103 protein-coding genes, 1 tRNA gene and 1 pseudogene (1 of these 105 running past the window's edge) are annotated in these 115,343 nt (G+C 64.8%); 47 read left to right on the forward strand and 58 right to left on the reverse strand.

All coding sequences use genetic code 11. The features are described 5' to 3' along the window. Positions 1–293, forward strand: the 3' portion of a protein-coding gene (locus QX070_RS19460) for an ATP-binding protein (RefSeq protein ID WP_315738603.1). 1,300 nt of this gene lie to the left of the window's left edge; only the last 293 of its 1,593 coding nucleotides appear in the window; the start codon falls outside the window, past its left edge; it ends in the stop codon at positions 291–293. A gap of 852 nt (positions 294–1,145) precedes the next feature. Here the strand turns inward: QX070_RS19460 and QX070_RS19465 are convergent. Next, positions 1,146–1,550: a VOC family protein gene (locus QX070_RS19465; RefSeq protein WP_315738604.1), complete on the reverse strand. Its 405-nt coding sequence runs from the start codon at positions 1,548–1,550 to the stop codon at positions 1,146–1,148. 103 nt (positions 1,551–1,653) lie between these two features. Here QX070_RS19465 and QX070_RS19470 point away from each other — a divergent pair, with 103 nt between their 5' ends. Beyond that, positions 1,654–2,136: a MarR family transcriptional regulator gene (locus tag QX070_RS19470; RefSeq protein ID WP_315738605.1), complete on the forward strand. Its 483-nt coding sequence runs from the start codon at positions 1,654–1,656 to the stop codon at positions 2,134–2,136. A gap of 182 nt (positions 2,137–2,318) precedes the next feature. Here the strand turns inward: QX070_RS19470 and QX070_RS19475 are convergent, their stop codons facing one another. Both QX070_RS19475 and QX070_RS19480 read right to left on the reverse strand, forming a co-directional pair. After that, positions 2,319–3,497 carry a cytochrome P450 gene (locus QX070_RS19475; protein ID WP_315738606.1) on the reverse strand — a complete coding sequence of 393 codons (1,179 nt, stop codon included), beginning with the start codon at positions 3,495–3,497 and terminating at the stop codon, positions 2,319–2,321. A 90-nt stretch (positions 3,498–3,587) separates the two neighbouring features. Next, on the reverse strand, positions 3,588–4,379 hold the full coding sequence (locus QX070_RS19480; protein ID WP_315738607.1) for a helix-turn-helix transcriptional regulator: 792 nt from the start codon (positions 4,377–4,379) through the stop codon (positions 3,588–3,590). A gap of 177 nt (positions 4,380–4,556) precedes the next feature. Here QX070_RS19480 and QX070_RS19485 point away from each other — a divergent pair, with 177 nt between their 5' ends. Then, positions 4,557–5,702, forward strand: coding sequence for an ABC transporter substrate-binding protein (locus QX070_RS19485; protein ID WP_315738608.1), 1,146 nt, complete (start codon positions 4,557–4,559; stop codon positions 5,700–5,702). Between the two features lie 375 nt (positions 5,703–6,077). Here the strand turns inward: QX070_RS19485 and QX070_RS19490 are convergent, their stop codons facing one another. The 5 genes from QX070_RS19490 to QX070_RS19510 all read right to left on the reverse strand — a co-directional run bounded on the left by QX070_RS19490 (position 6,078) and on the right by QX070_RS19510 (position 10,934). Next, on the reverse strand, positions 6,078–7,712 hold the full coding sequence (locus QX070_RS19490) for a GMC family oxidoreductase (protein WP_315738609.1): 1,635 nt from the start codon (positions 7,710–7,712) through the stop codon (positions 6,078–6,080). Positions 7,713–7,775: 63 nt separating this feature from the next. After that, positions 7,776–8,369, reverse strand: coding sequence for a GNAT family protein (locus QX070_RS19495; RefSeq protein WP_315738611.1), 594 nt, complete (start codon positions 8,367–8,369; stop codon positions 7,776–7,778). Positions 8,370–8,552: 183 nt separating this feature from the next. Further along, positions 8,553–9,479: an SMP-30/gluconolactonase/LRE family protein gene (locus tag QX070_RS19500; RefSeq protein ID WP_315738612.1), complete on the reverse strand. Its 927-nt coding sequence runs from the start codon at positions 9,477–9,479 to the stop codon at positions 8,553–8,555. A 159-nt stretch (positions 9,480–9,638) separates the two neighbouring features. Further along, positions 9,639–10,478, reverse strand: a complete 840-nt coding sequence (locus QX070_RS19505) for an AraC family transcriptional regulator (RefSeq protein ID WP_315738613.1) — start codon at positions 10,476–10,478, stop codon at positions 9,639–9,641. A gap of 78 nt (positions 10,479–10,556) precedes the next feature. After that, positions 10,557–10,934 carry a hypothetical protein gene (locus QX070_RS19510; RefSeq protein WP_315738614.1) on the reverse strand — a complete coding sequence of 126 codons (378 nt, stop codon included), beginning with the start codon at positions 10,932–10,934 and terminating at the stop codon, positions 10,557–10,559. Positions 10,935–11,068: 134 nt separating this feature from the next. On the opposite strand from QX070_RS19510, the gene QX070_RS19515 reads away from it, so the two are divergent. Further along, positions 11,069–11,341, forward strand: a complete 273-nt coding sequence (locus tag QX070_RS19515; RefSeq protein WP_315718054.1) for a hypothetical protein — start codon at positions 11,069–11,071, stop codon at positions 11,339–11,341. A 23-nt stretch (positions 11,342–11,364) separates the two neighbouring features. Here the strand turns inward: QX070_RS19515 and QX070_RS19520 are convergent, their stop codons facing one another. The 3 genes from QX070_RS19520 to QX070_RS19530 all read right to left on the reverse strand — a co-directional run bounded on the left by QX070_RS19520 (position 11,365) and on the right by QX070_RS19530 (position 13,588). Continuing rightward, positions 11,365–11,841 carry an HXXEE domain-containing protein gene (locus QX070_RS19520; RefSeq protein ID WP_315738615.1) on the reverse strand — a complete coding sequence of 159 codons (477 nt, stop codon included), beginning with the start codon at positions 11,839–11,841 and terminating at the stop codon, positions 11,365–11,367. A 308-nt stretch (positions 11,842–12,149) separates the two neighbouring features. After that, a complete protein-coding gene (locus QX070_RS19525) occupies positions 12,150–12,584 on the reverse strand; it encodes a cupin domain-containing protein (RefSeq protein WP_315738617.1) in 435 nt (144 codons plus the stop codon). Between the two features lie 350 nt (positions 12,585–12,934). Further along, entirely contained in the window at positions 12,935–13,588 is a 654-nt protein-coding gene (locus tag QX070_RS19530; protein WP_315738618.1) for a glutathione S-transferase family protein, read from the reverse strand. A 191-nt stretch (positions 13,589–13,779) separates the two neighbouring features. Between QX070_RS19530 and QX070_RS19535 the strand changes: the two genes are divergently transcribed. Beyond that, positions 13,780–15,000: a polyhydroxyalkanoate depolymerase gene (locus QX070_RS19535; protein ID WP_315738619.1), complete on the forward strand. Its 1,221-nt coding sequence runs from the start codon at positions 13,780–13,782 to the stop codon at positions 14,998–15,000. Here QX070_RS19535 and QX070_RS19540 read toward each other — a convergent pair. Next, complete coding sequence (locus QX070_RS19540) at positions 14,990–16,033, reverse strand: AraC family transcriptional regulator (protein WP_315738620.1); 1,044 nt, start codon at positions 16,031–16,033, stop codon at positions 14,990–14,992. The two genes, QX070_RS19535 and QX070_RS19540, sit on opposite strands and share 11 nt — an antisense overlap. Before the next feature lie 131 nt (positions 16,034–16,164). On the opposite strand from QX070_RS19540, the gene QX070_RS19545 reads away from it, so the two are divergent. From QX070_RS19545 to QX070_RS19555, 3 genes are all read left to right on the forward strand, one after another. Continuing rightward, positions 16,165–16,614: a cupin domain-containing protein gene (locus tag QX070_RS19545; protein WP_315718048.1), complete on the forward strand. Its 450-nt coding sequence runs from the start codon at positions 16,165–16,167 to the stop codon at positions 16,612–16,614. Positions 16,615–16,889: 275 nt separating this feature from the next. Then, positions 16,890–18,377: a flavin-containing monooxygenase gene (locus QX070_RS19550; protein ID WP_315738621.1), complete on the forward strand. Its 1,488-nt coding sequence runs from the start codon at positions 16,890–16,892 to the stop codon at positions 18,375–18,377. A 161-nt stretch (positions 18,378–18,538) separates the two neighbouring features. Then, complete coding sequence (locus QX070_RS19555) at positions 18,539–19,333, forward strand: substrate-binding domain-containing protein (RefSeq protein ID WP_315738622.1); 795 nt, start codon at positions 18,539–18,541, stop codon at positions 19,331–19,333. 76 nt (positions 19,334–19,409) lie between these two features. Here the strand turns inward: QX070_RS19555 and QX070_RS19560 are convergent, their stop codons facing one another. From QX070_RS19560 to QX070_RS19575, 4 genes are all read right to left on the reverse strand, one after another. After that, positions 19,410–20,207: a transporter substrate-binding domain-containing protein gene (locus QX070_RS19560; RefSeq protein WP_315738623.1), complete on the reverse strand. Its 798-nt coding sequence runs from the start codon at positions 20,205–20,207 to the stop codon at positions 19,410–19,412. A 165-nt stretch (positions 20,208–20,372) separates the two neighbouring features. After that, complete coding sequence (locus tag QX070_RS19565; protein ID WP_315718042.1) at positions 20,373–20,606, reverse strand: hypothetical protein; 234 nt, start codon at positions 20,604–20,606, stop codon at positions 20,373–20,375. A 149-nt stretch (positions 20,607–20,755) separates the two neighbouring features. Then, positions 20,756–21,661 carry a hypothetical protein gene (locus tag QX070_RS19570; RefSeq protein ID WP_315738624.1) on the reverse strand — a complete coding sequence of 302 codons (906 nt, stop codon included), beginning with the start codon at positions 21,659–21,661 and terminating at the stop codon, positions 20,756–20,758. A 161-nt stretch (positions 21,662–21,822) separates the two neighbouring features. Further along, the gene (locus QX070_RS19575; RefSeq protein WP_315738625.1) at positions 21,823–23,016 is read right to left on the reverse strand and encodes an MFS transporter; all 1,194 of its coding nucleotides are present in this window, start codon (positions 23,014–23,016) and stop codon (positions 21,823–21,825) included. A gap of 62 nt (positions 23,017–23,078) precedes the next feature. Between QX070_RS19575 and QX070_RS19580 the strand changes: the two genes are divergently transcribed. Both QX070_RS19580 and QX070_RS19585 read left to right on the forward strand, forming a co-directional pair. Continuing rightward, the gene (locus tag QX070_RS19580; RefSeq protein ID WP_315738626.1) at positions 23,079–23,885 is read left to right on the forward strand and encodes a helix-turn-helix transcriptional regulator; all 807 of its coding nucleotides are present in this window, start codon (positions 23,079–23,081) and stop codon (positions 23,883–23,885) included. Between the two features lie 126 nt (positions 23,886–24,011). Then, entirely contained in the window at positions 24,012–25,361 is a 1,350-nt protein-coding gene (locus tag QX070_RS19585) for a malonyl-CoA decarboxylase (protein ID WP_315738627.1), read from the forward strand. A gap of 705 nt (positions 25,362–26,066) precedes the next feature. On the opposite strand, the gene QX070_RS19590 is transcribed toward QX070_RS19585, so the two are convergent. From QX070_RS19590 to QX070_RS19620, 7 genes are all read right to left on the reverse strand, one after another. Further along, complete coding sequence (locus QX070_RS19590) at positions 26,067–26,480, reverse strand: SRPBCC family protein (protein ID WP_315738628.1); 414 nt, start codon at positions 26,478–26,480, stop codon at positions 26,067–26,069. A gap of 303 nt (positions 26,481–26,783) precedes the next feature. Next, positions 26,784–27,365 (reverse strand): hypothetical protein, encoded by a 582-nt coding sequence (locus tag QX070_RS19595; RefSeq protein WP_315738630.1) that lies wholly within the window; start codon positions 27,363–27,365, stop codon positions 26,784–26,786. A gap of 91 nt (positions 27,366–27,456) precedes the next feature. After that, entirely contained in the window at positions 27,457–28,716 is a 1,260-nt protein-coding gene (locus QX070_RS19600; RefSeq protein WP_315738631.1) for a hypothetical protein, read from the reverse strand. Between the two features lie 440 nt (positions 28,717–29,156). After that, positions 29,157–30,212, reverse strand: a complete 1,056-nt coding sequence (locus tag QX070_RS19605; RefSeq protein ID WP_315738632.1) for a hypothetical protein — start codon at positions 30,210–30,212, stop codon at positions 29,157–29,159. Positions 30,213–30,613: 401 nt separating this feature from the next. Beyond that, positions 30,614–30,868 (reverse strand): DUF3297 family protein, encoded by a 255-nt coding sequence (locus QX070_RS19610; RefSeq protein ID WP_315718031.1) that lies wholly within the window; start codon positions 30,866–30,868, stop codon positions 30,614–30,616. Next, positions 30,865–31,341, reverse strand: coding sequence for a glutathione peroxidase (locus QX070_RS19615; RefSeq protein ID WP_315725519.1), 477 nt, complete (start codon positions 31,339–31,341; stop codon positions 30,865–30,867). Before QX070_RS19615 ends, QX070_RS19610 begins: the two co-directional genes overlap by 4 nt. After that, positions 31,341–32,735, reverse strand: a complete 1,395-nt coding sequence (locus tag QX070_RS19620; protein ID WP_315738633.1) for an amidase family protein — start codon at positions 32,733–32,735, stop codon at positions 31,341–31,343. Before QX070_RS19620 ends, QX070_RS19615 begins: the two co-directional genes overlap by 1 nt. Before the next feature lie 244 nt (positions 32,736–32,979). On the opposite strand from QX070_RS19620, the gene QX070_RS19625 reads away from it, so the two are divergent. Then, positions 32,980–34,083, forward strand: a complete 1,104-nt coding sequence (locus tag QX070_RS19625; RefSeq protein ID WP_315738634.1) for a lactonase family protein — start codon at positions 32,980–32,982, stop codon at positions 34,081–34,083. Between the two features lie 80 nt (positions 34,084–34,163). Next, entirely contained in the window at positions 34,164–34,598 is a 435-nt protein-coding gene (locus QX070_RS19630) for a group III truncated hemoglobin (protein ID WP_315738737.1), read from the forward strand. 54 nt (positions 34,599–34,652) lie between these two features. Here the strand turns inward: QX070_RS19630 and QX070_RS19635 are convergent, their stop codons facing one another. After that, entirely contained in the window at positions 34,653–34,910 is a 258-nt protein-coding gene (locus tag QX070_RS19635; RefSeq protein WP_315718026.1) for a DUF6894 family protein, read from the reverse strand. A gap of 305 nt (positions 34,911–35,215) precedes the next feature. Here QX070_RS19635 and pqqA point away from each other — a divergent pair, with 305 nt between their 5' ends. The 10 genes from pqqA (at position 35,216) to QX070_RS19685 (ending at position 45,933) form a co-directional block, all read left to right on the forward strand. After that, positions 35,216–35,296, forward strand: a complete 81-nt coding sequence (gene pqqA / locus QX070_RS19640) for a pyrroloquinoline quinone precursor peptide PqqA (protein ID WP_012029362.1) — start codon at positions 35,216–35,218, stop codon at positions 35,294–35,296. A gap of 215 nt (positions 35,297–35,511) precedes the next feature. Then, the gene (gene pqqB / locus QX070_RS19645; RefSeq protein ID WP_315738635.1) at positions 35,512–36,441 is read left to right on the forward strand and encodes a pyrroloquinoline quinone biosynthesis protein PqqB; all 930 of its coding nucleotides are present in this window, start codon (positions 35,512–35,514) and stop codon (positions 36,439–36,441) included. A gap of 20 nt (positions 36,442–36,461) precedes the next feature. Beyond that, positions 36,462–37,217, forward strand: a complete 756-nt coding sequence (pqqC, locus tag QX070_RS19650) for a pyrroloquinoline-quinone synthase PqqC (RefSeq protein WP_409998868.1) — start codon at positions 36,462–36,464, stop codon at positions 37,215–37,217. A gap of 206 nt (positions 37,218–37,423) precedes the next feature. Then, positions 37,424–37,732: a pyrroloquinoline quinone biosynthesis peptide chaperone PqqD gene (pqqD, locus tag QX070_RS19655; RefSeq protein ID WP_315738637.1), complete on the forward strand. Its 309-nt coding sequence runs from the start codon at positions 37,424–37,426 to the stop codon at positions 37,730–37,732. Then, positions 37,729–38,925 (forward strand): pyrroloquinoline quinone biosynthesis protein PqqE, encoded by a 1,197-nt coding sequence (gene pqqE / locus QX070_RS19660; protein ID WP_315738639.1) that lies wholly within the window; start codon positions 37,729–37,731, stop codon positions 38,923–38,925. The genes pqqD and pqqE overlap by 4 nt, the downstream gene beginning before the upstream one ends. Beyond that, the gene (gene pip, locus QX070_RS19665; protein WP_315738640.1) at positions 38,918–39,907 is read left to right on the forward strand and encodes a prolyl aminopeptidase; all 990 of its coding nucleotides are present in this window, start codon (positions 38,918–38,920) and stop codon (positions 39,905–39,907) included. The genes pqqE and pip overlap by 8 nt, the downstream gene beginning before the upstream one ends. Positions 39,908–40,085: 178 nt before the next feature. Next, entirely contained in the window at positions 40,086–40,754 is a 669-nt protein-coding gene (locus QX070_RS19670; protein ID WP_315738641.1) for a DUF4286 family protein, read from the forward strand. Positions 40,755–41,091: 337 nt separating this feature from the next. Then, positions 41,092–42,891, forward strand: coding sequence for an FAD-dependent oxidoreductase (locus tag QX070_RS19675; protein ID WP_315738642.1), 1,800 nt, complete (start codon positions 41,092–41,094; stop codon positions 42,889–42,891). After that, complete coding sequence (locus QX070_RS19680; protein WP_315738643.1) at positions 42,861–44,711, forward strand: 2-oxoacid:acceptor oxidoreductase subunit alpha; 1,851 nt, start codon at positions 42,861–42,863, stop codon at positions 44,709–44,711. Before QX070_RS19675 ends, QX070_RS19680 begins: the two co-directional genes overlap by 31 nt. Before the next feature lie 166 nt (positions 44,712–44,877). Beyond that, positions 44,878–45,933 (forward strand): 2-oxoacid:ferredoxin oxidoreductase subunit beta, encoded by a 1,056-nt coding sequence (locus tag QX070_RS19685; RefSeq protein ID WP_315738644.1) that lies wholly within the window; start codon positions 44,878–44,880, stop codon positions 45,931–45,933. A 367-nt stretch (positions 45,934–46,300) separates the two neighbouring features. Here QX070_RS19685 and QX070_RS19690 read toward each other — a convergent pair whose 3' ends face one another. Continuing rightward, a complete protein-coding gene (locus QX070_RS19690) occupies positions 46,301–47,572 on the reverse strand; it encodes a TMEM143 family protein (RefSeq protein WP_315738645.1) in 1,272 nt (423 codons plus the stop codon). 161 nt (positions 47,573–47,733) lie between these two features. On the opposite strand from QX070_RS19690, the gene QX070_RS19695 reads away from it, so the two are divergent. Further along, positions 47,734–48,144 (forward strand): VOC family protein, encoded by a 411-nt coding sequence (locus QX070_RS19695; RefSeq protein ID WP_315738646.1) that lies wholly within the window; start codon positions 47,734–47,736, stop codon positions 48,142–48,144. Between the two features lie 15 nt (positions 48,145–48,159). Here QX070_RS19695 and QX070_RS19700 read toward each other — a convergent pair whose 3' ends face one another. The 3 genes from QX070_RS19700 to QX070_RS19710 form a co-directional block, all read right to left on the reverse strand. Then, on the reverse strand, positions 48,160–49,698 hold the full coding sequence (locus QX070_RS19700; protein ID WP_315738648.1) for a SpoVR family protein: 1,539 nt from the start codon (positions 49,696–49,698) through the stop codon (positions 48,160–48,162). Continuing rightward, a complete protein-coding gene (locus QX070_RS19705; protein WP_315738649.1) occupies positions 49,695–50,972 on the reverse strand; it encodes a YeaH/YhbH family protein in 1,278 nt (425 codons plus the stop codon). Before QX070_RS19705 ends, QX070_RS19700 begins: the two co-directional genes overlap by 4 nt. 224 nt (positions 50,973–51,196) lie before the next feature. Next, the gene (locus tag QX070_RS19710) at positions 51,197–53,140 is read right to left on the reverse strand and encodes a PrkA family serine protein kinase (RefSeq protein ID WP_315738651.1); all 1,944 of its coding nucleotides are present in this window, start codon (positions 53,138–53,140) and stop codon (positions 51,197–51,199) included. Positions 53,141–54,275: 1,135 nt separating this feature from the next. Here QX070_RS19710 and QX070_RS19715 point away from each other — a divergent pair. The 6 genes from QX070_RS19715 to QX070_RS19740 are packed head-to-tail and all read left to right on the forward strand — an operon-like array spanning position 54,276 to position 61,807. Beyond that, positions 54,276–57,122: a bifunctional transaldolase/phosoglucose isomerase gene (locus QX070_RS19715; protein ID WP_315738652.1), complete on the forward strand. Its 2,847-nt coding sequence runs from the start codon at positions 54,276–54,278 to the stop codon at positions 57,120–57,122. Between the two features lie 14 nt (positions 57,123–57,136). Beyond that, positions 57,137–58,174, forward strand: a complete 1,038-nt coding sequence (gene gnd / locus QX070_RS19720; RefSeq protein ID WP_315738653.1) for a phosphogluconate dehydrogenase (NAD(+)-dependent, decarboxylating) — start codon at positions 57,137–57,139, stop codon at positions 58,172–58,174. Further along, positions 58,171–59,694: a glucose-6-phosphate dehydrogenase gene (zwf, locus tag QX070_RS19725; protein ID WP_315738654.1), complete on the forward strand. Its 1,524-nt coding sequence runs from the start codon at positions 58,171–58,173 to the stop codon at positions 59,692–59,694. The genes gnd and zwf overlap by 4 nt, the downstream gene beginning before the upstream one ends. A 53-nt stretch (positions 59,695–59,747) precedes the next feature. Then, complete coding sequence (pgl, locus tag QX070_RS19730) at positions 59,748–60,446, forward strand: 6-phosphogluconolactonase (protein WP_315738739.1); 699 nt, start codon at positions 59,748–59,750, stop codon at positions 60,444–60,446. Further along, complete coding sequence (locus QX070_RS19735; protein WP_315738655.1) at positions 60,433–60,963, forward strand: gluconokinase; 531 nt, start codon at positions 60,433–60,435, stop codon at positions 60,961–60,963. The genes pgl and QX070_RS19735 overlap by 14 nt, the downstream gene beginning before the upstream one ends. A gap of 19 nt (positions 60,964–60,982) precedes the next feature. Beyond that, a complete protein-coding gene (locus tag QX070_RS19740; protein ID WP_315738656.1) occupies positions 60,983–61,807 on the forward strand; it encodes an HAD family hydrolase in 825 nt (274 codons plus the stop codon). An 11-nt stretch (positions 61,808–61,818) separates the two neighbouring features. Here the strand turns inward: QX070_RS19740 and QX070_RS19745 are convergent, their stop codons facing one another. Beyond that, on the reverse strand, positions 61,819–63,630 hold the full coding sequence (locus tag QX070_RS19745; protein ID WP_315738658.1) for a glycoside hydrolase family 15 protein: 1,812 nt from the start codon (positions 63,628–63,630) through the stop codon (positions 61,819–61,821). A gap of 41 nt (positions 63,631–63,671) precedes the next feature. Continuing rightward, on the reverse strand, positions 63,672–65,624 hold the full coding sequence (malQ, locus tag QX070_RS19750; RefSeq protein ID WP_315738659.1) for a 4-alpha-glucanotransferase: 1,953 nt from the start codon (positions 65,622–65,624) through the stop codon (positions 63,672–63,674). A gap of 352 nt (positions 65,625–65,976) precedes the next feature. On the opposite strand from malQ, the gene treS reads away from it, so the two are divergent. From treS to treY, 5 genes are read left to right on the forward strand one after another with little or no spacing between them, the layout of a single operon-like run. After that, on the forward strand, positions 65,977–69,282 hold the full coding sequence (gene treS / locus QX070_RS19755; RefSeq protein ID WP_315738660.1) for a maltose alpha-D-glucosyltransferase: 3,306 nt from the start codon (positions 65,977–65,979) through the stop codon (positions 69,280–69,282). Continuing rightward, positions 69,279–71,417 (forward strand): 1,4-alpha-glucan branching protein GlgB, encoded by a 2,139-nt coding sequence (gene glgB / locus QX070_RS19760; protein ID WP_315738661.1) that lies wholly within the window; start codon positions 69,279–69,281, stop codon positions 71,415–71,417. Before treS ends, glgB begins: the two co-directional genes overlap by 4 nt. 4 nt (positions 71,418–71,421) lie before the next feature. Further along, positions 71,422–73,497, forward strand: coding sequence for a glycogen debranching protein GlgX (glgX, locus tag QX070_RS19765; RefSeq protein ID WP_315738663.1), 2,076 nt, complete (start codon positions 71,422–71,424; stop codon positions 73,495–73,497). Further along, positions 73,494–75,260, forward strand: coding sequence for a malto-oligosyltrehalose trehalohydrolase (gene treZ, locus QX070_RS19770; protein ID WP_315738664.1), 1,767 nt, complete (start codon positions 73,494–73,496; stop codon positions 75,258–75,260). The genes glgX and treZ overlap by 4 nt, the downstream gene beginning before the upstream one ends. Before the next feature lies 1 nt (position 75,261). Further along, on the forward strand, positions 75,262–78,063 hold the full coding sequence (gene treY, locus QX070_RS19775; RefSeq protein WP_315738665.1) for a malto-oligosyltrehalose synthase: 2,802 nt from the start codon (positions 75,262–75,264) through the stop codon (positions 78,061–78,063). Here the strand turns inward: treY and QX070_RS19780 are convergent, their stop codons facing one another. Further along, positions 78,064–78,375 carry a polyhydroxyalkanoic acid system family protein gene (locus QX070_RS19780; protein WP_315738666.1) on the reverse strand — a complete coding sequence of 104 codons (312 nt, stop codon included), beginning with the start codon at positions 78,373–78,375 and terminating at the stop codon, positions 78,064–78,066. Between the two features lie 170 nt (positions 78,376–78,545). Between QX070_RS19780 and QX070_RS19785 the strand changes: the two genes are divergently transcribed. After that, positions 78,546–78,710, forward strand: coding sequence for a DUF3309 family protein (locus QX070_RS19785; protein WP_006614022.1), 165 nt, complete (start codon positions 78,546–78,548; stop codon positions 78,708–78,710). Positions 78,711–78,804: 94 nt separating this feature from the next. On the opposite strand, the gene ligD is transcribed toward QX070_RS19785, so the two are convergent. Further along, entirely contained in the window at positions 78,805–81,489 is a 2,685-nt protein-coding gene (gene ligD, locus QX070_RS19790; RefSeq protein WP_315738667.1) for a DNA ligase D, read from the reverse strand. Between the two features lie 640 nt (positions 81,490–82,129). Between ligD and QX070_RS19795 the strand changes: the two genes are divergently transcribed. After that, a complete protein-coding gene (locus QX070_RS19795) occupies positions 82,130–83,011 on the forward strand; it encodes a Ku protein (protein ID WP_315738668.1) in 882 nt (293 codons plus the stop codon). A gap of 45 nt (positions 83,012–83,056) precedes the next feature. Here the strand turns inward: QX070_RS19795 and QX070_RS19800 are convergent, their stop codons facing one another. Both QX070_RS19800 and QX070_RS19805 read right to left on the reverse strand, forming a co-directional pair. Next, the gene (locus tag QX070_RS19800) at positions 83,057–83,350 is read right to left on the reverse strand and encodes a DUF6496 domain-containing protein (protein WP_315738669.1); all 294 of its coding nucleotides are present in this window, start codon (positions 83,348–83,350) and stop codon (positions 83,057–83,059) included. A 183-nt stretch (positions 83,351–83,533) separates the two neighbouring features. Further along, positions 83,534–83,713, reverse strand: coding sequence for a hypothetical protein (locus tag QX070_RS19805; protein WP_315738670.1), 180 nt, complete (start codon positions 83,711–83,713; stop codon positions 83,534–83,536). Between QX070_RS19805 and QX070_RS19810 the strand changes: the two genes are divergently transcribed. Further along, the gene (locus tag QX070_RS19810; RefSeq protein WP_315738671.1) at positions 83,712–84,116 is read left to right on the forward strand and encodes a hypothetical protein; all 405 of its coding nucleotides are present in this window, start codon (positions 83,712–83,714) and stop codon (positions 84,114–84,116) included. The genes QX070_RS19805 and QX070_RS19810 overlap by 2 nt on opposite strands. A gap of 33 nt (positions 84,117–84,149) precedes the next feature. Here the strand turns inward: QX070_RS19810 and QX070_RS19815 are convergent, their stop codons facing one another. The 6 genes from QX070_RS19815 to QX070_RS19840 form a co-directional block, all read right to left on the reverse strand. Then, positions 84,150–84,839, reverse strand: a complete 690-nt coding sequence (locus tag QX070_RS19815) for a response regulator transcription factor (protein WP_315738672.1) — start codon at positions 84,837–84,839, stop codon at positions 84,150–84,152. Beyond that, on the reverse strand, positions 84,836–87,553 hold the full coding sequence (locus QX070_RS19820) for a sensor histidine kinase KdpD (protein WP_315738673.1): 2,718 nt from the start codon (positions 87,551–87,553) through the stop codon (positions 84,836–84,838). Before QX070_RS19820 ends, QX070_RS19815 begins: the two co-directional genes overlap by 4 nt. Positions 87,554–87,619: 66 nt before the next feature. After that, complete coding sequence (locus tag QX070_RS19825; protein WP_315738674.1) at positions 87,620–88,225, reverse strand: K(+)-transporting ATPase subunit C; 606 nt, start codon at positions 88,223–88,225, stop codon at positions 87,620–87,622. Positions 88,226–88,338: 113 nt separating this feature from the next. Beyond that, a complete protein-coding gene (gene kdpB / locus QX070_RS19830) occupies positions 88,339–90,459 on the reverse strand; it encodes a potassium-transporting ATPase subunit KdpB (RefSeq protein ID WP_315738675.1) in 2,121 nt (706 codons plus the stop codon). A 16-nt stretch (positions 90,460–90,475) separates the two neighbouring features. Then, positions 90,476–92,179 (reverse strand): potassium-transporting ATPase subunit KdpA, encoded by a 1,704-nt coding sequence (gene kdpA / locus QX070_RS19835; protein ID WP_315738676.1) that lies wholly within the window; start codon positions 92,177–92,179, stop codon positions 90,476–90,478. A gap of 33 nt (positions 92,180–92,212) precedes the next feature. Then, positions 92,213–92,302 (reverse strand): K(+)-transporting ATPase subunit F, encoded by a 90-nt coding sequence (locus QX070_RS19840; RefSeq protein ID WP_042340291.1) that lies wholly within the window; start codon positions 92,300–92,302, stop codon positions 92,213–92,215. A gap of 439 nt (positions 92,303–92,741) precedes the next feature. On the opposite strand from QX070_RS19840, the gene QX070_RS19845 reads away from it, so the two are divergent. The 4 genes from QX070_RS19845 (at position 92,742) to dapA (ending at position 94,852) form a co-directional block, all read left to right on the forward strand. Beyond that, positions 92,742–93,194, forward strand: a complete 453-nt coding sequence (locus QX070_RS19845; RefSeq protein WP_315738677.1) for a hypothetical protein — start codon at positions 92,742–92,744, stop codon at positions 93,192–93,194. An 18-nt stretch (positions 93,195–93,212) separates the two neighbouring features. Continuing rightward, entirely contained in the window at positions 93,213–93,497 is a 285-nt protein-coding gene (locus QX070_RS19850) for a hypothetical protein (protein ID WP_315738678.1), read from the forward strand. Between the two features lie 132 nt (positions 93,498–93,629). Next, entirely contained in the window at positions 93,630–93,905 is a 276-nt protein-coding gene (locus tag QX070_RS19855; protein ID WP_315738679.1) for a hypothetical protein, read from the forward strand. Then, a complete protein-coding gene (gene dapA / locus QX070_RS19860) occupies positions 93,902–94,852 on the forward strand; it encodes a 4-hydroxy-tetrahydrodipicolinate synthase (protein ID WP_315738680.1) in 951 nt (316 codons plus the stop codon). The genes QX070_RS19855 and dapA overlap by 4 nt, the downstream gene beginning before the upstream one ends. Before the next feature lie 36 nt (positions 94,853–94,888). Here dapA and QX070_RS19865 read toward each other — a convergent pair whose 3' ends face one another. The 4 genes from QX070_RS19865 to mobB all read right to left on the reverse strand — a co-directional run bounded on the left by QX070_RS19865 (position 94,889) and on the right by mobB (position 98,650). Next, positions 94,889–95,140: a hypothetical protein gene (locus QX070_RS19865; protein ID WP_315738681.1), complete on the reverse strand. Its 252-nt coding sequence runs from the start codon at positions 95,138–95,140 to the stop codon at positions 94,889–94,891. Positions 95,141–95,368: 228 nt separating this feature from the next. Next, the gene (locus QX070_RS19870) at positions 95,369–97,024 is read right to left on the reverse strand and encodes an OFA family MFS transporter (protein ID WP_315738682.1); all 1,656 of its coding nucleotides are present in this window, start codon (positions 97,022–97,024) and stop codon (positions 95,369–95,371) included. A gap of 732 nt (positions 97,025–97,756) precedes the next feature. Next, the gene (locus QX070_RS19875) at positions 97,757–97,996 is read right to left on the reverse strand and encodes a sulfurtransferase TusA family protein (RefSeq protein ID WP_315738740.1); all 240 of its coding nucleotides are present in this window, start codon (positions 97,994–97,996) and stop codon (positions 97,757–97,759) included. A 120-nt stretch (positions 97,997–98,116) separates the two neighbouring features. Continuing rightward, entirely contained in the window at positions 98,117–98,650 is a 534-nt protein-coding gene (mobB, locus tag QX070_RS19880) for a molybdopterin-guanine dinucleotide biosynthesis protein B (RefSeq protein WP_315738683.1), read from the reverse strand. A 242-nt stretch (positions 98,651–98,892) separates the two neighbouring features. Between mobB and mobA the strand changes: the two genes are divergently transcribed. The 3 genes from mobA (at position 98,893) to QX070_RS19895 (ending at position 101,520) form a co-directional block, all read left to right on the forward strand. Further along, complete coding sequence (gene mobA, locus QX070_RS19885; RefSeq protein WP_315738684.1) at positions 98,893–99,522, forward strand: molybdenum cofactor guanylyltransferase MobA; 630 nt, start codon at positions 98,893–98,895, stop codon at positions 99,520–99,522. Between the two features lie 9 nt (positions 99,523–99,531). Next, entirely contained in the window at positions 99,532–100,122 is a 591-nt protein-coding gene (locus QX070_RS19890; RefSeq protein ID WP_315738685.1) for a cation transporter, read from the forward strand. 186 nt (positions 100,123–100,308) lie between these two features. Then, complete coding sequence (locus QX070_RS19895) at positions 100,309–101,520, forward strand: ABC transporter substrate-binding protein (RefSeq protein WP_315738686.1); 1,212 nt, start codon at positions 100,309–100,311, stop codon at positions 101,518–101,520. A gap of 63 nt (positions 101,521–101,583) precedes the next feature. Here the strand turns inward: QX070_RS19895 and QX070_RS19900 are convergent, their stop codons facing one another. Continuing rightward, on the reverse strand, positions 101,584–102,549 hold the full coding sequence (locus QX070_RS19900) for a TAXI family TRAP transporter solute-binding subunit (RefSeq protein WP_315738687.1): 966 nt from the start codon (positions 102,547–102,549) through the stop codon (positions 101,584–101,586). 107 nt (positions 102,550–102,656) lie between these two features. Here QX070_RS19900 and QX070_RS19905 point away from each other — a divergent pair, with 107 nt between their 5' ends. Together QX070_RS19905 and QX070_RS19910 are read left to right on the forward strand one after the other, a co-directional pair. Next, entirely contained in the window at positions 102,657–103,622 is a 966-nt protein-coding gene (locus QX070_RS19905) for a tripartite tricarboxylate transporter substrate binding protein (protein WP_315738688.1), read from the forward strand. 175 nt (positions 103,623–103,797) lie between these two features. Next, positions 103,798–103,870: transfer RNA gene (locus tag QX070_RS19910), tRNA-Ile, on the forward strand. Positions 103,871–103,887: 17 nt separating this feature from the next. Here QX070_RS19910 and QX070_RS19915 read toward each other — a convergent pair. From QX070_RS19915 to QX070_RS19935, 5 genes and pseudogenes are all read right to left on the reverse strand, one after another. Beyond that, positions 103,888–104,475: pseudogene (locus tag QX070_RS19915) on the reverse strand (tyrosine-type recombinase/integrase); the annotation flags it as partial. A gap of 93 nt (positions 104,476–104,568) precedes the next feature. Beyond that, positions 104,569–105,099 (reverse strand): hypothetical protein, encoded by a 531-nt coding sequence (locus QX070_RS19920; RefSeq protein WP_315738689.1) that lies wholly within the window; start codon positions 105,097–105,099, stop codon positions 104,569–104,571. Next, on the reverse strand, positions 105,089–105,979 hold the full coding sequence (locus tag QX070_RS19925) for an FAD:protein FMN transferase (protein ID WP_315738690.1): 891 nt from the start codon (positions 105,977–105,979) through the stop codon (positions 105,089–105,091). Before QX070_RS19925 ends, QX070_RS19920 begins: the two co-directional genes overlap by 11 nt. Next, positions 105,960–106,418, reverse strand: a complete 459-nt coding sequence (locus tag QX070_RS19930) for an FMN-binding protein (RefSeq protein ID WP_315715594.1) — start codon at positions 106,416–106,418, stop codon at positions 105,960–105,962. Before QX070_RS19930 ends, QX070_RS19925 begins: the two co-directional genes overlap by 20 nt. Before the next feature lie 625 nt (positions 106,419–107,043). Beyond that, positions 107,044–109,038 (reverse strand): multicopper oxidase domain-containing protein, encoded by a 1,995-nt coding sequence (locus QX070_RS19935; protein ID WP_315738741.1) that lies wholly within the window; start codon positions 109,036–109,038, stop codon positions 107,044–107,046. 575 nt (positions 109,039–109,613) lie between these two features. On the opposite strand from QX070_RS19935, the gene QX070_RS19940 reads away from it, so the two are divergent. After that, positions 109,614–109,916 (forward strand): hypothetical protein, encoded by a 303-nt coding sequence (locus tag QX070_RS19940; protein ID WP_315738692.1) that lies wholly within the window; start codon positions 109,614–109,616, stop codon positions 109,914–109,916. 97 nt (positions 109,917–110,013) lie between these two features. On the opposite strand, the gene QX070_RS19945 is transcribed toward QX070_RS19940, so the two are convergent. The 8 genes from QX070_RS19945 to gspG are packed head-to-tail and all read right to left on the reverse strand — an operon-like array spanning position 110,014 to position 115,336. After that, on the reverse strand, positions 110,014–110,700 hold the full coding sequence (locus QX070_RS19945; protein WP_315738694.1) for a hypothetical protein: 687 nt from the start codon (positions 110,698–110,700) through the stop codon (positions 110,014–110,016). Continuing rightward, entirely contained in the window at positions 110,697–111,254 is a 558-nt protein-coding gene (gene gspM / locus QX070_RS19950; protein ID WP_315738695.1) for a type II secretion system protein GspM, read from the reverse strand. The genes QX070_RS19945 and gspM overlap by 4 nt, the downstream gene beginning before the upstream one ends. Then, entirely contained in the window at positions 111,251–112,348 is a 1,098-nt protein-coding gene (locus QX070_RS19955; RefSeq protein WP_315738696.1) for a PilN domain-containing protein, read from the reverse strand. The genes gspM and QX070_RS19955 overlap by 4 nt, the downstream gene beginning before the upstream one ends. A gap of 2 nt (positions 112,349–112,350) precedes the next feature. After that, entirely contained in the window at positions 112,351–113,292 is a 942-nt protein-coding gene (locus tag QX070_RS19960) for a type II secretion system protein GspK (protein ID WP_315738697.1), read from the reverse strand. Between the two features lie 2 nt (positions 113,293–113,294). Then, a complete protein-coding gene (locus tag QX070_RS19965) occupies positions 113,295–113,999 on the reverse strand; it encodes a prepilin-type N-terminal cleavage/methylation domain-containing protein (RefSeq protein ID WP_315738698.1) in 705 nt (234 codons plus the stop codon). After that, positions 113,999–114,412, reverse strand: a complete 414-nt coding sequence (locus QX070_RS19970) for a type II secretion system protein (RefSeq protein ID WP_315813765.1) — start codon at positions 114,410–114,412, stop codon at positions 113,999–114,001. The genes QX070_RS19965 and QX070_RS19970 overlap by 1 nt, the downstream gene beginning before the upstream one ends. Further along, on the reverse strand, positions 114,381–114,854 hold the full coding sequence (locus QX070_RS19975) for a Tfp pilus assembly protein FimT/FimU (RefSeq protein WP_409999173.1): 474 nt from the start codon (positions 114,852–114,854) through the stop codon (positions 114,381–114,383). The genes QX070_RS19970 and QX070_RS19975 overlap by 32 nt, the downstream gene beginning before the upstream one ends. A 2-nt stretch (positions 114,855–114,856) precedes the next feature. Beyond that, entirely contained in the window at positions 114,857–115,336 is a 480-nt protein-coding gene (gene gspG, locus QX070_RS19980; RefSeq protein ID WP_315738699.1) for a type II secretion system major pseudopilin GspG, read from the reverse strand. Positions 115,337–115,343: the final 7 nt, after the last annotated feature.

A 115,343-nucleotide genomic window follows, 5' to 3' on the forward strand; every position in this document is an offset into this window, starting at 1 on the left:
GCTATCGCACGCTCGCCGCGAGCAACGCCGCCGAGGGCCTGGCGCTGATCGACAATCCGGAACGGATCGACCTGCTGTTCACCGACGTCATCATTCCAGGCGGCATGAACGGCCGCCAGCTCGCGATCGAGGCCGAGAAGCGCCGTCCCGGGCTGAAGGTGCTCTACACATCGGGCTACACGGAGAACGCGATCGTGCATCATGGGCGGCTCGATGCCGACGTGCTGCTGCTCGCCAAACCCTACGTCAGCGCCGATCTTGCGCGCATGATCCGCACTGCGCTGGAGGCGTGAGACTGACATCGGTCGTTGCGGTCGCGCGTCCGACATCTGATCGACGTTTCCAACAGCCCATCCTCGCCATGTCTGTCATCACCCGCGAAGCCGGGCGTGACGGCGGAGCTTGTAGAGGCTCATGCTGATCTCACATCCGCCCATTCTGCTCATGAGTACACGCTCTCGCAGCTGATGAGGCCCGAGTGATGCGGCGGTCACGTCCCCTCCCCAACAACGAGAGGGCGCAGGGAAGGCCGGGAGCTCGCCGCCCCCATGGCCCCCGTGCGGAAAGAATGCACGGGGCAGGAACCACAGGTTCGGCCGAGACATCCCGGCCTTCCCTGCGCGATGGCTCTACGAATTATACGTGATCTCCCTGGGGATCGGCTGTCTTGCCCCCATCGTCCGCGCGTGCCGTCAAGCAACGACCGCGGACTTGACCTCAGCGTCGAGAGGCCAGGACCACACGACTTCTCCGTACGCGCCGACTGCGCTCGTCTGGCGCAGCCATCACGTCCATCGCCCCCCACCTCCACGTATCGTGACGACGCGTACGTCCCTCTGCACGAGGCGGGTTGGCAGGAGATAAGCACATTTTCCGAAAAAGCGAAAGGAAAATTTTGTTGCGTGCGCGGGATGCCGGACTGCCTGGAAGCTCACGCCAGGATGAAAGCAGCGCCGCTCACCCAGCAAGGCGTCGCTGCGGCTCCTCGGCGCCATCAGGCCTGTATTCGAGCAGGTCGCCCGGCGGGAGACATCCTCGGCTCAGGGCCTATTGAATTGCTTGCGGGACAAGGGCGGCTCGATTCACAGGCACCCCGAGGAGACGCCGGCATGAGTGATCTGTGCTTATGGGGTAATCTTCCACGTTTAGGTGTTTGCTGACGAGTTCATCCACACGATTTCCCAAACGTAGCCATCCGGGTCTTCAATGTGGCGGTTGTACATGAAGCCGAGATCCTGAGCTGGGTTGGGATCGGCGCGTCCGCCCGCAGCAACAGCGCGAGTTAGGGTTGCATCAACGGCATCGCGGTCGGCGACCGTAAGGGCGAACATAGCCTGACTCTCGCGTCGAGCGTCGCCGATCGGGCGTTTGGTGAATTCGCGATATTGATCGTGGGTCAGCAGCATCACACCGATCGTGTTCGTGAACATGAGGGACGTCGAGCTTTCGCCGGAAAACTGTGAGTTCACCGCCCCACCAAGGGCAACGTAGAATGCTGTCGACGCGGCGAGATCTCTCACGGGGAAGTTCACCAAAATCATGTTGGGCATCGCTTTCCTTCCAAGACCTCTGAGGCCAAGCTGTCGTCTCGCCTCATAGCGGTAGTCCAAATGTATCTTAATATCAAGATACTTTATCGAAAGACACTTGCCCATGGATCGTGCCGAGATCGCTTCAAAACAATGGGCTCGCGAGCGCCCTGATCTTCCAACGCTGCCTGTAGAGCTCGTGGGGCGTTTGCTTGACGCCGCCGCACGGGTGATCCGCGACCACATGAACCCATTGCTCGCAGAAGCAGGGCTACAGGTTGGCGAGTTTGACGTCCTCACGCCCCTCAGGCGCGCCGGTGAGCCCTATATGCTTTCACCGACCCAGCTCTATGAAGCGGCAATGATCTCTTCAGGCGGCATGACGAACCGCCTCGATCGGTTGGAGCGCGCCGGATTGGTCGAACGATACCCCGATCCCAATGACCGACGTGGCAGGCAAATTGCTTTAACCCCTGCCGGCAAGCGCGCGATCGACGATCTGATTGGTCCAATGGTGGCCCTGGAGGCACGATTGATTTCCGTCCTGACACCGGCGGAACAGAAGACGCTCAACGCTCTTCTCAAGAAATTGCTCACCGGCCTCTAGGTCGTTTTGGCACCTCAGCCTTCACCTATCACCTGGGACGACTGCTTCACGCTGGCCGCGAGCTATGTGATCTCGTCCAACTACGCGGTTGCGGGTGCCGACACAATCTCGAGATTCCGGGTTCAAGGCCTACGGCCTTGCCCCGGAATGTCGATGGTCGCGACGCAAGAGGATTGCGTCCGTCAATTCGGCCCCGCGTTCCAGGTCACCGGCAGATTCAGCAGGCCGCGGAAGGCCCAGCCGCCGATGCGCACGGGCTCGGTGTTTCGGAGCCTCAGGTTCGGCAGCCGCGCAAACAGCGTCGGCAATGCGACCTCGGCAATCATCGCCCGCGAGGCCCAGGCGCCGGCGCAGAAATGCGGACCGGCGCCGAAGGCGATGCTCTTGGAGACGTCGCGGCGGATGTCGAAGCGATCCGGCTCGGAAAAATGCGTCTCGTCGCGGTTGGCCGAGCCGAACATCAGGAACACGCGCTCCTCCGGTTCGAAGGCGACATCGCGAATCGTCCAGGGCTTGGCGATGCGCCGGGGCGTCATGCCGATCGGCGAGATCCAGCGGGCATATTCCTCGAATACCTGCAGCCAGCGCACCTCGCCATTGAGGGCCAGCGCGAGCTGATCGGGATGCGTCAGCAGCGCCCACACCGTGCCGGCGATCGCATCGCGCGGCTCGTTCTGGCCACCCGAGATGGCGAGCTTGATGTTGGCGCGGATGCTCTCCATCGGCATTTGCGTGGCAAGCATCACGCCAAGCAGGCTCTGGTTCGGGGTCTTCTCCAGCACCGGCTGCATGTCGTCGATTGCGGCGTCGATGCCGGCAGTCGCGGCGCTGCAACGCGCCTCGACCGCGGGATCGGCGGTGTAGTTGGCGATGCCGTCGATCATCGCCTGCGACCACGCATTCATGTCCTGAAAGCGCATGTTGGTGAGGCCGGTGATCAGCTTCAGGCACTCGGCCGAGAACGGCAATGCGAAGTCGCGGACGAGGTCCACGTCGGCGGTGGGATCGAGCGCGTCGATCAGCCGGTCGGCATGGGCCTGGAACTGCGCCAGCCAGTGCACCCGCACGGCCCGCGGCGACACCGCCGGCGCGATCGCCTGGCGCTCGGCCATGTGCGCCGCGCCATCCTTGCGCATCATGTTGTGGCCCATCAGCCGGTTCATCAGGCCCTGCGGCTGATGCGAGCTGAAGACGTCGATCTGCTTCTCGGACACGAAGATGTCGTCGCGACGGCACAACAGCGTACTGCCGAGCTGCGGCACGAAGGCGATCGGCGCCTCCTGGCGCATGCGCGCCAGCGCCGGATAGGGATCGGCCCAGAAGGTGGCGGTATCGATATCGAAGCGCGGTGCTGTGCTCACTCTCGGTCTCCGGTCTGACGGCGCAGGCTAGCTGCACGCTCCGGCAACGTCTGTCCCGGCGATGGGTGACAGCAGGCGAGCCCTCCTCGCTCAGTTCAGCGGCCGCGGTGTCGCCATCAGGCGGAGGGCGATCGCAAACAGCTCGTTCTGCGAGGCGATGCCGAGCCTTTCATAGGCGCGCTTGCGATAGGTGAAGACGGAGTTGAGGGCGATGCCAAGATCCCCGGCGATCGCCTCGGAGGTGAAGCCTTCGAGGATGCGACGGCAGACGTCCTTCTCCCGCGCGGTCAGCACCGACAGCGGTCCGCCGGCGGCAAACAACGAAGCAAATTTGTCGGCCGGATCCATCGCGGCGGCGCGATCCTGGCAATGACGCGCGACGATGGCCCCCACGATCGGGGCGACCGCGGCGATGCGCTGGCGCTCGTGGGGCGCAAAACCGCCTTGCACAGCGGTGCGATAGAAGTTCACGTAGGTGCAGTGCTCGCCGACCCAGATCGCGGTGGCAGCCTTGTCGACGATCTCGGAATCTTCGAAGAACAGCTTGCGGTAGCCCTTCGGGTACATGCGGCGCGCGAAATTCGGCAGCAGGATGTAGCGCGCGTCCGCGCGCCTGCGGAAGATCGTGTCCCGGTTTGGATCGGCCGTGTGGAAATGCTCCGAATAGGCCGCGCCGAGATCAGGCCCGATCGCGATGTTCCCCGTGCTGAGCAGGCAGCGCGCCGAGCGCTGGTTCTCGAAGGTGAACACCATGCAGTGGCCGACATCGGCAACGGTGCGCAGCGTCTCGATCAGGACTTGCGGAAACTCGGGCTGTCCGATCGCGAGCACCATCGCGCCGACGGCGCCGGCCGCGTCGATACCAGGCCCCTGAGCCTCCATGCGTTCCTCCCGGATCTCTTTGTTCGCCGAAACCTAGCAGCAACCCGCCTCGGCTGGAAGCGCCGCCCCGCGTCACCAACCACGGGGACAGACACGGGGCCGCCAGTCCGGCTACGCTCATCGGCCAAAGTCTCGGCCAGTCAACGCGCCGAGCACGCTCAACGGGGAGGAACCACGATGAGAGCCGCGCTCACGGCGATCGGAATTGCTGCAACGATGGCTTTCGGCTCGCCCGCGCGCGCCGACATCAAGGTCGGTATCGTGGTGTCCGCAACCGGGCCCGGCTCGGCGCTCGGGCAGCCGCAGATCAAGGCGGTAGCTGCGCTGCCGAAGGAGATCGGCGGCGAGAAGATCGTCTATATCGCGCTCGACGACGAATCCGACAGCGTGAAGGGATTGCAGAACGCGCGTCGGCTGGTGATCCAGGATGGTGTCGACGTCATCATCGGCTCGTCGCTGACGCCGGTCACCATGCCGCTGCTCGACGTCGCGCTCGAAAGCAGGACGCCGCTGCTGTCGCTGGCGGCCTCGACCGCGATCGTGCAGCCGATGGACGACAAGCGCAGATGGGCGTTCAAGGTCGTGCCCAATGACGACATCATGGCCGCGGCGATGCTCAAATACATCGCCAAGACGGGGGTGAAGACACTCGGCTTCATCGGCGTGTCCGACGGTTATGGCGAAGGCTACTATCAGGAGGTGACGAAGCTGGCGCCGAAGCTCGGGCTCACGGTGACCACCCACGAGGTCTATGCCCGCGGCGACACCAGCGTCACCGGCCAGGCGCTCAAGGTGATCGCCACCAATCCGGATGCGGTGTTCATCGCCTCGGCCGGCACGCCGGCTGTGCTGCCGCAGCAGGCGCTGCGCGAGCGCAGCTATGCGGGCAAGATCTTCCAGACCCACGGCGTCGCGACGCAGGAGTTCATCAAGCTCGGCAAGGAGAATGTCGAGGGTGCGGTATTCGCCGGCGAGGCGTTCTCGATCGCCGACGATCTCGCGCCTGAGGATCCGTTCCGTCGGGCCAACGACGCATTCGTGACCGCCTATCAGGCCGCCAACGGCGACAAGCCGAACATCTTCGCCGCGCATCTGTGGGACACGGTCACCTTGCTAAAGGGCGCGATTCCCGGCGCACTGAAGGCCGCCAAGCCCGGCACCCCGGAGTTTCGTAGCGCCCTGCGCGACGCGCTGGAGCGCGGCAAGGACGTCTATCTCAACAACGGCCTGTCCAACATGAGCCCGACCGACCACAACGGCTACGACGAGCGCTCGGCGTTTCTGATCAAGGTCGAGGGCGGGAGATTCAGGCTGGTGAAGTAGTTTGTGCACGTCGCGCGTGACCGCCGCCTGCCGCACGGGCAGTGAGCTCCCCTCCCCCTTGCGGGGAGGGGGCGGGGGTGGGGGGTCCGCGAGTCCTGCTCTAAATGATGAGCGATTGAGAGCTCCGAACCGTGTCCACATCGTTAGCTCGCCGGGCCACCCTCGGCTTGCTTTGACTCGTGCGATAGATCACGACTTGCAGATATCGTGGTTCGCTCTTGCGAAACAACAGCGCCCTGCCGACAGCGCGCCCACAACGGAGTTCAGCGCCCGTGGACCCCCACCCCCGACCCCTCCCCGCAAGGGGGAGGGGAGCTCACCTCCGCTGGGGTGATTGCCCGACCTCCAAGCAAGTGCCGAGTGTGGGGCGCCCCACTACGCCGACAGCCTCTCCGCCACCGGCGCCTTGCCCAAAATCAAATCCGCCGCCTTGTCGCCGATCATCAAGGTCGCAGCATTGAGGTTGGCGGAGATCATGCGCGGCATGATCGAGGCATCGGCGACGCGCAGGCCCTGAAGGCCGTGGACGCGGAGCTGGTCGTCGACGGTGGCCCAGGTCGACTCCGCCGGGCCCATGCGGCAGGAGCAGCCGGGGTGGAAGGTGGTGGTGGCGCGCTGCGTCGCCGCGGCCAGGAGCTCATCGTCGCTCTGCACCTTCGGGCCGGGGAAATCCTCGTAAGCGTAGTATGGCGCGAGCGGCGCCGAGGCCAGCAGGCGACGCGCCAGCTTCATGCCGGCGACGACGACGCGGCGATCGAGCTCGGCGGTGAGATAGTTGGTCTGGATCAGCGGCTGATCGAACGGATCGGCCGAGCGCAGCCGCACATAGCCGCGGCTCTCCGGTCGCTGCTGCCACGACGCGACCGTCATGCCGGGCTCGTCCTCGAGCTGGCCCTGCACACCCTCCTTGTAGCTCGCCGGCGTGAAGGTGAGCTGCAGATCGGAGCTTTCGGCGGTCTCGCCGGAATGCCAGAAGCAGTAGACCATGGTCGGCGACAGCGACAGGATGCCGCGCCGCGTCACCGCCCATTTCAGCGCCTCGCCCCACAAATTGAGGCCGCGCGCGAGCTCGTTGACGGTCTTGATGTTCTTGACGCGCGCGACGGTGCGCGGCGCGTAGTGGTCCTGCAGGCCCTCGCCGACGCTTCGGAGTGCATGACACACCTCGATGCCGTGCTCCTGCAGCAGCTCGGGCGCGCCGATGCCGGACAGCTGCAGCAGCTGCGGCGAGTTATAGGCGCCGCCGGACAGGATCACCTCCTTGCGCGCGCGCACCTCGACCGGCACGCCGCCGCGCCCGCCGCGGTGATAGCGCACGCCGACCGCGCGCTTGCCTTCCAGCACAACGCCGGTGGCGTGGGCGTGGGTGCGAACCTCGACGTTCGGCCGCTTGCTAGCCGGACGCAGGAACGCGGTTGCCGACGACACGCGGCGGCCGTTCTGGATGGTGCGCTGAACGTAGGACACGCCCTCCTGGATCGCGCCGTTGTAGTCCGGGTTGCGCGGGATGCCGAGCGAGACCGCGCCATCCATGAAGGCCTCGCACAGCGTGTCCTTCCACTCCATGGTGGTCACGATGAGGCTGCCGTCGCGGCCGCGATACTGATCCTCGCCGGCGCCGATGCGCTTCTCCATGCGCTTGAAGTGCGGCAGCACGTCGGAATAGCTCCAGCCGCGATTGCCCATCTGCGCCCAGGTATCAAAATCCTGGCGCTGGCCGCGATTGTAGACATGGCCATTGATCGAGGAGGAGCCGCCGAGCGTCTTGCCGCGCGGCGCGTAGATGCTGCGCCCCGCCGTGTACGGTCCCGGCTCCTGCTGATAGCCCCAGTTGATGCTCTTCATGTAGAAGGTCTTGATGAAGCCGGCCGGCAGATGGATGTAGGGGTGCCAGTCGCGCGGCCCCGCCTCCAGCACGCACACCGTGACCTGGGGGTCCTCGCTGAGGCGGCTCGCCAGCACGCAGCCGGCAGAGCCGGCGCCCACGATCACATAGTCGAAGATATCCATCTGGTCGTTCGTCCCGGTCTCGTCATCGTCCGCCGCGCCAGGCGGCAAGCGGCCATAGCGCGATCAGCGCGGCTTGTCATTCAATTGGTAGTCCAGATGCGCCTTCACGGTCGGCCATTCGGCCGCGGTGATGCTGTAGACGACGGTATCCCGCAGCGTGCCGTTCGGCGCGATCTGGTGGCTGCGCAAAATGCCGTCCTGCTTGGCGCCGAGCCGCTCGATGGCGCGACGGCTCTGGTGGTTGAAGAAATGCGTTCGGAACTCGACCGCGATGCAGTTCATCGCCTCGAAGGCGTGCGCCAGCAGCAGCCGCTTGCACTGCGTGTTGAGCGCGCTGCGCTGCACCCGCTTCGCATACCAAGTCGAGCCAATCTCGACGCGGCGGCTGGCGGCATCGACGTTCATGTAGGTGGTCATGCCGGCGACGCGGCCGTCGGCGTCGAGCACCGTGAACGGCTGCATGCTGCCGGCCGCGAACAGGCCGAGCCGGCGTTCGATCTCCTTGGCCATGGTCTCGGGTTTCGGAACTGCGGTGTACCACAGCTTCCACAATTCGCCGTCGCTGACGGCCTCGACCAGCGCGTCGTGATGGTCTGATGACAGCGGCACGAGGCTGGCGTGCGCGCCGCGGAGGGTGACTGGTTCGAGAAAGGGCATTTGACACTCCTTCCCCTCATCCTGAGGAGCAGCGCGCAGCGCTGCGTCTCGAAGGATGAGGCCGAGGTCGGGCCTCATGGTTCGAGACGCGCCTACGGCGCTCCTCACCATGAGGAGCAATTCCGAGAACGTTCTACGTTGCTCGTTATCATCCGCGCAGCGTCATGACGATGCCCAGCTGTCCTACTTGTTCAGAAAATTCAGCGGCAGGCCCGGCCGCGGCCAGTCCATCGTCACCAGCTCACCCCTGCCCGACAGCGTGATGTAGGCGGTCTTCAGCTCGGGACCGCCGAAGGCAATGTTGGTCGTGACGCGGTCACCGGTCGGCACCTGCTCGACCAGCGTGCCGTCGGGCGCGATCACGCTGATGCAGCCGGTCACCAGCGTGGCGACGCAGACATTGCCGTTCGCCTCGACCGCGAGCGAATCGAACATCTGGTAGCCGCCGAGGCCCGCGATCGGCCGGCCGCGCTCGCCGCGATAGATCACCTCGCGCGGCTTCACCGTGCCGGGCTCGGCGAGATCGTAGGCCCAGAGACGCGCAGTCGGCGTCTCCGCGATGTAGACGGTCTTCTCATCCGGCGACAGCCCGATGCCATTGGCCGGCAGGATGCCGTGGACGGCCTCGACGATCTCGCTCATGCCGGGCTTGAGGTAGTAGAACGCGCCGACATCCATGTCGCGGGCGCGGCGCTTGCCGAGATCGGAGAACCACAGGCCGCCATGGCGGTCGAATACGAGGTCATTCGGTCCGCGCAGCTCATGCTCGCCGCATCGGCTGACCACGGTCTCGATCTTGCCGCTCTGCAGATCGACGCGCTGGATCGAGCCGCCGAGATAGTCCTCGGGCTGCGGGCCCGGCATGATCATCTTGCCGGTCGGAATCCAGGAGAAGCCGCCATTGTTGCAGATGTAGATCTTGCCGTCGGGCCCGAGGGCTGCGCCGTTCGGCCCGCCCGGAATCTGCGCCACGACCTCCTTGCGGCCGTCGGGAAACACCCGCGTCAGGCGCTTGCCGCGGATCTCGACCAGCACCACCGAGCCGTCGGGCATCACCACGGGCCCTTCCGGAAATTCCAGATCGGTGGCGAGCACGCGCATGTCGGACATCGGACGACCTCCCGCTTTCGTCGCCGCGCTGCGGCGCATTGTTGTTAGGCGTGAGGTTATCGCAAACGTGCCGCTGCTTGCCAAGCAATCGGCGGGGTCCGGCGCCGCAGGGCTGGCCTGCAGCGTCTCGACACAAATCCGGGACGCCTCCGGCGGGGGTCAGCGAATCACCGGAACCCAGATCTCGAACCCGCCATCACCGGTCCTCGGATCGAAGCGCTGATCGTAGCGTTCGAAGCTCGGTGCGTCGGCGACCGTGCAGCCCGATTGCGGCAGCCAGTGATTCCAGATCGTGTTGACGGTGCGGCGGATGGTCGAGACGTGGCCCGGATGGGCGAACACGGCAAAGGTCGCGGCGGGAATCCGAACCTTGGCGAAGCTGCGCGGCAGGTCGGAGAAGTCGGTCACCGCGACTCCTGCCACGTAGTCGAAATTTCCGGCATCGTCGCCGTTGCAGCAGACACCGTAGGCGACATCTCCGATGCGAGCCGGGATCTCGTGCACCACCTGGTGGAAGCGCTGCCACAGCGCCGGGATACCGGCCCCATTGTCGTGGCTGAAGCGTTCGGAGACGCCCGCCACGAGCAGGGGCTTGGCCGTCACGAAGCGCGGGGCGGCGAGATCGTCGAGCGGGGTCTGGTCCATCATGATCGGCTCCTGAAGCGGCAGGCCATCGAGGCATGGGTTGGCGCGCACCGATTCCGGCGTGACGCCGAACTGGTCGCGGAACGCGCGCGTGAACGCTTCGTGGGAGCCGTAGTCAGCCTCAAGCGCGAGACTGAGAATGTCGGGTGCGCCAGAGGCCAGAGCCCGTGCCGCCTCGCTGAGACGGCGCAGCCTGACATAGCGCATCACCGAGACGCCGGTCGCCGCCGCGAACGCGCGCACGATGTGGAAGCGCGACACGCCGGCGATGGCCGCCACGTCATCCAACGTCAACGGCGCCGACAGATGACTCTCGATGAACCAGAGCGCCTTCTGGGCCGGGTTGGTGGACACGCTTCTCTCCTATCGAAGCGCCCGATCCTGCGCGCGGAGATCCACGTGCGCTTGATCGTTATTGCGCTGCGGACCGTGCTATTTGCTGGTCGGCTTCGCCGGCGCCGCATCCTTGGCAGCCGGCGCATCGGCCTTCTTCCTCAGTTCGTCCGCGAGCTTCGCCTGGGACGCCTTCAGCTCGTCGATCAGGCCCTGCTGCGAGATCAGCGCGGCCTTCAGCGCCTGGATCTGGCGATTCGCCGCATCGAGCTTCTGCTGCTGATCGAGCGATTGCTTGGTCATCGTCTTCTGCAGGAAATCGATATTGCTCTGCAGACATGATGTCCGTCGATCCATCGCCTTTTCTGCAGTGCAGATTTCGATGCCCGGAATATCCTGCGCATGTCCGGCAGAACTCACACATATCGCGAGCACGCTCGCGGCAAAGATGATTCGCGCGGCAACGAATTTTCGCATCACAATTTTCTCATTGGCTTGCCCAACACATGATTTTGCGTGGAACTGACGGAGTTTCCTGATTGATACCATACTGAGACCTCAATCGCGCATTGAAGTTCCGGCCGGGACCCGTTTTTAGGGAGATGGACAGAATGGCTACGCGCGAAAAACGGCTGGCGCAATTCGACGGCAGCGGTGAGCCACCGCCGGGGCAGACGGTCGAGGTGCTGTGCGAAGATCACAGCGGCACCTATCAACTTCCGTTCCCCTGTTTCTACATTGATGGCAAATGGCACAACAAGGAATCCGGCGGCGCGCTCGAAGCCACTGTCATCGGCTGGCGCTTCCCGCGCGCGCGATTTGATGAGCGCAATGGACGCCGTCCGCAGCCGAGCTTCGTTGCCGATCGCGCTTCGTCTTATTGATCACACCGGGCCCTGAGTTCTGCTCAGGGCCGGTCTTGCCGAAAATATGGTTTTGAACGCAGATTGAGCATCACGACCGGATAGGCCATCAGCAGCGCGCCGGTGACGACCGCAAGGACAGCCGTTCCAACGTCGAGCACACCGTCACCCCACGCCCGCCGCCACATCGCAATTGCGATCGGAAAGAACAGAATCAGCGCCGTCGCCAGCCCCGGCGAGAATCTGCCTCCACTGCGCAGGAACGGCAGAATGTGGAAGAAGATGGCGTTGATGATCATCAGCGCTGCGTAGGCGAGCGCGGCCGGCGGCCATGTCTCGGCAAGCTCTGCCTGCACCGCGCCGAGCACGACCACCAGCGCGTTCGTCACGTAGAAGTCGCTCCACTCGACCGGCAGCTTCATCACCGCACGCGCCCAATTGCGCCAGTCGAACGTGTATTCCTCGAGAATATGCGCGCCATAGGCCGCGAGCGCGAGCCAAGCCAATGTGGTCAAGGTCATGATCGATGCTCCCCTCGCGGGTGATGGACCGGCGCCAGACCGGTCGCAAGGGGCAATGTAGAGCACCAAGGCGCGAGACAGGCAGCGCGCGTGCCGTGTTTCAAAATGCGACGCCGCTGCCTTGCCGTCTTAATCCCCGGAACGCTGCTGGAACGAATCGCGTCCGAATCGGATGCCGCATCTGGTGCGCGACCTGTTCACGCTAGATATCGGACACGTCGGAGACAACCCACCACATCATGAGGAGAAGCATCGCGCCGCATGCCGCAACCGGATGCCAAAGATTAACGGAGAAGGAGTTCAGGCGCTCAGGTCCACGGCGTGACCGGCGGCACGTTGTCGGTCGCCGGCGGCATCTCGACCGTCTTGAAGTCAGCCGGGCTGACGATCTCCATATATTCCATGTCAGGGGAATAATCGTAGAGGTAGTGCACGATGCCGGGACGCTGGTGCACGACGTCGCCGGCGTTCACCAGGGTCGGCTTGTCCTCGTACATGAAGCGGGCCCAGCCCTTCATCATGATGACGATCTGGAAATCGCAATCATGGCGATGCCAGCCGGTGCCATCCACCGGCGGACAATCCGGATTGGCCTTGACGAGGTGGCAGATCACCTGCCCGCCGGTGGCGTCGGCGATGCCCAGATCGCGATACAGGAAGAAGTCGCGCAACCCGCCGCCCGTGTAGGCGGTGTCGTCGGGCTTCACGTGCGAGAACTTGCTCACCACTGCATGCTGGTTCATGACGGCCTCCACCGGTTGATCGCGACATCGGCGACCGTTGCGGCCCATCGATCGGCCACAGAGGCCACCACGTCCGAAAGCGGATTGTGCCATGCGAAAACCACGCCACGCCCCGTTTGCAACGCAAAGATCGGCAGGCCAGGCGCGCCATCGCGGGCCGAACCGATTGCCAACAACCGGGTTTTGGCCGACGCCACACGGCAATGGTGACGTGCTGACAGCTCACGCCACGCGCCGCGAAGACGCAGATCCGGCTTCAAATTGAGCAGCACCTGCCCGTGGCATGAGCCGTTCTCGCCGGAGCCGGCGGCTGCAAAGGGCCGCGGGCACGGGCCGCTGACGGCAGGACCCTAGTACTCGACCTCCAGCTCCTCGATCTCCTCTGGCTCGGCCTTGGCGGCCTCGATCCATTGCTGCATCTCCGGCAGCGCCATGATCAGGTCGGCATAGGCCTTGAGCTGCGGCTCGAGCTTCACGTCATAAGTCACGAACCGCGTCACCACCGGCGCATACATCGCATCCGCCATGCCGCGCTGACCGAACAGAAATGGGCCGCCGGATCTGTCCAGGCAGTCGCGCCAGATCGCCCAGATGCGGTCGATGTCGGCCTGCGCCCGCGTCCAGACCTTGAAGCCCGGGAAGTGGCCCTTGAGATTGACCGGCAGCGACGCCCGCAGGGTCGTGAAGCCGGAATGGATCTCGCCCGAAATCGAGCGGCAATGCGCGCGCTGAATGCGGTCGGCAGGCAGTAGGCCCGCCTCCGGAAAGGTCTCGTTGAGATACTCGCCGATCGCCAGCGTATCCCAGATCGTCGCACCATCGTGGCGCAGGCACGGCACCAGGATCGAGGACGACAGCAGCAGGATCTCGGCGCGCGCCGATGCGTCGTCCGGACCGACCACGACCTCGTCGAAATCGAGCCCGGAAAATTTTGCGAGCAGCCAGCCGCGCAGCGACCACGACGAGTAATTCTTGCTGCTGATGGTCAACGTCGCTTTGGCCATGTCGCCCCTACCCTCTTGCCGCTTTGCCGCTTGTCGTTCGCCCACCGTGCCGCTCGTGCGAGCGGCATCATGCGCGGAGCCGGATACGTCAGAGATTTCAGCGAGCAAGCGACATGCCAGTTTTTCAGGCAAGACTCGGCCACTCTGGCTCCGATATTGCATACAGCAATGCATGTAATGGATCGGACGCGATGGCGCTGCTGTACCAAGCCTATCAGAACCACATGGACCTGACCGAGCCGTGGCGCCAGAGCGCAGCAGCCGCCATGCGCTATCTCAACCTGATCCCATCAGGGCTATCCAGCCGCGCCATGCGGCGTCTGTCCGCCGCGCTCGAGCTGATCTCCCGCGCGGCCTTGACCTACGCTCGCCCGGCGTATGGCATCGACAGCGTGACGGTCGGCAACCGCGAACTCGCCGTCACCGAAGAGGTCACGTTCAAGACACCGTTCGGCTCGCTCCTGCACTTCAAGAAGGACGCTGCGCCGGATCAGCCCAAGGTGCTGCTGGTCGCACCGATGTCCGGCCATTTTGCCACGCTGCTGCGGGGCACCGTGAAGACGCTGCTGCAGGACCACGACGTCTACATCACCGACTGGCACAATCCGCGCGACATCCCGCGCGATCATGGTCGCTTCGGGCTGGAAGACTACACCGATCATCTCATCACCTTCCTCGGCCAGCTCGGTCCGCGCCCGCACATGGTGGCGATCTGCCAACCGTCGGTCTCCGCGCTCGCGGCCACCGCCGTGATGTGCGAGGACAACCATCCGTCGCGCCCCGCCACCTTGACCTTGATGGCCGGACCGATCGACACGCGGATCCAGCCGACCAAGGTCAACGAGTTCGCCAAGAGCAAGCCGATCGACTGGTTCGAGGACAACCTGATCCACTACGTGCCCTTCCAGTGCAGGGGCGCGTTCCGCAAGGTCTATCCCGGCTTCGTGCAGCTCACGGCCTTCGTATCGATGAATCTCGAGCGCCACGTCAAGCAGCACATGGATCTCGCCAACCATCTCGCCAAAGGCGAGGTCGAGAAGGCGGAGACCATCAAGACGTTCTACGACGAGTATTTCGCGGTCATGGACCTTCCCGCCGAGTTCTACATCGAGACCGTGCGCGACGTGTTCCAGGAGCATCTGCTGCCGCAGGGCAAGCTGATGCATCGCGACCGTCCCGTCGATCCGAAAGCCGTGCGGCGCATCGGCCTGATGACGGTGGAAGGCGAGCGCGACGACATCTGCTCGATCGGACAGACGCTCTCGGCGCAGGACATCTGCACCAATGTGCGTGCCTATCGGCGCGTCCATCACATGCAGGCCGGCGTCGGCCATTACGGCGTGTTCAGTGGCAAGAAGTGGAATAACGAGATCTATCCGCTGCTGCGGGATTTCGTGCACGTCAATTCGTGAAGCGGCCGCGCTGCACGCGTTGCAGTGTCGCCGACGGCGCCTCCCCGAACTTGTCGCGATAGGCACCCGCCATCCGCCCGAGATGGGTGAAGCCGAGGTCGAAGGCGATGTCGATGATCCGCGCCTCCGGCGGAGCCGCCATCAATTGCGCATTGAGCCGCGCCAGCCGGATGTCGAGCAGCATGTCGGAGATCGACATGCCGAAATGGCGGCGGAAGCCGCCTTGCAGCGCCCGGATCCCCACTCCTGACGACGCCGCGAGTTGCGCCAGATCGAGCGGTTCGGCTGCGTGCGCCGCCAGGAGATCACGCGCCCGGCGGACGGCCTGCGGCAGCGTCTCAACCCGGCCGGAATGCAGCCTGATCGCCTCCGCCAGGCCATTGCCCGGCTGCTCGAACAGAATGTCCAGCAGCGTCTCGCGCCAATTGGCTGCCGCAACCGATGGCAGTCCGCGCCCACCGCCGAGACGCTCGGCGAGGTCGGCGAGCCCAAGCATGTGAGCCCGGAGCCGCGAGCCATGACGTCCCGACAGCGCGATCGCGGGATCGAATTCGATCGGTTGCACCGCGCGCCCGGACAGCGCGGCAGCGCGCTGTTCCACGAGACGGCGGTCGAGCAACAGGATCAACTGAGCGCAAGCGTCCCAGACCATACGCGTGGGCAATGTCGGCGACAGCAGTGATGCTGCATGGTCTGGCGCCGTGGCGACCTCGCCGGCCCCGGCGAAAACCCGCGCGGTCCCCGCCAGCGGAAGCTGCAGCAGGAAGAAGCGGTCGAGACAGCCGGGATCGATGGTTACCGCACCGCCATAGGCGACGTAGTTGATGGAAAAGCCATCGAATGCCGCACAATTATGCAGAGCGAGGAAATCGCGCGCAGTATCGGCCTCCGGCTGCAGCCCATGCGGACAGAAGATGCGGCCTATTTGTTCAGCGGCCTCATCGACATCGTGCGTTGCAACACGGCCATAGGCTGTAAGCCGCGGCACAGCCGGTGACTTCCAACTACGATCAGCGGCTGCACCTGCAGTCATGGCCTACATCGTCCGTCGAGATCGTTTGAAACCTATAATAATTAGCAACTGACGTCGAGGGATTCGTTTTCTGGATAGACTTGGCGTCGCCCTGGCTTGATCCTCCCATGCGTGCAGCAAGGAGACCCGCCATGATCACACTGGAAAAAGGCATCACGCGCGCAGGTACCGGCTATGCCGGCAAGACCTGGAATATCCTGGGTCAGCTCTATTATCCCAAGGCCGTCACCGACTCCACGTTCGCCTTCGAGACCAACAGCGAGCCCGGGCAGTTCGTGCCGGTTCACGTTCATCCCACCCAGGACGAATTCATCCTGGTGCAGGAAGGCGTCCTCGACCTCAAGCTCGACGGCGTCTGGGTCAAGGCGAATGCCGGCGACCTCGTGCGCATGCCGCGCGGCATTCCGCATGGCTATTTCAACAAATCCGACAAGCCGGCGCGCGCGCTGTTCTGGGTGTCGCCGATGCAGAAGCTGGAGGCGCTGTTCAACATGCTGGACAATCTCGCCGACCCGGCCGAAGTGGTGCGGATCTCGGCGGAGCACGAGGTCGACTTCCTGCCGCCCGAGGCCAACGACTAGGCGGCAGCGCCGGGCCCGGCGAGCGCTCCTCAATTGTTGCGGTACGGACGGCGCGCGATCATCGCTATCGGCCCGGTGCGCCTGCAGCATGAGCAACGGCTGCGCCTGAACGACATGCGATCGGCGAGATCCTTCTCGCCCTGATTTCGAAGCTGGCTTGTCCGTCGGCATCGCACATTTCGGTCGCGCCGGGCGACCTTCGTCACCATCAAACTCTTGCGGGCTCTTGCGGCGCGGCGGGTGCGCGGCCGCGCGCCCGACAACAAGGAAGTCCCATGATCAATCGAAAGAATGTCTGTGTGATCGGCGCCGGCGTCTCCGGCCTGGCTGCAGCCAAAGCATTCGCCGCCCGCGGGCACGACGTCACCATCGTCGAGCGGAGCGCCGATCTCGGCGGCGTCTGGGAGCCCGCGCGATCCTATCCCGACGTGCAGACGCAGAGCCCCAAGGAGCTCTATCGCTACACCGACAAGGCGATGCCGGATCACTATCCCGAATGGCCGAAGGGACCGCAGGTCTATGCCTATCTTGCCGACTACGCGAAGTCCCACGACCTCATCCGCCTGATGCGGTTGAACACGACCGTCCTTGCGATGCAGCGCCGCAGTGACGGCAAGCCTGGATGGAGCCTCGACCTCAAGACCGGGGACCGAACGAGCCGGGAGGATTTCGATTTCGTCGCCGTCTGCACCGGTCAGTTCAACGAGCCGCAGACGTTGTCGCTTGCCGGCGAAGATCAGTTCGCGGCCGCCGGCGGCTTGATCCTGCATTCCTCGAAATACAACGATGCCGCGCTCACGAGGGGGCGCGACGTGGTAGTCCTCGGCGGCTCGAAATCGGCAACCGATATCGCGGTCAACGCCGTGCGCTCCGGCGCGCGCTCGGTCACAATCGTGCTCCGTGAAGCGGTGTGGCGCATTCCCTACTTCATCGGCGGTCTGATCAACTTCAAGCGCATCCTCTATATCCGCGCCCAGGAGCAGATGTTCCCAAGCTGGGGCATCGGCCCGCTCTCGCGCCTTGCCCATCTGCTGGCCAAGCCGCTCGTCTGGGCCAATTGGCGGGGCCTGGAGAGTCTGCTCAAGACGCAGTTGAAGCTCGCCAAATGCAACATGGTGCCGAAAGGCAGGATCGAGGACGGCGTGAACTGCTCCGTCCCGATCGCGACGCCCGACTTCTTCCCGATGGTCGCAGACGGCCGGATCAAGGCTGTCTACGGCACCTTCGGCCACTACGAGCCGAACACCATCGTGACCAGCGACGGTGAACGAATTCCGGCCGACGTCGCGATCCTCGCCATCGGCTACAAGCTCGGGGTCCCGTTCCTGTCGGCAGCCGACCGCGCCAGACTGGTCGATCCGGACGGGCAGTACCGGCTCTATCGGCTGATCGCCAATCCCGATCTTCCCGACATGGGGTTCGTCGGCTTCAATTCGAGCTTCTGCACCGTGCTCTGCGCGGACATGGCCGCCAACTGGCTGGTGCGGTATGCCGACAAACAGCTGGCGCATCAACCGAGCGAGCGCGAGATGCGCGACAACATCGAGATGATGCTGCATTTCAAGCGGATCGAGCGCCCTGCCGCGGGCGTCTATGGCGGACTTTGTGTCGCGCCCTATCACTTCAAGCATTTCGACGAACTGCTTGCAGACATTGGCGCCCAGCGCCGACGGCGCAACCCGTTGGCCGAGATGTTCACGCCGCCCGATGCGGACGCGTATAACGACTTTCTCGCATCCGCGCCGGCCTATCAGGCCGGCTGAGGTGGCGGCGAGCAGCCTCGCCACACTACTAACACAGTGACGCCGCAAGCGAGACGCATTGCAGGGACGGCCGTATGCGCCGACGCCGGCGCTGGCCTTCCTGGCAAGGCCGGGCTATCCAAAGCGCCCCCGGCCTCCAGCCGTTCGCCTCGGAGCCTGCCATGATACTCTCGCCCCATCTCCGCACCATCGGTCTCGCCGCTTCGGCCGCGTTCCTCCTGACCACCGCGGCCCAAGCTGCAGAAGTCCACGTCATGATCTCCGGCGGCATGACCGCTGCGTTCAAATCCCTGGTGCCGGAGTTCGAGCGGCGCTCGGGTCACAAGGTCACGATTGCCTACGGCCCGTCGATGGGAACGACAACGAATGCGATTCCCGTTCGCCTCGAGCGCGGCGAACCTGCCGATGTCCTCATCATGGTGGGCTACGCGCTCAGCGATCTCACCACCAAGGGCAAGGTGATGCCGGACAGCCGTGCGGACCTCGCCAATTCGCCGATCGGCGTCGCGGTCAAGTCGGGGACGCCGCATCCCGATATTTCGAACGCGGAAGCCGTGAAACGCATGCTGATCGCGGCCAAGACCATCGCCTATTCGGACAGTGCCAGCGGCGTCTACGTCTCCACCGAGATGTTCGACAAGCTTGGCATCAAGGACGAGATGAAAGGCAAGGCGCGGATGATTCCGGCCACTCCCGTCGGCGAGATCGTCGCCCAGGGCGAAGCGGAGATCGGCTTTCAGCAGATCAGCGAGCTCAAGCCGGTGAAGGGCATCGACATCGTCGGGCCGCTGCCGGCCGGACTGCAGAAGATCACCGTGTTCTCCGCCGGCATTGCCACGGACGCCAAGGAGCCGGAGGCCAGCAAGGCGCTCATCAAGTTCCTGCAATCACCGGATGCGCGTCACGTCATCGCGGAAAGCGGCCTCGATCCGATCGTGAGGCGGGCGCCGAACTGAGATGAAGCGCGCCGGCTGAGACGATGGCTCTCCCCGCCTGTGGCGTGGGAGAGTTCGGCAGGCAGCGTCGGTGCGCCTACTGGGTGAGCAAAGTCGATTCGCTCAGATTGTTGGCGCCGTAGGCTTTCTTGAGCAGGCCGTTCGCCTTGGAGTCCGTCATGAACTTGGTGACGAAGGCCAGCGACTGCGGATGCTTCAGCGGCACCGCAACCGCGGTATCCGTCTTCTTGAAGGTCTCGGCGAGCACCTTGGTGCCGGAAATCTGCTTGGTGATGAGATTCAATTGATCGCGCGCCAGCGCGAGCGCGTCGATCTCGCCGGCGCTGAGCAACGCGTAGACTTCCTCGTAGGACTTGAAGCCGGTGACGGTCGCCTTCTTCAGGAAGGCCTTGGCACCGCGCAGCACGGTCGTGTCGTTGATGGCCGCAACCTCGGTGCCGGCCTGGTCCAGCGCCGCGATGTTGGCGACGTCGAGACCGGCGCGGATGATGAAGGTGGTCTCGACCGAATCGTAGACCGGACCGAACGAGACCTTGGTTTCGCGCTCCGCGTCCTTCGGCATGAAGGCCACATCCCAGACGCCCCGAGCAGCTTCATCGGTGATCGCATTGGAATTCGGATGCTCGACGAACTCGACGGGCACACCGACCTGCGCGGCCATCGCCTTGCCCAGTTCGACCGGAACGCCTGAATAGCCGCTGTCCGACTTGACGCACCAGAACGCACCGCCGGCGGGGCCAACGGCAATGGCGACGCGAAGCTTGCCCGTCGGCGCGATTTCTTCCTTCAAGCCGGCTGCGCCCGCGGCGTGGCCGGCAAACGTGACTACCGCAGCTACCAGGGCTGCGTCACGCAGCCAGCGCCAAAACGCCATGGCCCTCTCCCATTGGATTGCAAGTTGGATACGAGCCGCACCTTGCCGGGAGCACCGTTAAATACAGCTTACCTCGCTTACGCAAAGCAGCATGCGACGCGCAAAACTTGCGCGTCGCAATTGCGGTTTCAAATAACTCGATACCGAAAACCGATTAAGCGTCGCTTAAACGCAGCGGCGAACCGCGACGCCATTGACGATCACCGTGCGGCACGCCGCGGCCGCCACCGGCGGCTTGCGAACCACCACGGCGCCCGCCGCACCGGCGCAGCCGGCCCGCACGACGCCGCGTGCGCAGACCACGGCATTGGCATCCGACATCGACACGAACGGCATCGCCGCCAGGATGAACAATCCGCACAGCGTGGAAATAATGGCACGTGAGACAATGGCGCTCATCTTCAAACTCCTGATCATGATCTGATTGGTCAAATATCCACCCCGTCGCGACCTTGCCTGGGACTTCCCCGCCCGACAATTGTGACAATTTGGGTGGATCGCGCTCGTATGCATCTCGGATGGTAACCATGGACGGCAGCCGCTCCGCATCAGCGATTGGCCGCGAACTGCGCGAGCATGCCCTTGCAGCCAGGCGTCAGCGCGCCGGCATTGGCCGCGAGGCACTGCGCAATCCGGCCACCACCTGGCTCGATGCCGCTGCACAACGCCCGCGCGTCCGCGCCGCACGCGGCCCTCACGATGCGCAACTCCTCGAGCGGCCGCAGCGGTCGCAACACCAGCGCCGGCGCCGCTGGTCCAGCGGTGGTTGTCGCCGCGGGCGAGGCAACAGCCGCAGTCGCCGTCGATGTCCCGGTCGACGCGGCACCACCGCTCGAAGCCGCCATGGCCTGAGCGCAGGGAGCGGACACCTTGGCCTTGTTCTGCTCCAAGCACTGCAGCGCCGCCGCGCCGCCCGGCGGCACGCTGCTGCACACCTTGCGGTAATCGGAGCCGCAGGCACTTCGGATCGCGGCAACCTGCGCCTCGCTCGGCTTGACCGCAGGCGCCGACGCAGCCGGCTTGGCCGCAGCCGTGGCGGACTGGGCAGGCACGGCCGGGACGGACGCGGCCGGCTGCGCCGCGACCTTCGGAGGCTCGGCGGGAGGCTTGCTCGCCTCGGCGGCGGCCGGCCTGCTCTCGGCCGGTGGCGCCGAATCCGGCTTGGCTTGCACGACAGGCTTGGCCTCTGCCGGAGGCTTGGTCTCCGCGGCAGGCTCGAGCGCCTTGACCGCCGTCTGACAAGATGAGGACAGGCTCGCGATGTTCTTCTGCAGGCATTGGAACGCCGCCGTGCCGCCGGGCGGCACGCTCGCGCATTTCGACATGTAGTCCGACCGGCATGCCGACTTGATCGCGTTGCGCTGCGCATCGCTCTGCGCCAGCGCCTCCGTTGCAGCAAGGCCGGCCGCCGCGACCATCCCGAGCACCAGCATTCTCCTGAAGCGATTGATCATCGATCGATCCTCAATGGTGTCGTGCTTCAATCTCTCGTCGCCACCGCGGTCGCCTGCATGGTGGCCAATCAGATCTCATCAGTATCAGCACGCGCATATCGGCCCAGGCTGCGCCGGCAGCGCGTGCCTGGCAATTGGGAAAATTTGGGTGGATCGCATTCTCACTCCGCCGGCGCCTCCCGCAGCGCCGGCTGCGCCGCCGGAAGCTCCGGCGGCAGGATCAGCGCGGCGATGACCGCAACCAGGCAGAGCACGGCGAACGCCTGCAGCATGGTGACGAAGCCGCCGCGCTCATACAGCCAGGCGACCAGGCCAACCGAGGCGCCGGCCGCGGTGAAGCCGACGAAGTAGCGCACCGCATAGGCGCGCGAGCGCCATTCCTCGGCCGTGTATTTGCCGACCATGGCGTCATTGACGGTGACCTGCCCGAACGCACCCATGACGATGCCGATCGAGGCCACGATCAGCGCCCAGTCGCGCGCGTCGGCGGCGAGATACAGCAGCGGCGCCAGCACCAGCGACAGCGGCAGCGCGATCGTCTTCAGCGCGTGGCGATCGAGCAGCCGCCCTATCGTGTACTGCGTCATCGCGCCGAACACGTAGACGCCGGCCGCGATCACGCCGAGCAGCGCCGGGCTCTGCGTCAACCCGGCCAGCCGCTCCGCGAACAGCTTTGGCAGCGCCACGGTGATCGCGTTGAACGTCGTCGAGATCGCGATCACCACCAGCAGCAGCGCGAGCACCACGCGCCACATCTGGTCGCGCGCGACGCGGGCCTGCGCCGCGGCCTGCTTCGATCCGCGGCGGTCCTCATGCACGACCGACAGCGCGAACACCACGCCGATCGCCACCGTGATCACCCCGGGTACGATGAAGGCGAAGCGCCAGCCGAGATATTGCCCGACCACGCCGGTGACCAGCGCCGACGAGGTGACGCCGAGATTTCCGAACACGCCGTTCAGCCCCATGTCGCGACCGAGCCGGTCGGCGTAGGACACCAGCATCGCGGTTCCCACCGGGTGATAGATCGAGGCGAACAGACCGATCGCGAGCAGCGCCGCGCCGAGCTGCCACGGCGTCTGCACCAGGCCGACCGAGACCATCGACAGGCCGATGCCGAGATAGAAGATCAGCATCATGTGCCGCCGGCTCCAGCGGTCGCCGAGCCAGCCGGTCAACAGCGACCCGGCGCCGAAGGCGATGAAGCCCGGCGTCGCGTAGGGCAGCAGGTCCGCATAGGCCATGCCGAGCGCCGGGCCCATGATAATGACCGCGGCTGCGAAGATCAGCATCGCATAATGGTCGATGAAATGGGCCGCGTTGACGAAGCCGATGACGCGGCGGGCGCTGTTCATGGGAGCTGTCCTCGATTCCTGACGGATCGGTTATAGTCGACGCGACCAACGAGAAGCCGCCAATGACCGTCGTGGACACGCCATTGAAGCCGCTTGGCGCCGACCGGGTGACGACCGAGCCCGGCGTCCATCTGATCGCGCGCCTCTATCACAAGGGTGCGCGGCTCGATCCGCACATGCACCGCGAATCCCAGTTGATCTACGCCTCGCGCGGCACGATGCAGGTGACGACGCCGCGGGGACGCTGGCTGGTGCCACCGGACCGCGCGGTCTGGGTGCCGGCGCGCCATGGCCACGCCATCGACATGCTGGCCGACAGCCAGATGCGGACGCTGTATTTCGAGCTGGACTGGCTGAAGCGGGAGACGCGGGGCGCGCGGCTCGACCGCGAGTTCGTGGTGCAGGTCTCGCCGCTGCTGCACCAGGCGATCCTGGCGCTGTTCGCGGCGGACGGCGGGCCCGAGCGCACGGCGCTCCTGGTGCGGCTCGCTTTGCTCGAGTTGCGCCGCGCCGAGGATTCCTCGACCTTCATCCCCTTGCCGCAGGATCCGCGCGCGCGCCGTGCCGCCCAGCTCGTCCTCGCCTCTCCCGCGAGCGAGCAGGACCTGGCGACCCTGGCGGGCAAGGTCGGCAGCTCGGCCCGCACTTTGTCGCGGCTGTTCGCGGCGGAGACGCGGCTGAGCTTCAAGGCGTGGTGCCAGCGTGCCCGGATCGCCGCCGCGATCGAGCGGCTGTCCACCGACCGTCACCTCTCCGTCAAGCAGCTCGCCGCCGATCTCGGCTATGCCAGCGTGCCGGCGTTTTCGCATGCCTTCAGGCAGGTCACCGGCCGCACTCCGACCGAATTCGCGGAGCAGACAGGTGCATGACACGCCGGCCGCATATGCGCGCCGCGACGGCGGCGTTGACGATTTGTTATGTTTGAATGTGACCAGCTTTGCCATAAATCCATGTAACATCGCCTTCATCACGCTCTGGGATTCGACCGACATCAGATGGCCAATGCCTTTTTCACCGACCTGATCACCACAATTTCCGAGCGAGGCCGGACGCTGCTGCGCGGCGGCGGCGCCCCTGTCGAGAAGCACGATGCGACGAGCCTGGCCGAGCTGTGCGAGGCGCTGGTGTCCGGTGCCGGCGAGGCCTCGGGCACGGCGATGGCCCGCGACGTGCTCGACGGCTATCACGATCTCGACCCCGAGGGGCGCAAGGCGTTCTTCACCGCGCTGGTCCATGATTTCGGGCCCGACAAGGCCAGGCTCGCCAAGGCGATCGACGACTGGCGCGCGGCGCCATCGGACGAGGGCGCGAGCGCGCTGCATTTCGCCTCCGAGCCGCGCCGGCAGGAGCTGATCCGCCGGCTCAACCGCGCGCCGGGCGGCACGCCCGAGCTGGTGGCGATGCGCACCGATCTCCTGGATCTGTTGAAGGCCAGTCCGGAACTCGCCGCGCTCGACCGTGACGTGGTGCATCTCTTGAGCTCGTGGTTCAATAGGGGGTTTCTCGTGCTGCGCAAGATCGACTGGTCGACGCCGGCGAACATTCTGGAGCAGATCATCCGCTACGAGGCGGTGCACGAGATCCACGACTGGGACGATCTGCGCCGCCGCATCGATCCGGTCGACCGCCGCTGCTACGCCTTCTTCCATCCGGCGATGCCCGACGCGCCCTTGATCTTCGTCGAGATCGCGCTGACCGAGACGATCCCCGGCGCCATCGCGCCGCTGCTCGCGGTCGACCGTCCGCCGGTGCCGGCCGACCGCGCCCGCACCGCCGTCTTCTATTCGATCTCCAACACCCAGCGCGGTCTCGGCGGCATCTCGTTCGGCAACTTCCTGATCAAGCAGGTGGTGGAGGAGTTGAGGCGCGAGCTGCCGAAGCTCGACACCTTCGTGACCTTGTCGCCGGTGCCGGGCTTCATGAATTGGCTGAAGTCGACGGCCGATGCGACCGAAGAGGATCGCAACGTGCTCAAGCTCCTGAACGAGCCGCGCTGGGTCGAGGACGCCGAGATGTCCGCCGAGCTGCGCCCCGTGATCGAGCCGCTCGCCGCGCACTACTTCCTGAGGGCGCGCACGTCGAAGGGAAAGGTGATCGATCCCGTCGCCCGCTTCCACCTCGGCAACGGCGCGAGGCTCGAGCGCATCAACTGGCTCGGCGACCTCTCGTCCAAGGGCCAGCGCGAATCCGCGACCGTGATGGTGAACTATCTGTATCGGCTCGAGGACATCGAGAAGAACCACGAAGCCTATGCCAATGACGGCGAGGTCGTCGCCTCCAGCGCGGTCAAGAAGCTGCTGCGCGCCGAGGGCCGGCGGCTGCTGGATATGCGGCTGTCGTCGTAATTGGTCCCCTATACGGCGCATGGGACGAACCACGCGAACCACAAAGTCAGTGTCATCCCGGCGAACGCCGGGATCCATAACCCCAGGACGTGATTTGGGGCGGACTCGTCGTTAGACCTCGCGTCCCACATCCGCCGCGGAGTATGGGTCCCGGCGTTCGCCGGGACGACGCTGTAGGAAAACCGCTTTCACATCTCAAACAGCTGGAGGACGTGCGACCGCGGCCTCGCGACGCCTGACGCCCGAGTGCTGCGAAACACGTCACCCTCATCAAATACAGAGGGCGCAGGGAAGACCGGGTGCTGGCCGCAACCCATGGCCCCCGTGCGTGAGAAAGTGCACGGGGCAGGAACCACAGGTACGACCGGTGCATTCCGGCCTTCCCTGCGCGATGGTTTGAACGGTGTCCTTCGTGCTCTCCCTGGGGAGAGGCGTTCTTGCCCCCATCGCCCGGGCGTGCCGTCAAGCAACGCTTGCGGACTTGACCTCAGCGTCGAGAGGCCAGGACCACACGACTTCTCCGTCCGCACAGACGCCGGTCGTCTACCGACATCTCCACGGCCACCGCATCCCTGCCCCGACGTTCGTGACGACGCGTACGTCCCTCTGCGAAAAGGACAGGACATGCGCATCATTGCTGATTTTCGGAATTTGTCAAGGTGAAAGATTCGGGCGGTGCCCGTCGGGACCTCGGCCCCCTCGCCCTCATGACGCCTTCTTCGCCTCCACATGCCGCGCGAAGCTGTCGAGAATGGCCTGCCAGCCACCCTGCTGCTGCTCGACTGAATGGGTCGTTTCGGCATCGAAGGCGACGCGAACGACAACGCCATTCGGGCCGGGCTCGAAGTGGACCTCGGCCTTGCGGTCGCCGAAGGCGTATTCGATCAGCTTGTGCTCGACGATCTTGGTGTAGGTGCCTGCGAAGTCGAAACCCATGCTGCCGTCCTTGGCCTCCATCCGCGACGAGAACGCGCCGCCCTCTCTCAGGTCGACCGTGGCCTTGGTCGTATGCCAGTCGTCGGAGGCCGCGTTCCACTTCACGATGTCGGCCGGCGTCGTATAGGCACGCCAGACCTGATCGATCGGGGCTGCGACGGTGGTTTCGACGGTGATCCTCATGAAACATTGCTCCTGGTTGCATTTGGACGGCTCACTGCATGAGCGCAGGGGGCGGTGTCGGTTAAAAGACGAGCCAGACTGGCCGGTCCCGACACCCGCGAGCCCTCAATGCGTTGAAAAATGAAAAAGACGCCGGTGTGCACGGTCAGCATGCGGTTGGCGTCTGTTGGCGCCCCAGCTCGGAACCCAACACCTCTCGCTTCCGCCGTCTTCGCGTCGATCAGCGCGCTCAAGGACGAGTTTTATGCACTGTCACCGAAAGAGCCGAGAACTAGAGTGGCCCCTACCATATTCTTACCAAACTTACATTGAGTTGCTCCGATGATCGCAAAGACGCACCATCTCTTTGCGCAACGAACTCTCGAGCTTAACGTTGAAGGTCCTACCTTCGTCTGTAAACACCATCGCGGAAAGAAATCGGTAGCGAAATCTGCTCCAAACGGATGTTCCAATAAATGTTTTTAATGCATTTTCCTGAAAAACCGAAATAGGCGAGAGAAAGAAGATCTCAGACCCGCGGGCCCTGATTTCAACTGGGTACCTTTTCTGGGCAATCCATTCATCTGCAGCCGAGTAGTCTAGAGGCAACACCTCGTAAACTCCGCGCTGGAGAGGTAGCTTCCAATGAAAGAACCCCATCGGAATATGCACGGGCATCGTGCCTAAGTTGCGAATGGATACTACCAGATATTTCGGTCGCTCCTTTCCTTCCAAGGAAGAGTGGTGGATGACATTTATGGAGGCGCGCGCACTTATTCTCGTACGGGATGTTCTCATTGCAGCGATCGAGCTAAACAGAGCGACTAAGACGGCCGAGAACGTGCCTAAGACGCCTAGGGCGGCAATCGTATATTGATGAGCCTTCAGAAACTCTTCGATGTTCACGTAGCAGCCTCCCGCTGCGTTAGCGCACTTTCCGACGTGGTCACGCGCCCGATTGGGTTTCGATGACACTTAACGTATTGACTACCTCACCTCATCGTCCCGACAGGGAGTCTTGTGCACTGTCACAGTTCAGGTCATGCCCGAGAGAAATCTCCGTGCCTTCCACGCTACCTGTCACCGCTCCGGCTACCATTTGTGACTTGAGTGCAACCTTCGTTATGTTGATACCTCCTTTGCCGTCGGGAGATGGTACCCACTCGTCCGACTTGGCGCCCAACAGGCCGCGACCAACCGGCACTTCGGCGAAATTGTTGTGCACGACGTCGAGCGGTAAGATGGGGTCTTCAGAACGATCGGAAGACGACGCGATAACAGCAGAAACCCCAGCGTGCTCTCTGTTAACAAACATCGAGGTCGGCACCGGGCTTCCGTTCGCACTTTTTATAGACCACTGGCTTCCGATGTACGGTTTTCCAAACGCACCGGTAGCTCTTTCAACGGGGATGGTAACAGGGCCTGCTGGGTAAACTGCTTCAACAGCGTAGGGAAGCCCTGAGAGCCCATGATCAATTGGGAGTGCACCAAGTTGACAGCCATTCACAGCAATGACGTATGCATCCTTGCTACCAACAATGCCCTTGGCACGATATTTTTTTAGCTTCTTCGCCTTCTCATCAACCGCTGCGATCCATCGTCGCCGTACCTCCTCATGCGGTACATCCCCAACCTTAAATTCGCCAGGCTTCGGAAACTCCAAATAGTCTTCGGGTACTCCCATGGGCTCCGGTGAAACGGCCTCAATCCAATAAACCTTATTTTCGTGCTCGAACCTGAAGTCCGGCCCCTTAGCAGCGGTTGTGATTTTGAAGCCGAGCGCATCGAGATGACGCGCGATCATCATTTCCCACACTCGCTGCAGGATCTTAGCTTTGTTGCCGCTTACGAGCTCCGTGACGAAGTGCTCTGACGGCAAGTTGAGGGCAAGAAACTTCTCCCACGCCATGAGAACGCACGACTTGTAGTGCGGCGCGGCCTCATATTGCTTGTCCAGGAAACTGCGGACGTTCTGATCCCATCGCGCTTTACGCTGTTCTGTGGTTTCGCGCGCCTTTGGAGGACCAATAAATCTATTCTTGATATTCCGGGGAAACCTGCTGCGGCGGTGCTTTCGCGACCAGCCAGAAACCATGCCCAAATACTGGGTCGCCCTGTGTTCGCGTCGCCGCAGCAGTTGGAGCAGCGTCTCAGCACGAACGCGGTTCGGTGCCGCAGCGCTCATCCTCTCGATGCGGCGCTGCTGTCGCACGATGCGCTTTTTGGCCTGCGCTAAGCGCAGACGCGCGTCGGACACGAACGAAGGCTCGCTTTTCCGCGGCATGACCTAACACGAGAAAAATGGGGTATAAGCACAACCTTTGCGATAAGTGGGAACTTCCACTCGCGAAGGCAAGAGCTCTGAACACGAAATCCAGTTGTCCGGCACGCAAACCACATGGTGCGCCGCCCTTTATATACAAACGGGTACAGAACTTAGGGCGCTGGATTGATGTTGCGCCAGCACTGGCTGCGGTCCAACTGCCACTCGAAGCCGAAGATGTTGGTCTTGTACGCCCATTTGCGAGAGCCGAGCCTGAGGGAAGAATTGGGTGTGCCCACCAATTCCGGTGAATACCAGTCTTGCGATTGCCGCCCCCGGCGCGGCGCGCCGATGCTTGTCCTTCAGGTAGGTTCACAACTATCAATTCTGGCGTTCTCGATGCGCCGTGACGCCGTAACCGAAATCCCGCCACTTCACCCCAACGCGCCCTGCGGCCGCAGCCGCAGCACCGCCGGCGGCAGATTGGCTGCCAGCCATTCCGCAATCAGCTTCTGCTTCCGGTGATACGCCAGTCCCACCGCGACCACCGCGATGCCGATCAGCGACAGTGCGAACGGGAACAGCAGCGAGTCCTTGAAGACGACGTCGGCGAGGTGGCCGAGATACATCGTGATGCCGATCGCGCCGAAGACGGCGTAGGCGCGGCGGACGATGATGACGGCGATCGCAAGCAGGCCGACGTTCAGCAGGCAGTAGATCGCCTTGCCGAGCTCGGTGGCGCCTTCGGTGGCGCTGACGCCGCCCCAGAAGGCCATCAGGCCGAACAAGTGCATCCAGAAGCCGAAGTCGCGGCTGTGGCTGTTGTAGTCGACGATCCACGCCACCGCGAGAATGCCGAGGCCGAACCAGATCGAGACGATGCGGCGCATCTCCCAGTCGAAATGGCTGACGTTGAAGATCCAGGGCGTGAGGTCCATCGACATGAACCACAGCGCGACCGACATGATCGCGACGATGAAGGGCACGCGATAGAAGCGCAGCGCGATCGCGCCCGCCGCGATCGTGGCGATCTCCATGAACAGCCAACTGCCCTTGATCCAGACGTAGAAGTCGTGGACCGTGCCGGGCTTGCCGAACTTGCCCCACCAGCCGAATTCGGCCTGGACGCCGTAGACGGCGAGCGGTGCCATCGACACGGCGATGGCGATCAGCAGGCCGCCGGGGACGCGCAGGTCGCGGCGCCAGAGGTGGTCGCCGGCGAAGCCGAACGCGGCGGCGTAGGCGAGCGCGCAAGCGGTCAGCGCACGGCCGCCCATCTGCGAGAACGCCACCGTCGAGAACAGGCCCATGGCGCCGATGACGATCAGCGCGCCGGCGTACCAGAGCAGATGCGCGGCATCGAATTTGGCGTGCGCCGCGGGACCCGCCTTCGCCTGTTGCTCGAGGTAGGTCAGCAACCGCTGCAACTCGTCGGGCCCGATCGCGCCGGCCCCGGCTGCGGCGCGCAGATCTTGTTCCGAATAGGACATCGTCTTCACCCTCTGTGATCTCGCCGGAGACGGCACGCAGGGGTCCGATCGCGCAGACGCCTGGGGACGTCGCGCGTCGGGACCGGTGCCGACGGGGCGGATATGGGTGAGTGTAGCGGAATGTGAGCGACGTTCAATATAATTTTGAACGACGCTCAAATATCTACGACCAACATTCTAAATTCCCCATCGCGACGCGGGTGCTAAAGCTGCTTCGACCCCGCCCTTCTCCACACCGTCATGGCCGGGCTTGTCCCGGCCATCCATGTCGTGCGCCTGGAATGACGACGTGGATGCCCGGGACAAGCCCGGGCATGATGAGTCCTGGGTTGGCGGTTTGCCTCATCGCTGAGGCCAGAGGTTGGCGGATACGACCACCAGAGGCCCGCAGCGCAGTCGCCTCAATCCTTGAAATACGGCTCGACCGGGCCGTGGACCTTGATGGTCAGCGGGTTGCCGTGGCGGTCCTTGGCGTTCCCTGCGGCGACGCGGATCCAGCCTTCGCTGATGCAGTATTCCTCGACATTGGTCTTCTCGGCGCCCTTGAAGCGGATGCCGACGTCGCGCGACAGGATCTCCGCATTGTAATAGGGGCTCTTCGGATCGACCGACAGCCGGTCAGGAAATGGGGTCGCAGTCGTCTCGTTGTCGCTCACAGCAGTGCCTCGATCTCTTTCTTCAACGCCTCGGGCGTGGTGGTCGGCGCATGGCGCGACACCACGTGACCGGTGCGATCGACCAGGAATTTGGTGAAATTCCACTTGATCGCTGAGCCCAGCAGGCCCGTCTTCTCGCCCTTCAGGAACCGGTATAGCGGATGCGCGTCCGCACCGTTGACGTCGATCTTCGCGAACAGCGGAAAGGTGACGTCGTACTTGCCGGCGCAGAACGCGCCGATCTCCTCGGCCGTGCCGGGCTCCTGGGCGCCGAACTGGTTACAGGGAAATCCGAGCACGGCAAAGCCCCTGTCAGCATAGGCCCGGTGCAGCGCTTCGAGCCCGCGATATTGCGGCGTGAAGCCGCAGGCGCTGGCGGTGTTGACGATCAGCAGCACCTGGCCCTCGAAGCGCTTCAGCGGCACCTCCTCGCCCTTCAGCGAGGTCGCGGTGAAATCATAGATGCCGGCCATCAGCCCAGCACCGGATCGATCGGCGACGGCGGCGTACCGCCAGCCTCGATCGCTTCGCCAGCGAGAAGGCACGCGTCCTCGCGAAAGCGCTGGCCGACAAGCTGGACGCCGACCGGGACGCGGCCGACCATGCCGGTCGAGACCGTCAGGCCCGGCAGGCCGAAGAACGGAATCGCGATCTGCGTGAGCTGGGCGTGCCAGACCTGCCTGAAGGACTCCTCGTCCTTGCGGTCGAGCTGATCGGCGAACGGCAGCATGCCCGACACCGGCATCAGCAGCAGCGGATGCTGCTCCATGAACAGGAGCCATTGCCGAGTCAGCGCGGCGCGGCGCGCGAGCGTCTGCGACAGGTCGAACGGGTGAACCTTGTCACTGACGCCGCGCAGGCAGGCCAGCGCGCCAGGGTCGCCCTCCTTCTCGGCCGCCGCGAGCTGCGCCTCGTAGCCGTCGCCGAGCCAGAGACGGGTCTGCAGCAGCGCGGCCTCCTGCATCGGCGGCGTGTCCGCGATCTCCTCGACGGTCCAGCCGGCGGCTTCCAGCCGCCTGGCGGCATCGCGCAAGGCGGCCACGACCTCCGGCACCGGGTTCAGCCCGTCCGGGTTGACGCACAGCGTGACGCGCTTCGGCAGCGGCGGGCCCTCGAGCGGCACCGGCATCCACCAGACATCGCGGACGTCGCGCGCCGACATCGCCGCCAGCGCGATCCTGATGTCGTTGATCGTGCGGGCGAGCGGCCCCGAGACGGCGCTGATCTGCGGTCCGATCGGGCGCTCGGGGAACTGTGTATTGAAGGCCGGGATGCGGCCGACCGTCGGGCGCAGGCCGTGGATGCCGCAGGCGTAAGCGGGATAGCGGACGGAGCCGGCGATGTCGGTGCCGTGGCCGATATGGCCGATGCCCGACGCGGTGGCCGATCCTGCGCCGCCCGAGGAGCCGCCCGGCGTGATGCCGGGGTCGCGCGGATTCTTGGTGTGGCCGTGGATGAGGTTGCTGGTGAACCAGCGATAGGAGACCGCCGGGGTGTTGGTGCGGCCGAGCAGCACCGCACCGGCCTTGACCAGGTTGTTGACGACCGGATTGTGTGCCGACGCGATCGCGTCCTTCTGCAGATTGAGGCCGTTGGTGGTGGCGAAGCCGGCCTGGTCGACATTGACCTTGATCGTCACCGGCACGCCGGCGAGCGGCCCCGGATCCTCGCCGCGCGCCAGCCGGGAGTCGATGGCGTCGGCCTGTTGCAGCACGTCCTCGGGGCGATGGTCGATCACGGCGTTGATCGCGGGATTGACCGCATCGAGCCGCGCCAGCGCCGCGGTCGCGGCATCGCGGGCGGAGACCTGTTTCGACTTGATGAGGGCGGCGAGGTCGGCAGCCGGCAGGCGCCAGAGATCGGTCATGGGGAGCTCCGTGGTGACGGATGGCTGTTCTAGCGCGCGGGCTGGATGGGAGAAAGCCGTCCAGGCGCGGCACTCCGGGATAGCCCATGCAGCAACGCGCATGGGTCTTGTCCCCCGCTCGCCGATCGGGACCGAGGGGACGATCAATACCGATCCTGTATCGATCGATCCGGAAACAAGCTTGGTCAAGCTTCACAAACGACTTTAAGACCTCAAGCAACAACATCACGAAGGGGGAAACCACATGATCAGACCGGGCACCATCATGGCCGCGACATTCGTTCTCGCCGCTGCAGCAACGCTGGCGCCGCGCGCAGGCTACGCCGAGACCTACGCCTATGTCGGCAACGCCGACAGCAACGACATCAGCGTCTTCAAATTCGACGCCGCGACCGGCGAGATGACCTCGGTGCAGACGGCTTCCTTCGTCGGCGTCGACAAGCCGGGCTCGTCGACCCCGCTCGCGGTCAGCCCGGACAAGCGGGTGCTGATCGCCGGTGTGCGGTCGCAGCCGTTCCAGGCGGAGAGCTTCGCGATCGATGCCAAGACCGGCCAGCTCAGCCATCTCGGCAACGGCCCGCTCGCCGACAGCATGGCCAACATCGCCTTCGACCGCACCGGCAAGGTGCTGTTCAGCGCGTCCTATGGCGGCAACAAGGTCGCGGCGAATCCGGTCCAGGCCAACGGCGTGGTCGCCGCGCCGAGCCAGGTGCTCCCGACCGGGCTGAACGCCCATGCCTTCCTGCCCTCGCCCGACAATCGCTTCGTGTTCGCGACCAATCTCGGCTCCGACCAGGTGCTCGGCTTCGCCTTCGACGCCGCCACCGGCGCGCTCACGGCCAAGGACGCGCTGACGGTGAAGACGCCGGAGAAGTCAGGGCCGCGCCACTTCATCTTCCACCCGAACGGCAAGTTCATCTATCTCCTCCACGAGCTCAACGCCGATCTCGCCGTCTATGCCTATGACGCCGAGAAAGGCACCTGGAGCGAGCAGCAGCGCACCACCGCCCTGCCCGCCGGCTTCACCGGCAAACCCTGGGCGGCCGATCTTCACGTGACGCCTGATGGTAAGTTCCTCTACGCCTCGGAGCGCGGCTCGAACACGATTGCCGGCTTCAAGGTCGATGCGGCCAGCGGGCGCCTGACCTTGATCGGCAGCGTGCCGACCGAGACCCAGCCGCGCGGCTTCGCCATCGATCCCGCCGGGCGCTATCTCGCCGCCGTCGGCGAGCTGTCGAACGGCATGACGGTGTATCGGATCGACGCCGCCGGCGGCGCACTGGAGAAGCTGAAATCCTACGCCGTGGGCAAGAAGCCGAACTGGGTGGAGTTCGTCAGCCTGCCGTGACCGAACGCCGGCGCCGCCGCGAGATCGTGAGTGGCGGCCCCGGCGTTTCCACCGGCGCTATCATCCCCTATATACAGCGCATGACCATGCCTGCCGCCCAGCCCGACCGCCATCCCCTCGCCGTTCAACATCCGGAACTCGACGACGCCTCGATCCGCCTACTGGTCGAGACCTTCTACGGGCGCGCACGGGAGGACGAGCTGATCGGCCCGATCTTCAACCGTGCGGTGGAGGATTGGGACGAACATATTGGCAGGATCAGCGATTTCTGGTCGTCGATGTTCCTGAAGACGGGCCGCTACACCGGCGCGCCGATGCGGCCGCATCTGTTGCTGTCGTTGCAGGGGCCGCATTTCGACCGCTGGCTGCAACTGTTCGAGGCGACGGCGAAGGACCTGCTCGCGCCGGAACTCGCGGAGCTCTTCATCGTCCGCGCCCGCCGCATCGCCGACAGCTTCGAGATGGGCATCGCCAGCACGCGCGGCGACATCGTGCGCCCGCGCCATTCGGTCTGACCTCGGCTGCAAACATGCGAGCGTTCGAGGAGCGGCGATGCGGCCGCTCTGCGCTCAATGGCGCGTCATCGATTGCGCCGGCATGTTGAAGATCGCTTCGGAGAACGGGAACTCCAGCACGATCTCGCCGTCCTCGTCGGTGACCTCGATGACGGCCGTCATCAGCGCCGCGTTGCCGCCTTCGGTACGCAGCAGTTCCTTGATCATGTCGCGCGCGACTTCCCAGGCGCGGTCGGGACTGCGCAGCACCTCGCCGTCGGTATCGGAGACCAGTTCCTCGCCGATCCGTGTGTTGAAGAAATATCTAGGCATCATCAGCTTCCAATGGGGTCGCGCGCTTGGGTTTTGAAGTCTCGAACATCTCACGACTGCTTCATCCGGCCAGCTCAGCCCCTCAAGCTAGGGACCGAATTGTACGGCGTTGCGAAGCCATCGATCACGAATTCGTTGTTTTCGCGGCTCAATCCGACGAAAACGGCAGCAACTCGCATCTGCAACTTCGCACTGCAATAAACAGGCCTGAGAGGCTCAAACAAAAAGATTCCACTGGCGAACTTTTCGTAGCACGGTAGTTTAATGCTGAGGACGATAACCGTCCCATCTTGAAGGAGAGGACAATGGCCTGGAAAGCACCGAAGATCGTTGAAGTGCCGGTCGGCATGGAAATCAACATGTACGCCTGCGCGGCCCGCAAATAATTCGCGGGTGTGACGTCCAGGTCTCGGCGATCAGGACGTCGACGCTTGAGGGTGGGGATCAGCGACCGCGTATGTGCCAGCCCGTACGCGGGTCGGATGTCCCACCCTCGTCACCTTCCCTGCGGGCGATCCTGGCCGTTGGTCAGCTTGCCTGTCGGTCATCCTGCCGCTGGTAATCGCGTGCGCCACCACAGCTGAATTCCAGGAGACGGCTCATGCTTCGCCTCGTCGTCCTGGGCGCCGCCGCAGGCGGTGGAGTGCCGCAGTGGAATTGCGGCTGCGCCGTGTGCCGTGCCGCGCGCACGGATCATCCCGAGATCAGCAACAGCCAGGCCTCGGTCGCGGTCAGCGCCGACGGGGCGAACTGGTTCCTGATCAACGCCTCGCCCGATCTGCGTCAGCAGGTCACCCGCACGCCGCAATTGCATCCGAAGCCCGGCGCCTTGCGCCACAGCCCGATCGCCGGCGTGATCCTGACCAATGGCGAGATCGACGCGGTCACGGGGCTGCTGTCGATGCGCGAGAGCTCGCCATTTTCGATCCATGCGCATCCCAAGGTGCTTGCGATCCTCAGATCGAACAACATCTTCGATGTGCTGAAGGACGAGACCGTCAAGCGCGTGCCGATCGTGATCGACGTGCCGTTCCGGCCGCTTTTGCAGGACGGAAGGCCCTCGGGCCTGGAGGTCACGGCCTTCGCCGTCTCGGGAACGAGCGCGTGGTATCTGCGCGACAAGCAGCATCCCGGCGGTAGCTCCACGACCGGCGACACGCTGGGCCTGAAGATTGCCGATCTCGAAGGCGGCCAATATTGCTACGTCATCGCCGCCTGTGCCGGCGTCGACGATGATCTGAGAACGAGATTGAAGGGCGCGCCGCTGGTGCTGTTCGACGGCACGGTGTGGCGCGACGACGAGATGATCCAGGCCGGACTCGGCAACAAGACCGGGCAGAGCATGGGACATATCGCGATGTCCGGAGAAAGCGGCGCGATCAAGCAGCTGGCGGACATCGGGATCGGCAGGAAGGTCTTCCTGCACATCAACAACTCCAATCCGGCGTGGCTGCACGCCTCACCCGAGCGGCAAACGTTGGAACGCGAGGGATGGGAAATCCCCGCTGAAGGGATGGAGATCGTACTGTGAGTGAGGCAAAACTGAGTGGAATGACGGCGCTGTCGGTCGGCAAGGGCGTGACCTTGAACAGTGCCAGCGAGCTGGAAGCGGCGCTGCGCCATATCGGGGCGACGCGCTATCACAACCTGCATCCGTTTCATAAGCTGCTGCATGGCGGCAAGCTGAACAAGGGCCAGGTGCAGGCCTGGGCGCTGAACCGCTACTACTATCAATCGACGATCCCAATCAAAGACGCGATGGTGATGACGCGCTTCCGCGATCGCGCCACCCGGCTGGAATGGCGGCACCGCATCGAGGATCATGACGGCGACGTCGGCAGCGAAGGCGGCATCGAGCGCTGGATCAAGCTCACGGAGGGCCTGGGCCTCGACACGGACTATGTCGAATCCACCGAGGGCATCCTGCCCGCTACCCGTTTCGCGGTCGAAGCCTATGTGCATTTCTGCCGCGACCGCTCACCGCTGGAGGCGATCGCCTCGTCGCTGACCGAGCTGTTCGCGCCGAGCATCCATGAAGAGCGTATCTCGGGCATGCTCGAGCACTACAATTTCGTCAACAACGACACGATGAGCTACTTCAAGCGGCGTCTCACCCAGGCGCCGCGCGACGCCAACTTCGCGCTGCATTACGTCAAGGAGCACGCCACCACGCCGGAGCAGCGCGCCGCCGTGTGCAACGCGCTGATCTTCAAGACCAACGTGCTGTGGGTGCAGCTCGACGCACTGTATTACGCCTATGTCGAAGGCAACATCCCGCCCGGCGCCTTCGTGCCGAAGGAGGGGTAGCCGTGTCCCGTTTGAACCACCGCTCTCGTACCGCGAACGGTGCACTCCCTCCCCCCTTGCGGGGGAGGGTTGGGGTGGGGGGTCCACACGGGAAGTCTTTGCTGGGACCCCCACCCCCGACCCCTCCCCGCAAGGGGGAGGGGAGTGGCATCGTGCTCTGCGCGGCCACCGTGCTTCTTCACGACTACACGACTTAGAGACCCGCCATGGCTCCGCGTCACATCCAAGTCACCGAGACCAGCCGCGTGGTGCTGCCGCGACACACCAAGCTGAAGTTCGACGAGACGCGCCAGGTCTGGGTCATCCTCGCCCCTGAGCGCGTGCTGGCGCCGGACGAGATCGCGGTCGAGGTGCTCAAGCTGTGCGACGGCGCGCGCGCCGTCGCCGGCATCATCGACGATCTCGCGGCGAAATATGCCGCGCCCCGCGACGTCATCGCGACCGACGTCGTCGCCATGCTGCAGGATCTCGCCGACAAGGGATTTCTCACCGAGGTTCGGGAGACGACATCATGACCGAGCTCACCGAGACGACGCCGCAGATCGACGCGAATGACGGCCTTGCCGTGCTGGAGCGGCGCGGCTCCACGGCCGAGACCTACGGCATCCCGCTCGCCGTGCTGGCCGAGCTGACGCATCGCTGTCCGCTGCAATGCCCCTATTGCTCCAACCCGCTGGAGCTCGATCGCGCCGGGCAGGAGCTGACGACGGCGGAGTGGAAGAAGGTGCTGTCGGAGCTCGCCGAGATCGGCGTGCTGCAGATCCACTTCTCCGGCGGCGAGCCGACCGCGCGCAAGGATCTGGTCGAGCTGGTGCAGCATGCCAACGACGTCGGACTCTACACCAACCTGATCACCTCGGCCGTGCTCTTGACCCGCGAGCGGCTCAAGGAGCTGGCCGATGCCGGGCTGTCCCATGTCCAGATCAGCTTCCAGGGCAGCGAGGCCGGCATCGCCGACCGCGTCGGCGGCTACAAGGGCGGCCACGTCAAGAAGCTCGAGGTCGCGCGCTGGACCCGCGAGCTCGAGCTGCCGCTGACGGTCAACGCCGTCATGCACCGGCAGAACCTGCATCAGCTGCCTGATATCATCCGGATGGCGGTCGATCTCGACGCCGACCGGCTCGAGGTCGCCAACGTGCAATATTACGGCTGGGCGCTGAAGAATCGCGCCAGCCTGATGCCGACCTACGCCCAGCTCGAAGAGACCGACCGCATCGTCGAGGACGCCCGCGAGCGGCTGAAGGGCACGCTGACCATCGACTACGTGGTGCCGGACTATTACGCGCTGCGGCCGAAGAAATGCATGGGCGGCTGGGGCCGGCAGTTCTTCAACATCTCGCCCTCGGGCAAGATCCTGCCCTGCCACGCCGCCGAGAGCATCACCGGGCTCGACTTCATGTCGGTGCGTTCGAACCATTCGATCGCCTGGATCTGGCAGAACTCCGAGGCCTTCAACCGCTACCGCGGCACCGGCTGGATGAAGGAGCCGTGCAAATCCTGCGAGTTCCGCGAGATTGATTTCGGCGGCTGCCGCTGCCAGGCGTTCGCGCTGACCGGCGACGCCGCCAACACCGATCCGGCCTGCACCTTATCCCCGCTACACGAGAGCATCTTCAAGCAGGCGGAACGTGACGCGGCCTCGGGCCAGGACCGCTTCCTCTATCGCAACTTTGCCGGCGGCACGCCGGAGAACGGCAACGATGCCTGACGCCGAAGCCGGCCGCGCCTCCGCGCACCGCAGCGATCCGTTCATCCCGCTGACGTCGGAATGGCTGGATGTCTCCGGCGGTCACCAGATCTATGTCGAGAGCAGCGGCCGCGCTGGCGGCATTCCCGCGGTTTATCTGCACGGCGGGCCGGGCTCCGGATGCCAGCCGGATCACCGCCGGCTGTTCGATCCCGAGCGCTTCCACGCCGTGCTGTTCGACCAGCGCGGCGCCGGCCGTTCGCGTCCTGCACGCAGCCGCGACAACAACACCCTGCCCGACCTGATCGCCGACATGGAGGCGATCCGCGAAAGATTCGGTTTCGAGCGCTGGATCGTCGCCGGCGGCTCCTGGGGCGCCACCTTGGCGCTGGCTTATGCGCAGGCGCACCCGACGCGCGTCACGGGCCTGGTGTTGCGCGCGACCTTTTTCGGCACCCGCGCGGAGGTGGCGACCGCCTTCGGCGAGACGCTGGCGCGCTTTCACCCAGCCCTGCACCGCGACTTTCTGGAGCTGCTGCCGGAGAACGAGCACGCCGATCCGTGCGACGCCTACTTCCGGCGCATCCTCGATCCCGATCCGGCGATCCATGGCCCTGCCGCCCGCGCCTGGCACGATACCGAGCGCGCGCTGTCGGAGGTGAAGCCCGCGCGCGCCCGGCTCGATCGCCTCGCCATCCGCTCCGGCACCGCCTTGCCGGCGACGCCGTTCATGGAGGCGCACTATTTCTCGCACGACAGCTTCATGGCGCCGGACCAGTTGCTGCGCAATGCGAACAGCCTCAGCGGGATTCCCGGAATCATCGTGCAGGGCCGCTACGACCTGCTTTGTCCGCCAGCGACCTCGGCACGGCTGGCGGAGGTGTGGCGCGACGCCGAAATCCGTGTCGTCGAAGCCGCAGGTCACAATCTTTATGACCCCGGCATCCGCGATGCGGTCATGAAAGCCATCTCCGACATGGCTAAGCGCACGACCGCGCCTTAAACATGTGATCGTCTCCCCTCATTCCTGAGGAGCCATGCGCAGCATGGCGTCTCGAAGGATGAGGCCGATCCATCCCGACCTCATGGTTCACCAGGCAATGCGCAAGCATTGTCCGCGAGACGCGCCCGAGGGGCGCTCCTCACCATGAGGAATTGGCCGCCAAACAAGGACATCTGCAATGCCCATCGCCGGGAAAGGCATGCTGTTGACATCGATGAACATCGATGCCGCTGACGAAGCCGACTTCAACCGCTGGTATGACAGCGAGCATCTCGAAGAGCGCGTGGCCATCCCCGGCTTCATCGAGGCGCGGCGCTATGTCGCCGAGCAGGGCAGCCCGAAATATCTCTGCCTGTATTCGACCGAGACGATCGACGTGCTCGACAGCGCGCCCTATCGCGCCCGGCTCGAGTCGCCGACGGAATGGTCGAAGGCAGTGATGGCGCGGTTCAAGAACATGATCCGCAGCGTCGCGCGCATCACGATCTCGATCGGCGCCGGTCGCGGCGCGGTGCTCGGCATCATCCGCCTGCGGCCGAAGCCGGGACAGGACGGGGCGCTGCGCGACGCGCTGCAGATCGAGCTCGATCCGAGCGAGGTCAAGGGCGTCATCTCGATGCACCTGCTCGAGGGCGATGCTGATCTCTCCGGTCCGGCAGCCGGGGTTCCTGCGAGCTCACGCGATGCCGACTGGTTCATCCTCATCGACGGCACCGACAGTCATGCCATCGCGACCTTGATGACCACGCGCTTCGCGGCGATCGACGGTCCGCTGGCGACGCAGATCTCGGCCGGCATCTACAGGCTGATGTGGGACCTGAGCCGCGCGGACATCGCCTCTGGCTGAGCGCGCATTGTTCTGCATCAATGACGCGAGCGTGCAACCGGCAGATGCAGCCGCTCGCCACAATGCCGCAACGCAACAAATTCGATGGCAGCATCACGCCCGCAATGCGGCGCCGCACACTGTGCACGAAGGGCAGCTTTGCAAATTTGCCTTTGTGTGCGCCTTGGAATGGCTCTAGTCTCATAAGACTATTCAATTGAGCCATTCAAAAAACAGAAGGGCGACGAACAGGACCTGCTCCGGACTCCCAATCGATCCCCAGCCGATCCTGAACAAGCAGTCGTCCTCACGTCAGGAAGGCCGCGCGCTCATGGTTCGCCGCGCGGACAGGGTATGAATGAGAGCGACTGATATCTCGGCCCCCGACTACTTTCACAAAGTAGTCGATTGCCAATGGGCTTGTCCCGCGCACACTCCGGTCCCCGAATACATCCGACTGATCGCCGAGGGTCGCTACAGCGACGCCTACATGATCAATTGGAAATCGAATGTATTCCCGGGCATTCTCGGACGCACCTGCGATCGCCCTTGCGAGCCCGCCTGCCGACGTGGGCGCGTCGAGGAAAGCCCGGTCGCGATCTGCCGCCTCAAGCGCGTGGCGGCCGATTTCAAGGACGACGTCCATCAGCGCATGCCGCGCCCTGCCCCGAAGAACGGCCGGCGCATCGCGCTGGTCGGCGGCGGCCCGGCATCGCTGACCGTGGCGCGCGATCTCGCGCCGCTCGGCTATCACTGCACCGTGTTCGACGCCGATCCCAAACCCGGCGGCATGATGCGCTCACAGATTCCCAAGTTCCGCCTGCCCGACAGCGTCATCGACGAGGAGACGGGCTACGTGCTCAGCCTCGGCGTCGACTACAAGGCCGGCCATCGTATCGACAGCCTCAAGAAGCTGCTGGCCGAGAACTATGATGCCGTCTTCATCGGCTCCGGCGCGCCGCGCGGCCGGGAGCTGAACATTCCAGGTCGGGAGGAAGCGGCGGCCAACATCCATCTCGGCATCGACTGGCTATCCGGTGTCTCGTTCGGCCACACCGACAAGATAGGCAAGCGCGTGATCGTGCTCGGCGGCGGCAACACCGCGATGGATTGCTGCCGCACCGCGCGCAGGCTCGGCGGCGAAGACGTCAAGGTCATCGTGCGCTCCGGCTTCGAGGAGATGAAGGCGTCTCCGTGGGAGAAGGAGGACGCGCTGCACGAGGACATTCCGATCCTCAATTATCTCGTTCCGATCGCGTTCCACCATGCCGCCGGCAAGCTGACCGGCATGACCTTCCAGAAGGTGAAGGCGGAATATGACGCCAACGGCGGACGCTCGCTGGTGCCGTCCGGCGAGCCCGACGAGACCTATCCCTGCGACGACGTGCTGGTCGCCGTCGGCCAGGAGAACGCATTCCCCTGGATCGAAGCCGATTGCGGCATCGAATTCGACAAGCGGCACATGCCCAAGGTCGATCCGACCACCTTCGTCTCGACCAATCCAAAGGTGTTCTTCGGTGGCGACGCCGCGTTCGGGCCGAAGAACATCATCTGGGCGGTCGCACAGGGCCACGAGGCCGCGCTGTCGATCCATCGCCTGCTCTCGGGCGAGGACATCACCGAGCGCCCGCTGCCCGAGGTGCACATCTCCTCGCAGAAGATGGGCATTCATGAATGGAGCTATGACAACGACATCTCCTCCGACAAACGCTTCAAGGTGCCGCATCGTGACAAGGTCGTGGCGCTGAAGGACATCCGCACCGAGGTCGAGCTCGGCTACGACGTCAAGCTCGCGCTCGGCGAGGCGCATCGCTGCCTGAATTGCGACGTGCAGACGGTGTTCTCCGACACGCTGTGCATCGAATGCGACGCCTGCGCCGACATCTGTCCGATGGATTGCATCACCTTCACCGACAATGGCGAGGAGGCGGATCTGCGCGAGCGGCTGAAGGCGCCCTCGCTGCATCCCGACCAGAGCCTCTACGTGTCCTCGGATCTGAAGACCGGGCGCGTGATGGTGAAGGACGAGGACGTCTGCCTCCATTGCGGCCTGTGCGCCGAGCGCTGTCCCACCGGTGCGTGGGACATGCAGAAATATTTCATCGAGACGACCCACGCAGGTAACGCATGTCCCAGCAAGCGCCGCTCAGCAGCGTAAACGACTTCGTCGTCCGCTTCGCCAACGTCAACGGCTCCGGCTCGGCCAGCGCCAACGAGCTGTTCGCGCGCGCCGTGCTCCGTCACGGCGTGCCGGTGAGCCCACGCAACATCTTCCCGTCGAACATCCAGGGCCTGCCGACCTGGTACGAGGTGCGCGTCACCGAAGCGGGCCATCTCGGCGCCCGCGGCGGCGGCACTGATTTGATGGTGGCGATGAACCCGCAGACCTGGGACAAGGACGTCGCCGGTATCGCGCCGGGCGGCTATCTGTTCTACGATTCCACCAAGCCGATGCCGGCAACCAAGTTCCGCGACGACATCACCGTCATCGGCGTCCCGCTGACCGCGATCACCAACTCGACCTATTCGGATCCGCGCCAGCGCCAGCTGTTCAAGAACATCATCTACCTCGGCGCGCTCTCAGCGCTGCTCGACATGGATCCGAAGCTGATCGAGCAATTGATCGGCGAGCAGTACAAGGGCAAGGAGAAGCTGCTCTCCTCCAACGTCCACGCGCTGCATCTCGGCCGCGACTGGGCGCTGCAGAATTTGAAATGCCCGATCGGCCTGCGCATCAAGAAGGCCGACAAGGTCGGCGACCGCATTTTCATCGAGGGCAACAACGCCGCCGCGCTGGGCGCCGTCTATGGCGGCGCCACGGTCTGCGCCTGGTACCCGATCACGCCGTCGTCTTCGCTGGCCGAAGCGTTCAGCAACCACTGCAAGAAACTGCGGCACGATCCGGAAACCGGGCAGGCCAAATACGCGATCGTGCAGGCCGAGGACGAGCTCGCCTCGATCGGCATGGTGGTCGGCGCGTCCTGGAACGGCGCCCGCGCCTTTACCACGACATCGGGCCCCGGCGTTTCGCTGATGACCGAGTTCATCGGCCTGTCCTACTTTGCCGAGATCCCGGCCGTGATCATGAACGTGCAGCGCGCCGGCCCCTCGACCGGCATGCCGACGCGGACGCAGCAATGCGACCTGATCGCCTGCGGCTATGCCTCGCACGGCGATACCAAGCACGTGATGCTGTTCCCCGAAGATCCGGCCGAGGCGTTCGAGTTTGCCGCTGCGGCGTTCGATCTTGCCGAGCGGCTGCAGACCACGATCTTCCTGATGCTCGACCTCGACATCGGCATGAACCAGCGGCTGTGCAGACCGCTGAAGTGGGACGATGCCAAGCAATATGACCGCGGCAAGGTGATGACGGCGGAGATGCTCGACGAAGGCCGCGACTTCGGCCGCTATCTCGACGTCGACGGCGACGGCATTCCGTTCCGCACCTACCCCGGCACGCATCCGACGAAGGGCTCCTACTTCACCCGCGGCACGTCGCGTGACCGCTACGCGCGCTATTCCGAGGAAGGCGCCGTCTATGCCGACAACGTGCAGCGCCTGCTGCGCAAGTTCCAGACCGCGCAAGACATGGTGCCGCGGCCGCTGCAGGCCAATGCGAGCAAGCCGACGAGATATGGCGTGATCTATTTCGGCTCGACCGCGCCGGCGATGGACGAGGCGATCGGACTGCTGGAGGCGCGCGGCTGCCAGCTCGACCGGCTGCGCATCCGCGCCTTCCCGTTCCATTCGAGCGTGGCGAGTTTCATCGCCGAGCACGACTTCGTCTATGTGGTCGAGCAGAACCGCGACGCCCAGCTGCGCCAGCTGATCGTCACCGAGAACGGCATCGACCCGGTCCGGCTGGTGCCGATCCTGCATTATGACGGCACGCCGATCACGGCGCGCTTCATCGCCGATGCGATCGGCGACCACCAGGACCACATCAAGGTCACCCCACTGCGCAAGGCCGTGTCATGACGTACTCTTCGCTCTCTCCGCCGTCATGCCCGGGCTCGACCCGCCTGCGCGGCCGTAGCTGCTTCGGCGCGGCGAAGGCCCGGGTATCCACGTCTTTCCTCCCGGCCCCGACGTGGATGGCCGGGACAAGCCCGGCCATGACGATGCCGGGTGATGCGAGGCTCTCATGACCTACATCGCAAAGCCTAAGTTCCAGCATCCGGGCATCAAGAAGAACGCGCTCGGCTACAGCCATCGCGACTACGAGGGCAAGATTTCGACCCTCTGCGCCGGCTGCGGCCACGATTCGATCACGGCCTCGATCATCGAGGCCTGTTTCGAGCTGTCGATCGAGCCGCATCGCGTGGCAAAAATCTCCGGCATCGGCTGCTCGTCGAAGACGCCGGACTATTTCCTCGGCAATTCGCACGGCTTCAACACCGTGCACGGTCGCATGCCCTCGGTGCTGACCGGCGCCAACCTCGCCAACCGCGAGCTGATCTATCTCGGCGTCTCCGGCGACGGCGATTCCGCCTCGATCGGCTTCGGCCAGTTCGCCCACGCGATCCGGCGCGGCGTGAACATGACCTATATCGTCGAGAACAATGGTGTCTACGGCCTGACCAAGGGCCAATTCTCGGCGACCGCCGACCGCGGGTCGAAGTCGAAGAAGGGCGTCACCAACACCGACAATCCGATCGATCTGGTCGGCATCGCGCTGCAGCTCGGGGCCACCTATGTGGCGCGGTCGTTCTCGGGCGACAAGAAGCAGCTGGTGCCGATCATCGAGGGCGCCATCCAGCACAAGGGCGCGGCGTTCATCGACGTCATCAGCCCGTGCATCGCGTTCAACAATCACGCCGGCTCAACCAAGAGCTTCGACTATGTCCGCGAGCACAACGATGCCGTGAACCGGCTCGACGTGCTGACCGGACGCGATCCGATCGAGATCGACCAGGATCCGGGCACGGTGCAGATCGTCGAGCAGCACGACGGCTCCAGGCTGGCGCTGCGCAAGATCGACGCCGACTACGACCCGCACGACCGGCTCGGCGCCATGACCTTCCTGCAGAAGCATGCCGCGCAAGGCCAGATCGTGACCGGCCTGCTCTATGTCGATCCGGAAGCCGATGATCTGCACAACCACCTCAACACGGTGGAGCGGCCGCTCAACCGACTGGAGGCCGCGGATCTGTGTCCGGGACAGGCCGCGCTCGACAAGATCAATGCGAGTCTGCGCTAGCAGACCGCTGCGTGGAGAGCGTGTGCTCTGTAGCCGTCCTTCGAGACGCCTGCCTCCGGCGGGCTCCTCAGGACGAGGGCGGAGTGCATTGCGCCCGCTTCTGGCGGGGCTATCGCATTTCACAATCGGAGTTTTGCGCTTCTCTATCTCCACGTCATGGCCGGGCTTGTCCCGGCCATCCACGTCGTTCGGCACGCTGAGAACCACGTGGATGCCCGGGACCAGCCCGGGCATGACGGAGTAACTAACTGGCAGATCGTTCGTTGCGACAGCTCGGCATATCCTGGTGAGCCGCGCCCTCGCTCCTCATCGTGAGGAGCGCCGCAGGCGCGTCTTGAACCATGAGGCCCGTCATCGTTGATGACGATTACGCCCGCAGCGCGCTCGCCCAAACGCGATCGAGCTGCGCGATCGCCGCTGGCAGCGGCAGCGCCGAGAGCGCGTCGTCGCCACCACTCACAAGCCCAAACTCGCGCAGCCGCAGCAGCGCCTCATCGATATTGAACGCCCGACCCAGCCCGAACATCTGCTGCAGCAACTCCTCGACATGGCTGCCCAATGCAGCACGCGAGAGCGGCACCGACGCCAGCAGCAGGCCGCCATAGGCCAGCATCGCTTCCTTCCAGTCCTGGTCCTCGGCCTCGCCGATCAAATAGTTGAAGATGCCGGAATTGTTGTTGACGTTGCGGAAGTAGATGTTGTCGGTGACCTGCTTCTGATGGATCAGCGACTGGCGGTGGAAGTTGCCCCATTGCCGCAGGATGAAGGCGCCGAGCGCGAACAATCCCGACAGCGCCGCCAGCGCCTGCTCCGTATCGTTGTCGTGCACGGTGCCGCTGAGGCCGAGATAGAAGCCGGCGACGATGAACAGCACGGTCAAGGTCGAAGCCAGCTTGAGCAGGATCGGTACGCCGCCGACGAGCGCCGGCACGCCCAGCGTCAGCTGCTCGCGCAGGCCCATGACGACGCGGACGTTCGGCAGCAGCGCCTCGAGGTCGAAGCGCGCGATGTGGCGGAAATATTTGAACAGCACCGCGCCGCCGCGGATCTTGTTGCGGCCGCGCCAGGCGGCGGCCTTGCTCTTCTTCTTGACCGGCTCGTCGGGCTTGGTCGCGACCATCAGCACGATGTCGTCATAGACCTCGATCTCATGCTTGCGCCGTCGCAGCCCATACAGCATGGGGACCTCGATCGTCTCCTGATGCTGGCCACGCCGGAACATCCGTACAGCACGATAGTCGGAGATCGGCGCCTTCAGCTTGACCCGCACCAGCGCATGCTCGGCAAAGGCGCGCTCGATCTCGTCATGGCTGATCTCGATGAAATTGGCCTCGCCGAGCACCCGCACGACTTCGTCGGCGAGGCTGCGATAGGCCGCGTCGAGATCCTCCGGCGATCGACGGCGGCCGACCGGCACCTCGGGATCGAAGTCGAAATAGGCGTCGCGGAACCGATCGAGCTCGTCGAAATATTGATGGTGCAGAATCGCGCCGAGCATACGCGCCAGCTGCCGCAGCTCGCTGGCCTGGGCGTCATCGACATGGCCGTTCGAGATCAGGCCATCAAGAATGTCCGACTTGCGCAACGGAATGAACCGGTCCCGCCGCTCCGCCGCCGCCGTCTTCCCTGGTCCGACCACGCCTCTCACGCCCGAGCTTCGATCTGCGCCATTGACAGCCGATCCGGCTGCACGGGCCGGCGCGTCCGGCCAACCCGCATACCATAGCGCCCCGATCCGGTTCACGCCACTCGCCGCAACACGTAAGCTGCAGGTCCCGCCTGCAGAACGAGAGACTGATCATGACCGACGCCGGGCAACAGACATCGCCGTTCCGGGCCATCCGGGCCATCGACTACACCGTCATCCTGGTGCGCGACTGGTCCGCGATGCGCCGCTTCTATGAGGAGGTGCTGGGCTTTCCCCTGCTGCGCGAGCTGTCACATGGCTGGATCGAGTACCAGGCCGGCAGCAACACGCTGGCGCTCGCCCGGCCGCAACGGCTGGCCTCGGACCAGCCGACGCCGCCAGGGAGCGCATCGCTTCAGCTCGCCTTCAAGGTGACCCCCGACGATGTCGACCGCTGCGCGGCCGAGCTGACCGGCAAGGGCATCGCCCTCATGGAGCCGCCGACGGACCAGCCCTTCGGCCACCGCACGCTGTTCTTCAGGGATCCCGACGGCAATCTGCTCGAGGTGTTTGCGGACATCTAAGGCTTGGCGGCCGCGCTAGGCGGCCGCCGGTTGTATCCGGGGATTGAGCACGTACTCCTTCAGCACCTTGTCGGTGGCGGCATCGACTTCCACCAGCGAGACGTCGTAGCTCCAGAGATCGGCGAGATGCTGCAGCACGCGCTTGGTGTCGGTCTCGCTGAGCTGGGCCCCCTTCACCACGGTATGCCGCAGCATCAGGCGGCGGTCGCCGGCGAGATCGACATCGACCACCTCGATGTTCGGATCGATGCAACCGACGTCGTACTGCTTGGACAGCTCGCGGCGGACGCGGCGATAGCCGCGCTCGTCATGAATGGCGTCGACGAGGATGCCGGCGCGCTCGGCCGGATCGTCATGCAGGTGGAACAGTCTGAGCTGCCGGATCAGGTTGGGGCTGAGGAACTGGCTGATGAAGCTCTCATCGCGATAATTGGCCCAGACGTCGCGCAGCACCGCCATCTCGTCGCCGGTGCCGGCGATGTCCGGAAACCACTCGCGGTCCTCGTCGGTCGGGTCCTTCACGATGCGCTCGATGTCCTGCATGATCGCAAAGCCGAGCGCGTAAGGGTTGAATCCGGAGAAGCGCGGATCGTCGAACTCCGGCTGGAAGACGACGTTGGTGTGCGACTGCAGGAACTCCAGGAAGTTGCCGTCGGTGAGGCGGCCGTCCTGGTGCAGCCGGTTCATGATGCGATAATGCACATAGGTCGCCGTGCCCTCGTTCATGACCTTGGTCTGGCCCTGCGGATAGAAGTATTGCGCGATGTGGCGGACGATGCGCAGCAATTCGCGCTGCCACATCGCCAGCCGCGGCGCGGTCTTCTCCAGGAAATAGAGCAAATTTTCCTGCGGGAGGCCGAGCAGCGCGCGGCGCCGCTCGACGTTCAGCATCGCATTGGTCTTGACCGGGCCGGTCGGCACCGTACGCCAGAGATCGTTGAACTGGCCCTCCTCGTAGAGCCTGCGCTTGCCGGCGCGCTTCTCCTCCTCGCGGAAGTCGAGCTTCTTCTTGCCGGGATAGCGGTCGACGCCGTGCGACATCAGCGCATGCGCCGCGTCCAGCGTATGCTCGACCGCGAGCCGGCCGTAGCGCTCCTCGCATTGCGCGATGTAGCCGCGGGCGAAATCGAGATAGTCGAGGATGCCGTCGGCGTCGGTCCACTGCTTGAACAGATAGTTGTTCTTGAAGAAATGGTTGTGGCCGAACGCGGCGTGCGCGATCACCAGCGTCTGCATCGTCGCCGTATTCTCCTCCATCAGATAGGAGATGCAGGGCGAGGAGTTGATCACGATCTCATAGGCGAGGCCCATCAGGCCCTTGCGGTACGAGGCCTCGTGATAGGCGAAGTGCTTGCCGAACGACCAGTGCTTGTAGAACAGGGGCATGCCGACCGAGGAATAGGCGTCGAGCATCTGCTCGGCCGTGATCACCTCGATCTGGTTGGGATAGGTGTCGAGCCCGAGCTCCTTCTCGGCGACGGCTTCGCAGGCATCGTGGATGCGCTGCAGGGTGAGGAAATTCCAATCCGCGCCCTCGAACAGCAACCCGCTCATGACGCCGCCCTCTCCTGCGTGGTGCCGCGACGCTGAAACAGGTCGTGGAACACCGGGAAGATCTCGCTGCGGTCACGCACCTTGCGCATCGACAGCGGCTCGCCATCGGCGCGCAGCCGCTCATACAGCGACCACAGCGCGGAGTCCGGCATCTCGAACGAATAGGTGCCGGATTCACCGACCTCGAGATAGGCGAAGAACTGCGACACCGGCAGGATATTGTCCGTCAGCAGGCGGGCGACGTTATCGGAATCCGAGGTGGCGTTGTCGCCGTCGGAGGCCTGCGCCGCGTAGATGTTCCAGTCCGAGGGGCGGAAGCGCGAGCGGACGATGTCGTGCATGCATTGCAGGGCGCTCGATACCAAGGTGCCGCCGGATGCCGGTCCATAGAAGAAGGTCTGCTCGTCGACCTCCTCGGCGCGATCGGTATGACGGATGAAGACGATCTCGACATGACGGTAGCGCCGGGTCAGGAACACGTAGAGCAGCATGTAGAAACGCTTGGCGAGGTCCTTCATGTGCTCCGACATCGAGCCGGACACGTCCATCAGGCAGAACATCACGGCCTGCGCGATCGGCTTGGGCACGGCCTCGAAGCGGCGGTAGCGGATGTCGATCGGATCGATGAAGGGGATGCGCTTGGCCTTGGCCTTCAGGGCTTCGAGCTCGGCCAGCAGCGCGGCACGCTTGTCGTCGTCGGTCTCCTGCTCCAGCTGGGCCTCGAGCTCGGCAATCGCTTCCGGCCGCGGACGGCGCAGCGCGACGCGGCGGGCCAAGGCGCGGGTGACGGTGCGGCTGATCGAGATGTTGGCCGGTGAGCCCGACGTCGAGTAGCCGGCACGCACCAGCCCCTCGCTCTCGGCCTCGGCGAATTTGCGCTTGGCGAGATCAGGCAATTCGAGATCGTCGAGGAAGAGATTGACGAACTCCTCCTTGCTCAGCACGAAGCGGAACGCGTCCTCGCTGTCGCCCTGCCCCGGTGCCGACTTGCGGCCGCTGCCGTCGCCGGAGCGCGGCAGGATGTCGCCTTCGACGAACTTCTTGTTGCCGGGCAGCACCATGTCGCGGGTGCCGCCCTCGCGGCGGAAGCGCGGCTCGTCCATGCCGTCGAGCGGGATCGAGACCTCGCCGCCCTCCAGCACGTCCTTGATGTCGCGGTCCTGCGAGGTCTTCTTGACCGCTCCCTGAACCAGGGCCTTGGCGCGGCGCAAAAATCGCTGACGATTTTCGAGACTTTTGCCGCCCGGATTCAGGCGCCGATCAATGATGTGCATGACCACGTTCCATACGCCTCCTGCTGCAGCGGCTTCGACTCCTGCTCTCCCCCGCCGCGATGCCGCGGCGCAGTATCGGACCCGACACTGCAACGGCACCCTCTGCCTGTCCGACGCCTCCCAGCGAAGCTCAGCGTCGAACGTTCATCTCGTTCGTAACCCTGGCGCCGACGTCAGACCGATGGCCTGCCGCACCTGCAGTGAACATCGGCGCCGGACCACGATCAACCCGCCTGCTTCACGCGCATGTACCACTCGACCAGCCGACGGACCTGCCGCTCGGTGTAGCCGCGTTCGACCATGCGCGCGACGAAGTCGTCGTGCTTCTTCTCGGTCTCGCCGTCCTTCTTGGTACCGAACGAGATGACCGGAAGCAGATCCTCGACCTGCGAGAATATCCTCTTTTCGATGACTTCGCGGATCTTTTCGTAGGAGGTCCAGGACGGATTTTTGCCTCCATTCTGGGCTCGGGAGCGCAGCGAGAACTTGACAACCTCGTTGCGGAAGTCCTTCGGGTTGGCGATCCCGGCCGGCTTCTCGATCTTGGTCAGCTCCTGGTTCAACAGCTCGCGATTGAGCAGCTGTCCCGTATCGGGATCCTTGAAGTCTTGATCCTCGATCCAGGCGTCGGCGTAGTCGACGTAGCGATCGAACAGGTTCTGGCCGTAATCGGAGTAGGATTCGAGATAGGCCTTCTGGATCTCGTGGCCGATGAACTCGGCGTAGCGCGGCGCGAGATCCGCCTTGATGAATTCGAGGTATCGTTTCTCGAGCTCCTCGGGCAGTTGCTCGCGCTTGATCGACTGCTCCAGCACGTACATCAGATGCACGGCGTCGGCCGATACTTCCGCCGTATCGTGATTGTAGGTCGCAGCCAGCACCTTGAAGGCAAAGCGGGTGGAGATGCCGTCCATGCCCTCGTCGACGCCGGCAGCATCGCGATATTCCTGCACGCTGCGCGCCTTCGGATCGGACTCCTTGAGGCTCTCGCCGTCATAGACCCGCATCTTGGCATACAGCGTCGAGTTCTCGTGCTTGCGCAGGCGCGACATCACCGAGAAGCGGGCGAGCGTGTCCAAGGTCGCCGGCGCGCAGGGCGCGGTGGAGAGCTCGGAGCCCTGGATCAGCTTCTCGTAGATCTTGCGCTCCTCGGTGACGCGCAGGCAGTACGGCACCTTGATGACGCAGATGCGGTCGATGAAGGCCTCGTTGTTCTTGTTGGTCTTGAAGCTCTGCCACTCCGACTCGTTGGAGTGGGCGAGGATCACGCCGTTGTAGGGAATGGCGCCGATGTTCTCGGTGCCGATATAGTTGCCTTCCTGCGTCGCCGTCAGCAGCGGATGCAGCATCTTGATCGGCGCCTTGAACATCTCGACGAACTCGAGAATGCCCTGGTTGGCGCGGTTGAGACCGCCCGAATAGCTGTAGGCGTCGGGATCGTTTTGCGCGTAGGTCTCGAGCTTGCGGATATCGACCTTGCCGACCAGCGAGGAGATGTCCTGGTTGTTCTCGTCGCCGGGCTCGGTCTTGGCGATGCCGATCTGGCGCAGCCGCGACGGCTGGATCTTGGCGACGCGGAACTGTGAGATGTCGCCGCCGAAGGCTTCGAGCCGCTTGTAGCACCACGGGCTCATCAGGCCGGACAAACGGCGGCGCGGAATGCCGTATTTCTCCTCGAGCATCGGGCCCAGCGTGTCGGGATCGAACAGGCCGAGCGGCGACTCGAACACCGGGCTCAGCTCATCTCCGGCCTTGAGCACGTAGATCGGATGGGTTTCCATCAACTGCTTCAGCCGTTCGGCCAGCGACGACTTGCCGCCGCCGACCGGTCCGAGCAGATAGAGGATCTGCTTGCGCTCTTCGAGACCCTGCGCGGCGTGACGGAAGAAGCCGACGATGCGCTCGATCGTGTCCTCCATGCCGTAGAAGCCGGCGAATGCAGGATACAGGCGAACCGTCCGGTTCAAAAAAATACGGCCAAGGCGTGGGTCCTTGGCCGTGTCTATCATCTGAGGCTCGCCGATCGCAGCTAGTAGTCGTTCAGCGGCGTTCGCGTATCGCATCGGGTCGGTTCGACACGATTCTAGATATTCCTGCATCGACATGTCGGTCTGGCTGCGTGCCTCGAACGACCTTGCGAACGCGTTGAACAACGAATCGTTGTACATGATCCCTCTCCACGTAGGTTCCGCCGCACTGCTGCAACGGGCCGAGATCCAAGTACGTTCCTGCTGATCCCGAACCGACTCAGAGTGAAGCGCGCTAGCCCCCATTGGGCACCGTCTTCGTCCTTTTCCGCAACGCAAAGTGCATGCAGCATATGCCCTATCAACATGCACTTCGCTCAATAGTTCGGCAAAAGCCGGCCGACTCTCCCCATTTGTACCTCATTGTCTCTGCTTCGCAACATCCGCAATACCCCGGCACCGTAGTCTCCCTGCGCCGCACAAGGTGTTGTGAAGCCACGTGAACTGGTGGCGTGACAGCTCCAAAATCAGTCTCTCTTCCCGAAGTGAACCGCGAGTGAACGCAACTCTTCCCGCAAGCGCTCCAGGCAGGGAACGTCTCATTCGCTGCACGACCTGATGCGCGCCGGCCACGGCGGCCGACCAAACACGGGCCTGCTGCGATCGCATCTGCCGTCGCTCATACAACGTCCTCGAGGGAGCGATGAGCGCGCGCATCTCATAGGGCCGCGCGCACGCATGTTCGCCGCCTGAACCGAACGGCGTGAAATAACGCGCGACCGAAGCCGGACGGATCACTCGATGCCGATCATTGCCATGATCACACGGCTGTTCGCCGCTGAGCATCTGCAGCCGGAAAGCATCATGGGTTATCCGCCGACACTCGTGAGGCGCTGCCGAGGCGACAACCGTGAGACGTTCGCCATGATCCGTTGCGTAGGGCACCATTCCCCAGAACACATGTGGCACCTTTCCAGCATTGCAAGCCGGAGAAGCTTGATCGACGGCATTTGCTTGCCTCCCGGGGCCTCTCCGGCGCACGAGCACTGCTGAGGTCGACGCAGGCCGAACGCCGACCGCGCTCTGGCGGCTCTGCCGCGCGCTTTGGCCGGAACGATCAGCGGCAGGCTTCGCGTCGCCTGCCGATCTCCCTCCGGACGCGCCCCGCCGGCACGTCACCCCGGCTCGAAGCTCTTGGGATTCCAGAGGGATCAATCCATTATGAATGGCGTTCTCCTGAGGGCTGGCGCATAGTTGTTCATGTGAGGTCCCTATCGACCTGGCAGCTGCCAGGCGGGAACCCAAAAAAGCAAGCCGACGCACATAGATAGGCATCATGAATCCGGTCAAAGCTCTCGAAGAACACGGCCAGGCGGTCTGGCTCGATTTCCTCGCACGCGGCTTCGTCGCCAGGGGCGACCTGAAGCGGCTGATCGATGAGGATGGCGTCAAGGGCGTCACCTCGAATCCCGCGATTTTCGAGAAGGCGATCGGCAGCTCCGACGAATATGACACACCGATCGCCACGGCGCTGAAGAACGGCGATCGATCGCCGACGCAGCTGTTCGAGGCCGTTGCCGTCGAGGACATCCAGAATGCCGCCGACGTGCTGCGGCCCGTCTATGACCGCTTCGATGGCAATGACGGCTTCGTCAGCCTCGAAGTCTCGCCCTATCTGGCGATGGACAGCAAGGGCACGATCGCCGAGGCCGAGCAGCTCTGGACGGCGGTCGACCGCAGGAATCTGATGATCAAGGTGCCGGCGACCAACGCCTGCCTGCCGGCCATCCAGCACCTGATCTCCAAGGGCATCAGCGTCAACATCACCTTGCTGTTTTCGCAAGACGTCTACCGGCAGGTTGCCGAAGCCTATATTGCCGGCCTCGAAGCCTACGTCGGCGCCGGCGGCGATCCGTCGCATGTCGCCAGCGTGGCCTCGTTCTTCGTCAGCCGCATCGACAGCGTGGTCGACAAGCAGCTGGACGAGAAGATCGCCCAGGCCAATGATCCGACCGAGAAGGAGCGGCTGGCCGCGCTCAAGGGCAGGATCGCCATCGCCAATGCAAAGATGGCGTATCAGGACTACAAGCAGCTGTTCGCCGGCGCGCGCTGGGAGCGGCTGGCCAAGCAAGGGGCCAAGCCGCAGCGGCTGCTCTGGGCCTCCACCGGCACCAAGAACAAGGACTACAGCGACGTCCTCTATGTCGAGGAGCTGATCGGGCCGAACACCGTCAACACCGTGCCGCCGGCCACGCTGGACGCCTTCCGTGATCACGGCAAGGTGCGCGACAGTCTGGAGGAAGACGTCGATGCCGCCCAGGCCGCCCTTGAGGATCTGGCGAAGACCGGCATCTCGCTCGACGACATCACTGCAGATCTCGTGATCGACGGCGTCAAGCAGTTCGCGGACGCCGCCGACAAGCTCTATGGCGCGGTTGCGCACAAGCGCGCCGTCGTGCTCGGGACCGGGCTTGGGCAGCAGTCGATCGCGGTTGCTGCTGATCTGGAGAAGAAGGTCGCCTCCGCCACTGAGGACTGGCGCAAGGACGCCAGGATCCGCCGACTCTGGCACAAGGACGCGACGGTCTGGACCGGCCGTGACGAGCACAAATGGCTGGGCTGGCTGACCAGCGCGGAGAAGGCCGACATCGCCGATTACGAGGACTATGCGCAGCGGGTGAAGGGACAGAAATTCTCCGACGCCGTGGTCCTCGGCATGGGCGGCTCCAGCCTCGGGCCGGAGGTGCTGGCCGAGACCTTCCCGCGCAAGGCCGGCTTCCCCAAGCTGCATGTGCTCGACTCCACCGATCCGGCGCAGGTGCGCGCGATGGAGAAGGCGATCGACATCGCCAGGACGGTGTTCATCGTCTCGTCCAAGTCGGGCGGCACCACCGAGCCGAACGCGATGAAGGACTATTTCTTTGCGCGCGTATCCGATGCGATCGGGCCCAAGAAGGCCGGCCATCGCTTCATTGCCGTGACCGATCCCGGCTCGTCGCTGGAGAAGGCGGCCAAGGCACAAGGCTTCGCCCGCATCTTCCACGGCGAGCCGAGCATCGGCGGCCGCTATTCGGTGCTGTCGCCGTTCGGCCTGGTGCCGGCCGCCACCGCCGGCATCGACGTGCGCAGGCTGATCACGCTGGCGCTGTCCATGGTGCGCTCCTGCGGGCCCGACGTGCCGCCGCTGCAGAACCCGGGTGTGCAGCTCGGTCTGGCGATGGGCCTTGCCGGCCTCGAAGGCCGCGACAAGGTGACGATCTTCGCCTCGCCCAAGATCGCCGATTTCGGCGCCTGGGCCGAGCAGTTGATCGCGGAGTCCACGGGCAAGGAAGGCAAAGGCCTGATCCCGATCGACGGCGAGCCTATCGCATCGCCTGAGCTCTATGGCAGCGATCGCTTCTTCATCGATATCAAGGTCGAGGGCGACGAGGTGGCGGGCCATGACGCGAAGCTCGCCGCGCTCGAGGAGGCCGGTCATCCGGTCGTGCGCATCGTCATGACGTCGATCGACCAGCTCGGCCAGGAATTCTTCCGCTTCGAGATAGCGACCGCTGTTGCCGGCGCCGTGCTCGGCATCAACCCGTTCGACCAGCCCGACGTCGAATCGGCCAAGATCAAGACCCGCGAACTGACCGCGGCGTTCGAGCAAAGCGGCGCACTGCCGGCGGAGGAGCCCGTCGTATCGATCAAGGGCTGCGAGCTTTACACCGATGCGCAGAACGTCGAGAGCCTGCGCGGGCATGGCGCCGACGGAACGCTTGCGTCCTGGCTGAAGGCGCATCTCGGCCGCGCCGGCGACGGCGACTACATCGCCCTGCTGGGCTATATCGACCGCAATGCAGGCAATATCGACACGCTGCAGCGGATCCGGCTGAGGCTGCGCGATGCCAAGCACCTCGCCACCTGCGCCGAATTCGGTCCGCGCTTCCTGCACTCGACCGGTCAGGCCTACAAGGGCGGTCCGGACAGCGGCGTGTTTCTCCAGATCACCGCCGACGATGCCGAGGATCTGCCGATCCCCGGGCAGAAGGCGAGCTTCGGCGTGATCAAGGCGGCGCAGGCGCGCGGCGATTTCGACGTGCTCACCGAGCGCGGGCGCCGGGCTCTTCGGGTCCATCTCAAGGGCAATCTGAAATCGGGCCTGAAGATGCTCGACAGCGCGATCAGCGAAGCGCTGAGCTAGGAAGGGCCTCGTCGATGCAGCTTGGAATGATCGGTCTCGGGCGGATGGGCGGCAACATCGTGCGCCGCCTGATTCGCGCGGGGCACTCCTGCGTGGTCTATGATCGCGACGCAAAGGCTGTGGCCGCGCTGGTCTCCGAAGGCGCCACCGGCGCCGCGAGCCTCGAGGAGTTCGTCGGCAAGCTCGCCACCCCGCGGCACGCATGGATCATGCTGCCGGCCGGCAAGATCACGGAAGCCACCGTCGAGCAGCTCACCGGGCTGATGACCCGAGACGATGTCATCATCGACGGCGGCAACAGTTTTTGGCAGGACGACGTCCGCCGCGGCAAGGCGCTGAAGGAGCGCGGTCTGCACTACGTCGACGTCGGCACCTCCGGCGGGGTCTGGGGCCTCGATCGCGGCTACTGCATGATGATTGGCGGCGATAAGCCGGTCGTCGACCGGCTCGATCCGATCTTCGCCGCGCTCGCGCCTGGGATCGGCGACATCCCGCGCACACCGGGCCGTGATGGCCGCGACCTGCGCGTCGAGCAGGGCTATCTGCATGCCGGTCCGGTGGGCGCCGGGCACTTCGTCAAGATGATCCACAACGGCATCGAATATGGCCTGATGCAGGCCTATGCCGAGGGCTTCGACATCCTCAGGAATGCGAACAGCGCGGCGCTGCCGCAGGCGCACCGCTTCGACTTCGATCTCGCAGATGTCGCCGAGGTGTGGCGCCGCGGCAGCGTCATTCCGTCCTGGCTGCTCGACCTCACCGCCAGCGCACTGGCGCGGCAGCCCGGTCTGGAGAAATATTCCGGCTATGTCGAGGATTCCGGCGAGGGCCGCTGGACCGTGAATGCGGCGATCGACGAGGCGGTACCGGCCGAGGTGTTGACCGCCGCCTTGTTCGCCCGTTTCCGCTCGCGCCAGGAGCACACGTTCGCGGAGAAGATTCTCTCGGCCATGCGCGAAGGCTTCGGCGGACACAAGGAGCCTGAACAGCACCCAGACCCGGCGCGCCAGAGCGCGCCCGAGATCGTCAAGCCCAGGGACGACCGCGCGTGACCCCGCTGCATCCGCACCAGCCGCGACATCAGAAGCCCGACGCTTGCGCCTTCGTGATCTTCGGTGTGACCGGCGATCTGACCCATCGGCTCGTCTTGCCATCGCTTTACAATCTCGCGGCCAATCATCTGCTGCCGGACAGGTTCTGCATCGTCGGCATTGCCCGCAAGGGCATGTCGAGCGAGCAACTGCGCGACAATCTCATGGAAGGCCTGCGCAAATACGCGACGCGCCCGATCGAGGACGAGATCGCCCAGCGACTGCTGCAATGCGTGACCGCGATCGAGGCCGATCCGAAGGAGCCGGAAAGCTTCGATCAGTTGAAGGAGAGGCTGGAAAAGCTGGAAGCCGCGCGGGAGACCCACGGCAATCGGCTGTTCTACCTGGCGACGCCACCGAGCGCCTTTGCGCCGATCGCGCAACAGCTCGGGCGCGTTGGGTTGCTGCGCGAGGACGGCAAGGCTTGGCGCCGCCTCGTGGTGGAAAAGCCGTTCGGCACCGACCTCGCCTCGGCCAAGAAGCTGAACGACGAGCTGCTGCAGCTCGTGACCGAGCACCAGATCTACCGGATCGATCATTACCTCGGCAAGGAGACGGTGCAGAACATCCTGGTGCTGCGTTTCGCCAATGGCATGTTCGAGCCGATCTGGAACAGGCATCACATCGACCACGTGCAGATCACCGTCGAGGAGAAGCTCGGCGTCGGGACGCGCGGCAGCTTCTACGACGCGACCGGCGCGCTGCGCGACATGGTCCCCAATCATCTATTCCAATTGCTGTCGCTAGTGGCGATGGAGCCGCCGGCACGGTTCGATGCACATACCGTCCGCTCCGAGAAGGCGGAGGTGCTGTCGGCGATCCAGCCGTTGAGCGAACGGGAGGCGTTGCTCAATTCGGTGCGCGGCCAGTACACGGCTGGCATGATCGGCGACGCCGAGCTGCCCGACTATCTGAGGAGCAAGGACGTCCGCCCCAACAGCACCACCGAGACCTATGCCGCCTTCAAGCTCACGATCGACAATTGGCGCTGGGCCGGCGTTCCGTTCTATCTGCGCACCGGCAAGGCGCTCGGCGCCAAGCGCACCGAGGTCGCGATCAAGTTCCGCCAGGCGCCGTTCGCGATGTTCAGTTGCACGCCGATCGAAACCCTGGCCGAAAACTATCTGGTCATCGGCATCGAGCCGACCCAGAGCATCACGCTGCAGTTCAACACCAAGGTGCCCGGCCCCACCATCCGCACCGATGGCGTGCAGATGAAGTTCAACTACAAGGACTATTTCCAGGCTGAGCCGGCCACCGGCTACGAGACGCTGATCTATGACTGCATGATCGGCGACAACATCCTGTTCCAGCGCGCCGATAGCGTCGAAGCCGGCTGGAAGGCCGTCGAGCCGTTCATCGGGGCGTGGAAGAAGGCTGGCCGCGATGGCCTGCATTCCTACGCGGCCGGCAGCGAGGGACCTGAGGCGGCGGCCGATCTCCTGGCCCGCGACGGCCGCAGCTGGCGCAAGCTGGTTTAGCCGTGGCCGGGCCGCAGGACTGCAAGCTCGTGCGCGTCGCCGACCGGGCGACGATGGCGAGGGTCGCGGCCGAACATCTCCTGGCTCGGACTGATACCAATCCGGGACGCGTGGCCATCTGTCTCACCGGGGGATCGAGCCCGAGGCAGCTCTATGAGCTGCTGGCGACGGACGCTTATCGTGAACGGATTCCATGGCCGCGCGTCCACTGGTTCATCGGTGACGAGCGATATGTTCCGCCCGGCGATTCCCTGCACAACATGACCACGGCACGTCACGTGTTCCTCGATGCCTGCGCGCCGGCCGCCAACATCCACCCGATCGCGACCGATGGGTCGGACCCGGAGGCCATTGCCCGCGACTATCAGCGCACGCTGGAAGCGTTCTACGGCGCCGCGCGGCTCGACTCCGGGCGGCCGCTGTTCGACCTCGTGCTGCTCGGCATCGGTCCCGACGGCCATGTCGCGTCGCTATTTCCCGGCTTTCCCGCAATCGACGTCACCGATCGCTGGGTTGTCGGCGTCGACAAGGCCCACGTCGCACCCTTCGTGCCGCGGATCAGCCTGACCTTGCCTGCGCTCGCCTCCTGCCGAACCATGCTGTTCGAGGTCGCCGGTGCCGACAAGCGCGCGGTCATGGCGCGGGTACTGGCCGGTGAGGACCTGCCCGCCAATCGCGCCCGCTCGATTCAGGAGACGATCCTGCTCATCGACAGCGAGGCCTGGCCGGAGGGGCAAAGTGGCGAGATCTGACCTGCCCCATGCGCTCGTCATTATGGGCGTGTCCGGCTCCGGCAAGAGCACGATCGGGCAAGCATTGGGCCAGCGCCTCGGCTGGCGCTTCGAGGATGGCGACAGCTTTCACCCGCCCGCGAACGTCGTCAAAATGAGCGCCGGCCACCCGCTCACGGACGAGGATCGCTGGCCCTGGCTGCAGGCCATTGCGGCGGAGATCGCGCGTTGTCGTACTGCGGGCCAGCACATCATCATCGCCTGCTCTGCGCTCAAGAAGGCCTATCGCGACATCCTCGTCGGCGGCCGCAACGATGTCCGCATGGTCTATCTCCAGGGCAGTCAGGAGCTGATCGGCGAGCGGATGAGCCATCGCGAGGGGCACTTCATGCCGCCGGGCCTGCTCGCCAGCCAGTTCGCCACCCTGGAACCACCTGGGGCCGGCGAGCATCCCATTACCGTCTCGGTCGACGCGCCGGTCGCGGCGATCGTGCACGACATCATGCAACAGCTTCACGCCGGTCGGCGCTGCTCCTGACCGCGAACAGGAAGGGCTCATGACCCGCATCGCTCTCGTCGTATCCGACGTCGACGGCACGCTGCTGACCAAGGACAAGGTTCTGACCGAGCGGGCCGCGAAGGTGGCGCGACGGCTGCATGAATGCGGCGTCGCCTTCACGCTCACCTCGAGCCGCCCGGCGATCGGCATGCGCTTTCTGATCGAGCCGCTGCAGATCAGCCTTCCGGTCGGCCCGTTCAACGGCAGCTCGATCATCGGCGCCGACATGCGCCCGCTCGAGCAGAGCCTGATCCCGCCCGCGGCCGCCGCGCGCTGCGTCGATCTTCTCCATCAATCCGGCGTCGACATCTGGGTCTTCACCAATGATGCCTGGCTGACGCGCAATCCGGACGGCGAGTACGTCCCGAACGAGCGGCGCGCCATTCGCGCGGAGCCGACGATCGTCGACGATTTCTCCCCCTATCTGTCGAACGCCTGCAAGATCGTCGGCGCCAGCAGCGATTTCGAGCTGCTGGCGCGCTGCGAGAGCCAGATGCAGCAGGCATTGGGGGCGGAAGCGACCGCTGTCCGCTCGCAGAGCTACTATCTCGACATCACGCCGCCAGGCCGCAACAAGGGCACCTTCGTCAAAGCGATGGCCCAGCGGCTCGGCATCCCGCTCGACCAGGTCGCGACCATCGGCGACATGCATAATGACGTCGCGATGTTCGAGGTGAGCGGCTTGTCGATCGCCATGGGCAACGCCAGTGACGAGGTGAAGAGCAAAGCCAAGCGCATCACCACGTCCAACCAGGACGAAGGGTTTGCCAATGCGATGGAGATGATCCTGGCGGAGAACGCGCAAGGCTCATCCGCAAGCTGACGCGCGGCAGCTCAGGCTTCCGACCGCTGCCTCGCGGGTTTGTCGCTGGCCTTCTTGGCGCTGCTCAGATTCTGCGCCGTGTTGATCAGCGCGATATGCGTCAGCGCCTGGGGAAAGTTGCCGGTCTGCCGCCGTGCCCCGGTGTCGTACTCCTCGGCCAGCAGCCCAACGTCGTTGGCGATGTTCACCACGCGGCGGAACAGCATCTCGGCCTTCTCCGTATCGCCCGCCAGGACATGCGCGTCGGCCAGCCACAGCGTGCAGGCCAGGAACGCGCCTTCGATCGGCTGCTGCTCGTCCGGAGAGACGTCGCGCGGATCGTGCCGGAGCACGAAGCCATCCCGCAGCAGATGCTGCTCGATCGCCTCGACCGTGCCGCGAATGCGCGAATCGGAGCACGGCAGGAAGCCGACCGCCGGCAACAGCAGCAGGCTGGCATCGAGCAGCCGCGAGCCATAGGACTCGACGAAGCTGCCGAGGCCTTCGTCGTAGCCCTTGTCGCAGACGTCGCGATGAATGGCCTCGCGCAGCCGCCGCCAGCGCTCCAGCGGCGCCTTGAACCCGAACTTCTCCGCGCTCTTGATCGCGCGATCGAACGCGACCCAGGTCATCACCTTGGAAAACACGTAATGACGGCCATCGCCGCGGCGTTCCCAGATGCCGTGGTCGGGCTGGTCCCAGACGTCGGTGAGATGGTCGAGCACCGCGCATTCCAGGTCCCAGGTGCCGTCCTCCAGCTTGAGCTTGGTCATGCGGGCCTGGTGGAAGGCATCCATCAGCTCGCCGTAGACGTCGAGCTGGAGCTGCGCATGCGCGGCATTGCCGATCCGCACCGGCTGGGCACCCTCGTAGCCCGGCAGCCACTCGGCCTCCCACTCCATCAGCCGCCGCTGGCCCATGATGCCATACATGATCTGCATATAGGCGGGAGCGCCGGCCGCGGCGCGCAGCAGCCAGTTGTGCCAGGCCAGCGCTTCCTCCGTGTAGCCCGAGTTCATCAGCGCCAGCAGCGTGAATGTCGCGTCACGCAGCCAGCAGAACCGGTAGTCCCAGTTGCGCCGGCCGCCGAGCTTCTCCGGCAGCGAGGTGGTCGGCGCCGCGACGATGCCGCCGGTCGGCGCGTAGGTAAGCGCCTTCAAGGTGATCAGCGAGCGCATCACAAGCGCACGATGCTCGTCCTGATGGGTGCAGCGCCGCGACCAGTCGGCCCAGAACGTTTCGGTGTCGTCAAGCGCATGATCCGGATCGATCGCCTTGGGCACCGGCAGATGCGACGGACCGTAGGTGAGCACGAAGGGCACGGTGTTGCCGGCAGCGACCTCGAACTCCGCCACCGTGGTCATGTCCTCGCCGCGGGTGGCGACCGGCGTGTGCAACACCGCCATGTCCTGGCCGCAGATGGCGAGCAGCGCGGAGCGATCCCCCGAGCGCTTCACCCAGGGAATCTCGATGCCGAAGCCGAATCGGATGATCAGCTCCATCCGCATGGCGACCCGGCCGGAGACGCCGCGGACCAGCCGAACGACATCGGAGGCGCTGCCCCGTGGCGGCATGAAATCGATCACCTCGACGGTGCCGGTCGCAGTTTCGTATCGCGTCTCGAGGATGAGGCTGTCGCCGCGATAACGGCGAGACGTCGATCGGACGTCGCCGCGCGGCTCGATCAGCCAGCGGCCATGGCTGCGATCTCCCAGCAAGGCTGCGAAACAGGCATCCGAATCGAACGCCGGCCAACACAGCCAGTCGATCGACCCGTTCCGGCTCACCAGGGCAGCCGTCTCACAATCACCAATCAGCGCGTAGTCTTCGATCCTGCAGGACATTTGGCATCCGCGTGCAACTGCCCCCCCGCAATCCCCCCGTTCTAAACGCCGGCCGGGCTGATCCGTTCGGCGGTCGCCGCCTTCAACGCCGCGACGCTGGTCGCACCGGCGATGTTCTCGAGCTTGATCGGCATCTTGCGGCGCCAGTTCGGATGCTCGTCGATCGTGCCGGGAATATTGGGCTGATCGACCACTTCCAGCAGATCCTCCAGGGAAATCACCAGCAGCCGGGACCGCGTCCGCGACAGGAAGGCGATCGCTGAGTGGACGTCGTTGGCTCGAATGCCGTTTTGGCGGAGCACCTCGTCCCAGAGCCCCAACGCATCCCAGCGATCCTGGTCGCTTTCACCGGGATCGATGCCCAGCCCGCGTTTGGTCTTGAGATCGCCGAACGAGCGCCAGCCGGCGTAGGTCGAGAGATCGTGGGTATTCAGCGTCACCAGCGCATTCGGCGGATAGAAGTCGACATCGCGGAAGCGCCCGTTGTCGTCGCGTTCGAAGATCATCACCTTGTAGGACCACAGTCCCCAATCGGCCATCTGCTCGCGAAAGCCCTCCGGCACGGTGCCGAGATCCTCGCCGATGACGATGCATTCGTTGGCGACGCTCTCGATGACGGTTGCGGCGAGCAGCGCCTCGAACGGCATCTGCACGTAAGCGCCCTGCTTGGCCGGAAATCCGTGCGGCACCAGATAGAGCCGCTTCAAACCGAGCACATGGTCGAGCCGGATCGCGCCGGCATGCCGCATCGACGCCCGGACCATTTCCCGGAACGGCTCGAAATTCTTCAGCGCCAGTCCAGGCGCGTTGAAGCCGGCGAGCCCCCAGTTCTGCCCGACCGTGTTCAAGGGATCGGGCGGCGCCCCGACCGACAGCGTGCGCGAAATGGCGCCCTGCTCGTTCCAGGCATCGAAACCGTCGGATTGAACGCCGACCGCGACGTCGAGATACAGACCGACCTTCATTCCCAGCCGCTGCGCGAGATCCCTGCAATGGCTCAATTGTCGTTCGGCGAGCCACTGCACATAGGCGACGAAATCGGCCTCCCTCCGATCGGGGCCGCTGAGCAGCGCCGCGCAGCGCCCCGCATCGGGCTGCCGCCACTCCTCGGGCCAGTCCCACCACGGCTTCTGGAAGCGATGCCGCAACACCTCGAAGCAGGTGAAGCGCGCCAGCAGATCGCCGCGCTCGGCGCGGTAGGCCTTGAACTCCGCCGCCGCGGCGGCGCCGGGCGCAGCCATGAAGGCGTCGAAGGCCGCGCGCAAGGCCGGCCATTTCAACGCCGCCACTCCCTTGTAGTCCACCAGCTCGGCCTGCCGCAGCGGCTCGAGCACCTTGCTGTCCGGCCCGTTCGCGAAGCCGGGCGCCTGCTCCACATCGACATAGAGCGCATTCAGGAACAGCCGGCTATTCGGTGCGTAGGGGCTGAAATCGCCCGGCCGGTCGTCGAACAGCGCGTGCAGCGGATTGAGGCCGACGCCATCGGCGCCGAGCTTGGCGCAAAGCGTGATGAGATCGGCAAGATCGGTGAAATCACCCATGCCCCAGTTGCGACCGGATCGAATGCCGTAGAGCTGGACCGCCAGCAGCCAGACGCGATCGAAATCACCGCCGAAGGCCTTCGCCGGCGCGACCAGCAGCGGCAGCTCCTCGCGGTACGACGACGCATCCACCAGCTCGAGGCGATAGCTGCCGACCGGCAGATCACCCGGCCACTCGACCAGGGCCTCAGCGGCCTGCCCGGAGGCTGTCTCAGCGTCGCCACGCCTGATGGTCCACCTGACTGGCAGCTTGGTCGCCTCGTTGAGGCGGCTGCGCGCCGGCTGCCCGGACCGAATCACGACCGCGCCGCTCAGCAGCCGATGAGGCGTGGGCCTGGGAAAAGCCTCAACGATGATCTTGAGCGCCGCTTCGTCGGTGACACGACGCTGCCCCTGACCATCGTAGAATTCTGTCAGGATTCCGAGACTATGGGCTTCGCTGTAGAGATCCATTCGGCACGCGATCTGGACGTAACGGGAGGCGTACGTCGTAAATTGTTGTGGGACGGCAAGAAGATAAGCCCCTAACGCCGCGGCATGGCCGTCGTTCCCGGGGGAACAAAACGAGCCTTGCAGCTTTGTAAGGGGGTCGTCTCGGTTTCTAGCGAACCGGGACGCCGTTTTCTTGTCAATGGCATCACCGTGAACAAATTTGCGCACACGTTCGAGAGCGTCACCCCCAAGGACGCTTTCTCCCCTATTCTGCCCTCTTTTGAGGAGAGCCGCATCTGCCGAGACCGAGACATCTTTCGAGACGCCTCCGATCGCAGCTGCATCATCATCCTCTCTCCTAGGTGAGGGCCTCGTGAACCTGATGTCATCCCTGGATTCGCCGAGTCTGCAGACCGAGACCGACGGCGACGGTCTCTGGTACAAGGACGCGATCATCTACCAGCTGCACGTCAAGGCGTTCGCCGACAGCAACAATGACGGCGTCGGCGACTTCGCCGGCCTGACCGACAAGCTGGATTATCTGCAGGACCTCGGCGTCACCACGCTGTGGCTGCTGCCGTTCTACCCCTCGCCCGGCCGCGACGACGGCTACGACATCGCCGATTACGGCAGCATCAATCCCGATTTCGGGACGATGAAGGAGTTCAAGCGCTTCATCCAGGAGGCCAAGCGGCGCGGCCTGCGGGTGATCACCGAGCTCGTGGTCAATCACACCTCCGACCAGCATCACTGGTTCAAGCGCGCCCGGCGCAGCCCGCCCGGCTCCAGCGCCCGCAACTGGTACGTCTGGAGCGACACCGACCAGAAATATCTCGGCACCCGAATCATCTTCACCGATACCGAGAAGTCCAACTGGACCTGGGATCCGGAGGCCGGCCAGTTCTACTGGCACCGCTTCTTCTCGCACCAGCCGGACCTCAATTTCGACAATCCGCGCGTGGTCAACGCGATCATCCAGGTGATGAAACGCTGGCTCGATGCCGGCGTCGACGGCTTCCGGCTTGACGCCATCCCCTACCTCTGCGAGCGCGACGGCACCAACAACGAAAACCTCCCCGAGACGCATGCGATCATCAAGCGCCTGCGTGTCGAGCTCGACAATTACGCCAAGGACAAGCTGCTGCTTGCGGAAGCCAATCAGTGGCCGGAGGACGTTCAGGAATATTTCGGCCAGGGCGACGAATGCCATATGGCCTATCACTTCCCGCTAATGCCGCGCATCTACATGGCAATCGCCCAGGAGGACCGCTTCCCGATCACCGACATCCTTCGCCAGACGCCCGACATCCCCGCGACCTGCCAATGGGCGCTGTTCCTGCGCAACCATGACGAGCTGACGTTGGAGATGGTGACCGACGTCGAGCGCGACTATCTGTGGTCGACCTACGCCAACGATCCGCGCGCACGCATCAATGTCGGCATCCGCCGCCGCCTCGCGCCGCTGATGGACAACGACCGGCGCAAGATCGAGCTGATGAACTCGCTGCTGATGTCGTTCCCGGGCACGCCGATCATCTACTACGGCGACGAGATCGGCATGGGCGACAACATCTATCTCGGCGACCGCAATGGCGTACGAACGCCGATGCAATGGACTCCCGACCGCAATGGCGGCTTCTCGCGCGCCGACCCGGCGCGGCTCTACGCGCCGATGATCATGGACCCTGTGTACGGCTACGAGGCGGTCAATGTCGAGGCGCAATCGCGCAGCTTGTCGTCGCTGTTGAACGCCACCAAGAAGCTGATCTCGGTGCGCAAGTCGACGCTGGCCTTCGGCAGGGGCACCATGACCTTCATCCGCCCGGCCAACCGGTCGGTGCTGGCCTATGTCCGCCAGTACAAGGACGAGGTCATCCTCTGCGTCGCCAACCTGTCGCGCTCGGCGCAGGCGACCGAGCTCGATCTCTCGCCGTTCAAGGATCGCGTCCCGATCGAGATGCTCGGCCGCTCGCGCTTTCCCGCGATCGGCGAGCTGCCTTACATGATCACGCTCGCGCCCTACGGATTCTACTGGTTCCAGCTCAAGGAGCGCGAGAAGTCGGAGCCCATCATCCAGCGCGCGGTGCCGGAGTTCGAGACGCTGGTCGTGCCGCTCGGCTCGACCTGGGTATCGCTGGCTCGCACTCGCAGCGTGTTCGAACGCGACGTTCTGCCCGGTCATCTGGCGCGCGCGCGATGGTACCCCGAGCGCTCGGCGGACGCGATCCATCCGACGCTGACCTCGGCGATCCCGTTCTGCGACATCGGCGACAACCGGCCCTGGCTGATCTTCTTCAAGGCCGCTGAGCGCGACGACAAGCTGCGCTATATGCTGCCGATGCAGATCGAATGGGTCCGCTTCGATCGCGATCGCTACAATCCGCAAGCCTTTGCCGCCGTGCGCCAGGGCGCCCGCGAGGGAACACTGCTCGATGCAGCGACCAGCCCGATCTTTCTTGCGCTGCTCCTGCACAATCTGAAGCAATCGCTGACGGTCGAGGAAAACGGAGTGCGCCTCGAATTCCGGCCGACGTCGCGGTTTCCGGACAAGCCAATCCGCGAATCCGAGCAGGTGCGCGTGGTCGAAACCGACCGCTGCAGCAGCAAGGCGGTCGTCAACAACGAGTTCTTCATCAAGATCCGCCGCGAGCTGGAGGCCGGCCCGCATCCGGAGATCGAGATCGGCCGATTCCTCACGGAGGCGGTGGGCTTCGCCAATGTCCCGCCGCTGCTCGGCAGCATCGAGGTGATCCAGGAGGGCGAGCGGCAGACCGTCGGCTGCGTCCATGGTTTCATCGAGAACCAGGGCGACGGCTGGACCGTCAGCGCCGCCTATCTCGATCGCTACGTCGACGACCAGCGCGTGTTCGCCGCGAGCGGCGACGTGCGGCAGAGCGAGGAGCTGTCGCCCTATCTGCGCTACATGGCGCAGGCAGGCCGTCGCGTCGGCGAACTGCATGCGGCGCTCGCCTCGCGCAGCGACGTCGCCGATTTCGCGCCCGAACCCACGACCGCAGATCATCTCGATCACTGGATCGACCGGCTGCGCGCCCAGGCCGGACGGGTCCTGACGGACCTGAGCGAGCGCCGCGATCACCTCAAGGATCCGGAACGAGGGCTGGTCGACCAGGTGCTCGCCAGGCGCGGCGAGTTGTCGGAGCGCCTCAGCAGCCTGATCCCGCACCATGTCGGCGGCTGCGACATCCGGCTGCATGGCGATTTCCATCTCGGCCAGATCCTCATCGTCAAGGATGATATCTTCATCATCGATTTCGACGGCGACGAGGAGCAGCCACTCGCCGAGCGCCTGCGCAAGGCGCCGCCGGCCCGCGACATCGCGGGCTTCCTGCGCTCGATCGATTGCTCGGTCCGCGTCGCGCTCGAGCGTGCTCTGAGGGCAGGCCCGGACGATCACGGCCGGATCCCCGCCGCGCTGTCGGAATGGCGCGACCAGGCTGTTACGGCCTTTTTGACGGGTTATCGGGAGATCAAGGCCAACCAGCGCCTCTGGCCGGACGATCCGCACACCGCGGAGGCGCTCCTTAACTTTTTCATGCTGGAAAAAGCCCTCGGAGCGCTCGAATATGATCTGGCTCACCGGCCGGACTGGTTGCGCGTCGCATTGGGCAACCTGCTTCGCGTCCTGTCCGAGCCAGCATCAGCCAGCGAGTCCTCATGACCCATCTTTCTCCCGAGGCGTTTGCGATCATCGAAGGTCGGCATGCCGACCCGTTTCGCTATCTCGGTCAGCACAATGTCGACGGGCGGACCGTGGTGCGTGCCTTCCTGCCCGAGGCCTCGCGGGTCGAGGTGGTCGGCGAGCACGGCGAAGTCTCGCCGCTGACGCGCGTCCATGATGCCGGCCTGTTCACCGGGACCATGCCGTCGCTGCAGCGCTATCGGCTTCGGGCGACATTCGGCGACCACGTCACCGACCTCGAGGATCCCTATCGTTTCCTGCCGATCCTGAGCGATTTCGACCTGCATCTGCTCGGCGAAGGCAACCATGAGCGGCTTTACGACAAGCTTGGCGCGCATCCGATGGTGCTCGACGGCGTCGATGGCGTCGGATTCGTCGTGCTCGCGCCCAATGCACGTCGCGTCAGCGTGGTCGGCGATTTCAACTTCTGGAATGCGCGGCGCCACCCGATGCGCGTCCGCGGCAACGGCTATTGGGAGCTGTTCATTCCCCGTGCCAGGGCCGGCGACCACTACAAGTTCGACATCATCGGCCCGCAGGGCGAGCACCTGCCGCTGAAATCGGACCCGATGGCCTTCGCGGCCGAGACGCGTCCCAAGACCGCATCGATCGTGATCGACGAAACCAGCCTGCCGCGGCCTCGGCCGGCGCCACATGACATCAACAAACTGAATCGACCGGTCTCGATCTACGAGGTGCATCTCGGCTCCTGGCGGCGCAAGGACAACAACCAGTGGCTGACCTATCGCGAGCTCGCCGAGCAGTTGCCGGCCTATGCACGCGACATGGGCTTCACGCACATCGAATTCCTGCCCGTCAGCGAGCATCCGTTCGACGGCTCCTGGGGCTATCAGCCGACCGGCCTGTTCGCGCCGACCAGCCGCTTTGGCAGTCCTGAGGATTTCTGTGCGCTGGTCGATGCCTGCCACCGCGAAGGCCTTGCCGTGTGGCTCGACTGGGTGCCGGGCCATTTCCCGGATGATCCGCACGGCCTCGGCCATTTTGACGGGACGGCGCTTTACGAGCACGCCAACCCGATGCAGGGCCGGCATCTCGATTGGGGCACGCTGATCTACAATTACGGCCGCACCGAAGTCGCCAACTTCCTGCGCTCGAACGCGCTGTTCTGGCTGGAGCGCTACGGCATCGACGGCCTGCGCGTCGATGCCGTCGCCTCGATGCTCTATCTCGACTACAGCCGTCCCTCCGGCGGCTGGATTCCAAACAAATATGGCGGGCGCGAGAATCTCGAGGCGATCGAGTTTCTGCGTCGGACCAATATCGACGTGTTCGGTCATTTCCCGCAGGCGACCACGGCTGCCGAGGAATCCACGGCGTGGCCGCAGGTGTCGCGCCCAGTCGACATGGGTGGGCTCGGCTTCGGCTACAAGTGGAACATGGGCTGGATGCATGACACCTTGCGCTACATCAGCAAGGATCCGATCCACCGCAAATATCATCACGGCGAGATCCTGTTCGGCCTGCACTACGCCTTTTCGGAAAACTTCATCCTGCCGCTGTCGCATGACGAGGTCGTGCACGGCAAGCGCTCCATTCTCGGCCGGATGCCCGGCGACGACTGGCAGCGCTTTGCGAATCTGCGCGCCTATTACAGCTTCATGTTCGGGCATCCCGGCAAGAAGCTCCTGTTCATGGGCTGCGAGCTCGCCCAGGAGCGCGAGTGGAATCACGACACCTCGCTCGACTGGCATCTGCTCGGCGATGCCAAATATGCCGGCATCCAGGCCCTGATCCGAGACCTCAACCATCTCTACCGCAACGTGCCGGCACTGCATGAGCGGGACTGCGAGCCGGACGGATTCGAGTGGCTGATCGCCGATGACGCGGACCGCAACGTGTTCGCCTGGGTGCGAAAGGGCTTCGATGAGCGCGCGCGCTGCGTCGTGGTCGTGAACTTTTCGCCCAACGTGTATTACAATTACCGGGTCCGCGTGCCGTTCGGCGGCAAATGGAGGGAAGCTTTCAATTCCGACTCCCTGCATTATGGCGGCAGCAATGTCGGCAATGTCGGCCAGGTCCATGCCTCTGAAGAACACCAGCTCAACCTCATCCTCCCGCCCATGGCAGCGGTATTTCTCGTCCCGGAAGCCTGACGCAATGCGTCTGGCCGCAGGAAGCCACGCCCGTCTCGGAGCAACCTGGGACGGACGGGGGACCAATTTTGCCTTGTTCTCCGCCAATGCCGAGAAGGTCGAGCTCTGCCTGTTCGACAGCCAGGGCCGGCGAGAGATCGAGCGGATCGAATTGCCGGAGCGGACGGAAGATGTCTGGCACGGCTATCTCAACGACGTCTCGCCGGGGCAGCTCTACGGCTACCGCGTCTACGGGCCCTACGAGCCGGAGCGCGGCCACCGCTTCAATGCCAACAAGCTGCTGCTCGACCCCTATGCCAAGCGGCTCGCCGGCCGGCTGGTCTGGAGCGATGCCCATTTCGCCTACCGCGCCGGCTCGCCGCGCGAGGATCTCTCGTTCGACCGGCGCGACAATGCCCGCGGCATGCCCAAGGCGGTCGTCATCGACGAGACCTTCAACTGGGGCCGGCGCGAGATGCGGCCGCAGATCCCGTGGGAGGACACGATCATCTACGAGGCCCACGTCAAGGGCCTGACCACCAAGCGCGACGACGTACCGCCCAATCTGCGCGGCACCTATGGCGGACTCTCCTCGCCCGCGATGATCAAGCATCTGAAGCGGCTCGGCGTCACGACGATCGAGCTGCTTCCGATCCACGCCTTCATCGACGACCGCATGCTGGTCGAGAAGAAGCTCGTCAACTACTGGGGCTACAACACCATTTCCTTCTTCGCGCCGGAGCTGCGCTACGCGCAGGACAATCCGCTCGATGCCTTCCGAACGACGGTGGCGCGGCTGCACGATGCCGGCATCGAGGTGATGCTGGACGTGGTCTACAACCACACCGCCGAGGGCAACCATCTCGGGCCGACCCTGTGCTATCGTGGCATCGACAACGCCTCCTACTACTGGCTCCAGCCCGACAATCCGCGCTTCTACGACGACTTCACTGGTTGCGGCTCGTCGGTGAACCTCACCCATCCGCGCGTGCTGCAGATGGTGATGGACTCGCTGCGTTACTGGGTCGAGGTCTGTCACGTCGACGGCTTCCGCTTCGATCTCGCGACGACGTTGGCGCGCGAGAAGCACGGCTTCGACCGGCGCAGCGGGTTTCTCACTGCGATCCGCCAGGACCCCGTGCTCGCCGGCGTGAAGCTCGTGGCAGAGCCGTGGGACGTCGGCCTCGGCGGCTACCAGGTCGGTGCCTTCCCGTCGCAATGGTCGGAGTGGAACGACCGCTATCGCAGCGCCATGCGCCGCTACTGGAGCGGCGAAGGCAGCCTGATCGGCGAGGTCTCCAGCCGCATGACCGGCTCGTCCGACATCTTCAATCACGACGGCCGTAGCCAACGCGCCAGCGTCAATCACGTCACCGTCCATGACGGCTTCACGCTGGCGGACCTGTTCAGCTACAACAGCAAGCACAACGAGGCGAACGGCGAGGACAATCGCGACGGCTCCAACGACAATCACAGCAACAATTGCGGCCATGAAGGCCCGACCGACGACGTCGCGATCAATGCGATGCGCCGACAGTTGCGCAAGAACCAGCTCGCCTGTCTGTTCCTCGCGCAGGGTCTGCCGATCCTGCTCGCAGGCGACGAGGTTGGCAACTCGCAGCACGGCAACAACAACGCCTATTGTCAGGACAACGATGTCGGCTGGGTCGACTGGAGCGGCATGGGCCGCGAGGGTGACGACCTCATCGACTTCATCGCGCACATGACCGAGCTGCGCCGCCGCTTCGGCCAGATCCGCGCACGCCGCTGGCTGGACGGCCGCCGCTCGGACGGCAGCTTCGGCGTGCTGTGGCTGACGCCTTCGGCGGAGGAGATGACGCAAACCGACTGGACCTTTCCCGACGGACGATTTCTCGCCTACGTGCTCGCCCCGTTGGAACAGGAGCAGGCTCCGATCTTTATCGTTCTGAATGCAGCGCCCGAAGAGATTGGATTCGAATTGCCCGAGCTCGCCGAATACAAGACGTGGCAGCAGGTCCTCGACACCACCGAAGCCCAGCAGAAGCAGGTCGATTTCACCGCCGGGGCCGACCTCAAGGCTCCGCCCCGCTCCGTGCTGGCGTATGCGGGCCTGCCATGAGCCCCCGTCAGTTCGGACCTCGCATCACCGGGAAAGGCACGACGTTCCGATTGTGGGCTCCCGCCGCCAAGCGCGTCGATCTGGTGCTCGACGGCAAGCACGAGATGCAGCGCCTCGACGGCGGCTGGTATGCGCTTGAGGTCGCCGGCGTCGGCGCCGGCACGCAGTATAAGTTCCGCATCGACGACGAGCTCGACGTTCCGGATCCCGGCTCGGATTTCCAGCCAGAGGACGTCTCCGGTCCGAGCGAAGTCATCGATCACCGCGCCTACACCTGGCGTTCCGAAAACTGGCGCGGCCGCCCGTGGCAGGATGCCGTGTTCCTGGAAAGTCATGTCGGCACCTTCACGTCGGAAGGCACCTACCGCGCGATGATCGACAAGCTCGATCACCTCGTCGAGACCGGCATCACGGCACTCGAGCTGATGCCACTGGCGGATTTCGCCGGCCGGCGCAATTGGGGCTATGACGGCGTGCTGCTCTACGCACCCGACAGCGTCTACGGCCGGCCCGACGACCTGCGGGCGTTGATCGACGAGGCCCATTTGCGTGGGGTGATGGTGTTTCTCGACGTCGTCTACAATCACTTCGGCCCGGAGGGAAACTACATCGGCCTGTATGCACCGACCTTCTTCACCGATGCGCATACGCCATGGGGCAGCGCGATCGACTACCGGCGCGCGGAAGTGTGCGCCTTCGCGATCGAGAACGCGCTGCATTGGCTGACGAATTATCGCTTCGACGGCCTGCGCTTCGATGCGGTCAATCACATCCTGTCCAACGAGGGTGAGATCCCGATGCTGCACGATCTGAGCGCGGCGGTTGGCAAGCTTGTCGAAGCAACCGGGCGGCACATCCATCTGGTGCTCGAAAACGGCGACAACCGCGCCAGCATGCTGGATTCCGCGGAGGAGCCGCCGCGCGGCAAATTCCGCGCGCAGTGGAACGACGATTATCATCATGCCTGGCACGTCATGCTGACGGGCGAGAGTGGCGGCTATTACGGCGACTACCAGCAGGCGCCGCGCCGCGATCTCGCTCGCGCGCTCGCCTCCGGCTTCGTCTATCAGGGCGAACCGGCGGCATTCTGGGGCGGCGATCCGCGAGGTGAGCCGAGCGGTCATCTGGCCCCCGGAGCGTTCGTCAACTTCCTGCAGAACCATGACCAGATCGGCAATCGCGTGTTCGGCGACCGGCTCGAGGCGCTGGCGCCGCCGCAAGGGATCGCGGCGGCGCTCGCGGTGACGCTGCTGGCGCCGACCGTGCCGATGCTGTTCATGGGCGAGGAATGGGGCTCGAAGCAGCCGTTCCCATTCTTCTGCGACTTCCAGGGCGACCTTGCGCATGCCGTGCGCAAGGGACGCCGCAAGGAGTATGAGTGGGCATACGCCAGACATGGCGACGAGGTCCCCGATCCGCTCGACATCGAAACCTTCAAGTCCGCGATCATCGACTGGGACTCCCGTAATTCATCGCCGGGGCGCGAGCGTCTGGCGCTGGTGCGCGCGCTCCTCGCCGTGCGTCACAAGGAGGTTGCGCCGCGGCTTCCGGGCGCAAAATTCGGCGACGCTGATGTGACCGATGACGGTCGCCTGACCGCGCATTGGGAGATGGGCGATGGCAGCAGGCTGACTCTGCTTGCCAACGTCTCGGACAAGGAGCTCGCGGCTTCGCCGAACGGCGTCCCGGGCACTCCGATCTGGGGCGGCACGCCTGGAGACCGCCTGCCGCCGTGGTCCGTGTTCTGGAGCATCGGAGGATAGCATGCCTCCGGCCGTCCCCCTCGCGACCTATCGCCTGCAGCTCACGGGTGATTTCAACTTCGAAGCGGCCGCGCGCGTCGTGCCGTATCTGAAGGCGCTCGGCATCAGCCACGTCTACGCCTCGCCGTTCATGACGGCGCGGAAGGGCTCGACGCATGGCTACGACATCACCGATCATTCCAAGCTCAATCCCGAGCTCGGCGGCGAGGACGGCTTTGCCAAACTGAGCGCGGCGCTCAAGCAGCACGATCTCGGCCTCATCCTCGACTTCGTGCCGAACCATGTCGGCGTGCATTTCGACGACAATCCATGGTGGCTCGACGTCCTCGAATGGGGCCAGGCTTCGCCGCACGCCGCCTCGTTCGACATCGATTGGGACCAGTTGCCGTATCGCGCACGCGGCGGCGTGCTGCTGCCGATCGTCGGCACCTCCTACGGGCATGCACTCGAACATGGCGACATCGAGCTGCGCTATGACCCAGGCGAAGGCTCGTTCTCCTGCTGGTACTTCGAGCATCGGCTGCCGATCGCGCCCGAGCGCTACGGCGAAGTGCTGCGCATCATCGTCAAGGAGGCAGGCGCAGAAAGCAGTGAGACCGGCAGGGCGATCCTGGAGCTCGCCTCGCGCTATCAGGGCCTGCGCCATCCGAACCGCAAGGAAGCGCCGGCATTCAAGGCGGCCCTCAAGGCCATTCCGGACGCCGCCGACGTCATTGCCCGCGGGATCGCGGCCTACAAGGCCGGGCCCGAGCGTCCGGCACAGACGCTCGCCCTGCATCATCTGCTGGAGAGGCAGCACTACAAGCTCGGCCACTGGCGGCTCGCCTCCAGCGACATCAACTACCGCCGCTTCTTCGACGTCAACACGCTGGCGGGCCTGCGCGTCGAGGATGCCGGCACGTTCGAAGCGATCCACCGGCTGGTCAAGACGCTGATCTCCGGCGGCCAGTTGCAGGGATTGCGGCTCGACCATATCGATGGCCTGCGCGATCCCGCACAATATTTTCAGCGCCTGCGCCGGCTGATCCGCGACGCCCGCGGGCCGGCCGCGGGGCCGTTCTACGTCGTGATCGAGAAGATCCTCTGCGAGCAGGAGAAGCTGCCGCGCTTCGCAGGCGTGCACGGCACCACCGGCTACGAATGGATGAACGTGGTCATCCAGCTTTTGATCGACGGCAACGGCCTGGAGCCGCTCGACGAGATATGGCGCCAGATCAGCAACAAGCCGCCGAAGCTGGCGCCGGTGATAAAGGAAGCCAAGCGACGCGTGCTTGAGACGCTGCTGACCAGCGAGTTCACCGTGCTGACGCGCCTGCTGGCGCGCATCGCCAACGGCCACTACTCCACGCGCGACTATTCGGAAGACATCCTGCGCCAGGCGCTCGAACTGTATGTTCTTCACTTCCCGGTCTATCGCACCTATCTCACCACAGCCGGTCCGACCGAGACCGACCGCAAGCTGATCGACCACGCCATCGCCGGCGCCCGCGCCGAATGGTTCGCCTCCGACGGCTCGATCTTCGAGTTCCTGCGCGATGCGCTGACTATGGATCTCATCAAGCGCGACCGCAGCACCAATCACAGCGTCCCGCGCGTGCGCCGCTTCGCCCTCAAGGTGCAGCAGCTCACCGGGCCCATGATGGCGAAGTCGCTGGAGGACACCTCCTTCTACCGCTTCCACCGGCTGCTCGCGCTCAACGAGGTCGGCGGCGATCCGGCTGCCCATGCTCTGGCCATCGCCGACTTCCACAAGCTGATGCAGGACCGCGCCAGGCATTGGCCGCACGGCATGACCGCCACCGCCACGCACGACACCAAGCGCGGCGAGGATGCGCGCACGCGGCTCGCCGCCATCACCGAGCTGCCCAATGACTGGACGTCGTCGGTCGCGCGCTGGAAGACCTTGAACGCGCCGCACGTCATCACGGATGGCAAGATGCGCGCGCCCTCGGCGGCGTTCGAATACATGCTGTACCAGACGCTCGTCGGCATCTGGCCGGCAAGCGGCACCGATGACACCCTGCCCGATCGGCTGCAGGCCTATGCGCTGAAGGCCGCGCGCGAGGGCAAGGAGGAGACCAGCTGGCTCAATCCGAACGAGGCCTATGAGAACGGCCTGCGCGCCTTCATCGAACGCATCCTGGACGGCGACCGTTCGCCCGAGTTCCTGCAGTCGCTGGAGACGCTTGCCAAGCGGCTGGCGCTGCTCGGCGCGCTGAACTCCCTGACGCAGCTGACGCTGAAGGCGACGATGCCGGGGGTGCCCGACTTCTACCAGGGCACCGAATTCTGGGACCTCTCGATGGTCGATCCCGACAATCGCCGCCCGGTCGATTTCGCCGCACGCGAACAGGCGCTGCGTGCGTGCGAGAGTCCCGACTGGGCGCACCTCGCGGACCATTGGCCGGATGGCCGCATCAAGCTGGCCTGGACGCGCCGGCTGCTCCGGCTGCGTAACGAGATGTCCTCGGTCTTCACGGACGGCGCCTATGAGCCGCTCGAGGTGAGCGGACGTCATGCCGATCACATCATTGCCTTCGCACGGCGGCGCGGGCGCGACGCCGTCATCGTCGTCACTGCGCGCAACTTTGCGCCGTTTACCGACGCTGGCCGGGTGTGGCCCCACGCGGATGATTTCGAAGCCGAGGTTCATGCCCGCGGTTACACATCTGCGGACATGCAGAACGGCATGGTCGCGGTGTCCTCCATCTTCACGCACATGCCTGCAGCAGTGATCCCGGCGCGGACTGATGCGGCAGCCCACCCGGCTGGTCGACGCCAGACAGCGGCAGCGCCGACCTGATCAGCTCTTCTTCGTCAGCAGCAACTGGCCGCGGTTACGGATCGCGGCCTGCGCCGCCTCGGCAAAGCGCTGCAGCAGCCAGGGCAGCACGACCTCGACACGCACGTGATCGTCAGCGACGTCGACATGGCCCGACGCCGCCTGACCGAGCGCGCGAACGCGAAAGATCATCTTGTCGCCCTCCCAGCGCTCTTCGTCGACCTTCAGGACCGGAACGCTGGTCGCGGCGCGGCTGAGACCGGCCTGGAGCCGGCGCACAGCCTCGTCCTTGCCGAGGCGATGCGGAATGGAAACGACAAGCGGACTTGACATCGCGATCTCCTGACTAACAACCGTCTTCATGTAGTCATCGGTGGATGCGACCGCAAAGACACACCCTGCATTTTACTTGTTCCCATGCGGAACTTTCGAAGTTCCAACCAGTTTCCTCGGCGAAGGCAGAGCACGTTGTCGCCCCGCTGCCGGGCACTGGAGGGAAGCACATGTCCATCGGAACTATCATCCTCATCATTCTCATCATCGCCCTGCTCGGCGGCTTTTCCGGCATCGGCGGCGGTCCGTTCTACGGCACCGGCTACTACGGCGGCGGCGGCCTTGGCCTGATCATCGTCATCGTGCTGATTCTCGTCTTGCTCGGACGCATCTGATCCGATCGATCTCATAGCCATCCAACTGATCAGTTCGGGCTGACGTGGCCGCGCCACGTCGGCCTGGGCTTGATTGCGCCCCGCATCGCATCCCTTACACTTCGTTCGCGAGCTTCCTCATCGCCGGCTTGATCGCTCCGGCCGCGTCGTCATAGCCCTCCCACGCCTTGGTCTTGGGCAACAGCGCCGGCGCGGTTCGGACCGTGTACCGCTTGGGTTCGAGCCCGTTCTTCACCTGCGCCCAGGTCAGCGGCATCGACACGGTGGCGCCTTCGCGGGCGCGCGGCGACAGCACGGCGACGGCCGTTGACATCCGGTCGTTGCGCAGATAGTCGAGGAAGATCTTTCCCCTGCGCAGCTTCTTCGACATGTTGAGCAGATATTGCTCCGGGCTGTCGTTCGCCATCCATTGGCACACGCCCTGGGCAAACGCCTTCGCCTCGGGCCAGCTCACCTTGTCGCGCGCGCCGTGCAGCAACGGCGTCACCACATGCAGACCCTTGCCGCCCGTGGTCTTGCAGAAGCTCTCGAGTCCGAGGCTCTTCAAGCGCTGGCGCATGTCCTTGGCTGCCGCGATCACCTCCTCGAACGCGACGTTCGGCGCCGGATCGAGATCGAACACCAGCCGGCCCGGAACGTCATAGGCGTCCGGCGCGCAATTCCATGGATGCAGCTCGACGGCGGCGACCTGAGCCACCGCGATCAATCCCTCGACGCGATCGATCTGCAGATACGGCTTGCGATCGCCCGAGACCTTGACCAGCTCGAGCAGGTCCGACATGCCCTGCATGCCGTGCCGCTGGAAGAATTTTTCGCCACCGATGCCGTCAGGCGCACGCACGATCGAGCATGGCCGGCCCTTAAGATGACCGATCATCCAGTCTCCGACGGCTTCCAGATAGTTCGCGAGATCGAGCTTGGTGACGGGCTCGCCGTCGCCGGCGTCCGGCCACAGCGCCTTGTCGGGCTTGGAGATCGCAACGCCCATCACGGTGGCCGAGCCCTTCGTCCGAGACGGCGTCTTGTGGACCGTGGTGCCGACGGTCGCGACGCTCGCCGCGGCGCGCGCCACCGGCTTCGCAACCTTCGTCGTCACCACCGGCTCCTCGGCAACGACCTCGCGCGCCGGCTTGTCCTCGCGCAGTGCCTTGAACGAGGCCTGCCTGACATTGCCGTCGCCGGTGAAGCCTGCAAACTCGATCTCGGCGACCAGCTCGGGCTTGAGCCAATGCACCTCGCGCGTCTTGCGCGGCGCGTTCTTGCCGCTGAACGGGCTCTTGTCGGAGGCCGCCGCCTTCAGCGCCGGCATGATCTCCTTCACCGTGTCCTGGCCGAAGCCGGTGCCGACGATTCCGACATAAGCGAGATGATCGTCCTTGTTGACGCCGACCATCAACGATCGGAATTTGCCGTTGGTGGTCTTCCAGCCACCGATGACGACCTCGTGGCCAGGCCTGGTCTTGGCTTTGGTCCAGCTCTCCGTCCGTCCCGAATGATAGGCCGAGTCCAGCTTCTTGGAGACGATGCCCTCCAGCGACAGCTTGCGCGCGGACTCCAGCACCGCCTCGCCGTCGCTCTCGAAGTGCTCGACATAGCGGATGCGCGGCGCCTTGCCTTTGATGTTCCCCTTCAACAGCTTCGCGAGGCGCGCCTTGCGCTCGCGCAAAGGCTGGCGGCGAAGGTCGAACTCTTCGGCGAACATCAGGTCGAAGGCAAAGAAGATCAGATCGTCGGTTTCGCCCGCTGAGATCGCCGCCTGCAGCGCAGAGAAATTCGGATTGCCGTCCTTGTCGAGCGCGACGATCTCGCCGTCGATGATCGCATCCGGCAGCTTCGCGGCCTCCTGCGCGATCGCACTGAACTTGGCCGTCCAGTCCAGGCCCTTTCGCGTCATCAGGGTTGCCTTGCCGCCTTCGACCCTGATCTGCACGCGGTAGCCGTCGAACTTGATCTCATGCCCCCACCCCTCACCGCTCGGCGGCTTCGCGACCGAGGTACACAGCTCTGGGGCGACGAAGTCCGGCAACGATGACACCATGCGCGGCGCCACTGTCTTCGACTTCAGGCTCGCTTTCGTCGTCTTTGCCGACGGCGCCGTCTTCGTCGAAGTGGCCTTGCCGTCGCTGCGGTTCGAATGCCACACCGCATCGGCATTCATGCGCTGTGTCTTGGCGAGCATGAACGGCTTCGGCGCTTTGCCTTTGCCGGCCGCGATCTGCTCCATCGTGCGCCCCGACGCCACTGATTTGTCGGCGTCGAGAATGTCGTTGGCCTCGCCCTCCTTGGCAAATTCGTCGCGATGCTTGATCAGGAGCCAATTGGTGCGCTTGCCGCCGGTGCGATCGTGGCGCATGCGCACCAGCACCCAACTGCCATGCAGCTTCTCGCCATCCAGCGTGAACTTCAGATCGCCCTTCTTGAAGCCGCTCTCGGGATCCTCGCTCTCCCAATAGCCACGGTCCCACAGCATGACGGTGCCGCCGCCATACTCGCCTTCCGGGATCGTGCCCTCGAAATCGCCGTAGTCGAGCGGGTGGTCCTCGACCTCGACCGCGAGCCGCTTGTCATGCGGATCGAGCGACGGGCCCTTGGTCACCGCCCACGACTTGAAGACGCCGCCAAATTCGAGCCTGAGATCGTAGTGCAGCCGCGTCGCGTCGTGCTTCTGGATGACGAAACGCGGCCGCGGCGCACGCGCAACCTTGGCGTCGCCGGACGGCTCCGCCGTCTTGTCAAAATCGCGCTTCTTGCGATAGGTGGAGAGCTTCCTGAACGCCACGGTGATCCCTCGCGTTGAGTGGCAGCGTAGCAAAGCCGGTGAACTCGTGGAACCGGCCGCATCACCATGATGATAACATCGGGCAAAGTTCCGCGTTCCCGCGGCTCAGGGAGCCCAGGCTGCGCTGGCGTCCGCCCTCTGCCAATCGAGAGGGCGCAGGGAAGGCCGGGAGCTCGCCGCCCCCATGGCCCGCCTGCGAAAAAAATGCAGGCGGCAGGTACCACAGGTGCAGCCGAGACATCCCGGCCCTCCCTGCGCGACGGCTTTAACGGCTGCTTCGCGTTCTCCTCGGCGCGCCGGGCTTGTTGGCCACCGTGTCGCGACAATGCGCTTGCGCGCATTGCGCTGGATACCAGCATCGGGGTATCAGGACCGCGCGACTTGACCGTGCATGCCGGATTGTTCGTCGGCGCGACTGAATCACGCTGCAATCCGACACACCCATCGCATTCCGCTGCCGACGTCCGTGACGACCGCGATACGTCCCCTCCGACGCAACGGAACGGGTCGGACTATAATGCTGATTTTACGAAGTCGTCAAGCGAATTATTTTTTCCCGAAGCGACCTTCGCCGGGCCCATGGAACCCACACCGACGCTTGCCCGTTGCAGCCTCGTCCGGATTGTCCAAGGAGACCACGATGGCCCCCCGCGCCTATTGGAAAGGCTCGCTCAAACTCTCGCTCGTCAGTTGCCCCGTCGTCCTCTATCCGGCGTCGACCTCGGTGGAGAAGACGCGCTTCCATCTGATCAACCGCGAGACCGGCAACCGGCTCAAGCAGCAGATGGTCGACTCCGAGACCGGCGACATCGTCGAAGGCGACCAGAAGGGCCGCGGCTACGAGCTGTCCAAGGGACAGTACGTCGAGATCGAGCCCGAGGAGCTGGAGGCGGTCCAGATCGAGAGCAACCATACGATCGACATCGACAGCTTCGTGCCGCGCGACGAGATCGACCAGCGCTATCTCAACGATCCCTATTACATCGCCCCCGACGGCAAGGCGGCCATCGACGCCTTCGCGGTGATCCGCGATGCGATGAAGGATCAGGACCGCGTCGCGCTGGCGCGCATCGTGCTGACCAACCGTGAGCATATCATCGCCATCGAGCCGATGGGCAAGGGCATGCTCGGCACCACCCTGCGCTTTCCCTATGAGCTGCGCGACGAAGCTGAGTTCTTCGACGACATCAAGGCGCCGAAGATCACCAAGGACATGGTCGAGCTCGCCGGCCACATCCTGCAGACCAAGGCGGCGCATTTCGATCCCTCGGAGTTCAAGGACCAATACGAGACCGCGCTGAAGGCGCTGGTAAAACGCAAGGCGTCGGGCAAGCCGATCAAGCTACCGGAGCCGGAGGAACGGCCCGACAACGTCGTCAGCCTGATGGATGCGCTGAAGCAGAGCCTGAACGGCAAGAGCGGAAAAAAGACGGCGCGTGCGGCGCCACGGCGGACGAGCACGCATCGACGCACGGCGAAGAAGGCGCATCGGTCGGCGGCGCGGCAGAGGAAGGCGGGCTAAGTACGCCGTAGCCCGGATGAGCGCAAGGCGGCACAATCCCGAGCCTCAGCTTTTCTTCGATGATTTCTTTGCTGTCTTCCGGCTGGTCTTCTTCGTGGTCTTCTTGCTCGATGCCTTCTTGGTTGTCTTTTTCGATGACTTCTTCGCCGATGTCCGCGCGCTCTTCTTCGGCGGCACCTTCTTGCCCTCGCGGCGCGCCTCCGACAGGCCGATCGCGATGGCCTGCTTGCGGCTCTTGACCTTGCGACCGGAACCGCCGCTGCGCAGCGTGCCGGCCTTGCGCTTCTTCATGGCCCGGCCGACCTTGGCCGATGCCTTGCGCGAGTATTGTCGTGCCATGAACATCCTCCCGATTGCGACACGTAAACCGCGTCGGCGAGACGAAAGTTCCAAAGCGCAAGCTGATGCCGCGTACCTCCACACATGCTTTCACGATCGCGGGAATCGAAGCCCGTCGATACATCGAGATTCCAATGCAGCTTCGCGCTCGTCGCTTCGATGACGGATAGACCGAGAAGCCGATCAGACGTTCTGATCCGCCGCATGAGGCGCAACTGGACAAGGCGACGTTCCGAATGATGCGTCCCTGGCCTCTTCCTCAGTCAGCAATTTCAGGAGCACCGTCCGCTTGGACTCATCGTTGAATTCAGCGAGACGTTTCCTGAACAGGATGAGGTTCTGCAGATGAATGTATTCTTCCATGACCGACCTCACTGATGGGAGCCAAGAACAACGCGTCGGGCTGACCTTGATTGAGATGAATTTCGGGCATGATGCTCTTCCCGGTATCGCCGATGACAATCTCTGCGCCGCAGTCGGCAGCCTCGCCCCCCCAAAATTCAGATCGCGTTCTGACAAGCCGAGACATGGCACGTCCCGTGTTTACACCATTGTGCATGCAAACGCACGATCAGCTGCGCCGATCAGGTGGCACGACCGCAGTCTCGATCATCCGTTGATCCAGAGAACGGGCGCCTGCGGACGTACTGTGCCGCAGCGCGACATGACCGGTTGGTCAAAATTGCTCGTAAATTTAACGAAACGAGCTGATGCCGCCCGCGGGACACGCAAGCTCGCCATCGAATGGCGATGCCAACGCCCCTGACACATAGGACCAGTCGGCCGATACGACCAAAGCTCAGTCCGGCGCGCGCAGCCGATAGCCGATGCCGGTCTCGGTCAATACGAATTGCGGGCGCTCGGGATCGGCCTCGATCTTCTGCCTGAGCTGACGCACATAGACGCGCAGATATTGCGCGTCGGTCAATTCGTCCCACAGCTCCTTGAGCAGGAAGCGGTGCGTCAGCACCTTGCCGGCGTGCTGCACCAGGACGCGGAGCAGATCGTACTCCTTGGGCGACAGCTTGATCTCGCGGTCGCCGACCTTGACGATGCGGCGGACGAGATCGACGGAGAGATCGCCGGTGCGGAACACCGGACGCTCGCCCTGCACCTGCAACTGATGCCGCAACGCCGCGCGCAGCCGCGCCAGCAATTCATCCATGCCGAACGGCTTGGTGATGTAGTCGTCGGCGCCGAGATCGAGCGCCTGGACCTTGCCCGCCTCGTCGCCGCGGCTGGACAGCACCACGACCGGCACAGCCTCGTTGCGGCCACGGATGGTACGCAGCAGCTCGAGCCCGTCGATGTCGGGCAGGCCAAGGTCGAGAATGATCAGCGCCGGCTCCTGGCCCAACAGATCCAGCGCCATCCTGCCGTTCGAGGCTTCGAGAATCTCGTAGCCCTGCGTGGTCAGGCCCATCCGCAGCAGCTTGCGGATCGGCGGCTCGTCGTCGATCACGAGCACCTTGATCGGAGCGCCGGTCATGCGGCCGTATCCAGCGGTCTGGCCTGCGCCAGCACGGGCAGGCGGATGGTGAGGACCGCGCCGCGCCGATCGGTGCGGTTGCCGGCGAAGATGCGGCCATGCATCGCCTCGATGAAGCCACGCGAGATCGCGAGCCCCAGCCCGGTGCCGGGCCGCACCTGGTCGCCCTTCTGCACGCGATAGAACTTGTCGAACACGTGCTCGACCTCCGCGGCGGGAATGCCGTCGCCTTCGTCACGGATCTCGAGCACGACCCAGTTGTTGTCGCGGGCCGCACGGATCGCGATCGAGGTCTCGGGAGGCGCATATTTGGCGGCGTTGTCCAGCAGATTGAACAGCACCTGCTCGAACAGCACCGCGTCGACCTCGACCATCGGCAGATCGGGCGCCAGCTCCAGCGAGACATGATGACCGGCGAGGATCTTGCTCGCGCGCCGCAGCGCGCTACCGACGATCTCGCCGACGTCGTGGAGCGCGGCGTTCGGCACGATCGCGCCCGATTCCAGCTTGGTCATGTCCAGGAGATTGGCGATGAAGCGATTGAGCCGCTCGGATTCGTCGATGACGGTGGCGAGCAGGTCGAGCTTCTCCTTGTCGGACAGCCTGGCGGCCAGATCGCGCATCGTCGAAGCCGCGCCGAGCACGGAGGCAAGCGGCGTCTTCAGATCGTGCGAGATCGAGGTGAGCAGCGCCGAACGCAGCCGGTCCTGCTCCATGGTGCGCTTGACCTTGTCCATGTCCTCGACCAGCAGCACGCGCTCGATCGCGAGCGCCCCCTGGTCGACCAGGGCATCGAGCAGCCGGCGCTGGTCCGGCGTCAGCAGCGGCCCGGTACGATCGTCGTCGATGCCAATGACACCGATCGAGCCGCGCCCGGTGCGCATCGGCAGGAACAGGCGCTTGGCGCCCGGCAGCGTGTCGGAGCCGCGGCCCGCTGCGCGGTCGTTGCTCCAGGCCCAGCTCGCAGCGGCGAGGTCGGCGTCGTCGAGCTGATCCTCCGGCGGATAGCCGGTCATGACCGTGAGCTTGCCGTCCTGCGGCAGCAGCAGCACCACCCGCACCTTCAGCATCAACGCCGCCTGATAGGCCGTCGCCCACAGCACGTCGTCGAGGGTCGCGGTGCCCGCGAGCTTGCGGCTGAAGGCGTAGAGCTGCTCGGTGGTCCGGACGCGGTGGGTGGCGGTGTCAGCCTGAACGCGCACGCGCGCGGCGACGTTGGACACCAGGATGGCGATCAGCATGAAGAAGAAGAACGCGCCGATGTTGGTCGGATCGGTGATCGTGAACGTATACAGGGGCGGCAGGAAGAAGAAGTTGTAGCAGAGCGAGGCGGCGAGGCTCGCCAGCAGCGACGGCCCAAGACCGTAACGCGCGGCGACGCCGACCACGGCGGTCAGGAACACCAGATCGACGTTCTCGATACCGAAGAAGGGCTGGATGAGCTCGGCGAGGCCGAGGCCGACAGCCGTGATCAGCAGCGCCATCAGATAGGGCTTTGGCCGCAGCGGCTCGCTGCGCGGGCGCGTCTGCACCGACGGGCTCGGCGTGTCCAGCGCCTCCTCGCCGGCGATCACGTGGATGCTGATGTTGCCGGCGCGCCTGACGAGGTCATGCACCACCGAGCCCCTGATGATCTCGAACAGGCGCGAGCGGCTCGACTTGCCGATGATGATCTGGGTGACGTTGTTGGCCTGCGCGAAGCTGATGAGGTCATCCGCGATGCGCCGGCCGACGCCCGGAATCGTCAGCGCCTCGCCGCCGAGGGTCTCGGCCAGCCGCAGCGTATCGGCGAGGCGGTCGCGCTGCTTGTCGGTGAGCTGCAGGTTGCGCCGGGTCTCGATGGTAACGGCGGTCCACGGCGCGTGGACACGGTCGGCGAGCCGCTTGGTGTAGCGCACCAGCCCTGTCGCCCGCGGATCCTCCGACACGCAGACGAGGATCCGCTCGCCGGCCGCCCAGGGTCCGGCGATGGCGTTGGCCTGCATGTGGGTGAGCAGTTGCTCGTCGACGCGCTCGGCCGTCCGGCGCAGCGCGAGCTCGCGCAGCGCGGTCAGATTGCCGGGCGAGAAGTAATGCTCCAGCGCGCGCTCGGCCTGTTTGGGGACATAGACCTTGCCCTCCTTCAGCCGCTGGATCAGATCGTCGGGCGTGAGGTCGATCAGCTCGATGGCGTCGGCGCGGTCGAGGATCGAGTCCGGGACGGTCTCGCGTACGCGCACATGAGTGATCTGGGCGACGACGTCGTTGAGGCTCTCGATGTGCTGGACGTTGACCGCCGTGTAGACGTCGATGCCGTGCGACAGCAGCTCCTCGACGTCGAGATAGCGCTTGGGGTGGCGGCTGCCGGCGGCATTGGTGTGCGCAAGCTCGTCGACGATCGCGAGCTTGGGACGGCGCGCGATCACGGCATCCAGATCCATCTCCTCGACGATCTGGTCCTTGTAGGAAATATGTTTGCGCGGGACGACCTCCAGGCCGCGCACCAGCGCCTCGGTCTCGGCGCGGCCATGGGTCTCGACGAAGCCGATGACGACATCGACGCCGGCCCTCAGCTTGGCATGCGCGCTCGACAGCATCTCATAGGTCTTGCCGACGCCGGGCGCCGCGCCGACGAAGATCTTGAGCTTGCCGGCAGGACTGTCCTCCCGCCGGGCTGCTTCGAGCAGGGCTTCCGGCGAGGGACGTTGGTCAGGATCGCGGCGTTGACTGGCCATGCGGCATTATAGACGGAGGGACCTCGGCGCCAAGGCCAGGACCTTCAAGGCAGGACCTTCAGGGCGTCACTGCGGTTTGGCAGCGTCGAGTGCCAGATTGAGCGCAAGCACGTTAACGCGGGGTTCGCCGAGCAGCCCGAGCAGACGGCCCTGGGTCTGCCGGGCGATCACGGCCTGGACGCTTGCCTCCGGCAAGCCGCGCGCCTTGGCCACCCGCGGCACCTGGAACAGCGCTGCCTCCGGCGAGATGTCCGGATCGAGCCCGCTCGCCGAGGTCGTCACCAGATCGACCGGCACGGCCTGCGCGGGATTCTCCGCCTTCAGCTTGTCGACGTCCTCCTTGACGCGGTCGGCCAGCGCCTTGCTGGTGGGGCCGAGATTGGAGCCGGACGAGTTGGCGGCGTTGTAGGGTGCCGGCACGGTCTTGGTCGCATCGTTCGGATCGGCGGCCGAGGTCGCGGACGGGCGGCCGTGGAAATATTTGTCGTTCTTGAACTCCTGGCCGATCAGCGCCGAGCCGATCACCTGGCCGTTGCGCGTGATCAGGCTGCCTTCGGCCTGCGCCGGAAAGATGGTGCCGGCGACGACGGTCATGGTGAGCGGGTAGAGCAGCCCGGTGATAAGGGTCAGCGCGAGCAGGACGAAGATGGCGGGACGGATTTCTTTGAGCATGGGAATCTCCTATTTTTCTCCGTCATTGCGAGGAGCGAAGCGACGAAGCAATCCAGGGCTGCGCGCGGGACTCTGGATTGCTTCGCTTCGCTCGCAATGACGCCGGTAAGTGGTCAAGCCAAATGCAAGGCGGTCACGATCAGGTCGATCGCCTTGATGCCGATGAAGGGGATGATGATGCCGCCCAGCCCGTAGATCATCAGGTTGCGGCCGAGCAACGCGCCGGCGCCGATGGCGCGGTAGGCGACGCCCTTCAGCGCCAGCGGGATCAGCGCGATGATGACGAGCGCGTTGAAGATGATCGCCGACAGGATCGCACTCTGCGGGCTCGCCAGGTTCATGACGTTCAGCACGTTGAGCTGCGGGTAGAACGCCAGGAACATTGCCGGGATGATGGCGAAATACTTGGCGACGTCGTTGGCGATCGAGAACGTCGTCAGCGCACCGCGCGTCATCAGCAGCTGCTTGCCGATCTCCACCACCTCGATCAGCTTGGTCGGATTGGAGTCGAGGTCGACCATGTTGCCGGCCTCGCGCGCGGCCTGCGTGCCGGTGTTCATGGCGACGCCGACATCGGCCTGCGCCAGCGCCGGCGCGTCATTGGTGCCGTCGCCGCACATCGCCACCAGCTTGCCCTTGGCCTGCTCGTCGCGGATCAGCCTGAGCTTGTCCTCGGGCGTGGCCTGCGCCAGGAAATCGTCGACGCCGGCTTCGGCGGCGATCGCCGCCGCGGTCATCGGGTTGTCGCCGGTGATCATGATGGTGCGGATGCCCATCCGGCGCAGCTCGGCGAAACGCTCGCGGATGCCGCCCTTGACGATGTCCTTGAGCTGGACGACGCCGAGCAGGCGCCCGTCCCTGGCGACCGCGAGCGGCGTGCCGCCGGATTTGGCGATGTCGTCGGAGATTGCACGGATCTCGCGGACAAGCTCGCTCTCGACCGGCTGGACCGCGCGCACCGTATTGCCGGAGACGGGCTGGGTCGGGCCGCCGCCGCCGATGGAGTTGAGGATGGCGTCGACCGCGCCCTTGCGCACCGAGGAGCCGCCGGCATCGACGCCGCTCATGCGGGTCTGCGCCGTGAACGGCACGAAGGTCGCGCCGAGCTCGGCCATGTCGCGGCCGCGGATGCCGTATTTGTCCTTCGCGAGCACCACGATCGAGCGGCCCTCCGGTGTCTCGTCGGCGAGCGAGGCGAGCTGCGCCGCGTCGGCGAGCTCCTGCTCGCTCACGCCCCTGACGGGACGGAACGCAGTCGCCTGGCGATTGCCGAGCGTGATGGTGCCGGTCTTGTCGAGCAGGAGCGTATCGACGTCGCCGGCGGCCTCGACCGCGCGGCCGGACATCGCCAGCACGTTGAAGCGCACCAGGCGGTCCATGCCGGCGATGCCGATCGCCGACAGCAGCGCGCCGATCGTGGTCGGGATCAGGGTCACGAACAGCGCCACCAGCACCACCACCGAGATCGAGCCGCCGGCATAGGCCGCGTAGCTCGGGATCGTCACGGTCGCGAACACGAAGATGATGGTGAGGCCGGCGAGCAGGATGTTGAGCGCGATCTCGTTCGGCGTCTTCTGCCGCTCCGCGCCCTCGACCAGCTTGATCATGCGGTCGATGAAGGTCGAGCCTTGTGCGGCCGTGATCTTGACGCGGATCCAGTCCGACAGGACCTGGGTGCCGCCGGTCACCGCCGAGCGGTCGCCGCCGGATTCGCGGATGACGGGAGCGGACTCGCCGGTGATGGCGGCCTCGTTGACCGAGGCGACGCCTTCGATCACCTCGCCGTCGGAGGGAATGGTGTCGCCGGCCTCGACCAGCACGATGTCGCCGACCTTCAGGCTGGTGCCGGGCACGAGCTTGTAGGTGTGATCGGCCGGGCTCGCGCCCGTCAGCAGCTTGGCCTGGCTCTCGGTGCGCGTCTTGCGCAGCGAATCCGCCTGCGCCTTGCCGCGGCCTTCGGCGACGGCTTCGGCGAAGTTGGCGAACAGCACGGTGAACCACAGCCAGAGAATGATCTGGAAGGTGAAGCCGAGGTTCGCTCCGCCGGTGACGACGTCGCGCAGGAAGATCACCGTGGTGAGCGCGGCGACGACCTCGACGACGAACATCACGGGGTTCCTGATCATCAGCCGCGGATCGAGCTTGGCGAAAGCGGCCTTGATGGCCGGCAGCACGATCTTCGGGTCGAGCATCGTCGACATCGACGAGCGCTTCTGCAGTTTCATGGTTTCCATGGAGGTTGCTCCGGGATCAGAACACGGTGCCGGCGGCCATCGCGAGATGCTCGACGATTGGACCAAGGGCGAGAGCGGGGAAGAAGGTGAGGCCGCCGATGATCAGGATGACGCCGACGACGAGACCGACGAACAGCCCGCCCGTAGTCGGGAACGTGCCGGCCGAGGGCGGGATCGACTTCTTCGCGGCGAGCGAGCCGGCGATCGCCATCGCCGGGACGATCATGAAGAAGCGGCCGACGAACATCGAGGACGCGAGCGTGAGGTTGTAGAAGAAGGTGTTGCCGGTGAGGCCGCCGAAGGCCGAGCCGTTGTTGGCGGTCGCCGAGGTGTAGGCGTAGAGCACCTCGGTGAAGCCGTGCGGACCGGCATTGGCCATCGAGGCAACTGCCGAGGGCAGCACCACGGCGACCGCGGTCCAGCCGAGATACATCAGCGGCAGCACCAGGATCGCCAGCATCGCCATCTTGACCTCGCGCGCCTCGATCTTCTTGCCGACATATTCCGGCGTGCGCCCGACCATCAGGCCGGCGACGAAGATCGCGAGCACGACGAACAGCAGCATGCCGTAGAGGCCGGCGCCGACGCCGCCTATGATGATCTCGCCGAGCTGCATGTTGATGAGCGGGATCATGCCGCCCAGCGCGGTGAAGCTGTCATGCATCGCATTGACCGCGCCGCAGGAGGCGGCCGTCGTGATCACGGCGAACAGTGACGACGCGACGATGCCGAAGCGGACCTCCTTGCCTTCCATGTTGCCGCCGGTCAGTCCCAGCGCGTTCAACGTGGTCGTACCGTTGGCCTCGGCCCAGTAGGTGATGGCGACGCCGGCGATGAACAGGACGCCCATCACGGCGAGGATCGCCCAGCCCTGGCGCTGATTGCCGACCATGCGGCCGAACACGTTGGTGAGGCCGGCACCGAGCGCGAAGATCGAGAGCATCTGGATGAAGTTCGACAGCGCGTTCGGGTTCTCGAACGGGTGCGCGGCGTTGGCGTTGAAGAAGCCGCCGCCATTGGTGCCGAGCATCTTGATCGCGACCTGCGAGGCCACCGGGCCGACCGCGATGGTCTGCTTCGCCCCTTCCAGCGTGGTCGCCTCGACATAGGGCCCGAGCGTCTGCGGGATGCCCTGCCAGACCAGGAACAGCGTGTAGACGATGCAGAGCGGCAGCAGCACATAGAGCGTGCATCTGACGACATCGACCCAGAAATTGCCGACGGTCCGCGCCGAGGCGCGTGAGAAGCCGCGAATCAGCGCCATCGCGAGCACGATGCCGGTTGCGGCCGACAGGAAGTTCTGGTGCGTGAGGCCGAGCATCTGCACGAGATAGGAGACCGTGCTCTCACCGCCGTAGTTCTGCCAGTTGGTGTTGGTCAGGAAGCTGATCGCGGTGTTGAAGGAGAGATCCTCAGCGACCGCGGACTGTCCTGCGGGATTGAACGGCAGCACGGCCTGCAAGCGCATCACGCCGTAGATGATCAGGAAGCCGCCGACATGGAACAGCAGCATCGCGACCGTGTAGGTCAGCCAATGCTGCTCGCGGCGCTCGTCGACGCCGCCGGCCCAGTAGATCGCGGACTCCACGGGCCGCAGCACCGGCGACAGGAAGGTGCGCTCGCCATTGAAGACGCGCGTCATGTACCAGCCGAGCGGCTTGGCGAGCGCGACGATGACGGCGCAGTAGAGCAGGATCTGGATCCAGCCGATCACAGTCATGGGATGTGTCCTTGAAGGTGCGAGAGCCGGCGGTCAGAACCGCTCGGGCCGCAACAGCGCGTAGGTGAGATAGATCAGAAGGCCGAGCGACACGGCGCCGGCGAGCGAATAGTCGAAGATCATGGCGCGTCTCCTAGAGTCGCTCGCAGGCATAGGTATAGCCGATCGCCAAGGCGAAGAAGCCGGCGGCCAGCGCCAGCATCAGGATGTCAAGCATGGTGTGCTCCTCATGCGCGCGAAAGACGCGCAATGCGTGGAGCGGCCGCGAGCGCCGGTGCAGCCACGGTCCGTTCCATGGCGGACAGATGGCATCGGGCCTCGTAGGTTTTCGAGACGGCACCACCGGCTGAGTTATAGGAATCTCATAAGGACCGCGGCATTCCCCGGGCAAAATCGCGCGGCTGCGGGCCTCGTCCGCATATGAGCGGCCGCACGGCGGAGGCGTCTTTATGCGCCGCTTATTTCTCTCAGCCCCCGCCCCTCTCGCATTCCTACGGCGCCGTCGGCCACATTGCCGGTCAGGGCCCACCGGGCCAACGCTCACTGACGACGGGAGGCCAGCATGGCTGCCTTGACGACACGACCGGATGTGCCGGAGCCGGCACAGATCGCGCAGACCACCACGGCGATGCTGGCGGCTTTGCTTGACGACGACGAGGGAGTCTCACCCTTGTCGGCGCGCGGGCGGCGCCGGCTGCGGATCGCACGATTCCTGGAGGTCGAGGCGCGGATCGATGCCGCGCTCGAGCTGATCGCGCTGCAACTGCCGCGATGGCAGCTCCGCCGCATCGCCTATGATGACGGCGAATGGCACTGCGCATTGTCGCAACAGCGCGAATTGCCGGACTGGCTCGATCGTTGCGCTGAAGCCCGCCACAGCGATCTCGCCCTCGCCATTCTCCACGCCGCGGCCGAAGCCCGCCGTCTCGAGCCGAGCGTCTCGCAGCCTGACGCAAGGCGCGGCATCACGACGGAGCCGGCGGTCGCCGACCTGCTCTGCTGCGACAATTTCTGAGCCGCCGTCATTGCCGCGATGTTGCTTTCCGCTGACAAGGCCGCGGAGCTTCCGGCCGCCAGGGTGCTGCTTCGATTTCTGCTACGAATGTTGGTCCTCATCCTGTTCGCCGCGTTCGGCAGCATCGGCTTCGGTCGCAGCCTCGCTGCCCTGCTCTGGATGACGACGATCCTGTGTGCCGTGCTCGCGATGCTGCGTCGGGAGCGCGTGTTCGCCGCGAGCCTGAACCATTGGGACGAGATGATCGGCTACACCGCGCTCTATTGCGCGGTGATGGCGCTGATCCAGCCGTCCGGAAACTAAGCGCCCTTACACCGCTCTTATGCGATCGCACGCGGCGCCATCTCGAATTCCTACCCCTCGCCTTCGATATTGCCGTCCATGAGCGCCGATCGTTCCGACCGGCCTGCTCACACCACAACAAGGAACAGTCCCGTGAAAAGTCTCGAACCCCCATCGTGCAACATGCCGGCCCCCGCGCTCGTCTTCATCGGCAAGAACGGACATGGCCAGTGGGTCGCCCAGGAGCAGAATGGGCTCTATGGCGGGCTGTTCGTGAGCCGTGCCGAGGCGATGAAATATGCGCTGTTCGAGAACGGCCACCACCCGGAAACCATCGTCGAGCTCGCGCGCACGATCGAGCTCGATGCCGATGGCCGGCTTGCTCCGATCGGTCTGCTGTTCGCGAGCGGAAGGCGACCGGTCGCATGAGCGATGCGCTCAGGATGCGGCCTGGATCGGCCGCACGCTGGCTCGCCGGCACCATCGCGGACATTCCAACCCCGTTCGATGCCAATGGTGCGCTCGACCGCCCGGCGCTCGCCAGACTATGCGAGCGGCAGATCGAAGCGGGCGCCAGCGCGATCCTGGTCTGCGAGACCGCAGGCGAAGCATCTACGCTCACCGCGGCAGAGCGCGAACAGGTCATTCGCACGGCAGTGACGGCGGCCGCCAATAGGGTCCACGTCATCGCCGGAGCAGGATCCAACGCGACGCTCCAGGCCGTGCAGAACACCCGTCAGGCGGCAGCCGCCGGCGCGGACGCGATCATGTCGGTGGTCCCTTACTACAACCGACCTACGGCAGAGGGAATCTACGCGCATTTCCGCGCCGTCGGCGACGCGACGGCGCTGCCGGTCATTCTGCACGATTGCCCGTCGCGCACGGGACGCGCACTGCCCGACGATACACTGGTGCGCCTTGCGCGGTGGGCGCAATTCGTCGGCCTGCGTGACGGCACCGGCGATATCGCACGGACCGTACATCTGCGATCGCGGCTTCCGGTCGGCTTCCGCCTGCTGTCAGGCGACGATGCGACGGCGGTGCCGTTCGCAGCCGCCGGAGGCGACGGCAACATCTCGCTGGTGGCCAACGTCGCACCGCAGCTCTGCGGCGCGCTTTTCGCCTATTGTCAGCGCGCCCGCTGGCGCGCGGCGCGACGGCTGCATCATCAGTTGCTGCCGCTGATCGCGGCATTCAGCCGCGATACGCCGGCCGCAGTCAAATACGCGCTCAGTCTCCAGGGGCTCATCGCCGCCGGCGTTCGTCTGCCATTGACAGCTTTGGACTCTCCCACGATGGCAGCCGTCATGCAGGCCATGACGCTGCTCAGCGCTCACACCGCAGCCGCGTCACGGAGGCAGGAGGTCCGGTGTTGAGAGGGCCCACCGCGCGGTGCCGCGAGGACCGATCGTTCAGAAGCTCCCTTTGTCGTCAACAATCTGCGGCGACCGCGGCCGGACTCTCGCATCACCCGGCAGCGACGGAGACGCCACGGAACTGCGCCGACAGAGCAGCTCGTTGCGCAAGCGCCGCAGCTTGGCCGCGGCGATCGCGGCATGAATGGTCCTGAAGATGCCGCGCAGCGTCTTGATTGGATGCGGCCGCCGGATGGCTCTCAGGCCGATAGCGCCGCGGGCTTCGCGAAACAGGTCAACCGCGCTCATGTCCATTCTCCGTCGGGCCGGCGCCAGATCTGGCCGGCAAGGCGGAAGATGGAGCCCAGCAGCGTAGGAATGCGAGAGAGGCCGAATTCGTCTCGTATAGGAAATCAATAAGTGCAAGGAGGTTCGGCGCTTTCGCGGTAAGCGAGCTTCCACCTAGCGGCCGCGCAGCACCGCGCAAAAAAAAGGGGCGGCCGATCCGGCCGCCCCGTTTGTATCATCGTCGATCGGTCAGAAGATCTTGACCGCGCTTTCCAACGTCTTCCAGACGCCCCAGGCCAGCGGCACGCCGACGAAGGCCCAGAACAGGGCGGCCCTGACGTCGAGGCCGCCCTTGCCGATGCCGAACGACCCGTGCTGGATCGCCGACTCGTTCTTGGCGAGCTCCGCCTGGTACTTCGCGACTTCGTCCGCGCTCATGTTCCACTTGTCATCGACGGGCTTGATCAGGAAGTTGCAGATCAGGCCGGCGAGCAGCATGGCGCAGAGGATATACATCGTCGTGTTGTACAGCTGGTCGCGCGGCACGCCGGCGGCGAGCTGGAACTCGCGGATGTAGTTGACGACCACCGGACCGATGATGCCGGCCGTCGCCCACGCGGTCAGCAGCCGGCCGTGGATGGCACCGACGAACTGGGTGCCGAACAGGTCGGCCAGATAGGCAGGTACGGTCGCGAAGCCGCCGCCATACATCGAGAGGATGATGGCGAAGGCCCCCACGAAGAGCAGCTTGGACCCCATCGCTGCGAAGGTCGGCGCCAGCGCATAGAGCACGATGCCGATCAGGAAGAAGCAGTAATAGGTGTTCTTGCGGCCGATGTGATCCGAAAGCGACGCCCAGAAGAAGCGGCCGCCGATGTTGAACAACGACAACAGGCCGGCAAAGCCTGCCGCGATGCCCGCGATCGCGGCCTTCTGGCCGGCGTCGAGCTGGTTGAAGCTGACGTCGGGCAGACCGATCAGCTTGCCGGCGAAGATCTCCTGCAGCATCGGCGAGGCCATGCCGATCACACCGATGCCTGCCGACACGTTCAAGCAGAGCACCCACCAGACCAGCCAGAACTGCGGAGTCTTGTGCGCGTTGTCGAGATGCACATGGTGCTCCGAGATCATTGCCTTCTTGACCGCAGGCGGCGTCCAGCCTTCGGGCTGCCAGCCGACCGGAGCGACGCGATAGGCAAAGGCACCGATCATCATGAAGACGAAGTAGATCACGCCCATCGTGACGAACGTCTCCCAGACACCCACCGAGGTCGGGGTCTTGAAGTAGTTCATCAGCAGGTTGGCGAGCGGAGCACCGATCATCGCGCCGCCGCCGAAGCCCATGATGGCCATGCCGGTCGCCATGCCGCGCCGGTCCGGGAACCATTTCACCAGGGTCGACACCGGCGAGATGTAGCCGAGGCCGAGGCCGATGCCGCCGATGACGCCGGCGCCGACCCACATCATCCAGAGCTGGTGCACATAGATGCCAAGCGCTGCGATCAGCAGGCCGCCACCCCAGCAGCAGGCCGCGACGGCACCCGCCTTGCGCGGTCCGGCCCGCTCGAGCCAGCCACCCCAGACCGCCGCGGAGCCACCCAGCAGTACGAAGAACAGGGTGTACATCCAGCCAAGGCTTGCGACCTTCCAGTCGCAGGTCGTCGTGAACAGCTCCTGCACCAGGGTCATGTCCGGGCAGGCCTGAGTCTTGGTCACGCCGATCGCGCGCGACAGCGGCAGCCAGAACACCGAGAAGCCATACGCCATGCCGATGCACAGATGGATGCACAGCGCAGCCGGAGGAACCAGCCAGCGGTTGAACCCCGCCTTGGCGACCGTGTGCTCACGATCGAAGATCCCCGCTTGCGAGCCCGGGAGCGTGCCCGCGCTTTCAATTGTAGCCATGCATTCCTCCCCTACGGACTCCCGTCCAACGCAACAACGTCATGTTCTGTCCCCTTGATCAGAATCAATACGCCCACTCACCCCGCCCGCTATCGCGTACCAGAGCAGTCCCGCAACGCACAAACGCTCATCATTGGCTCGATGCGCATAACACCCCACCCGAGACGTTATGCCCTCACCATCTTTGTGCCGCTGTTCTGCCTGGCCCGCTCCCCAGCGGGCATGACTCGTCTCCCGCAACCTCCGCGGAAGCGTCTCAATTGGTGCAGAACTGAGGCAAATTGTCGATAGTAAAATGGTAATAATCGGTCGATCTTCGTGGATTGATCGCACTGCAGCGGGAATGTGTTGCTAACAAACACACAAATTCACGTGCAACCAACGCGACCGCCACTCACGGCTGTAGCCACATTGCTCTCGATTACTTTCCGGACGCGTCACGACCATTCCTGATGGAATCAACTAATGAGATGTCCGGGCGATCAGCGACGGGACACGGCTTAAGGCCGCATGCGCGCGCTCGCGGAAACGTGAAGACGAAGCAACTTGTCCTTGCCTGGCAACAGCGTCGCAAGCCTGGACTGAGAACGCGGCATTGTTGTGAGCTCGGGTTGACGCCGCTGCGACGATAGGAAGCAGCACGATCCCTTGACACATCGATGCGTCGAGATCGCACCCACGAACTACGTAGTTCGAGCAACCTGCAGCAGAGGATGTTCACCGCCGCACGGGTCATCCGGCCGGTCCCGCCGCCTTCTCGATCCGAAACAGAATGCCGCGCTCGGTGCGATCGACGCTCTCCACCCGATCTCCGGTCTCCCGTACCAGATTCGGGATGTCGATCACCGCAAGCGGGTCGGTACAGCACACTTCGAGCCGCTCTCCCGCCTTGAGCGTCCGTAATGCCTTCCGGGTCTTCAGCACCGGCAGTGGGCACTTCAGGCCCGTCAGATCCAGCCTCGTCATCATCATGTGCGCGACCATGGCCAAGCGGTTCCGGCACGTCAACCGGGCCGCACCATCACGGGAACCCTGAACTGGGTTCCTGGGATGCCAGAGGAACACGGGCGTTGCGAACTCGCGCGAGTTCCATCACGGAACACCAAGTTTGTCGCACAACGCCAGAACGTCCGCCAGCGGCATCGCGAGATGGTGGACGAGCGCCGCAATCGCCGGGATATCGTCGAGATGAACGCGCGGCAGCGCGGTCTCGACATCACCGTCGCTGGCGAGCCCGACGATGCCTGGATCATCGGGAAACAGCAGCGGCTTGCCGTTGGCTGTGCGATGCACCTCGATGCGGCGATGCGGCCCGGCCTTGTAGCCTTCGATGACGACCAGATCGACGGGAGACAACTTCGCCAGAAGCTCCGCGAGTGCCGGCTCCCTTGCGCCGCGCAGCTCGTGCATCAGCGCCCAGCGCGTGCCCGACGCGACGAGGACCTCCTCGGCGCCAGCCTCGCGATGCCGCCACGAATCCTTGCCGGGAACGTCGACGTCGAACTTGTGATGGGCATGCTTGATCACCGAGACGCGCAGTCCCTGCCCCTTGAGATGAGGAATCAGCCGCGTCAGCAGCGTGGTCTTGCCGGCGCCGCTCCAGCCGGCGAGGCCGATGACTTTCATCGCGGTCTCCAGAAAAGCCCCGGCGCTTTCGCACAGCCAGGAGCGCGGAATCGATCGATGGCCCGACGGCCGGGTGGAACGCCATGTCCACGCTTCGCGCTGTCATGCCAGCAGCCCCGCGGACCAGGCAAGGCCCGTAAGCGAGGGGCATGCCGGTGCGTGCGGCCGCCCCGCAGACTCAAATGGTGGATCGTGCGCGCCAACGCTGACGCCCTGGCAGCAGTCGTGGTAACGAACCCGCGATGACAGCCATGACCTCGACTTCGATCCCCGGCGTGCTGCTCGCCGGCGGTCGCGCGCAGCGGATGGGCGGCGGCGACAAGCCGTTGCGCATGGTCGACGGCCGCACCATCCTGGAGCGCGTGATCGCGCGGCTGGCGCCGCAGTGCAGCCGGCTGATCCTCAATGCCAATGGCGACCCCGCGCGCTTCGCAGGCAACGGCCTGACAGTCGTGCCGGATGGTGTCGTCGGCTTTCCGGGCCCGCTCGCCGGCATTCTCGCCGGCCTCGACTGGGTTGCGGCGCACATGCCGGAGGCGCGGTGGATGCTGAGCGCCGCCGGCGACTGTCCATTCCTGCCGCGTGATCTGGTCGCACGGCTGGCGACAGCGCGGGCGGCGGAGCAGGCCGAACTGGCGTTGGCGGCGTCCGGCGGACAGATCCACCCAGTGATCGGGCTGTGGCCGGTCGGGCTGCGCGAGGACCTCCGCCACGCCCTGGTCGCGGAGGACATCCGGAAGGTCACCCGCTTCACGGCGCGCTACAAGGTCGCGACCGTGAGCTGGCCGTCGCTTCCGCTGGATCCGTTCTTCAATGCCAATACCGCGCTCGACCTCGCCGAGGCGGAGCGGCTCGCAGCTCTCGAGGATTGAGGACGCCTGATGGACGCGACAACCATGGTCCGCCGCGCCGTGCTCGCCGTTGCCGTGCTCAATCTCGGATATTTCGGCATCGAGTTCGCCGTGGCGTTGGCGATCGGCTCGGTGTCACTGTTCGCCGACAGCGTCGACTTTCTGGAAGACGCCTCGGTCAACATCCTGATTGCGCTGGCGCTGCGCTGGAGCCCGCCGCGGCGGGCGCTGCTCGGCAAGGTGCTGGCGCTGATCCTGCTGGCGCCGGCGATCGCCGGACTGTGGACCGCCGGCGAGAAGTTCTTCACGCCGATCGTGCCCGCACCGCTGCCGCTCACCGTGACCGGCCTCGGCGCGCTGATCGTCAATGTCGGCTGCGCGCTGATCCTGGCGCGGGTCAGGGACCACCGGGGCAGCCTGACCCGCGCCGCCTTCCTGTCCGCACGCAACGACGCCTTCGCCAACATCGCGATCATCGCGGTCGGTCTCGTGACCGCCTTTGTGTGGCCCTCGATCTGGCCCGACCTGATCGTGGGCGTCGGCATCGCACTGATGAACGCCGACGCCGCACGCGAGGTGTGGGAGGCTGCGCACGAGGAGCAAAAGACCGCCAAGGCCTGAACGGCCGAGGAGCCTGCGCGCGTGAGCGACGACCTCGCTGCTTGCGGCATTGCAGCGCACAGGATCGCTCCACCGCTCCGCCGTCCGGCACGATTGACGGCCGCCCTGGATTGATTGCAGATAGGCGGACCGGCCGGCAGAGCCGGAACAAACAACGGCATCATGCCGGTATCGGTGGAGGACTGATTGCAACTCAGCTGCTTGAAGCGGGCGGCGTGGGCCGCAGCCGCGCTGCTGGTCACGACCGCCGCGCAGGCCGAGATCTCCGACAACGTCGTCAAGATCGGCGTGCTCAGCGACATGAACGGCCCGGCCTCGACGCCGACCGGACAAGGGTCCGTCACCGCGGCGCAGATGGCGGTCGATGATTTCGGCGGCAAGGTGCTGGACAAGCCGATCAGCGTCATCGTCGGCGATCATCAGCTCAAGCCCGACATCGGCGCGGCGATCGCGCGCCGCTGGTACGACACCGAGCAGGTCGATCTCATCGTCGACGTGCCCGTCTCCGCGGTGGGCCTCGCGGTGCAGACCATCGCCACCGAGAAGAAGAAGCTGTTCATCACCCAGTCGACCGGTTCCGCCGATTTCCACGGCAAGTTCTGCTCGCCCTACGCGATGCAATGGGTGTTCGACACCCGCGCACTCGCCACCGGCACGGCGAAGGAGGTCGTCAAGCGCGGCGGCGACAGCTGGTTCTTCATCACCGACGACTACGCCTTCGGCCATTCGCTGGAGCGCGACGCGTCGAGCGTCGTCACCGCCAATGGCGGCAAGGTCGTGGGCGCGGTGCGGCCGCCATTCGCGACGCCGGATCTGTCGTCCTTCATCCTGCAGGCGCAGGCCTCCAAGGCCAAGATCATCGGCATCGCCGCCGGCCCGCCCAACAACATGAACGAGATCAAGACAGCGTCCGAGTTCGGCCTGCTCAAGGGCGGACAGCAGATGGCGGCTTTGCTCGCGCTGGTCACCGACATCCATTCGCTCGGCCTGCCGGCGGCGCAGGGGCTCCTGCTCACCACCTCGTTCTACTGGGACATGGACGACAAGACGCGGGAATGGTCGAAGCGCTATTTCGCCAAGATGAACCGGATGCCGACGATGTGGCAGGCCGGCGTCTATTCCGCAGTCATGCACTATCTCAACGCCATCAAGGCGGCGGGCAGCGACGATCCGCTCGCGGTCGCCGCGAAGATGCGGGACACGCCGGTCGAGGACTTCTTCGCCCGCAACGGCAAGCTGCGCGCCGACAATCTCATGGTGCACGATCTCGTGCTGGCGCAGGTGAAATCGCCGGAGGAGAGCAAATATCCCTGGGACTACTACAAGATCCTCGCGACCATCAAAGGCGATGACGCGTTCGGGCCGCCCGATCCGGCGTGCCCCTTGATCAAGAAGTGAGGGCGCCGCAACGATGAAGGCATCGTCCCGGCGAACGCCGGCGTTCGACGGGACGACAGCGGTTCACTTGGCAACGCCAATCTCTTTCAAATATCGCATCACGCCTGGATGGATCAGTGCGAGATCGGGCGCTGCCGCAACGGTGTTGGCGGCCGTGGTCTCGCAGGCCTGCGCCAGCGTCCTGCACAGCGCGGCTTCCGCGCCATGCAGCGTCTTCGCCAGCCGGTAGGCAACGTCGTCGGGCAAGGTCTCGCGCACCAGCACGAAGCTCCATGACCCGATCGAATCGATCGCCGCGTCCTGCCCGGCATAGCTGCCGGCAGGCACCGTCAGGGCCTTGAGGAAACCGTGCTTCGCCCTGACCTGCGCGATCTCCTCGGCGGACGGCGCGATGAAGCGGGCACCGCCCGGCGCCTTGGCCATCGCCGCGAAGCCGGGCCAGCCGATACCGGCGCCCCACAGCGCCGCGGCGCGCCCGTCCTGCACCATGGCCGGGCCGTCGCCAGCACGGTCGAGATAGATCGCCTTGAAGTCCTGGTCCTGCTGCAGGCCGAGCCCGTCGAGCATGTAGCGCGACATGATCGGCAGGCCCGAGCCCTTGGCGCCGAACACCACCGTCTGGCCGACGAGATCGCGGATGCTGCGATAAGGACTGTCGGCGCGCACCACGAACAGGCCCGGGCTGGAAAAGATCGCGGTCAGGATCTTGAGCCGCGTCTTGGGGCGGTCGATGCCCATGAAGGCCTGGTAGGCCGGCTCGCCGGCGACGAGGCCGAGATCGAGCTCACCCTGCTCCAGCAGCGGAATGTTCTCGTTGCTGCCCTTGGTGTTGCGCGTGACGATCGCAAGCCCGGCATCGGCGTCATTCAGGGCCTTGGCAAAGGCATCGCCATAGAGCGGAAAGCCGCCGCCTGGCGTCGCGGTCCCGAGACTGATCGTGAGCTTGCTGATGGCGTTCCCTCCCTGCTGCGCTGCGGCGGCGCTGGACACCAGCGCAACGGCAAGGCCGAGCATTCGCAACGACGTCATGAGCCTGCCTTTCCCTGCCTGCGCGTCCGACACAAGCTTGTATGCAAGCGTGCAGATCTATGGAAGCATGTCGCCAAAGACGACGACAAGAACTTCGGGAGGACGAGATGAAGTGGGCGCGCACGTTCCTGGCCGGCCTGGTGGTCACGGCATGCCTGGCGATACAACCGGCCGCGGCGGCCTACCCCGACCGTCCGATCCGCTGGCTGATCGGCTTTGCACCGGGCGGGCCGGTCGACATCGTCGCGCGCATCATGGCGCAGTGGCTGTCCGATCGGCTCGGCCAGCAGGTGGTGGTCGAGAACCGCACCGGCTCGGGCGGCAACATCGCGGCCGCCGCCGCGATCAACGCGCCGCCGGATGGCTATACGCTGCTGTTCGTCGCGCCCAACAACGCGATCAGCACCTCGCTCTACAAGAAGCTGCCTTACGACTTCATCCGCGACACCGTGCCGGTCGCCAGCATCATGCAGCTCACCAACATGCTGGTGGTCAGCAACGACGTGCCGGCCAAGACCGTCAAGGAGTTCATCGACTATTGCAAGGCCAACCCCGGCAAGATCGCCTTCGCCTCCTCGGGCAATGGCACCTCGGTGCACATGGCGGCCGAGCTGTTCAAGGCGATGACCAAATGCGACATGCTGCACGTGCCCTATCGCGGCTCGGCGCTGGCGTTCCCGGACATCATCTCCAACAAGGTGCAGTTGATCTTCGACAATCTGCCGACGGCGCTGGAGCAGGCGCGCGGCGGCAGCGTGCGCGCGCTCGGCGTCACCTCGCCGCAGCGCTGGCCGACGGTGCCGGACGTCCCGGCGATCGCCGAGACCGTGCCGGGCTACGAATCGGTCGGCTTCTACGGCATCTCGGCGCCCAAGGGCACGCCGCCTGAGATCGTCGAGATTCTCAACAAGGCGGTCGGCGAGGCGCTGAAGGACCCCAAGCTGGTGGCACGGCTCACCGAGACCGGCGGCATCCCGCGCGCGATGACGCCGGCGGAGTTCGGCAAGCTGGTCGTCGACGAGACCGAGAAGTGGCGCAAGGTGGTGGAATTCGCCGGGGTTTCGGTGGACTAGCGTCGCGGCGGGCCGAGACCGGGCCGGCGGCGACGGCGGCGCGCCAAAACGATCCGGTAGCGGCATTGCCGGATGGCTGGCCAGGCTGTAAACGGAGCCCGAACCGTCGTTGGGGTTCCACACCGCGCCGGACAGGCCCGCTCCTGCCCGCCGCCAGCAAGACCTCCGCGCCGCGGGGCCTGTAGCTCAATGGTTAGAGCCGACCGCTCATAACGGTCTGGTTGCAGGTTCGAGTCCTGCCGGGCCCACTCGCAAAGTCAATAGTTTACGGCTTGCGGGCCAAGTGCCTCTCCAGGTCAACCACTGTTTCGACCACCGATACGTTCTGCTTGCGGTCCTTTGACGTAATCGCGGCCGCGGCCTCGCGCATGTAATCCGGATGATGATGGCCATATGTGTCGAGCAGTACCTTGACCGACATTCCGAGAAAACCTGAGGCCTGCCAGGGGTCGGCGCGCCTCTGCATGAGCCGCGTCGCTGCCGTGTGGCGCAGCGTGTGCGGCGAGATATTCCCCTCCCTCAGCGACAGCCCTGACAGCCGCACCGCGGTCGCAAATCCAGTTCTGACGGATTTGACCGGCTGGCCGTTCCATTCGACGAAGTGCGAACGCACTGCGCCGCGCCGCGTCCAGCGCCGCATGTGCGCCAAAAGCCGTCCTGGTATCGGTACTGGAGGCTGCCGCTTGTTAGTCGCTCGCTTGCCCTCCGCGAGGCGATAGAAGATCCCCCGATCGAGATCGACGAATGACCGGCCTCCGTCGCGCTCAGGCGAAGCCGACGCGATGGCCCCAGCGCGCGTACCAGTGTACAACCCGATCAGCAAGAAACGGGCGATATGGCGCAGCGGCCGCCGGCTCGGAGAATTCCTCCATGCGGCGACTGGCCAACTGCGAGCAAGGAAGTCGTTGCCGGGATGGAGACCTGCTCGGCCCAACGCCGGATGCGGTCAACCTACCTTGCTCATGACGTTGACCAGATCGGCATCGGCAGGCGCGTCGGCAGGAGCCAGGGTCGGAGAGGTCGCACGTTGTGGCCGCACGGACTGAGCCGTGGCGACAACGCTCGAGCGGCCGACGATGATGTGGGCGGTGATGACAGCCGGAACGCCGAGCCCGAACGCAATGTGGACCGTGCTGATCCAGGGCCGAAGCGCTTCGGATCCGACGTAGTAGAGCCCGAACGCCGTCGCGATGAGCAGACCATACATCGCGAGGCTGACGATACCGGTCGCTCGATTCTTCCCGGCACGCCACGCGCGCTGGACGTGCACGGGACCGAGCGCCCCAAGCAGCATCAGCGTCACCATTGCAGTTCCGCCATGCATGCTCAGCAGGAATGCGGCGGCCTGCTGCCACATCTCGCTGTCCAGCTCCGTGCGGGTCTTCATCTGATCGGCATAGATCCACAGCGCCCCGCTGGCGAACAAGAGTCCGAGAATTCCGTAGAGGGCGAACCGAAACAAGCCTTTAAGCCGCATGCTGGTGAACTCCTTGCCAGTCCGGTGTCGTATGAATGGCGCCGTTCGCCGCAATCAACATCGCGCTCGCCTGGAAGCGCGCCAGTGGCGCCGCAGCCTGTTGGCCAGCCACCATCACGACCTTGGTGAGGGCGTCGGCAACCATGCAGGTTGGCGCGCTCACGGTGGCGCCGTGGGCCACCCCTGTGGGCAGCCGGGTCGAAGGCGTGACGACCGCTGTATCCATTGTTTCCATCGATCGAAACGGGTCGAAGCGGCGCGCCGACGACGCGAGCGCCCCATTGCTTACTTCGACCTGGCACAAAAGCCTGTCTGGGAAACGCGGGTCGCGAATGTGGACGATGCGGGCATCGGGCCCGAAGGCGGCGAGGTCCCCACCTGCATTGACCATTGCGGAGCGCACGCCGCGGCTCTGCAACGCCGCGATCGCGCGGTCCACGGCGAACCCCTTGGCGATGCCGCCGAGATCGATCTTGACGGCGGAATCGCGGAAACGGACGCGGTCGTCGGCGAGCAACTCGATCGCAGTCGACTGCGGGACATCCGCTTGCGCCGTCGAGCCCACAGACGGCCTTCCCGCGCCGGCGACGGCAACGTCGAAGGCGCCGTCGGAGTGATGGGTCACATCGAGCGCCATCTTCAGCACGGCGTAGGTCCAGGAATGCACATTCACGACGCCGCTCGATGCCGCGCGGTTCAGCCGCGACACGTCGCTGTCGGGATCGTGGAAACTCATCAGCCGATGCACGTCGGTCACCGCGGAAAACGCAGCTTCAACGGCATTCTCCGCATCGCAGCGGTGTGCATCCGTGACGTCGATCTCGACGAATGTCCCGAGCAGAGCCCGTGCTCGTCGAAGGCTAGCGGAAGTGGCTGGCATGATACGACAGCACCTTCTTAACGCCCTCGGTCAAGTGGGTCGAGGACAGCGTGGCGCCCGAGATGTTGCGAATGTCGGAGTTGATGCGAAGCTCGTTCTGACTGCTCTTGCCGACGAACTGACCGAGCCAGCTGGCATCGTGCACCTCGCCGCCATAGGATTCGCGATAGTTCAGAATGTCGACGCGACGCACCCGCCCGTCGGGTCCGACGGCAACCGTGTAGTCGATCAGAAGGTGCTTGCCGACGACGTGATCGTAATAGAAGTAGCCGCCATTGCTCGCCTTCCATACCCTGCCCGGCTGGACTTCGGAAAAGCTGGCTCCCGGAAAAGCGGCCTTCTGCGCCTCTTCGACGCTCATGTACTGAATGGCATGGGCCGGTGCGGCGATCGACATGACGGCCACTGCGGGCGCCGTCCATTTCAACCAATCGCTCATCTCGTCCACCTCGACTTTGTTTCCATGGTACGCCCTCCCTCGCCGAACGCATTTTCGTCTTCTCAGGGCATCAATCGCTGTCAACCTCTCCTGCGAAGCCGTCTAAACGGCAGCAGCGACGCTCCGAACCATCCAGTTCAGTGCGACAATGAACCCGAGCGATCGATCACACTTTGCCTCGGCAACAGCCCTACCCGTTCGCGGGTCTGCCTCCGTCCTTGCGACGTTCGCAACCAAGCGCGCTGCAAATGGCTCCGAATGTCAGTCGAGAGAGTAGTGTTTCGATTGCGGCGAATTGCCACGTCGATGTTGGCGATTTGCCGGAGCGGCTGAGGAATAACAATGTTGCTGCAGATCGCCACGTCGCGGGGACCGCGCTCGTGCAGCTTGCGGCACGCGAGCCTGACATTTCAAAGTCATGCAAAGACGTTTGCAGCCGTTTAGACCGATTCAAAATGCGTAATTCCTTCTTCGAACCGGACCTGGAAAGCGCGTCGCGTTTGGCAGGCGATCGTCCTTCGCGGCGGTAAGGCGGCCGCGCAAGAGCATCGCTGCGCACAAACGAAGGTCGGCGCCGCAGATGTGGCGCCGACCTCGTGAACGACATGGCAGAAGACCGCTGCAACTACCACGGCATCTGGTTCATTGCCTCCCATGGATTGCCACCATAGGGCGAGGGCACGACCTTGATCTTCGCCATCATGCCTCCGTCCTCATGTTCGAGAATATGGCAGTGATAGACGAACTCGCCGACCTGTGAGAACGGGATATCAATCACCACGGGCTTCGACGTGCACTGCCCGTTCCGCCACTGCTCGATGCTGCAGACCCCGCTCTGGGATTCCATTACTTCCGGGACGTTCGGAGTCGCGACGCCGAGCGGGACGTTGTCCTGCAGCATGCCCCCGCCGATGCTCCTGTTCAGCGATACTGATAGTGGCGTGTTCTCCCCCGCCTTGCTGTTGACGGTCCGGAAGCGCGTCTGGTGAATGTGGAAGTTGTGATTTTCCGTCGACAGCTGCACCAGCTCCCAGGTCTCGTGGACGGGGCGCTGTCCCGGCGCGAGCGGTAGGCAGACGATGTTCTGCGACGGGTCGAACTGGCTCACCGGAAGCTGGGTGCCGGGCACCGGGTTGCCGTTCTGATCGACCTCCTCATAGCCGAGACCGAAGGTGCCGTCGTCGGTCAGGTCGGCGATGCCGAAGAAGATCCGGCGGCGATGTCCCGCCGGCAGCGGACGGCAGCCGGCACGCAGCGGCGCAGCGTTCGCATACGGCACCTTGGCATCGAGGATGCCTGATGGCTGCATGGTCGCCAAGGCGTCGCCCCTGATGTCCATGGCGTAGGCGATGTGGTTGCGCCAACCGCGCTGGTGGAAGTGCACCTTGGCGAGATCGACCGCCGGCCACTGATCGCCGCTGCCCATCGTCAGTCCGGCCATCTTGAAGGTCGCGGAGGCAGACCGCCCGAGGCTGGCGATCGCACCCGTCGCGGGATCGCGATAGGTGACGAACACTTCGGTGCGCGAGCTCGGCATCATGACCATCTGGGTGACGCAGACCGGCTTCGAATGGAAGCCCGACGTCGGCGACGGCGGACAGGGAACGACCCTGAAGCGGGCGCCGCCGAGACGAACCATGGTGTCCATCGTCGTATCCTGCGGCAGGTTCACGCTCACGCCGTCGACCGAGATCAGCTGCATGACCATCGGCTTCTGCGTCTCGTCATCGGTCAGCTGAAGATTGTAGGACAGGCTGCCGGACGCATTGGTGAGCCGCCAGATCTCGCCATCGGGATCGGTGACCTTGATCTTCGGGAACGTCTGGCCGTTGACCGTGAAGAACCATTTGCCGCCGGAGAAGTTGGAGCCGCCATCGGCCGACAGATCGACGCCCGGGCACGACCCTTCACGCACTTCGGAGCTGCCTGCCGGAAACTGGGCGCAGAAGCCCGGATCCTGCTGGTTGATCACCTCGCCCGGCTGGACGTCCACCGGACCGCCGTCGAACTGCACCGGGCCGCCGGGCGCGACCTGAAGATCCTTCAGAATCAGATGGCGCACGCTCGCGTCCGGAAACGGCGAATGCCTGGCATCGCCATGCGCGTAGTCCGAGACCTCGCCGACCGAGATGATGCCGGCCAGCCCCTGCGAGACCTGGTTGAGCGAAATGCCATGGATGTGCGGGTGAAACCAGAACTGGCCCGACGGGTGGTTGCGCGGAATCTCGATGCGGAAATCCGCGGAGTCCATCTTGTTGGAGCCGTGCTGGTGGGTGGTCTGCGGCACCGGCATGCCGTTGGCCGAATTGAAGATCTGGACGAAGACGTAGTCCCCGAAGGTCTGGTCGGTCAGCGTCGGCGCGCGCGGCTCGACGATCAGCCCATGGGTATGAAGGTTGGTCGGGTTGCGAAACAAATTGGCCTGACCGGGATCGGTGTTGTGATTCACCTTGGCCGGGTCGAGCTGCGGCAGCTGGTTCACCAGCCTGATCTTCAGCGTATCCCCCTTCTGCAGGGCAAGTCGCACGCCACCGTAGTCCGCCACCGCGGCGCCGGCCGGACATTTGTCGCCTGAGGCGGGCCGCCGACAGATCTCGTAGACCCAGCCGGTCGGGTTCATCGGCGAGCCCCCAGGGGGCGCATAGGTGATCGTCGAGATCGGCTTGGGGCGTGCGATCATCAGCAGATCGAGCACGCCGTGCCAGCTCCTGAACACCGTCGGCTCGGCCAGATCATGGGCCTGCGCCGCAGGACCCGCAACGGTCAAACCGGCCAACATCGCGGCCGCCGATGTCAGTAATCGCAGAGTTGGCTTGCGCACACGCCCAACTAACATGCCTGATCCCCATCTGGCTCGAGATACACCGGTAGGAACGATCACCGTCCCCGGGATGCGGAATTCGAATGAGCAGTCCGAACTCATCAGCCGATCTGCCGCATCGTCCCCCTCTGCCTTCGTCGCTACGTCGGGTGGCTCCTTTGTGACGTTTTCTTTCGCTTTGTGAGAATTGCCGACCGGCGTTTAAGAATCGATCTAACTACACATCCAGCCGGCTGCGTTGTGCGCGTGGCGGACAGCAGCGACACAAAAACGACAACCAGCTCCCCTAGCTCGCCATGAAGCTCATGAGATCGTGTCGGACGCGAACGCTGCCGGACATGTTTGTGAGTGCCCCGCTCCGAGGAGACCGAACGATGCTGCTTGCTGTTGTTCTCGCATGGGCCTGCAACGTGACCGGCATGGCCTGTGGAGCACCGACCACCGAGATCATCCAGAAGGCCTATGAGCAGGAGGCGCCGTCGTCCGGAGTCCGCCACGACAAGGGCCTCAAGATCGTCGAGGCGACCTGCGACAAGGGCGACGAGGGCGGCCGTTTCCTGTGCCAGGTCTCGTTCGTGTCGGAGGACGACCCCGACAAGCGCCTGTATTTCGACATCGTCTCCGCGGCTCTCACGGACAAGGGATGGGTGCTGACGAGCGGATTGTGCAAGCGCTGAGCGCCACCGACCGACAGCCGCATCGGCTTCGATCGGGGCATGCCGGTGCGGCCGTCCGGCGTCCACCGTCGCGCCTCGATCCAGATCGGATCCATCCTCACAATTGGCGGCGTCCCGAACGTTGGCGTTGATGCATCCGAAGTAGCCTGGACTCAGGCGACAGAAAGGGCGGCCCTGCTTGAGCCAGCGGAGGCGCCGTGGGGGTTGACGGCATCTGCGCAAAACTTTCGTTAGCTGAATTTGTCGGCTGGGCCGGCGCCGGCGTCGGCAGCAGCGTGAGAACGGTGACGTCTTCGCCCCGTTGCAGCGTGACCGATCTCGCCTCGACGAGACGCAGCGTCCAACCCCGATAGTCTGCGCCGGTTCTGATCCGCAACGGCGTCTTGCTGCTCGTATCGACGAACACGGCAAGGCCGCGGTCCCCGTTCACGACGGTGCCGACGAGCGCGAGCTGCGGCCGTTCCGGAACGGACGGCTCCTGCACCACCGGAGCGGCCACGACGGCCGGCGGCGGGACATCGGTCGGCGGAGGGCGGCGAGACGGCGAGAACAGCGGGCGTTCGCGCGTTGCCGACAGCTGCTCGAGCGGAATGCCCCACAATGGGTTGCCGGTGCGCGACGGCGGTCGCTGCGCGATGGACGAGGCTTGCGCCGATCCGCTCGGCTGTTCGGCGGAGACCGCTTCCGAGACGTCCAGGCCGGTCGAATGAGCGATGCCGAACGCCGACCCCACCGCCAGAACGCTGCAACAGCCGATCATGCAAAGCTTGGCGAGACTGCTCATTGCGGGCCCTGCCACTGTCCAGAGACCGTGATCAGCACGCGCAGTTTTCCGCTGGATGCCGCCGCGGGGGCGTGCCCCTCGACGACCAGCTCGTCGACGAACAGACAGGGCATGCCGGCCTCCAGATCGTAGAGGATCGGCTGCAGGTCGGACTGACCGGCCTCGAAGTTCGCGCTCCCGCTGATATGACCGTCCTTGGCACGGGGGCCCTGCACATCGAGCTGCGACGACGACACGCTGCCGCCATGACGCGTCACCACGTCGCCGAGGCGCTGCAGCAGCGCTGCTCCTGCTACGGTCACGGTCGGTCCTTCGAGAAAGGCCGATCCCGTCATGCCGGCATCGCCGTTGCTGTCCTGACGCGCGGCCGCCATGCTGTGGGCGTCCAGCAGGTGGAGTGTATCGGCGAGCGAGGTCACTTCGCTGCGCTGATCGATCATGCTCTTGATCGACAGCACCGTGACCGAGATCAGCACGATCAGCAGTCCCGCATAGGCGACCGCGGCGATCGAGGGCGATGCGGAATTATCCGTGACGAGCTTTGCGACGCTCATGTGCCAAGTCCAAAATGGGGCTTGATGCCAGCTTCGATATGGAACCGTTCTCCGGGATCCTCAGCCGAACGCGTGGTCGGCGCGAAGAAGGTCGCACGCGTGAAGTGCGCCGACTGCTCGATCAATTTGACCAGCGCCGGCGCGTCCTGGGTCATGCCGACGATTTGCATCCTGTCCTTCTCGATCCGCAACTCGGTCACGTAGGTGTTGTCCGGTAGGATCCGGGACAGCGCCTCCAGCAGCACGACCGCTGCGGGAGTCTCCTGCTTGCGTCGCATCAGGCCACGCAGCGCGGCACTGTCGACCCCTTGCAGATCGAGGCGCAGCGCTGCGCGCCGATCCGAGATCTTCTGCGCGAGCTGGCGTTGCTGCTCGTCCAGATGTCCTCCCAGCAGGCTCGTTGTCGCGAACGACAGCGCCGCCGCGAGGGCGGCGACCATCAGGAGCGCGGTGAGGACGCGACTGATACGGCCGACGTCGAGCGCTCCCTCCAAGCGCTGCTCGGTCAGCCTCGTTTCGCTGAACGCAATGAGCCGGTCGTCACGCGGCGTCGGCGCCGTCTCGGGCGCAGCAAACAGGACGATCGATCCGGCACGCCAGGACTCGGCAAGGCGAATGAGCGGATCCAGCTTCGCTCTTGGTGCTGCGATCACCATGGTCCGAATGCGCTCACCCGATATCTCTACTGGCGCAGTCCTGCCGAACACGGCCTCTTCGGCCGACCACGGCGTCAGCCGATCGAGCTGCGAGCGTATCATGGCATCGAGAAACTCGACGGCCCGCTTGGGCAGATCCAGCGGCCGCCACAGGAAGCGGTCCGATCTCAGCACCACTTCGATCCGGCTGCCGCGCAGGACTGTCTTCCAGCTCTCGGGAAGTGCGGGAAAGGCCTCGTGGCCGTCCGGCAGACGAACGCGACAATCCGGCGGGACCGGTCGCCGAGGCCGCGCGACCATCCGCATGATGAAGACGTTCCGTTCGGTCTCGATCAGCCGAATCCCCGGCCTGATATTGAGCCGGCCGATCGCGGCGACGATGGTTTCGGCGACGGAGCCGATCCAGGCCGCCAGTTCGTGGCGCACTCTCGTCGACATCGTCATCTCGGCGCCCTTCCCGCTTGTTTGAGCATCCCCGGAGCATCGACATCATCACGCCACGACAGCACCCGGTAAGGATCGTCACCATCGCCCATTAGGATGACCGCCTCCGTCGCGGCCCGGCGACCGCCGTCGAAGCCGATCGTGACCCACACGCGGACGGCATCGGCGACCTCCAACGTCGCTGCGGCGCGTGCGGGACCGAGCGCCGCGTTGAGCGACCTGACGTCTCGACGCAGGCCGGCTCGCTGCTCGAGGAAGCTCTTCAGCTGATCCGGCGTCATTCCGGGAAGCGCGGCCACCACTTCGGGGGCGGCCTCGAGCGGGTCGACCTCCGTGCGGCCGCTGAAGACGGTCACGAAGGGCATCGCCTTGTCGACCAGCGCCGGCGGCAGGCTGAGCACCAGCCGAAGCTCCTCGACACTTGCGAACGGCGCGGTGCGCGGCATGTAGTCCGCACCGGCTGTGCGGTAGAGATCGCGCTCTGCGTCCGCGCCGGTCTCGGCCGGCGGCGTTCGCCAGCCGACGATCCGCTCGGCATATTCGCCGGCCCTGTCAGCGCGCGCGCCGAGACCCTCTAACAAGGCGGCCAGCATCTGCTTGGAGGCATGATTGAGATCGATGCGAGCTGCTTCCGACCGAAACGCGACGGAGACCTGCGCATGATCGAGCCGGAACGAAAAGGCCCCGGCAGCGGGGCGCTGCGGCTTCGGCAACGCCAACAATTTGTAGGCCGCAAGCTCCAGGCCGGCGGGGACCAGCGCGGCGGATCGCAGGCGCGCATCGTCGAGCGACAGCCGCTGGGCGGTGCTGACGAGATAGACGGACAGGGCTCCCGCGAGTCCTGCGAGCGAGACAAGGAGCCAGAGCACCGCCACGAGGACGAAGCCACCTTCCCGATCATCGGGATCAGACTCTCGCGGATGGCTGTCTCGGCACATGATCATTGCTTCGATGCCGCGGAGGCACGCCCGACCGTCGCATCGGCGGAAAGCGCCTGCCTGTCGCAATTGGTGTCCGCGGGCCGGCAGACGCTGTCGGCCGGCGCCGAGACACGAATGACCGCGATCCGCGACAGCGACGGCGCGCTCCCGCGGCTTCCGTCATGCACCGTCACCCGCACGGCTGCCGGCAGCTTCTCTGCATTGCGCCACGACGGACTCCAGATCCGGTCGGACCCCGCATAGGCGAACGACACCCGGTACGGCGCCTGCAGCAGCACGACCGGATCGGCGAACTCCCAGGCGGACACACTGCCAGGTGCGAAGGCCGCGCGAGTCCGCGTCAACGCCACGTCGTCGCCACCGCCGCTTTCGGCGATGCGGATCACATCGAGACCCCGGCCCCGCTGCGGTCCGAGCGCCGTTCGGACGAGCGTGATCGACGTCTCCGATCCGTCGAACAGAACGGACCTGGCCTGTCCATCGGGCCTCATGAACTCGGCGGCCGCGATATCGGCGGCAATGCGGTCGAGCGCCACGCTCACCGATTCGCTGCGCTGGATACGATGCAGACCGCGATTCCAGTTCGGCAGCCATTGCGCCGTGATCGCGAACAGCGCGGAGACCAGCAGCCCCATCACCACCATCGCGACGAGGGCTTCGACCAGCGTGAAGCCTGCTCGACGATCGTTGACCCGTGTCGTCATCACTCGGCCCGCCTCCGGAACAGCCGGACGGTTTCCAACTCCATGGTCGCGCCCGATGGCGATCGCACCTGGAGCATGATCTTCTGCGGGATCCAGGCGGATGCGCCGCCCGGCGCGCCGATATCGACGGGGAAGGGCTCCGCCTGCGCGCGCCAGAGATGTGCCGTCGCCTCCCCCGACTGCGTCGGAGATGCCGGCGGCAGGCGCGACGGAAAGGCCAGCCACAGCGCGTCGTAGGCGGCCTGCACCAGCGCGACGTGCTGCTCCAGCTTCCTGCTGCCGCGCGCCGAGGACCCCATGAGCGCACCGATGGCGACGAGCGACACCGCCACGATCGCGAGCGTGACGAGCGTTTCGATCAGCGTGAATCCCGCTGTCGCCCTATCGCTTCGACAGACCAGCGTTTGAGACAACTTCGATCCTTCCTGTCAGCCAAGTGACGCGAATTTGGTAGCCGGCGTCGAGATGGGTGAGCGTGATGACGCCGCCGCACGACCTGCCAGATCCGAAGAAGCTGATGGTCTCGAAGGCGGGCCGCTCGTCGCAACTGCGCGGCAGCACCGTCTCGAACCGCACGTCCGCAGGTAAGCGGACGACCTGCCCGTTCGCGCCCGAGCGGAGCGACCGCGCCTGCGCATCGATGCGAGTCGTGACCTCGAGGCCCCGCCTGATCGCGGCATTGCGATCGGCCTTCAACAGCGCAGCAGCCTCGACCGCATAGGCTTCGAGTTGCGGCCGCGAGGTCTGCCGCGAGACGGCGGGGACCGCGACGGACGCCAGCAGCGCGACGATCGCAAGCACACAGACCATCTCGATCAGAGTGAAGCCGGCTTCGCAGCCGTCACGGCCAACCATCGTTATTTGGCACCCATCGTGATCGACGAAGAGATGTCGGCGGCGAGATCCACGCCCCCCTCCTGCCCGTCCGATCCGTACGACACGATCTCGTAGGGCACATGCTGCCCGGGCGAGCGGTAGACGTAAGCGTGGCTCCAGGGATCGCTCGGGACGTTTCCTCCCTTGAGATAAGGTCCCGCCCAGCCTGGGATGGTCGAGGCGGGCCGGACCAGCGCGGTCAGGCCTTCCGACGAGGTCGGATAGCGGCCGGTGTCGAGATAGAACAGATCGAGCGCGCTGGAAAAACTCTGAATTTGAATCCGGGCCGTCTTGACCCGGGATTCGTTCAGGGAGGACAGCACACGCGGTCCGATCAGACCCATGATCATTCCGATGATGGCAATGACGACCAGCATCTCGACGAGCGTGAAGCCGCTCTGAGGGTCGTCGCGCGCGGTGCGTCTCCGCCGCGCGGTGCCGCTGATCCCTGCCTGTCTCATGCGATGG

Source organism: Bradyrhizobium sp. SZCCHNR1093 (genome assembly GCF_032381175.1).
Lineage (GTDB): Bacteria > Pseudomonadota > Alphaproteobacteria > Rhizobiales > Xanthobacteraceae > Bradyrhizobium.

Excerpts from the sequence above, each read along its gene's own strand:
- QX070_RS19465 (WP_315738604.1), bottom strand. The coding sequence starts at position 1,550 with ATGCCCAACATGATTTTGGTGAACTTCCCCGTGAGAGATCTCGCCGCG.
- QX070_RS19470 (WP_315738605.1), top strand. The coding sequence starts at position 1,654 with ATGGATCGTGCCGAGATCGCTTCAAAACAATGGGCTCGCGAGCGCCCT.
- QX070_RS19480 (WP_315738607.1), bottom strand. The coding sequence starts at position 4,379 with ATGGAGGCTCAGGGGCCTGGTATCGACGCGGCCGGCGCCGTCGGCGCG.
- QX070_RS19485 (WP_315738608.1), top strand. The coding sequence starts at position 4,557 with ATGAGAGCCGCGCTCACGGCGATCGGAATTGCTGCAACGATGGCTTTC.
- QX070_RS19490 (WP_315738609.1), bottom strand. The coding sequence starts at position 7,712 with ATGGATATCTTCGACTATGTGATCGTGGGCGCCGGCTCTGCCGGCTGC.
- QX070_RS19495 (WP_315738611.1), bottom strand. The coding sequence starts at position 8,369 with ATGCCCTTTCTCGAACCAGTCACCCTCCGCGGCGCGCACGCCAGCCTC.
- QX070_RS19500 (WP_315738612.1), bottom strand. The coding sequence starts at position 9,479 with ATGTCCGACATGCGCGTGCTCGCCACCGATCTGGAATTTCCGGAAGGG.
- QX070_RS19510 (WP_315738614.1), bottom strand. The coding sequence starts at position 10,934 with ATGCGAAAATTCGTTGCCGCGCGAATCATCTTTGCCGCGAGCGTGCTC.
- QX070_RS19515 (WP_315718054.1), top strand. The coding sequence starts at position 11,069 with ATGGCTACGCGCGAAAAACGGCTGGCGCAATTCGACGGCAGCGGTGAG.
- QX070_RS19520 (WP_315738615.1), bottom strand. The coding sequence starts at position 11,841 with ATGACCTTGACCACATTGGCTTGGCTCGCGCTCGCGGCCTATGGCGCG.
- QX070_RS19525 (WP_315738617.1), bottom strand. The coding sequence starts at position 12,584 with ATGAACCAGCATGCAGTGGTGAGCAAGTTCTCGCACGTGAAGCCCGAC.
- QX070_RS19530 (WP_315738618.1), bottom strand. The coding sequence starts at position 13,588 with ATGGCCAAAGCGACGTTGACCATCAGCAGCAAGAATTACTCGTCGTGG.
- QX070_RS19535 (WP_315738619.1), top strand. The coding sequence starts at position 13,780 with ATGGCGCTGCTGTACCAAGCCTATCAGAACCACATGGACCTGACCGAG.
- QX070_RS19540 (WP_315738620.1), bottom strand. The coding sequence starts at position 16,033 with ATGACTGCAGGTGCAGCCGCTGATCGTAGTTGGAAGTCACCGGCTGTG.
- QX070_RS19545 (WP_315718048.1), top strand. The coding sequence starts at position 16,165 with ATGATCACACTGGAAAAAGGCATCACGCGCGCAGGTACCGGCTATGCC.
- QX070_RS19550 (WP_315738621.1), top strand. The coding sequence starts at position 16,890 with ATGATCAATCGAAAGAATGTCTGTGTGATCGGCGCCGGCGTCTCCGGC.
- QX070_RS19555 (WP_315738622.1), top strand. The coding sequence starts at position 18,539 with ATGATACTCTCGCCCCATCTCCGCACCATCGGTCTCGCCGCTTCGGCC.
- QX070_RS19560 (WP_315738623.1), bottom strand. The coding sequence starts at position 20,207 with ATGGCGTTTTGGCGCTGGCTGCGTGACGCAGCCCTGGTAGCTGCGGTA.
- QX070_RS19565 (WP_315718042.1), bottom strand. The coding sequence starts at position 20,606 with ATGAGCGCCATTGTCTCACGTGCCATTATTTCCACGCTGTGCGGATTG.
- QX070_RS19570 (WP_315738624.1), bottom strand. The coding sequence starts at position 21,661 with ATGATCAATCGCTTCAGGAGAATGCTGGTGCTCGGGATGGTCGCGGCG.
- QX070_RS19575 (WP_315738625.1), bottom strand. The coding sequence starts at position 23,016 with ATGAACAGCGCCCGCCGCGTCATCGGCTTCGTCAACGCGGCCCATTTC.
- QX070_RS19580 (WP_315738626.1), top strand. The coding sequence starts at position 23,079 with ATGACCGTCGTGGACACGCCATTGAAGCCGCTTGGCGCCGACCGGGTG.
- QX070_RS19585 (WP_315738627.1), top strand. The coding sequence starts at position 24,012 with ATGGCCAATGCCTTTTTCACCGACCTGATCACCACAATTTCCGAGCGA.
- QX070_RS19590 (WP_315738628.1), bottom strand. The coding sequence starts at position 26,480 with ATGAGGATCACCGTCGAAACCACCGTCGCAGCCCCGATCGATCAGGTC.
- QX070_RS19605 (WP_315738632.1), bottom strand. The coding sequence starts at position 30,212 with ATGTCCTATTCGGAACAAGATCTGCGCGCCGCAGCCGGGGCCGGCGCG.
- QX070_RS19615 (WP_315725519.1), bottom strand. The coding sequence starts at position 31,341 with ATGGCCGGCATCTATGATTTCACCGCGACCTCGCTGAAGGGCGAGGAG.
- QX070_RS19620 (WP_315738633.1), bottom strand. The coding sequence starts at position 32,735 with ATGACCGATCTCTGGCGCCTGCCGGCTGCCGACCTCGCCGCCCTCATC.
- QX070_RS19625 (WP_315738634.1), top strand. The coding sequence starts at position 32,980 with ATGATCAGACCGGGCACCATCATGGCCGCGACATTCGTTCTCGCCGCT.
- QX070_RS19630 (WP_315738737.1), top strand. The coding sequence starts at position 34,164 with ATGACCATGCCTGCCGCCCAGCCCGACCGCCATCCCCTCGCCGTTCAA.
- QX070_RS19635 (WP_315718026.1), bottom strand. The coding sequence starts at position 34,910 with ATGCCTAGATATTTCTTCAACACACGGATCGGCGAGGAACTGGTCTCC.
- pqqA (WP_012029362.1), top strand. The coding sequence starts at position 35,216 with ATGGCCTGGAAAGCACCGAAGATCGTTGAAGTGCCGGTCGGCATGGAA.
- pqqB (WP_315738635.1), top strand. The coding sequence starts at position 35,512 with ATGCTTCGCCTCGTCGTCCTGGGCGCCGCCGCAGGCGGTGGAGTGCCG.
- pqqC (WP_409998868.1), top strand. The coding sequence starts at position 36,462 with ATGACGGCGCTGTCGGTCGGCAAGGGCGTGACCTTGAACAGTGCCAGC.
- pqqD (WP_315738637.1), top strand. The coding sequence starts at position 37,424 with ATGGCTCCGCGTCACATCCAAGTCACCGAGACCAGCCGCGTGGTGCTG.
- pqqE (WP_315738639.1), top strand. The coding sequence starts at position 37,729 with ATGACCGAGCTCACCGAGACGACGCCGCAGATCGACGCGAATGACGGC.
- pip (WP_315738640.1), top strand. The coding sequence starts at position 38,918 with ATGCCTGACGCCGAAGCCGGCCGCGCCTCCGCGCACCGCAGCGATCCG.
- QX070_RS19670 (WP_315738641.1), top strand. The coding sequence starts at position 40,086 with ATGCCCATCGCCGGGAAAGGCATGCTGTTGACATCGATGAACATCGAT.
- QX070_RS19675 (WP_315738642.1), top strand. The coding sequence starts at position 41,092 with ATGAGAGCGACTGATATCTCGGCCCCCGACTACTTTCACAAAGTAGTC.
- QX070_RS19680 (WP_315738643.1), top strand. The coding sequence starts at position 42,861 with ATGTCCCAGCAAGCGCCGCTCAGCAGCGTAAACGACTTCGTCGTCCGC.
- QX070_RS19685 (WP_315738644.1), top strand. The coding sequence starts at position 44,878 with ATGACCTACATCGCAAAGCCTAAGTTCCAGCATCCGGGCATCAAGAAG.
- QX070_RS19695 (WP_315738646.1), top strand. The coding sequence starts at position 47,734 with ATGACCGACGCCGGGCAACAGACATCGCCGTTCCGGGCCATCCGGGCC.
- QX070_RS19700 (WP_315738648.1), bottom strand. The coding sequence starts at position 49,698 with ATGAGCGGGTTGCTGTTCGAGGGCGCGGATTGGAATTTCCTCACCCTG.
- QX070_RS19705 (WP_315738649.1), bottom strand. The coding sequence starts at position 50,972 with ATGCACATCATTGATCGGCGCCTGAATCCGGGCGGCAAAAGTCTCGAA.
- QX070_RS19710 (WP_315738651.1), bottom strand. The coding sequence starts at position 53,140 with ATGTACAACGATTCGTTGTTCAACGCGTTCGCAAGGTCGTTCGAGGCA.
- QX070_RS19715 (WP_315738652.1), top strand. The coding sequence starts at position 54,276 with ATGAATCCGGTCAAAGCTCTCGAAGAACACGGCCAGGCGGTCTGGCTC.
- gnd (WP_315738653.1), top strand. The coding sequence starts at position 57,137 with ATGCAGCTTGGAATGATCGGTCTCGGGCGGATGGGCGGCAACATCGTG.
- pgl (WP_315738739.1), top strand. The coding sequence starts at position 59,748 with ATGGCGAGGGTCGCGGCCGAACATCTCCTGGCTCGGACTGATACCAAT.
- QX070_RS19740 (WP_315738656.1), top strand. The coding sequence starts at position 60,983 with ATGACCCGCATCGCTCTCGTCGTATCCGACGTCGACGGCACGCTGCTG.
- QX070_RS19745 (WP_315738658.1), bottom strand. The coding sequence starts at position 63,630 with ATGTCCTGCAGGATCGAAGACTACGCGCTGATTGGTGATTGTGAGACG.
- malQ (WP_315738659.1), bottom strand. The coding sequence starts at position 65,624 with ATGGATCTCTACAGCGAAGCCCATAGTCTCGGAATCCTGACAGAATTC.
- glgB (WP_315738661.1), top strand. The coding sequence starts at position 69,279 with ATGACCCATCTTTCTCCCGAGGCGTTTGCGATCATCGAAGGTCGGCAT.
- glgX (WP_315738663.1), top strand. The coding sequence starts at position 71,422 with ATGCGTCTGGCCGCAGGAAGCCACGCCCGTCTCGGAGCAACCTGGGAC.
- treZ (WP_315738664.1), top strand. The coding sequence starts at position 73,494 with ATGAGCCCCCGTCAGTTCGGACCTCGCATCACCGGGAAAGGCACGACG.
- treY (WP_315738665.1), top strand. The coding sequence starts at position 75,262 with ATGCCTCCGGCCGTCCCCCTCGCGACCTATCGCCTGCAGCTCACGGGT.
- QX070_RS19780 (WP_315738666.1), bottom strand. The coding sequence starts at position 78,375 with ATGTCAAGTCCGCTTGTCGTTTCCATTCCGCATCGCCTCGGCAAGGAC.
- QX070_RS19785 (WP_006614022.1), top strand. The coding sequence starts at position 78,546 with ATGTCCATCGGAACTATCATCCTCATCATTCTCATCATCGCCCTGCTC.
- QX070_RS19795 (WP_315738668.1), top strand. The coding sequence starts at position 82,130 with ATGGCCCCCCGCGCCTATTGGAAAGGCTCGCTCAAACTCTCGCTCGTC.
- QX070_RS19800 (WP_315738669.1), bottom strand. The coding sequence starts at position 83,350 with ATGGCACGACAATACTCGCGCAAGGCATCGGCCAAGGTCGGCCGGGCC.
- QX070_RS19810 (WP_315738671.1), top strand. The coding sequence starts at position 83,712 with ATGACCGACCTCACTGATGGGAGCCAAGAACAACGCGTCGGGCTGACC.
- QX070_RS19805 (WP_315738670.1), bottom strand. The coding sequence starts at position 83,713 with ATGGAAGAATACATTCATCTGCAGAACCTCATCCTGTTCAGGAAACGT.
- QX070_RS19815 (WP_315738672.1), bottom strand. The coding sequence starts at position 84,839 with ATGACCGGCGCTCCGATCAAGGTGCTCGTGATCGACGACGAGCCGCCG.
- QX070_RS19820 (WP_315738673.1), bottom strand. The coding sequence starts at position 87,553 with ATGGCCAGTCAACGCCGCGATCCTGACCAACGTCCCTCGCCGGAAGCC.
- QX070_RS19825 (WP_315738674.1), bottom strand. The coding sequence starts at position 88,225 with ATGCTCAAAGAAATCCGTCCCGCCATCTTCGTCCTGCTCGCGCTGACC.
- kdpB (WP_315738675.1), bottom strand. The coding sequence starts at position 90,459 with ATGGAAACCATGAAACTGCAGAAGCGCTCGTCGATGTCGACGATGCTC.
- kdpA (WP_315738676.1), bottom strand. The coding sequence starts at position 92,179 with ATGACTGTGATCGGCTGGATCCAGATCCTGCTCTACTGCGCCGTCATC.
- QX070_RS19840 (WP_042340291.1), bottom strand. The coding sequence starts at position 92,302 with ATGATCTTCGACTATTCGCTCGCCGGCGCCGTGTCGCTCGGCCTTCTG.
- QX070_RS19845 (WP_315738677.1), top strand. The coding sequence starts at position 92,742 with ATGGCTGCCTTGACGACACGACCGGATGTGCCGGAGCCGGCACAGATC.
- QX070_RS19850 (WP_315738678.1), top strand. The coding sequence starts at position 93,213 with ATGTTGCTTTCCGCTGACAAGGCCGCGGAGCTTCCGGCCGCCAGGGTG.
- dapA (WP_315738680.1), top strand. The coding sequence starts at position 93,902 with ATGAGCGATGCGCTCAGGATGCGGCCTGGATCGGCCGCACGCTGGCTC.
- QX070_RS19865 (WP_315738681.1), bottom strand. The coding sequence starts at position 95,140 with ATGAGCGCGGTTGACCTGTTTCGCGAAGCCCGCGGCGCTATCGGCCTG.
- QX070_RS19870 (WP_315738682.1), bottom strand. The coding sequence starts at position 97,024 with ATGGCTACAATTGAAAGCGCGGGCACGCTCCCGGGCTCGCAAGCGGGG.
- QX070_RS19875 (WP_315738740.1), bottom strand. The coding sequence starts at position 97,996 with ATGATGATGACGAGGCTGGATCTGACGGGCCTGAAGTGCCCACTGCCG.
- mobB (WP_315738683.1), bottom strand. The coding sequence starts at position 98,650 with ATGAAAGTCATCGGCCTCGCCGGCTGGAGCGGCGCCGGCAAGACCACG.
- mobA (WP_315738684.1), top strand. The coding sequence starts at position 98,893 with ATGACAGCCATGACCTCGACTTCGATCCCCGGCGTGCTGCTCGCCGGC.
- QX070_RS19890 (WP_315738685.1), top strand. The coding sequence starts at position 99,532 with ATGGACGCGACAACCATGGTCCGCCGCGCCGTGCTCGCCGTTGCCGTG.
- QX070_RS19900 (WP_315738687.1), bottom strand. The coding sequence starts at position 102,549 with ATGACGTCGTTGCGAATGCTCGGCCTTGCCGTTGCGCTGGTGTCCAGC.
- QX070_RS19905 (WP_315738688.1), top strand. The coding sequence starts at position 102,657 with ATGAAGTGGGCGCGCACGTTCCTGGCCGGCCTGGTGGTCACGGCATGC.
- QX070_RS19920 (WP_315738689.1), bottom strand. The coding sequence starts at position 105,099 with ATGCGGCTTAAAGGCTTGTTTCGGTTCGCCCTCTACGGAATTCTCGGA.
- QX070_RS19925 (WP_315738690.1), bottom strand. The coding sequence starts at position 105,979 with ATGCCAGCCACTTCCGCTAGCCTTCGACGAGCACGGGCTCTGCTCGGG.
- QX070_RS19930 (WP_315715594.1), bottom strand. The coding sequence starts at position 106,418 with ATGAGCGATTGGTTGAAATGGACGGCGCCCGCAGTGGCCGTCATGTCG.
- QX070_RS19935 (WP_315738741.1), bottom strand. The coding sequence starts at position 109,038 with ATGAACCCGACCGGCTGGGTCTACGAGATCTGTCGGCGGCCCGCCTCA.
- QX070_RS19940 (WP_315738692.1), top strand. The coding sequence starts at position 109,614 with ATGCTGCTTGCTGTTGTTCTCGCATGGGCCTGCAACGTGACCGGCATG.
- QX070_RS19945 (WP_315738694.1), bottom strand. The coding sequence starts at position 110,700 with ATGAGCAGTCTCGCCAAGCTTTGCATGATCGGCTGTTGCAGCGTTCTG.
- gspM (WP_315738695.1), bottom strand. The coding sequence starts at position 111,254 with ATGAGCGTCGCAAAGCTCGTCACGGATAATTCCGCATCGCCCTCGATC.
- QX070_RS19955 (WP_315738696.1), bottom strand. The coding sequence starts at position 112,348 with ATGTCGACGAGAGTGCGCCACGAACTGGCGGCCTGGATCGGCTCCGTC.
- QX070_RS19960 (WP_315738697.1), bottom strand. The coding sequence starts at position 113,292 with ATGTGCCGAGACAGCCATCCGCGAGAGTCTGATCCCGATGATCGGGAA.
- QX070_RS19965 (WP_315738698.1), bottom strand. The coding sequence starts at position 113,999 with ATGACGACACGGGTCAACGATCGTCGAGCAGGCTTCACGCTGGTCGAA.
- QX070_RS19975 (WP_409999173.1), bottom strand. The coding sequence starts at position 114,854 with ATGGTTGGCCGTGACGGCTGCGAAGCCGGCTTCACTCTGATCGAGATG.
- gspG (WP_315738699.1), bottom strand. The coding sequence starts at position 115,336 with ATGAGACAGGCAGGGATCAGCGGCACCGCGCGGCGGAGACGCACCGCG.